Below are 85,965 nucleotides of genomic sequence, written 5' to 3' on the forward strand. Positions count from 1 at the left end.
GCGCATTCCTGCGATCAAACACCATTACCTCGAGGCAATCATTTGCGTCGAGGGAAACATCGTGTTTGGTGAGCCATTCTGCGGCTGCGTCAAGGAGCGTTCCGGTGGGACATGATCCGTAAATCGCGGCAGGGTTACAGGGCTCGGTGTCTTTCGCAGACGCCGAATGCGCGGCCTGGTAGACCGCTTTTGCAGTGGTATGTGACAATACGATACTCATGGTATATATCGTGTCAGCTAATGCCGTGTTGATGGCGCTGAGTGGGAAAGTCGTTTTAGGGGCCTAACCAAATGCTGTCCAAAAGCTTGACGCAATTATGGGTTGGCATGCCTAAAATCAATGTTATCGCAGCTTAGCTATAGCATATAAAAACTCAATTGCTGCACATTTGATATCGATGCATCACCATCCGACAACGAATTACGTGTCGGGAATTGGCCGAAATCGTTCAAAATGAGGGTTCAGAATTTGTGATGGCAGATCTATCTGTGGAACGTAGGGCGGCCCCGCTGCGGTGTTTCCCGCTGCGAGGCCGCTCGTGAGCAAGCAGTGTTTGTCGCAGGCGTTGCTATTTCGCGAATAGGTTCTTGAGGTTGAACTCGGCCTGTACCGTGCGGAGCATGAGGTCGGTGTCGTCCAGACCCAGATGCTGCTCGTTGGCGTCGGGCGCGAGGGTGCCGCGACGGCGTGCCCAGTTCTCGAGCGCGGCGGGGGCGGACTCGCGGGGGAGCGAGCGCACGTCGGCGTCCAGGCTGCGGCAGATCTGGCGCGAGTCGATGACGATGATCTTGCCGGCGCGGCGTGCCTCGGCGTAGCCGTCCAGGTGGATCTTGAACCAGCTGTCCTCAAAGGCGGCGTTGTGTGCCATGTACGGGTACTTCTTCATAAGCTTGAGCAGCTGCTTTTGCAGCTCTTTGTTCTCGCGGAACGGCTTTTTGCCGTCGATGTCGTCCCAGGTGATGTGGTGGATATTCGACAACGGCACATCCTCGCCGCGGTAGATGTCGGGCAGGCCGCAGTAGTGTGCCTCGGCGTCATGCGGGACGGCGTCGCTGGTGAGCTCCATGATCTCCCAGCCCACGTTGATGATATAGCCGCGCTCGGGTGCACGGCCGGTGGTCTCGATGTCGATACCGAGCACGGTGCCCTGGATGGGCTTGCGGGCGTAGGCCACGCCGAGCGCGTCGCGGTCGCCGCGGATTTCGCGCATAACGGACGCGGCGGTGCGCTTTTGCATCTTGCCGATGGCGGCGCAGGTGTCGGCATCGGACAGGCCGCGCGAGAGCGTCGCGGGCGTCACGTTGCGCAGACGCGCCTCGCCAATCTGGTCGCACAGGTCGCGGTTGCGGTCGGCCAGGTCGCGCACGGTGACAAAGTCGAAGCCGGGGTCGCCCTCGGCGGTAAAGTACTCGGTCTCGAGCACCTTGAGGGCCTCCTCGCCCTTCTGGCGCTCGGACTCCATGGCGCCGTGGTCGCCGTAGATAAACATGGGGATAAACGGCTGGCGCTCGTATTCGAGTGCTTGCGATACGTTCATATGCTACTCCTTGGACGGGCCGCGTTGTGCGGCTCGAGGTTACTGAGTTATGGCGAGATGATAGTTTACCATAGGCAACTATTGGCACCGCGCCCGGGACAACTACAATACCCTAGTTGACCGCTAGGACTTTTACAATGCTGCCGAAAGACACGAAAGGTTCCATCCGTCATGGATTTACTGATTGATATTCTGCTCGACGCCGGCAAGGACACGCTGTCACTGCTGCCGTTTTTGTTGGTGACGTATCTTGCTCTCGAGACACTTGAGCACGTTGCGGGCGACCGCGTCAACGGCGCTATCAAGCGCGCCGGCGCTGCGGGTCCCGTGGTTGGCTCGCTGCTGGGCATGGTGCCGCAGTGCGGATTTTCGGCCATGGCAGCAACGCTGTACGCCGGCCGTGTCGTGACCTTGGGCACGTTGGTGGCGGTGTTCCTTTCGACCTCCGATGAGATGCTGCCGCTGTTGCTTGCCGAGCAGGTTCCCGTGCAGACTATGGCGATGCTTTTGGCTTCGAAAGCGCTGATCGCACTGGTCACGGGTTTTATCGTGGACGCTGCCATTCGCGGCCTGCGCCGTAACGCCCGCGCGCACGCGGCGATTCGCCGTACCGTGCTGGGAACCGCGGCCAACCCGGCCCACGTGAACTGCGCGCACGACGACCACAGCGGCGGTGACATCATCGACGAGGTGGCCGAGGCAGGCGTGAGCGCCGACCACATCCACGAGCTGTGCGAGCGCGACCATTGCGGTTGTGATGAAGACGAGGACGAGCACGAACACGGACATGGCCACGATCACGGTCATGAGGGCGAACATGAACACCATGATGGTCACGGTCACTCTCACTCCCACGAAGGGACGCCTGTCCTGTCGATCATCCGCAGTGCGATCTCGCACACCGTGCAGGTCTCGGTATTCATTTTTCTGGTGACGCTGATTCTGGTCGCCGTGCTCGAGACGTTCGGCGAGTCCGCGATCGAGCAGTTCCTGCGCGGCAACGAGACACTCGCTGTCCTGGGTTCGGCGCTTGTCGGGCTGATTCCCAATTGCTCGGCGAGCGTGGTCATTACACAGCTGTATCTGGAAGGCGCGCTGCAACTGGCGCCGATGCTCGCCGGCACGCTCATTTCCGCCGGCGTGGGTTATCTGGTGCTGTTCCGCACCAACCGCAGCGCCCGCGAAAATGCCGTGTTCCTGATCATGATGTACGTCATCGGCGCTGGCTGGGGCCTCATCCTCTCCGCCGTTGGCCTCTAAGTAGGCCTAAAAAATGGGCTTCAAATAGCCATGCTCAGCGCCTGCGCAATGCGGCGACGCATGGCATTTTGAAGCCCGTTTTTTGTTGAGCCATGAATTCCGAGCGCTCACACCGCTCAAAACAAAAAGGTAGATTTTAGGCATGTCTCAAAAATCTACCTTGGTTAGTGCAGCAACTCGGTGAGGTTGCGTTTAAAGCGGGCGCGGTCTTCGCTGGTAAATGCTGCCGGACCGCGAGTGCGTCCGCCGGCGCGGCGTACCTTCTTTTCCTCGTGGCGAATAAACAGCTGCATATCGATAGTCGCCTTGTCGTACACGCGCCCGCGCACACCGATGGCGGCGGCATCGCGCCCGAGCACCATGCTCGCCAAGCCAATGTCCTGCGTCACGACCACGTCGCCCGCCTGCAGGCGTTCGACAATGGCAAAGTCGGCGCTGTCGGCGCCCACGCTCACGTCGAGCGTCGTGACCCAAAAGCCGCGACGCGCGTGCTCGGCATCGCGCGGGTCGTCGCGGCGAATGTGCCGTTCCAGGTTTTGCGTGCTGTTGCCGGCGATAACAACGGCGACGCCCGCCCGCCGCGCGCAGTCAATCGACTCGCGTGTGACCGGGCAGGCATCGGCATCAATAAAAAGCGTCTTTGGCATCTAGCGCACCAGTTTGCCAAATTGAATAGCGCGAACAATCAGCGTTACGCCAAACACCAGCAGCGCGGCGCCGCTAAAGATGACGAGCATCTTGGCCGACCACAGCGGATAGATAAACACGAACATGCCGGCGATGATGGAAAGTGCGCCGCTCAGGATAGCGAGGGCGCGGTTGGACGAAAGCTCGGACTCCAGAATGGACATGACACCTTCGACAATCCAGCCAAAGCCGGCCACGATAACCACCATCGTGGTGAGCGTCGCGGTCGAGAAGGCCTGGTTGCGCAGGATTATGACGCCGCCCAGGATAATGAGTAGGTTGGAGATGATGCTCGTGACGCGCCAGCCGGTGGGCAGCAGCGGCTCAAAAATGGCAGTGAACAGCCTGATGGCAGCGGTGATTACAAAGTAAAAACCCAGGACGGTCGTCAAAAAGACGAGGGACTTGGCGGGTGCAAAAAGCAGCGCGATGCCAGCAATGAGCGCCACGACGCCCGTGATGGCGTAGATCCAGCGCACGGCCTTGACGGCTTTGCCCGCCATACTTTTCTCGTCAAATCCAAACTGGCTCGATTTTTGGTCATCGTTCCTAAAGATACCCATAACGTCTCCTTTCCGTGCGGCGTAAGCCTTGATCGTTACAACCAGTATCGCTTAAAGGCGCTGGCGTATGGGTCGGGGAGGGCGAAACGTAACCCCAAGGTCCCGAATTGTTTCCGTTGTTCCCCACGTCGCGGTTTTCTATTCAACAGGTGTAGAACATTGCAGCCCTGTTCGTTATTGCCTACGTTTTAGGTTAGATTTTCCTAAGGACAATTGGCTTGTATTGGGGGTCCCTATGAACGAAGCAGTTCCCGAGGCACCGTCGAGTGTCGAATCGATGGCAAAGCAAGGTTGCGAAAAGCTCGGTCTGGAAGCGTTTGATGCGCTGGTCCGTCGTGCCCGTACGTGCCGTCGCTTTGACGAGTCTATGCGCGTGCCGCGCGAGTTTTTGCTCGAGCTGGCGGAACTGGCGCACCTGGCTCCCTGCGGCGCCAATGCTCAGCGTCTGCGCTTTCACGTGGTGAGCGGTGCAGAGGACTGCGCGCGTGTATTTGACGAGCTTGCATGGGCCGGTGCGCTCAAGGATTGGCCGGGTCCCGATGAGGGCGAGCGCCCGACCGGCTACATCGCGATTCTTGCTGAGCGCGCCGTTCCGGGCAAGCCCGCCGCTCCCATTACCGATGTCGACACGGGCATTACCGCGCAGACGATGATGCTCGCCGCCCGCAGCGCCACGCCCGAGGTGGCAGCCTGCATGTTCAAGGCCTTTACGCCCCACGCGATCGATGCCACGGGGCTCAATAACGACAAGTATGAGCTCAAGCTGATCATGGCGTTTGGCATTCCGGCCGAGACACAGGTGATCGATGCGATCGATTCCAACCCCGACGGCTCCATCAATTATTGGCGCGACGAAGCGCGGGTGCACCACGTACCCAAGCGTCCGCTTGCCGACGTGCTGCTGTAGTTGTGCGTCGTTGCGGTGCAATCCGGCGGCAAAATCACCACAAAGGCTCCTGTCCCCTTTGTGGTGGTACGAGGGGAGGGTGTGTGGCAGATCTGTATTTGGTGCGGCATGGGCAGACTGAGCTCAATGTGCAGAGCATTTTGCAGGGCTGGCACGATTCGCCGCTTACGGCGCGCGGGCGCGAGCAGGCGCTGACGGCGCGTACGGCGTTTGCGGCGCGTGGCGTGGCCTTTGATCGTGTGTATTCCTCGCCGTTGGGCCGGGCGCGGCATACGGCCGAGCTTATCGTTGGCGAGGGCCGTTCCATTGAGCTGGTCGATGACCTGCGTGAGTGGCATTTTGGCTCGCTGGAGGGCACATCAAATCGCGAGATGCCGCCGCAGCCCTGGGGCGATTATCCGGTGGCCTTTGGCGGCGAGTCGGAAGTGCAGCTTCAGTCGCGCATGGTCGCGGCGCTGTCCCGCATCATGGCCAGGCCGCAGCACGACTGCGTGCTGGCGGTTTCCCACGGCTCAGCCTGCCAGGAGTTTCTTGAGTATGTGACTGGCGGGGGAGAGCTGCCCGACAACGGTGCCGTGCTTCATTTTGGCTATTGCGATGGGGCGTTTTCGCTCTTGGGTTGGTAACGAACGAAAGGACCCCTATGAATAAAGATCTGTATATGGTCCGTCATGGACAGACGATATTCAACCTTAAGCGTATCATTCAGGGGTGGAGTGACTCGCCGCTCACACAGCTGGGCTGCGATCAGGCGGCGCGTGCCGGCATGTTCTTGCGTGCGCGCGGCATTGAGCCCGACCACGCCTACACCTCTACGCTGCACCGCACCGAACAGACCATCGCCAACCTGTGGTCGGGCATGACGTACGAGCGCCTGGACGGTCTGCGCGAGTGGTTCTTTGGCGACTTTGAGGCCGAGCGCGTGATGCTTATGCCCGAGCGCCCGTGGCGCGATTTCTATCGCCAGTTTGGCGGTGAGGGCCAGATGCAGGTGCGCGAGCGCATGGTGACGACGCTGACCGATCTTATGCGACGCCCGGACCATTCGTGCGTGCTCGCGGTGAGCCACGGGTCGGCCATCAAGGAGTTTTTGGATCACGTGAAGGGCACGGAGGCCGACGAGCGCGAGCGCGTGCCGGGCAACTGCTCGGTGCTGCATTTCGTGTTTGACGATACGACCGATACGTTTGAACTGGTTGAGATCTTTACGCAGGAAGACTACGCGCGCGAGCTGGGGCTTGAGCCGCTCGTGGCTGCCGCGGGTCCGCAGCGCGGGTAGTTTGGGCGTGGCGGTGCGGGTCGCCGACTTACTTCTCGACGCAAAAGGGGCGGAGATGCATGTACCTGCTGCATCTCCGCCCCCTGTTTGTTGAGCTGCCGATTTTTGTGCTGGGCGGTCTGGTCTTGCTAGAACCGCGCGACCTGGTGCGTGAGCAGACCTGTCGGAACTTGCGGCGCGGCGCCGCTGACCTGCGCGGCGGGGAAGAGCACGGCAACGGTAAAGTTGAACGGCTCCTTGCCGGTGTACGTTCCGGCGGCACGGGCCTCATCGGCCAGCAGCTGCGACGCCCCGGTCAGAGCGGCGGCGTAGGCGGGGTCGTCGGTCAGTGCCGGCTCCGGTGCTTGGTCGAGCATAGCGCGGATGGCCCCGACGGCGTCCTCGCGCTTGACCTCCCACGCGCGGTGCGTAATGCCCGCGGGGTCGGTGACGGCGTAGAGCGACGCGCCCTCTTTGGCGGCGCCCAGGATGATATCCATGACGGGCGAGGCCTCGTAGGCGAGCGACACGGGGCGCGGCTGCACCTTGAGCTCGGCGATCGCGCGCGCGGCGGCGGCCACGTCGGCGCTGGCATCGCCCTTGCCGTCCGCAAGTACACTCGTCGGGCAGATCGCCACGACACCCGTCACGCGTCCCGGCTCGCCCGAGCATTCGTACACGTAATACGCCGCACCCGGGTCCTTGAGCATCAGGCCATCGGCAAGGGCTCCGCGCAGAGCATCGTTGCCGCTCAGGATGCTGCCCATTGCAGGCAGCGCCTCGAGTACGCGGTCCTGAGCCGGGCGGATGCAGGGAAACGGAAGTGCTTTCATGGGCGGTCCTAACGCACGAGTCGGTTTGTTCGCGGCTTATTATGCCCCAACTTGGCTATCCGCGCCCCAGAGTGTATTGTCGGCGAGCGCGATCAGCACCTGTTGGCAGCGAACGATGTCGGCGTGGGGCACATATTCGTTGGGCTTGTGCGCGAGCGCGAGCGACCCGGGGCCATAGCTCATGCAGTTGCGGTTTCCCGTCTTGCCGGCAATGACGGCAGTGTCGGTGTAGCCGGTAAAGAAGCCGACGGTCGTGTCCGTGCCCGTCACATCGTCTGCTGTGCACTTGAGCGCAGCTAGAAGGGGAGAGGCCGGATCGCGCTCGATGGCGGGGCGGTCGCCTGTCACGGTATAGCTTCCATGGCAGCCTGGGACCGCGGCTTCGGCGGCGACAATGGCCTGCTCTACCATGCGCGTCGCGGCGGCCGTATCGGTCGGCGGGGTCAGGCGCATATCGACCCAGACCTTAGCGTGGTCGGGCACGACATAGGGACGGTAGCCACCCTCGATCTGTCCAAACGTGATGGTCGATGGCCCCAGCTCCTCATGTAAAGGCAGCGTCGCAAACGTGCGACGAAGCGAGCACACGACCTCGGCTATGGCGGCGACGGCGTCGGCGCCCTTCCAAGGCTGGCTTGCATGAGCCGTGACGCCGGCCATCTCGATCTCGAACCACGTGCGACCCTTGTGCGCCACCTGGATCTGCCCGTCGGTGGGCTCGGTGTCCAGCACCCATTCGCGCGAGCCGACCCAGCCAGCATCGATCGCGGCCTCTGAGCCTCGCATGAAGTCTTCCTCGTCGACCGAGCAGATGAGCGAAAAGCCGCGGCGTGGCAGCGCGCCATCCGCCGCCACGCGCTCGAGCGTATGGACCAGTGCGGCAATGGCGCAGGCCAGGCCACCCTTCATATCGCAGGCACCGCGGCCATAGAGCTTATCGTCCCGCACGATCGCTCCGAGCGGCGGAATGTCCGCGTCCCAGCCATCGCCCAGCGTAACGGTATCCATATGGCAGATATAGACCAGCCGCGGCTCGTCGCTCAAACCGGGTACGGTGAACATAAGGTTACGGCGTCCGGGCAGCACCTCGAGTTCCTCAACCTGCACGGCATGGAGCACCGGATGGCTCAGCTGCGCCAACCGTTCCTCAACCAACGCTTTGATATAGCGTTCAATCTCGCCCTCATACGCACCTGGGTCGGAACTGTCGATCCGCACGAGTCCTTGCGTAAGCCGCCAAGCAAAATCTGTATCAACCATAGGCACCTCACAGATAGTTAGGTCAACATACAGATTGTATGCCAAGAAGCGGCTCGGTGCATTTAATGGAGTGCTCACAAAAACGGGGGCGCCTCTCGTGCGAAAGGCGCCCCCGCGGGCATCCAATGTCAGTGACGGGCAGGCCACATGGGGAACTGCCCGTCAGATCAGCCGGTGCTATTTGATTACGCGCACGCGATACATCGACGGAATCTGCTTAAGCGCCTCAATCGTGCTGCTGTTCAGGTGCTCGTCGGTGTCGAACATGGTGTAGGCGTTCTCGCCGGCGGATTCGTTGGTCATACGCTGCACGTTGGCGTTGTCCTTAGCAAGGATTGCCGTGATCTGGCCAATCATGTTGGGCACGTTGGCGTGCAGGCAGGCGATGCGGCTTGCGGCGCGCGCCTTGCCCATGCTGCAGGCGGGGTAGTTGACGCTGTGCGCGATGTTGCCGTTCTCCAGGTAATCCTTGAGCTCGCTAATGGCCATATCGGCGCAGTTGGCCTCGGCCTCGCCAGTGCCGGCGCCCGAGTGCGTGGTGATAAACGTGTTGGGCATCTTGACGGTCTTGGGCGTGGCAAAGTCGCAGCTAAACCAGCTCAGCTTGCCCTCGCGCAGGGCGGCGTCGACGGCGTCCTCGTCAATGATGGTTTCGCGTGCGTAGTTGATGAGCACGGCGTCGGGTGCCAGCAGGTTGATCTGCTCGGTGCTGATCATGCCGATGGTGTCGGCCTTGCTGGGCACGTGCACGGTGAGGTAGTCGCAGCCGCGGCAGAGATCTTCGAGCGTGCCCACGCGCTGCACCTCGCGGCTCAGCACCCACGCATGCTCGACGGAAATGAACGGATCGTAGCCGTAGACGTCCATGCCCAGGTCGACGCAGGCGTTGGCGACCTTGGAGCCCACGTTGCCCAGGCCGATGACGCCGATGCGCTTGCCTTTGAGCTCGCGGCCCACAAAGGCCTTCTTGGCCTTCTCGGCATCGACCTGAATCTCGGGGTCGTCGGCGTTGTCGCGCACCCAGTTCATCGACTGCACCACGCCGCGGCTCGAAAGCACCAGCATACCCAGGACGAGCTCCTTGACGGCGTTGCTGTTGGCGCCGGGGGAGTTAAAGACGACGACGCCCTTCTTGGCGTACTCCTCGACGGGGATGTTGTTGACGCCGGCGCCGCAGCGGGCGATGGCGCGGATGCCCTCGGGCAGCTCGTAGCCGTGCAGGTCGGTCGAGCGCATCAGGATGGCGTCGGCCTCCTCGGCGGTGCTCACAAACTCGTAGCCCTCGCCAAACTCGACTTTGCCGTCCTTGGTGATGTCGTCGATGGTCTTAATCTTACGCATGTAAAAACTCCTTAGCAGGTTTGGTTTAAACAGGTGGTTTGAAGTGGCTGGTCGGCCCGCGCGTTGCGGGCTAGTTAGATCGCGGACTCAAACTATGCTGCGCTTCGAAGTCCTTCATGTACGTGGCCAGCGCCTGCACGTCCTCCATGGTGACGGCGTTGTACACGCTGGCACGCATTCCGCCCACCAGGCGATGGCCCTTGACGTTTTGAATCTGGTGCTCGGCCGCGCCTGCGACAAAGGCGGCGTCGAGGTCGGCGTCGCCGGTGCGGAAGGTGACGTTGGCGATGGAGCGGCTGTCGGCCTGCGCGGTGCCATGGAACAGCTCGCTGTGCTCGAGCAGGCCATAGAGCAGGTTGGCCTTGCCCCAGTTGCGCTCGGCCATGGCGGCAAGTCCGCCGGTTTGCTCCACCCAACGGAACACCTTGCCGCATACGTAGATGCCAAAGGTGTTGGGCGTGTTGAGCATGGAGCCCTTGGCGGCCTGGGTCTTAAGGTCCAGGTACTGCGGCGTCTGCGCAAAGGCGGGGCCTTCGGCGATGAGGTCGTCGCGCACGATGACCACGGTCACGCCTGCGGCACCGGCGTTTTTCTGCGCACCGGCGTAGATGAGCCCGTAGCGCTCGACGTCGAGCGGCTGCGACAGAAAGCAGCTCGAGACATCGGCGACCAGCGGCACATCGCCGCAATCGGGCAGCTCGTGGAACATGGTGCCAAAGATGGTGTTGTTCTGGCAGATGTAGACGTAGTCGAGCCCGTCGCCCGCGGCCTCGGCGGCAATGCGCGCGTTGATGTCGGCCATGTTGGGAATGCGGTCGAAGTTGGTGTCCTCGGAGCTCGCGAGCAGCACGGCCTCACCATACTTGGTGGCCTCTTGGTGCGCCTTGTTGGCAAAGTTGCCGGTCACGACGTAGCCGGCGCGGCCACGGCGCATGAGGTTCATCGGGATGCCTGCAAACTGCAGCGTGGCGCCGCCCTGCAAAAACAGGACACGGTAATTGTCGGGGATGCTCAGCAGGCGGCGCAGGGTTGCCTCGGCGTCGTCGATAATCTGCTGGTACATGCTGGATCGATGGCTCATCTCGAGCACGGACATGCCACAACCGCGGTAGTCCATCATCTCGTCGGCGATCTCGGCGAGCACGCTTGTAGGCAGCGCGGCCGGGCCAGCTGAGAAGTTGTGCACACGTGCCATCTTCTAGGTCCCCCTCATAGTCGTTTGAACGTTCGGGATACTTTAGCACAGTGGAGCGCCAGGCGCGACCGCATCTCGGTAAAACTCGACTGCGCCGCTATGATTTACAGGATGGTTACATGGGGGAGGGATTATCTCGAGGCTCGTATCCGATCCGCCTCGGCCTTTGCTTGTTTCCAGGGGCGTACGCGACCGTTGGTGAGGTCGTCGTAGCCACGAGCGATGGCACGTTGAATGTGATCTTCGCGTTCCTGAATGGTAGTTAGTGCGCGCGTCTGATCAGAAATAGACTTTACGACAGACATATGAAGCTCCTTACATAGAAGCATGTGTATAACTCTATGTTGAATATAGCGGAGGATGGCGTTGGGCGTGTGCGTGCCTGCATTCGTAAGCGCGGTTGTCTGGCAAGTGTGATTTGGGGCGACCTCGTCAAAGCTTCTGAGCTGCGAAAATGACCGTTAACCGGATTTAATTTTGTTGCTCAACATTTGACACTCTGGGCGTGGTAACTTTTTTACCAACAGGTATGATTATTGTCATGTGCGCCGCACCTGCCTGCCGGGTTGCGGCGCACTTGTGACAGCCTTTGACACCCTTGGAGCGTGTACTGTGGATATAACCACAAAAAGCGTTCGGGGGGGTGCTCACCCGCGAGCAATTCCTCCCGCATGAGATGCGCATCGTCGCTGCCCTTCGTATGCAGGGCGCAAGCGACGAGCAGGTCATTGTACGCGTAAAGAGCGAGAACCTCTTTCAATATCCCACGGAGCGCATGGTCGCCAACCGCGCAACCGTGTGCCTTCGACGCCTCGACGCCATGGTGCCCACGGACGCCGCATGCGCCGTGCGTGGCATCGACTCCAATATCGCCGTCGAGGCTGTGTCATCCCTAACCAGGCTCATGGCATCCGGCACTCCCACGCAGGCGGACCAGGCCATCTTCTACAGCATGATCTGCCGCTACGATATCGTGCGCGAGCTCGTGCTCGTCGAGGTAGGGGAGCGCCTACAAAACTTCGATTATGCCTTTACGGCGGTTGACCTCAATGCCTTTATGACACGCTTTACCACGGAGTATCCGGACGCGGCCCGCTGGACTGAGGCCACGGTCAAGCGCATTAAGGGCTCGCTCCGCCAGACGCTCCGCCATGCCGGCCTTATCGGCGAGGGCCAGGGCCCGGAGTCCGAGCGTCTGTCACCACTCTTCCTCGATTCCGATTTCGAGCGAGCCTTGGTTCTGCTGGGCGAGCAGTCGCTTATCGCGGCCCTTACCGGCAGGGTGGTGATGTAGCGTGGCTCCCGTCAACAGCGCCGCCGAACCTGCTATCACCCCGGCGACCGATTTCACCACCAATATCGGCATCCATTCCCGTAAGAGCGTCGTGGCGGCGCATGTCCGCTCTCAGCACGCCTGTCAGGAATTTGAGCGCCGCGCGCAGCTTCTGCGCGAATGCCTGTGCAGCGAGGACTTTTTGGCTAACAAGGGCATAGGCAATGAGATCGGCTTCCACACCTTTTGCTATGACCCCGCGCTGGAGTTTGAGGCGCGTGCATTATTTGACACCCTTTCACGCGATGCCGAGGCCGACAAGCTTCCGTGCACGCTCAAGGTCGTGAACCTCTACGACGCCGTGCTGGCAATTCTCGAAAAGCGCCGTGTCCTCAAGGCTATCCCGCACCAAGAGGAGCGCCGCGGTACCCAGCGCGTGCTCGAGGACGTGGCCAAGTTCGCCTCGCCCGAGAAAGTCGCCGCGTACATCCTTGAGCAGACCAAGCCGTACGCGCCTGGAGACGTCGTTCTCCTCACCGGCGCGGGCGAGGTCTTCCCATTCTTTCGCATGCACACGCTTCTCCATTGCATGCTTGCGGATTTTGATGAGGTGCCTGTGGTCGCCGCCTATCCGGGCAGTTTCAACGGCTCTTCTTTCCAGCTCTTTAACCGTCTGCCGGCCGACAACTACTACCGCGCCATCGATATCTCGTAAGCACGGCTCCCCGCAGGCAAGTCCCTGCCGCCGGTAACAACCCTTTGCCATAACGTTCCCAAACCCAAAGGAGCACCCATGGACAACACGATCATTCGCGACCTCTTTGCAAAAGACATCAACCGCTCCATCAACGGCGTGGTCAAGGTCCAGGATTCAAAAGATGGGTCCATCCGCCAGGAGCTTGACGAGTACGTGGTGACGCGCGAGTTGCAGAGGCACTTTGCCACGTTCTTCAAGGCCTACGGCGATGCCATCGATGCACGCACCGACAAGATCGGCGTGTGGATCAGTGGTTTCTTCGGTTCCGGTAAATCGCACTTCCTCAAGATGCTGAGCTACCTGCTCGAGAATCGCCAGATCGGCGGCAAGAGCGCCATCCGCTACTTTGACGGCAAAATCGTCGACCCCATGGTCGCGGCTGCCATGGAGCGCGCCTGCTCGGTGCCCACGCAGGCCATCCTCTTTAACATCGATAGCAAGGCGGGCCAGTGGAAGCAGGGCGATACGGCTCCCACGGCGCTGCTTCGCGGCTTTGAGCGCATGTTCTACGAGGCGCGCGGCTTCTACGGCGAGGACCTCAAGCTTGCAAAGCTCGAGGACTACATCGATTCCCTGGGCAAGACCCAGGAGTTCCGCGAGGCCTTTGAGCGCGTCAACGGCGAGTCCTGGCTCCAGGCCCGCGACACCTACAGCTACTTTGAGGACGACGTCGTCGAGGTGCTGCAGAGCGTGCTCGGCATGAGCGAAAAGGCCGCATGGAACTGGCTCGAGGGTTCTGAGGACGAGGTTTTGGCCCCCGATGTCTTTGCCAAAAAGGTCAAGGATTACGTGGACGCTCAGGCAGCGGCCCACGGTGGCAACTTCCGTTTGCTCTTTATGGTCGACGAGGTGGGTCAGTTTATTACAAACGACCAGGACCCAAGCCTTATGCTGAGCCTTCAGACCATCGTCGAGGAGCTGGGTGCCGCCTGCGGTGGCCGCGTGTGGGTGATGGTCACGAGCCAGGAGGCCATCGACAACCTGAGCCTGCCCGTGGGCAACGACTTTTCAAAGATCCAGGGCCGTTTCAATACCCGCCTTTCGCTCTCCAGCTCCAGCGTGGACGAGGTCATCCAACGCCGTGTGCTCGAGAAGACCGCGCCGGCGGCCGATACGCTTGCACAGGTCTACGAGCAAGACGCCGCCGTCCTCAAAAACAACTTTACCTTTGAGGGGGGCTCGCGCTCCGACCTTGCCGGCTTCGCCAACTCCAAGGATTTTGTGGCCAGCTACCCGTTTGTGGGCTACCAGTTTAAGCTTCTGCCCGACGTGATGACCGAGGTACGCAAGCATGGTGTTAAGGCCAAGCACATGTCCACGGGCGAGCGCTCCATGCTGAGCGCGTTTCAGGAGAGCGCTCAGGCCATCCAGCATGACCAGACTGGTGCACTCGTGCCGTTCTGGCGCTTCTTCGACACAATCTCCAAGGATTTGGAGCACGGCATCATTCAGGTCGTCGTCTGTGCGGAGCGCGCGGCTGAAAACGCAGAGGGTCTTGAGAGCTACGATGTCCGGGTGCTTAAGCTCCTGTACTTGATCCGCTACATCGGCTACGTCAAGGCCACGGTCGAGAACATCTCCATCCTTATGATCGATAGCCTGGACGTGGACAAGCGCGCCCTTAAGGACCGCGTCAAGGAGTCCCTCGCCCGCTTGGAGCGCGAGAACAAAGTGGCGCGACAGGGCGATACCTACAGCTTCCTCACCGACGAGGAGCAGGAAATTGCACAGGAGATTGCGCGGACCCCGATCGACAACGCGAAGGTGATCGAGTACATCAAAAAGCGCCTGTTCGACAGCATTTACAATGCGTACAAGTTCCATCGCGATCCTAATGACTTCCCCTTTGACCGCTACGTGGATGGCTCGATTCATGGATCCAGCAAGGGTGGTATGGAACTCTCCGTGGTGACCATGGCCGGCGACTTGGCACGTGCGGACGATGCCGAGCTAGCATTGAAATCCGTGGATAAGGCCATCGTGGCCTTGGGCGACGAGGTGGATTATTGGGCCCCACTCGTCAACGCCGCTAAGATTCGCATGTACGCCCAGACGCGCAATCTGCAGGAGCTACCGCCGAGTACCCGCCAGATTGTCGAGGCAAAAATGCGCGAGGCAGCCTATAACGAAAAAGAGGCCGATGCCCTTTTGAGCGAGGCCGTGCTCCATGCACGTTGCGCGGTCAACGGCCGTATGGTCGAAGTTCGCGCCACCAAACCCGCCCAGGTTTTTGAGCAGGTGCTCGCGCAACTGTGTGACGTTGTTTTTGAAAAGGCTGGCTACATCGGCGCGCCGGTTGAGGACGATTCCGATATTCGCTCCACGCTGGCGGGTAACGTCCAGGCGGGGCTCGATGGCATGGATGCGGGCAACACGCGTGCGCTCAGGGAGGTCGAGGACTACCTCAACGTGCAGCATCAGCGCCATCTGGATACCGCTATGGGCGATATCCAACGCCAGTACCAGCAAAGGCCCTTTGGCTGGCGTGAGGTCGACATCGCCAATGTGGTGGCGCAGCTCGTGGTGGAGCAGCGCGCGCAGGTGTTGTTTGGCGGCCAGACGGTCCAGGCCAACGACAACCGTATGGTGGCACTCCTGCGCAAGGATGCCGATAAGGCCCAGGTGCGCTTGCGCGTGCGTATGAGCGACCGGTTGCTGCGTGCCACGGGCGAGCTCATGCGCGACCTGTTTGATCTCAAGACCGTGCCCTCCAACGAGGATAAGCTCGTGGCCGAGCTCAAAGAGCGCCTTGAGGGCTTGCGCGAGGCGTGCCTCGCCATAGCACGCGACTACTACACGGGCATCAAGCCGGCCTACCCGTATCCCGGTGAGGACGAGTGCGAGAAGATGCGCTCGGAGGTGGCCGACGTCCTTAAGGACCAGAACGAGGCCGAGGCGTTCTTGACCACGTTCACCAAGCATGAGGAGCGCTTGCTCGATGCCAAGGAAGACTTTGACAAGGTGGTTGAGTTCTTCGAGTCCAATCAACGAACAGCGTTTGACCACGCCAGGGATTTCTTGAACCGCACCGAGGGTATCGAGTATGCCTCCGATGACATTCCCAGCGCGGTGGAGAACGTGGCAAAGGTGCGCGAGATCCTCAAAGATCCCAAGCCCTACGGCCGTATTAAAGACCTGCAGCCGCTTATGGATCCCGTCGAGGATGACATGAAAAAGCTGCTGGGCATCCGCCGCAATGAGTTTTTGTGTCGCATCGAGAGCGATCTGCAAGACCTGCGGGCGCAGGCCGAGAGTCAAAAGGGCTTTGTCAATCAGGCCAAGGATCCCATAGCAGACGCCGGCACCAAATACGAGTCGTTCAAAAACCGTGCCCACAGCGCTCAAAGTCTCAACGAACTGAGCGTTGTTGCAACTAACTGGGGCAACTGGATCAGCGCAGCAACCAACGAGATGTACGACGCCGTGGATGAGGCCCGCATGCGTATGGACAACGAGCGCCGCACCACCGAGGTCACGAGTACGGGTGAAGTGGTCAAGAAGGTCTCCAACAAGGGCGCCGCATCGTCTGCTCCCGTGCCCGCGCCCAAGCCCCAGCGCAAGATCAAGACCGTGCGCCGCGCCGATCTGGCCAAGCCGAGTCGTCTCTTGTCCGCAGAAGACGTGGAGCGCTACGTGGACGACCTGCGCTCCCGCCTTATGCAGGCGCTCGCTGCAAACGACGAGATCCGTATCAACTAACCCGCGGAGCCACCGGTGCCAAAGCGCGCACCGGTGGCTTATGGCGTTTAGAAAGGCTCATCAACCATGAACGATTCTGCTCTTAAGAGCTTCTGCACCTGGGCCCGTACGGAGCTCATCAAAGGCGTGGAGGCGCAGATGGTGCGCTACGGCATCACCGAACCTGCACCCGCGCCCGTTGGGTCCGAGACCGTCAACGGCCTGCCCCTAAGTCCGGCTGAGATTGAGCAACGCGACGAGCTGCTGCGCATGCAGGCAGAGGTGGGTCACGAGGCGCTGCGCGACCGTGCGGCCTACACCTGGTTCAACCGCCTCGTGGCCATTCGCTTTATGGATGCACGCGGATGGCTCCCCGGCCGTATGCGCATGCTAAGTCGTGCGGACGGCAGCCATGGCAGCGAGGCCGTGGAGAACGCACTGGATGTGGAGATAGCGACGGCCGATACCGATCGCATAGCCGAGCTCAAGATGGCGGGCTTGGATGAACCGCTGTGGCGTTACCTGTTTGTTGCTCAGTGCGAGGAGCTTGCCGATTGCCTGCCGGGCGTCTTTGAACGCGTGGGCGGAGCCATGGAGCTGCTGTTGCCCCAGGGCCTCATGATGGCCGACGGCGTGGTCGGCAAGCTCAACGCCGTCCTCGCTGACGAGGACTGGCGCGAGGGCGTGACCGTTCTGGGCTGGATGTATCAATACTACAACGCTGACGTTAAAGACGAGTTCTTCAAGTCCAAGCGCAAAGCAGCGGCGGAGGACATCGCGCCTGCCACGCAGCTTTTCACCCCCGAGTGGATCGTGCGCTACATGGTCGAGAACTCGCTCGGCCGTCTGTGGATGCTCAACAACCCAGGGAGTACGCTACGCGAGCACATGAAATACTACATCGAGCCCGATGCTGAGCACGAGGACTTTATCCGCATCTCGAGCCCCGAGGAGATTTCGCTCTGCGACCCAGCGTGCGGCTCGGGCCATATCCTGGTTTATGCGTTTGAGCTGCTCTTTGCCATGTACGAGGAGCGCGGCTATCGTGAGCGCGAGATTCCCGAGCTCATTCTTACTAAAAACCTCGCTGGCATGGAGATCGATCCCCGTGCAGCGCAGATCGCGGAGCTGGCGCTTGCCATGTGCGCCCGCGAGCACAACCGTCGCTTCTTTAGGCGCGGCGTCCGTGCCGACGTTACCGTGCTCACGAGCATCCCGCTGGGGGAGGACGAGCTCCCGGGCAACAAGAAGCTCGCCGAGGAACTGAGCCATTTGGGCGAGATCGGCTCGCTGTTCAATCCTTCAGAGGACGAGATTGACGAGCTTAAGGCCACCGCCGCGAGCTGTTCCGACGATCTTTTTGCCACTGCGACCAAAACTAAGCTCGAAAGCGCTGCCGCCATCTGCGAGAAGCTGTCCCGTCGTTTTACCTGCGTCGTGGCGAATCCTCCGTATATGGGCAGCAGCAGCTTTAACCCCTTCACGAGCAAGTGGATCAAGAAGAACTACCCCGACGTGAAGGGCGACCTCTTCTCCAGCTTTGTCGTTCGCATGTTCAGTCTCGCCAAGGACCACGGCGAGTGCGGAGTCATGTCGCCTTTCGTCTGGATGTTCATCGGAAGCTATGAGAAGCTCCGCAACGAGATTATCGACAACAGAACGCTAACCTCTCTCATCCAGCTTGAGTACTCGGGCTTCGCTGGCGCGACCGTGCCCATCTGTACCTACACGTTCCACAATTCGTTCGTCAAGGGCTACAAGGGCGGCTATGTGCGCCTTTCGGACTTCGTTGGTGCTGCTGTCCAGGCCCCGAAGGCCCTCGAGGCGATCCGAAACCCCGGCTGCGGCTGGTTCTACCGCCGCGACGCCGAGACCTTCAAGCAGATCCCCGGCACCCCCATAGCCTACTGGCTTGGAGAAGGGGCAAATAACTCCTTCGGGGCTGGGCAGCCTTTGGCAAAAATTGCGAAAACGCGCAAAGGAATGTTTACGGGTAATAACGACTTGTTTCTTCGGCAGTGGTACGAGGTTTCTTGTTCATTGATTGACATTGATTATAAGTTTTACTCCAAAGGCGGCCCCTATCGTCGTTGGTATGGTAATCGCGATTATGTTGTGCGTTGGAAGGACGATGGCAAGGAGATTAAAGCGTTTCCAGGCTCGGGTAATATCAACGAATCCGATTACTTCAAATCATGTCTGTGCTGGTCGCTAATTACCTCGGGTGACATTAGTTTTAGGGCTTTAAATACAGATGAGTTCGTCATGGGCGATGCCGGCCCAGCCTGTTATCCCAATCCGGAGATGTATTTCTACCTCCTCGGCCTTTTAAATTCATCTTCGATTCAGCTACTTTCCAAAGCGATAAATCCGACATTGAACTGGAGTGCTGGAGTCGTTGGCTCTTTTCCAGTTTTATTGCCGCGCGAATCGCTTGACGGCATCAAGTCTCTTGTTGCCGAGCAGGTCGTTGAATCTGAGGTGGATTGGGACTCGTTTGAAACCTCCTGGGATTTCAAGCGGAATCCTTTGGTGTAGGTGATTAGGATGGCAGGAAAAAAGAGCTACAACGAGAATTATCGTCATGAATGCCAGAATGAAGTCATTGGGCTTCCAGAAGCCGATATGAGCTGCCTATTTGACGGATTCTTTTCAGCGGAGGAGCTATCGGCTATTTTCGATTTTTACCTCGTGCATACGCCAGTCAAGAAAAGCAAAGAGGCGAAAAGTGACTCCGAGCGTTGGCTGGGCGAGTATGGATGGGCTGGTGCAAGCTCCTTGAGCAAACTCGAGGGAGAACTGCTCAAGTCCTCCGGTATTTCCTCCTTTTGCATTTTAAAAAGCGGTTCAATAAGTCAGACGGCAGAGGCAATGCGACTGAATGAGGAGATATGCCCATCCTGCCCGCGAGCCCTTTTCCGCATTAGTTGCAAACCAAAGCTTCGAGAGGACGGTTCTCTAGACGCCTCTCCTTCAGAAACGAGACTTGGATGCGTTTTTCGCCACATGCGAAATTGCATTGCGCACGGGCAAGTATATGGGCTGGATAACAGAATGCTGTACTTACGTGACAAAGACGAGGACGGTGCCATAAGCGCTGCCGTGGTTATCGGTCAGCAAACATTATTAGATTGGATAAAAGTGGTCGATAAAGATGGCGTTTTTTATCCAGCCGTTTGCAAGGGTTAGCGAACTAGCTTTCTATTTGGGAAGCGGTGGACAGCGAGTTCCAAATAGAAAGCGCGCTCAGTGAAGAGGGGTGTGCATAGCCCAATGTGGACCGACTTGCCATCTAAGTTAACTGATGAATTAATATAGATTGGAATTGTTTGCCATGGCAGTGTTTCTCGCCGATAAATACGAGACCCGCAAGGCCGAGGTCAATGCTCGCTTTGAGCAGCTTCGCGCTAACGAGGAAGAGCTCAACCGAATCTTTGCCAAGATCTACAACATGGAGGGGGAGGTGCCCATCGAGGTCGAGGATAAGTACGTCTCGGTGGCGCGCATCTTCGACACCGCCGACGAGATTCCCGAGAGCTATAAGGGCAACAAATACGTGCGCACTAAGCGCGACGAGATCACCTCGCTCATAAGCTATGCCGTGGGCTGCATGTTTGGCCGCTATTCGCTGGACGTGGACGGTCTGGTCTTGGCCGATCAGGGTGCCACGGTCAACGACTATCTGGCCAAGATGCCCGACCCGGCGCATGTGGCCTTTATGCCCGATAGCGACAACGTGCTGCCGATTACCGACGACGAGTACTTTGATGACGACATCGTGCGTTACTTTATCGACTTTGTGCGCACTGTGTATGGCGAGGAGACGCTCGAGCAGAACCTGGCCTTTAGTGCCGAGGCGCTCGGCGGCAAGGGCACCTCGCGCGAGGTAATCCGTTCCTACTTTTTGAAGGACTTCTTTAAGGACCACTGCCAGACCTATAAGAAGCGTCCCATCTACTGGCTGTTCGACAGCGGCAAGAAGAATGGCTTCAAGTGCCTTGTTTACATGCATCGCTACCAGCCCGACCTGTTGGCTCGCATCCGCACCGACTATGTGCATGAGCAGCAGGAGCGCTATCGCTCCCAGATCGGCTATGCCAACGACGCCCTTGCCAGTGCCGAGCGCGGCGAGCGCGTGTGTTTGGATAAGCGCGTCAAAAAGCTCAATGACCAGCTCAAAGAGACCATTGCCTACGAGGAGAAACTACACCACTTGGCAGACCAGATGATTAAGATCGACCTGGATGACGGCGTCAAGATCAATTACGCCAAGTTTCAGGATGTGCTGGCGAAGATTAAATAACTGCAGATACGGTAAGGATATTCATGCCCAAGATCGATGTAGAAGAACAGCTCAAGCTGCGATTTTTGCAGCCGTTGACCGCATGTATGCTGCGCCGTGTGGTGATTTGGCACGATGCGGACGGCGAGTTTGCTCCTGAGTTTGAGCGATTGGCTGCCGAGGGTTTCGACGGCGCGGGGGCCGATGACGGCGTTATGCCCGCTCACGGTGACTTTGAGCGCCCGGTGCGGTTTGTTGAGGCTTGCGAGGGCTGCATGTTTGCCGTAAAGAAGCTCATCAACCGCGATGACCTTGCGAACGATATCTTGCTGTATCGTCGTTGCCCGCGCGGCAGGCTTGAGGGCGATTGGCTTGCCGATGTTGAGCTGTATGCCGATCAGTTCCAGGCTGACTATCTTTCGCTTTTGGCCGATCAGCTGGGAATCGAGAATATCGACGCCGTGCGCGAGAGTCTGCGCGAGCACAAGACGTTCTTTGATGCCAAGACCCGCTGCGTTAAGTTTGCCGCGTGTGTTCCGCATGCTTCGGGCGCATCAGATATCGAACTCGGTATCCTTACGGTGATTTTTGGCGGTAAAGAGGTTGGCGACGCGCGCCCCGCGTTTGTGCTGCGCGGCTGTATGACCACGCTGCTGCACGAGGGCCCCGAAGCGCTGGCCGAGTTGGTGGACAAGTGCTGCGTGCGCGATGTCCTCGCTGCCTTCATTGTACGTTGCTATGGGTTTGAGGGACCGCTGTATGAGCGCGATTCGCTGCTTGCGCTGGCATCTCATGTGCTCATCACGGCGGCATCCACCGTGCTTCCCGAGGGGGCGCTCAAAGGACTCGAAAGCTATGTGGCTCCCGCCTACGGACCCTATTGCCTTGAGGCGGTGCGTACGTGGGACCAGACTTCCGATGCTCGGGCGTCGAGCGAGGATTTATTTGAGATCTGCCGTTTGGTGGAGGATGCCCGCGGGCTCTTTGCACGGTTTGAGGCCCTGTCGATCGATGTGCTGACCTCGCTTGATGTGTTCCCGTGCGTCAATGAGGCCGTACTCTCGCAGCTGTTCTGCTCGTTTGCTCAGGGCGCGGACCGTGTCGCGGATGCGCGCGCCTTTGCGGCGCGTCGCTGCGACCTAAGCTGGTACCGCCGTGTCGAGAGCTACTTTGACCTGCTTGTCGCTGTGGCCGATATGTGTGCGTTTAGGCAGGCGCACGCGGGCGGGTTCCATCTGGCGCAGCCCCAGCAGGTGTGGGATGCCTACACGTCCGATTGGTATGCCATGGACGCTGCCTATCGCCATATGTGCACCGCGTATCTGCGGGCGCGCTCCGTCGAGTGCGATGTGCTCGAGGAGCCTGCCCGAGCTGTGGTGGACTGGGCGGAGAATCTCTACAGTAACTGGTTCTTGGCCGATGCTAATGTATGCTGGGCGACCGCTGCGCAAGGGGAGTGGGCCGATTGCGGCTACATCGATGGCCCTGCACGGCAGGATGAATTCTACTGGCATGTGCTGCCCACCTTTGTGGGGTCTGCCAAAACGACGGTCGTTATCGTAAGCGACGCGCTGCGCTATGAGGTGGCCCGTGATGTCGCGGCGCTTCTCGAGCGCGAGCGCGGCGGCAACGTCAGGGTTTCTAGCATGCAGGCGGTCTTTCCCTCCATCACCGAGGTGGGCATGCCCGCGCTGCTGCCGCACCAAGCGCTTGAACTTGCAGCGGATGGCTCGTTTGTGTTGGCTGACGGCATGCCCACTGCGACGACTCCGCAGCGCGAGGCCGTACTAACCCACGTTGAGCCCACGGCCCGCGCTTTGCGCTCGAGCGCATACCTCAACATGGCGGGAGTCGAGCGCAAAGCGCTGCTCAAAGACTCCAGGCTCGTTTATCTCTACCACAACAAGATCGATGCCACGGGCGAGAAGGCCGCTACGCAGGATGATGTTTTCGATGCCTGCGCGGACACCGTGGAGGAACTTGCCACGTTGGCGCGTCGTGTGTGCACCGACGCCCCGGGCGCGCGTGTTGTTATAACGGCGGATCACGGCTTTATCTACACGCGTCGGGAACTCAACGAGTGCCAGATGCTCGGCAAGCCAGACCTTCCCTTCCTTGACGCTCCCGTCATGCACGGCAAGCGTCATCTGGTGGTGCCCAACGAGGCCGTGGCCAAGCTTTCGGACGAGGCACGCAGGGTGTTTGTTAATGTTGACATGGGGCGTTTGGGTGCCGGCTTTGAGGGATTTGCCCCGCGCGAGAACGTGCACTTTAAGCGTCCCGGCGGGACTAACAACTACGTCCACGGCGGCATGAGCCTGCAGGAGCTTTGCGTGCCCGTTATCGGATTTTGGTGTGCGCGCTCGGGTTCCAAGGACTTTGTCGATACGCGCGCGGCGACGCTGCGCGTACTAAGTGAGGGACGTCGAGTGACCAACTCGCTCTTCTCGGTCAACTTGATCCAGGAAGAACCCGCCCAAGGCAAGGTACTGCCGTGCGAATACGAGCTGGTGTTTACCGATGCAAGCGGCAACGAGGTGAGCGATACGGTTAAGGCGCATGCCAACAAGACTTCTGTTAACTCGCAGGAGCGCGTTGTGCATGCCAAGTTTGCGTTGCGTGCGGCGGATGGATTCTCGGCCAAGGGTCCGTACTATCTGGTCTGCCGTGAGCGCGAGACGGGCAAGATCGTTTGGCGCGAGACGTACACCATCGCTGTTTCGTTTGCTCCTGTTGCTGACTTTGGTTTTTAGGAGTGTGCCCTATGTTTGATAGCCATGACGACGATCTGTGGGAAGTTCCCTCGATTGATGTGAGTGCGCCGGCGGAGGCTGTGCCTGCGGTGGAGACTGTGCCTGCGGTGGAGACTGTGCCCGCGGTGGAGAATGTGCCTGCGGTGGAGCCGGCGGAGACCGCTGCGCCCGCCGATGCCGTGGCGCCCGCCGAGGACGAGCCCTCGACCGATGACTATGCCCAGGCCGTGGCCGAGGCTCCCGAGGACGACGGCTACGACATGGATGGACTGGACGGCAAGCTGCTCGAGCACTTTGGCGGCAAGATCGTGCGTAAGGACCTGACGGCCCTTATGAAGCGCGGCGCCAACGTGCCTACCTTTGTGCTGGAGTACTTGCTGGGCATGTACTGCTCAACAGACGACGAGGATGCCGTGGCGGAGGGCCTGGAGCGCATCCGCAAGATTCTCACCGATAACTATGTGCGCCCCGACGAGTCCGAGCGCATCAAGTCCAAGATTCGCGAGCTGGGGCGCTTTACCATCATCGATAAGGTGACGGCCAAGCTCGACGAGTACAAAGACATCTACGTGGCGTCGTTTGCCAATCTGACCATTGAGCCGTTTGTGATGCCGGCCGAGTACGTGCGCGACTACTCCAAGATTCTGCAGGGCGGCATTTGGTGCATCATGAGCATCGAGTATCGTCATCCCATGGAAGAGGAAGACGGGTTTGGCATGGAGGTCTTTGGCGATGATGCGCCGCGCCGCTCCAAGGCCAAGCGCAAAAAGCGCGGGCCCGAGGACTCTCCGTTTAGCGTGGCCTCGCTCACGCCCATCCAGATGCCCAACCTGGACCTGGACGCCATGATCGACGAGCGCCAGTATTTCTCGCGCGACGAGTGGCTCAACATGCTGCTGCGCTCTGCCGGCTATGAGCCCAGCGAGCTTTCGGAGAAGGAGCGCCTGCATTTTATCGAGCGCATGGTGCCGCTGATCGAGCGCAACTATAACCTGTGCGAGCTTGGTCCCCGCGGTACCGGCAAGAGCCATATCTACAAAGAGGTCTCGCCCTACGCCATCTTGCTTTCGGGCGGGCAGACCACCACGGCCAACCTGTTCGGCCGCATGAACTCCATGCGCGCCGATCGCGTGGGCTTGGTGGGTCACTGGGATTGCGTGACGTTCGACGAGGTCGCCGGCATGCGCTTTAAGGACACCAACGCCGTGCAGATCATGAAGGACTACATGGCCAGCGGCAGCTACGCGCGTGGCCGCGACCAGATTAACGCCGATGCCTCCATGGTCTTTGAGGGCAACATCAACGACACCGTGCAAAACGTTCTTAAGACCACGCACCTGTTTGATCCGTTCCCGCCGGAGTTTAACAACGATTCGGCCTTCTTCGACCGTATCCACTATTACCTGCCGGGCTGGGAGATTCCCAAGATGCGCTCGAGCCTGCTGACCGGGCATTACGGCTTAATCACCGACTGCCTGTCGGAGTTTTGCAAGGAGATGCGCCGCAAGGACTTTACGCATCATATCGACCGCTACTTCCGCTTTAACAGCGACTTTAACAAGCGTGACGAGATCGCCGTGCGCAAGTCCTTTAGCGGCCTGGCCAAGCTGCTGTTCCCCGACGAGGCTATGGACAAGGACGACGTTCGTTGGCTGCTGGACTACGCCATCGAGGGCCGTCGCCGCGTAAAGGAGCAGCTCAAGATTATGGCGGGCGTCGAGTTTATCGACGTCAACCTGGGCTATATGGATGCCGACAATCCGCAGGACGTGCACGTGGTGCGCGTGCCCGAGCAGTCCGAGGATACGCTGATTCCCGATGGCCCGCTGCTGTCCGGTCACGTGTTTGGCGTGGGTAGGTCGCAGGGCGGCGAGGTTGCCGTGTACAAGCTGGAGAACAAGGCTGTCGCCGGCGAGTGCAAGTTTAAGCACGAGGGCGTTGCCTTTAACAAGCCGGTGCGCGATACACTGGAGGCCGCGTTCGACAACTTTGTGAACCTGGCGAACCGTGTGGCGCCGGGCATGCACATTGGCTCAAAGGACTACCTGCTGTTCTATAACGACCTGCAGAGCAAGGGCCTGTCCGAAGAAGTTTCGCTCGCCGAGTTTGTGGGCCTGTGCTCTGCGGCGTGCAACCGTCCGGTGATGCCCGCGCTGGCGATTCCGGGAATCTTACGTATGTCGGGCTCCATGGACGAGATTCGTGGGCTCGAGGACATTATGCGCGTGGCCAAAAACGCCGGCGCCAAGCGTGTGATTTTGCCGCTGAGTGCCATCGCGGGTCTGCAGAGCGTTTCGTCCGAGATTATCTCGGGGCTGAGCCCGGTGTTCTACATGGATGGCGACCCGGTCGATGCCGCGAAAAAGGCGCTGGATCTGTAGGGGTGCGAGCGTGCGGGCTTGCGTGCGCGAGGCGTTTGTCTTGTGCGCGTGGGCCCGCGGGCATGTTGGCACGTCACGCGTGAGGAGGCCTTGCCATGGCGGAAGAGCGTTCTGTTGGCGAGTTGCTCGACGAGCTGTTTGGCTTTGAGTCGGTAGCCAAGCGTCAGGCGGCGCTTGAGCAGTACGACCGCGGGGAGTTGGTGCGCAAGGCGCGCTCCCGCGAGCTGCTGGCCGTGATCGAGGGCGTCGAGTCTGCCGAGCGTGCTGCGCGTGAGTCTGCCGTGCAGGCCGTTGACGGGTATGTGCGCCGCGTTGAAGCCGAGTCGCTTGCGCGGGCTCGCAAGCAGATGGGCGTTGTGGGCCCGTTGCAGATGGAGCGGCGCTACGCTGCCTTTTTGCGTATGGAGGACAAGGCCGAGCTGTTGGCCCGCTTGGAGCAGACGCTTGCGTTTATCGAGGTAAAGCTGCGTGCCAATACGGCGGACAGGGTTCGTGCGGCGTACGATGCTGCGGGGGCTTTGGTGCTGCAGGGCGCGGCGCGTCTGAGTGACGTGTGCGTTGTGGATGCGGTGCCCCTGGATGCCGATCTGCTGTGCACGCAGTTGGAGCAGCTGCGTTGTGCCGCCGACGCAACGGACCTTGCCGGCATGATCACGGCGACGTTTGAGTCCGAGCTGAGTGCGACCGGCCCGCAGGGTGCTGACAGGTTTGCGAACGATGTGGCTGGCGATGTCACTGGCGATGTGGCGCTGGAGCGCGAGCTTGCGAATGTGCGTGGCGCTGCGCAGCGATCGCGCTTGGCAGCTCAAGCGTATCGGGCCGAGCGCGCTGCCCGCGTTGCAGGGAGCACGGTGGAGCCGGTATCGTTGCCGAAGTCTGCTTGCGTCGCGTGCGAGACGTGGTGCGATGCCGGGGAGCTTGCCGAGTTGCTCGCTCAGGTTAAGAAGTCGTTTGAGGCCTATAGGCGCGTTGTTACCGACGGCGGGTTGTTCTGTGCCTTTGGTGCCGGTTCGCCGCATGGGATTTGCTGCGGCAGTAGCTTTTTCGACTACGATGATCGGTTTGACGAAGACGTGTTGGTGGGCGAGTATGACGGTGCTACCAGGCACAATGTTCGGCGCGAAGTTGCGATTCCCGAGCTTGTGGACGAGGCTTCGGCCGACGGCGGCGACTCGCTCGAGGTTGCCGTGGCGCGCATGCGTGAGTTTAACGGACGGCGCTACGATGGTGTGCTGGACGAGGATCCTGCGCGCCATGTGAATGCGTTTTGGTATGGACTCAAAAAGCTCGGCCAGTACTGCGAGGCCGCTGTGCGTGTGGATGAGCGTGCCTGGGATTGCTTTATCGATAAAGTACAGTTTGCCTACGATGAGCCCGTGGGCCGTTTGGCCATGCAGATGGACGACAAGCAGGTGGCGGCTTTTGTTGCTGCTGTGGAAGTGCTTGACGCTGGTGAGTAGGGGTCTGATCCGGTAGGGGGTTTCACCATGAAGATCGATGTTGATGTTGACCAGCTGCGCGAGGGTTTGCTCGACCGTGCGGGGAGTGCAGCCGGCGTGGGCTTTCCGGCCGCCATGCTCGACGTGGTAGATATCGAGGACGAGTCGCCCCAAGAGCTGCTAGCACGAGCCGAGCGCGAAGGCCTCGATCTCCGCGACTTTGCCGTCGACGATGACTAGGGTAGCTAATTTGAGACGGGGCGTCTGCACCCGCGGCTGCGCGAAGATGAACGATAAACCGTCGCAATGGAGTCTAATGATCTCGCGACCGTTCTATTTTGACTGCACGCTGGCTAAGTGAGTAGGCTTTATTGGAAATCCTGAGCACCCGACAAATTTGCTTCAACAAACCCGCAGGTCACAGACTTATGCTTTGGTGACGTGGTCGGCGATTCGGCAAAAGTCTACTCACTTAGTTTTGAGAGACGCTAATTGTCCGCAACGAGATCCTAGCCGGGGCGATTTATGCTCAAATATGGCCAATTCGGGACGGCTACCCCTAGCCACTACGATGCCAGCGTGGCGATGACGGCTTCGTCGCCGGCGTATATTAGGGTGTTGCCATCGGGAATGATCGTTTGGCCGTCGCGCTTGAGCATCACGACGATAAACGGGTGCTTGCCCTGCGGCACGTCGCGCAGACGCTGTCCAGCTAAGCGGCCGTGGGGAGTCACGGTGACCTCGCGCAGCGTAACCTCGGCACGCTCTTCGAACGTTGGGGCGGCCATCACCAGCAGATCGCCTTCCTGGATCACGGTGTCGCCATTGGGCAGTACCGGATGCGCCCCGTCGCGCAGCACCAGGACCACGAGCATGTCCGTCGCGCTGCCAATGTCCGCGAGCGAGCGTCCGGCAAACGGATGGCCAGCGCCCACCTTGAGCTTTACAAACGACATGCCGTCCTCGTCGCGGTAGTCGTTAAAGGTGCGGCGCACGTCGCCGGTCGCATCGATCATATCGAGCTTCTTCGCCACCGCCGGCAGCAGCGAGCCCTGCACCACGATGCTCGACGCGGCAATCACAAACACCAGGTCAAATAGGTCGTGTCCGCCGGGAACGCCGGCCACCACGGCAAAGAGACTAAAGACGACCGAAGCCGCGCCGCGCAGACCCGCCCAGCTTATGAGCGCTACCTGGCGAGGGTTCGTCTTAAAGGGCGCCAGCAGCACGCCGACGGCGATGGGGCGGCTCACGAAGAGCATGAACGCCATGAGCGCCAGGCCCGGCAGCAGCATCTGCGGCAGGCGTGCGGGCGTTACGAGCAGGCCGAGCAAGAAGAAGATGGTCATCTCTGCCATCTCGGTGAGGGTGTCGAAGAAGTGCGCCATCTCGACCTTACCGGTGATGTCGCTTGCGCCCAGCACAATGCCGGCCAGGTATACGGCCAAAAAGCCGTTGCCGCCCAGGTAGCTCGGCAGCGCGTAGGCGACGATGGCCACGGCGAACAAGAAGATGGTCTGCGCGCCTTCGGCCGTTGCGTGTGCGCGCTCAATCAGACGGCTGGATGTCCAGCCGATGGCAAGGCCCAACCCCACGCCCAGGATGATCTGCTTGGTCAGCAGCACGGGAATGTCGATATTGCCGCCCGCCGCGAGGGTCGCGAGCACGGCGGTGAGCATGTAGGCGACGGGGTCGTTGGAGCCCGATTCGACCTCGAGCAGCGAGTCGGTGCCGCCCCTCAGCGAAAGGCTGTGCTCGCGCAGAACGCTAAAGACGCTGGCCGCGTCGGTGGACGCCACGACCGATCCCAGCAGCAGGCCGCCGATCCAGTCGAAGCCCAGCACAAAGTGGGCGAACACGCCGGTGATGCCTGCGGTGATGACGACGCCGAGCGTGCTCAGCAGCACCGCCGGCGCGGCGACGGGCTTGGCGCGGTCTATGTTGGTGTTAAAGCCGCCGTAGAACATGATGAACAATAGCGCCGTGCTGCAGACGGTTTCGGTGAGTGCGTAGTCGCTAAAGTCGATATGCGCCGGGCCGTTGACGCCCAACAGCATGCCGAGCGCGATAAAGATAAGCAGGGTGGGGAAGGGGAGCTTTTTGCCGACGGGTTTGATGGTCAGGCACAAAATGATGACGAGGCCGATAAAAAGAAGGATCTGGTTCATGGATGGTGTCCGCTCCTGGGTGGTTGGCGTGGCGCGGTCAGTTGTCTGCGGTTATTTGTACCCAAAGATGGTGGGTTATGGGCTTGGATTGCGGGCGTGCGCATTTTCGACACGAGGCTGCGACGCGGGCGGCGCTGGTCGGGGCGCTGGGCCAGACGGCGTGGCGTGAGCGGTGCGGGTTGGCAGGCGTGCGCTGGCGACTGTTGACGGTATGCAACCCTTCCCAGCTTTATTGCTACGGAGTACAATGGGTAACGTTTAAGTTCAACTTGAAGTTTTAGTTGCGGCGCCGGGCTTTGGCCGCAATGCAGGAGAGGCGTACCATGGCGATCTATGTGACATCTGATGCTCACGGGCACGTGCGTGCGCTTGACGAGGCCCTGTCTAAGATCTCGTTGACGTCCGACGACACGCTGTACGTGCTGGGCGACATGATCGATCGCGGGCCCGATCCGGTCGGCGTTATTAAGCTCGTGCGCTCGCTGCCCAACGCCCGTGTGCTCAAGGGCAATCACGAGCAGATCATGCTCGATGCCATCATTGGCCAGGATCCGCTCGATGCCGAGACCTGGGATATCAACGGTGGCTGGACGACGCGCGAGCAGCTCAACGACATGGAATTTGACGCATACGAGGAGCTCGTGCGATGGATGGCCGCGCTGCCGCTCTACGCGGTGGCCGAGACCGAGGAGCGCCCGTATCTGCTGGTACATGCTGGAATTGAGATGAAGGCGGCGCGCGCGTTTTTGCTTGAGCATGGCGTCGATTGTGCCGATGGCGTTGGAGCGGTGGGTGCCGATCGCGAGCTGCTGCAGCAGATGCTCGCGGTGCAGTCGGCCGATGACCTGCTGTGGATTCGTCACGGCTATTGGGATGCGCCGACCGGGCTGCTTTCTGCCGAGGGCAAGGGTCCGGTCGTGGTGAGCGGTCACACGCCAACGGTGTCGCTCGGGCGTTATTGCGAGGTCGGTGGTCTTGCGGGGCTCGATGAGGAGTCGGGCCGCGGGCAGATCGTGCGCCTGGGTGGCGAGGATACCGCCGGCGTGCCCGATCGCATCGATATCGACTGCGCCGCCGCCACCGGCTCCGAGTTCGGCCGCGTCGGGATCCTGCGGCTCGATGATGGGGCGGAGTTCTACGCGAACATCAACCCGGGCGAATAATCGGTGCAAGTGGTAGCTAATTTGGGACGGAGCTTTTTTGACTACTTTCGGAGAATAGCGCTTTCTTGCTCGGTAAGCGCGAGAAATGAGGAGCGTCTGCGTCCTCGGCAGTGCGAAAATGCTCGAAAAACCGTCGCAACGGAGTCAAACGACGTTGCGACGGTTCTTTTTTGGCTGTCCGCTGGCTAAGTGAGTAGACTTTTTTGGAAATGCCGAGCAGCCGGCAAATTTGCCTCAACAAAACCGCAGGTCACTGACTTGTGTTTTGCCGGTGTGGTCAGGGATTCGGCAAAAGTCTACTCACTTAGTTTTGCGTGTCGCAAATCGTCCGCAACGAGACCCCCCATTGCGCCAATTAGGCGCCGTATGGGTTACGGTCGCGTTCGATGCGCTGGCGTATGTGGGTGTACTCGATAATCAGCAGCACCAGGAGTAGGGCCATGATGGCTAGGTAGCTCACCACGGCGCCCATCAGACCCAGCAGGTTGATCAGGATCACCGGCAGCACCACGCTTACGGCGAAGCAGATCAGGTAGATTTTGGTGACGTCGCCGGCATGGCGCAGCACCGTGATGATGGCGTAGATAAAGTCGATGGCCGCGGTGACGCCGCCGGCGACAACCATCAGCAGTGCCAGCGTGCGGTAGCGCTCAAAATTGAGGCCGTACATGAAGCTCATGAGGGGAATACCGGGACCTGCCATAAATGCGGCGCACGCTCCGGTAATGACCACGATCAGTGCCATAACGGCAACAATAATCAGGTCAAAGCGGCGACGCTTGCGCGGATTCGTCCAAATGCTCGACAGACGCAGAAGCTGCGGTTTATAGACAAATCCGATGCTCAACAAAATGGCCTGCGCTGGAAAGAACAGGGCATTAAAGTACAGCTGATATTTGTATGCCAGCGTGCCTTCCATCACAAACTTGGGCATGCTTTCAATAAGGTTGAACAGGAACAGTGCACCAAAGAGCGGGGCGCACTGGACAAACAGGTGGCCGACCTCGCGCAGGCTCACGTGGCGCGATTTTTCGGTCTCGAGCAGGGCAAGCGGCGCGGTGACCAGCACGAGCGAGGCGATGGCGGTGACACCCATGGCCATGGCCGCGATGGGCATACTGCGCGTGAGGAACAGCGCCACGCTAAAGACCGCGATGACGCCGACGGATCGTGGCGTTTGGCTCATGCCGGCCAGGTAGAGTTTGTCGGCCTGCTGCAGGCGGCCCTCGTACACGTCGGCAATGCCGTCGATCACCTTATACAGGTAGACGCCCAGGCCGATTGTGGCCATCTGCGCATCGTAGCCGCGGGCGCTGCTGTATACCAGGCCGCATGCCAGCGCGAGCGCTCCGCAGATCAAGCGGTTGAGCTGGTAAGAGACAAAGGACGTCTTTTCGTCGATATCCGAGACCTGGAAATTGCGCACGCCGTAGTTGCACGCGATCATGATGAGCGTGCCGGTGACAAAGGCGATGGAGAATTTGCCAGCCTCCTCGGCGCCCACGAGCTGTGTGGACACGATGGTGAGCAACGGAAACGCCATGCCCCACACGGCGGTGCCCAGGGTATTCCAAAGGTAGTCGCGACGGGTGGCGTGATCTTCGTACTCGGCTTCTTGCGTGGAGAAGCCGCCGCCGTAGACGGCTCCGAGCAGGCGGTTCCACCAGGCATTGACCATGCGGTGGATGGGGCCGGGCTGGCGATCGCGCTCGCGGCGACGGCGTGTGGCCTGGCTGCTGTCGGGACCGCCGGCGTTACGCTGGCTTAGCTCTTGGATTCGTGCGAGCTCCTCGGCGGTGTGCGATGCGGGGAACAGGCCGTTCTCGATGCGTCCGCCCTGCCCGTGCGCCCCGTCCGATACGGTGGGGTCGGCGACGCCATTGCGGCGGGCGATGGCGCGGCGAATGCTATCGATGGGCGTGATGCTCAAAGCGGAGTCCTTTCTATTGCTGCGCTCTAGTATAGACGCGACGGTGTTCGTTCGTGTTTTTGAACAGGTTGTTCGATAATTTCGGCGGCGCCATTCAGTAGACGGCACTTAGGGACGCTCTTTTTGTGCCGGCACTTTGGGAACGTCCCTAAGTGCCGGCATCCGGGGACGCTCCTTGGTTGTTGCCTGTTCAAGAGTGTCCCCAACGATTAGTCGTTTAAAAACGTCCCCAATGACTAGGCCGCTTGCCTGCGATTTTTGACCGTTGGGCGGGCTTGCCGCCCTTGCCGCAAAAACGTTTTTGCATATCGGGTACAACGGGCTTTACGTGAGTAAAGTGCGCGTCGCGTCCACGTGTCGCGTTTTTAAAGGAGGCCCCATGCCTGGTGTTACCCCTGCAGATGTTTTGTCCAACTTTGGTATTACGCTGGTCGAAGATCCCGCCGAGAATCAGCCCCGTCTGCTGGTCGATCTACCCGCCGCGGAGCTCGTCGAGCACGCTATCCGCCGCGAAGAAGGCCGCATGGCATCCAACGGCGCGCTGGTGATCGAGACGGGGGAGCGCACCGGCCGTTCCCCCAATGACCGCTTTATCGTCGACACCCCCGATGTCCACGACAAAATTGCCTGGGGCGCCGTCAACCGCCCGCTGTCCGTCGAGAGCTATGAGGCCATCAAGGCCGGCATCGTCGACTATCTCAACGAGCGCGACGTGTTCGTCACCCGCGGCATGGCAGGCGCCGACCGCAACCACACGCGTCGACTGCTCGTTGCCTGCGAGCGTGCCAGCCAGGCACTCTTTATTAAGCAGATGCTCGCCCGCCCGCTCGCCCGCGAAATCGCGCGCACCGGCGAGCCCGACTTCTGCGTGCTCGCAGCGCCCGGTTACCAGTGCGACCCTGCCATCAAGGGCCTCAACTCCAGCGCTGCCGTGGTCATCAACTTCCAGGAACGCGTGATTCTGGTCGCCGGCACCGGCTACTCCGGCGAGATTAAAAAGTCGATCTTCAGCGTTATGAATTATTTGCTGCCCGTCGAGGACGACGTGCTGCCCATGCACTGCTCGGCTAGCATGGATCCCGTCACGCATGAGACCGCCGTGTTCTTTGGCCTGTCGGGCACCGGCAAGACCACGCTTTCGGCCAACCCCACGCGCCTGCTGATCGGCGACGACGAGCACGGTTGGTCCGATATGGGCATCTTTAACGTCGAGGGCGGCTGCTACGCCAAGTGCGAGGGCCTGGACGCGTTCCACGAGCCTGAGATCTTCAACGCTGTCCGTTTTGGCGCCATTTGCGAAAATGTGGTGCTCGACGAGAATCGTAAGCCCAACTACGATGACGTCTCGATCACGCATAATACGCGCGTGGCCTATCCCGTCGAGCATATCCCCAACGCGTGGACCAAGGGCATGGGCACCATCCCGAGCGTCGTGTTGTTTTTGACTTGCGACGCTTTTGGCGTGCTGCCGCCCATCTCGCGTCTGACGGCCGACGCCGCCATGTACCACTTTGTGACGGGCTTTACGGCCAAGATTCCCGGCACCGAGGTCGGCGTCACCGAGCCCACGCCCACGTTCTCTTCGCTGTTCGGCGAACCGTTTATGCCACTCGACCCCATGGTTTACGCCAAGATGCTCGGCGAGCGCATTGCCGACGGCCGCACGCGTGTGTACCTGGTCAACACCGGCTGGATCGGCGGCGGCTACGGCGTGGGCCATCGCATCGAGCTTGCCTACACGCGCGCCCTGGTGGCCCACGCCCTCGACGGTACCATCGAGGACAGCGAGTTCTTGCACGACGATATTTTTAACGTCGACATTCCCACCACGTGCCACGGTGTGCCCGACGGCATTCTGGTGCCGCGCCAGTACTGGCAGAGCACCGCTCGCTACGACGAGGCAGCGCACAACCTGGCGGTGATGTTCGAGGAGAACTTCGAGAAGAAGTACTCGCACCTGCCCGAGTCCGTCAAGGCCGCCGGTCCGCACGCTCAAGTACACGCCGACGCCCGTCATCGCGGCCGCGGGCTGCTGGGACTTCGCCACTAACGTTGCTTCAGACCCAAAACCACCATAAAGGGGACACCTTTGTGGTGGTTTTGCTCGCGCGGATGACTCGGGTTACAATACGCCTGACATATCGTCCCCTTCTCCGGATGGGGACAGCGTAAGCGCTCTTGTGGCGGCACCGTAGGACTTTGAAGGTGGCCGCTGTGAGAGCGCTTTTTGTTTAGACGCTCGCGTGGGGCGAATCGTGAAGGGAGCACGTATGAAGGGCTTTGTTGCCGAGAATTCGTTTTGGGAGCTGTTTCCGCAGGCGGCTATCGGCGTTGTGGTCGTAAAGGGCATGAAGCCCGCGGCCCAGATACCCCAGGAGGACGTGGATGCGATTGCCGCGCTGCTTGACCGCGCCAATATCGACGCGGAGCGCCATCTGACCAGCGATACTATCAGCGAGAACGCACCGGTCAAGGCATGGCGTGACGCGTACCGTCTGTTCAAGACCAAAAAGGGCGCGCGTTGCTCAATCGAGAACCTGCTCAAACGCGTGCTCAAAGGCAAGCCGGTGGGCCACATTACGTCCGCGGTGGACATCTACAACACGGTGTCGCTGACCTACGCGCTGCCCGTGGGAGGCGAGGATTTGCATGCGATCGAGGGTGACCTTCGCTTGAAGGTGACCGACGGTGGCGATGCGTTCCTGCCCCTTGGTGAGGAAGCGGACGACCCGACGCTGCCCGGCGAGCTCGCCTATATCGACGATGCAGGCGCCGTGTGCCGCTGCTGGAACTGGCGCGACGGCGTTCGAACGGCGCTGTCCGATGATTCGGCCGATGCGTTCCTGGCGATTGAGTGCGTGGAGCCCGAGCGGATGGGGGATTGCCAGGCCGCGATCGATCGCTTAGCCGAGCTGCTCGAGCGCTATCTGGGAGCGACGGTTGTCGTTAAGACGCTTGTGACTCGCGACAATCCCTGCGTGGAGCTGTAGCGGCGCCTGCGGATCATGTTCGCCGGTCAAAACCACCACAAAGGTGCCTGTCCCCTTTGTGGTGGTTTTTATGTTGATGGGTTAACAAATGGGGTATTTGGGTTCGGGTGTCGGCTTATGCGACTAAGATGTTTACCCGTAAGCATTATGCAAGCGAAAGGCGGTCGTCTCCCATGCAGCAGAACGACGAGACACGTTTCGAGGACTTTGTCGGACTGATCAGCGGGCTCTACAAGGAGATCCAGCGCATTAAGACATCCGAGGGCGCAAGGCTGGGCCTCAAGGGCTCCGACGTTATGTGCCTGTACTATCTTGAGCGCAGCAAGGACGGCCTGACTGGTGCTGACCTGGCTCGCATGGCAGGCGTGACCCGTGCCGCCGTCTCGCGCACGCTCGCGCATCTGGAGGAGGGCGGTTACGTTGAGGTCGATGATTCGGGCGATGCCGCCGTTAAGTATCGTGCTCCGGTGCGCCTGACCGCTCTAGGCGGCGAGAGCATGAGCGAGGCGGACCGCATCATTCGCGAGGTGCTCGATACCACCGGTAAGGCTATGGGTGTGGAGCAGCGCGAGCAGATGTATGCGTCGCTGCGCACGATTCTCAACACCCTGCGCGAGATCTAGAGCCGCGCTGGAGCTAGCTTTCAGCCAAGAACTGCATCGTCCCGTTTGAGCGCGTATGCCGTGCCGGGGCATTGCTGTCAAAATTCCCCGCGCGGGACCTGCGCAAGAAAGGATTCGTTATGTCCGTCCGCATTATTACCGATTCCGCAAGCGATATGTCGCCGGCTGAGCACCCCGCTCTGCATGTTCTGCCGCTGTCCGTCACCTTTGGCACCGATGTGTACATGGATGGCGTCGACATCGATCACCAGCGCTTTTACGAGATGCTTGTGGAGCGCGATGAGCTGCCCAAGACCGGCCAGGTCAACCCGTACGCGTTTTCGCAGGCGATTGCCGAGGCGCGTGAGGCCGGCGATGAGGCTGTGATTATTACCGTGGGTGCCAAGCTCTCGGGCACCAACCAGAGTGCTCGTACGGCACTTGCCGAGGCGCCGGGCGGCGACATGTTCGTCGTGGACAGCAATAACGTGACCTTGGGCGAGCGCGTGCTGGTCGAGTATGCGCTGCGCCTGGTGGACGAGGGCCAGGGCGCGGCTCAGGTTGCGGCGGCTGTCGAGGCCGTGCGCGACCGCGTGGTCGTCATCGGCCTGCTCGAGACGTTGGAGTACCTGGTGCGCGGCGGTCGCCTGTCTGCTGCGGCCGGTGCCGTGGGTACGCTGCTCAACGTAAAGCCCGTGGTGGCTGCCGAGGAGGGTCTGATCGTGCAGCTGGGCAAGGCGCGCGGTTCCAAGAACGGACGTAACCTGCTCAACCAGAAGGTCGAAAAGGCGGGCGGCATCGACTTTTCCATGCCGCTGGCGCTCGGCTATACGGGCCTTTCGGATGCGGTGCTCAAGAAGTATATCGAGGACAGCGCGGCACTGTGGGCTGGCCACACCGAGGGCGAACTGCCTGTCCACACCATTGGCGCCACCATCGGCACCCACGTAGGTCCCGGCGCCGTAGCCGTAGCCTTCTTCCAGCCCGTCAACTAACCGACTTGCTATAAACCACCACAAAGGGGACAGGCACCTTTGTGGTGGTTTAGGCTATTCCGGGTGGAAGGGAGCTAGCAATGGCGTCTGAGGGCTTTTTTGAGCGGGTGTACGAGGTGGTCGAGCAGATTCCCGAGGGGATGGTCGCCACCTACGGTCAGGTGGCGCTGCTCGCCGGTCGTCCGCGGAGTGCGCGGTACGTGGGGTATGCCCTGCATAGCAATCCGCGCCCTGGTCAGATTCCCTGCCATCGTGTGGTGTTTGCCGATGGCCGCATTTGCGAGGGCTTTGCGTTTGGCGGCCCCGATGCTCAACGTGAGCTTTTGCTAGGGGAGGGCGTGACGTTTGCCGATCCCAGGCACGTCGATCTGGGTGCCTGTCGTTGGCCTGCCGGGCTGTAGCGACTCGTTCGTGTCAAAACCACCACAAAGGCTCCTGTCCCCTTTGTGGTGGTTTTAGTTTACCTGAGCTAACTTATGGAGAAGGTGTGGCGGCGTTTATTGTCGCTACAAAGTAAACCACGGCGAACTATATTGGTTTCAGCAACGGAGCAGGCAATAGGCGATGAAAAAGCCTGCCCTGTTGAGTTTGATTCGCATTCCTCCCCTCTGTGCGATTCAACGGTGTACTTCGGGAAAGCGCCCGTCGGCTGCCATGGCCGGCGGGCGCTTTCCCGTAATCATGGGACAAAACATCAGGTCCGTTATCCCAAAATGAGGTGCCGACGTTTGGCCTTAGGGCGGCACAAACTTTGATTGTTAGTCCCGCTTGCAGCAACCGATCTTTGTAAGCCCCTGCGGCGTCTCTTCGCCCGCGGGGATTCTTGGGCTGTTGCTTCCCAGATACGCCTCTACATGCCGCGCGAACGCTTGCCACGACCACTCGTCTTTATCGGCCTCAAGCCGATCGGGGGAAATCGCGTTGAACAGGCACGTTGGAATCTCGTGCTCGTGCAGATTCTTGGCGATACAAGGCGTGCAGCCCTTGTCGTGGTTGACAGGGTTAAACGGGCATTTCCGGTCGTTGCATGTACAAAACGCAACTGAGCTCATGGGGCTCCTTCCAGTCGGTCGGCTCTGCTGTAAAACGCTGCCGCATGTTAAAACAATAGGGCGTCATTGCTTAACAGAATATAGTCTTAGGGTGCTTGCGACTTAGGGGTTCTGCCGAGCGGCTGAATACCTCGGCGACCGACCTCTGAAGAAAACAAAACCGCCGCAATGAGGATTGTACTCATCGCGGCGGTTTTGTTTGACTGCTGTTTATTGTTCTCGGCTAGTACACCATGCCCATGGCGTCCTGAACCTCGCCCAGGGTCTGCTCGGCGATCTCATTGGCGCGACGGTTGCCCTCGTGCAGGACGTCCTTTACGTAATCCAGGTCGTTTTCGTAGCGCTGACGACGCTCGCGGATCGGCGCGAAGTACTCGTTGACGGCCTCGGTCACGTACTTCTTGAGCTGGCCGGAGCCGCCCATGCCAATCTCTTCGGCAATCTCGACCTCGGAACGGCCAGTGCAGATGGCGGCCGTCGAAAGCAGACCGGACACGCCGGGGCGGTTCTCGGGATCGAATGTGATCATGCGCTCGGAGTCGGTCTGGCTCTTCTTGATGCGCTTGGCCGTCTCCTCGGCGGTCATCGAGATGTTGATGGCGTTGCCGTAGCTCTTGCTCATCTTGCGACCGTCCAGGCCCGGCAGTAGCGGGGTCTCGGACAGCAGCGCTTCGACCTCGGGGAACACTTTGCCGTAGCGGTTGTTAAAGCGGCGGGCGATGGTGCGGGTGAGCTCGATGTGCGGCAGCTGGTCGCGACCGACGGGCACCACATTGCCCTTGCAGAACAGGATGTCGCAGGCCTGGTGCACCGGGTAGGTGAGCAGAAGGCCGGTGAGCTCGTGGCCCGAGGCCTCCATCTCGGCCTTGACCGTGGGGTTGCGCGCCAGCTCGGCCTCGGAGACCAGCGACAGGAACGGCAGCATGAGCTGGTTGGCGGCGGGCACGGCGGAGTGCGCGTAGATCATGGTCTTGTCGGGGTCGATGCCGCAGGCAAGGTAGTCCATGACCATGTTGTACACGTTGTCCTGGATGTGCTCGGTCGTGTCGCGGTCGGTGATGACCTGGTAGTCGGCGATGAGTACGTTGGTCTTGGCACCCATGTTCTGCAGCTCCACACGGCCCTTGAGGGTGCCGAAGTAGTGACCCAGATGCAGACGGCCGGTGGGGCGGTCGCCGGTAAGCATGGTGAACTTCTCGGGCGTCTTGGCCAGGCCCTCGCGAATGGCGTTGCTCTTTTGCAGCGCGACTTCGTAGCTGTTCTCGTTTGGCATGATTGCTCCTAACGTATGTTCATGGGTCAAGATGATAACGCGTTTATTGGAGGGGCGGGGCGTAAGTAGGCGAGGGGCTGGCAAGGGGTGGCTTACGCGATTGATGCGATGTAGTTGCACTTGGTCAGCGATGCCTTGGCACATTCTCGGCAGCTTACCCTAGAGCTTGTGGTGGCGCTCTTCCTTACGTTCCTCGGCTGCCTGCTCCTCCTGCTTAAAGGCGGGGTCGTCGGGGGTGACGAGCTCATCCTCGTGCGTGCGCTTGTTGTAATGGTGGCGCAGCACGGGCTCAAACAGATGTAGATGCTTGGCAAAGGCCGCCGAGCCAATGGCGAGCACGGTAAAGATGAGCACGCGCATGGGCACCTCGACCTGGTTGATCGCGGCGGCGCCGGCCGAAAGCATAATGCACCAGGCGTAGATGAGGAGCACTGCCTGCTTTTGGTTGTAGCCCTCTTGGATCAGGCGGTGGTGGATGTGGCCCTTGTCGGCCTGCCCGATGCTAATGTGGGCGCGCTTGCGGCGCACGATGGCGCTAAACGTGTCGATGATGGGCACGCCGGCAACGATGAGCGGGATGATAAGCGAGGTGAGCGCGGCGGTGCGGCTCACGTTGAGTAGCGAGATGGAGCCCAGCGCAAAGCCCAGGAGCAGCGACCCCGAGTCGCCCAAGAAGATGCTTGCGGGGTTGAAGTTGTAGCGCAAAAAGGCCAGACAGGCGCCAAAGAGCGCAATGGAGAGCGCGGCGGCGTCGATGCGGCCCGAGAGAACGGCCATCGAAAACATGGTGAACGACGCGATGCCGCAGATGCCCGTGGCTAAGCCGTCGAGGCCGTCGATGAGGTTAATGATGTTGGTGAATGCCACCAGATAGATCACGGTGATGGGGTAGGCGAGCCATCCGAGCATGATTTCGCCGGGGGCAAACGGGTTGACGATGACGCCGATGCGCAGGCCACCCACGCAGGCGATGAGCGCAGCGAGGACCTGTCCGGCCAGCTTTTGCTTGGGCTTGAGCTGGAAGACGTCGTCGATAGCGCCGGTCGCAAAGATGACGGTAAAGGAGAGCGCCAGCATGGGATAGCTAATGTGAAGGCGCGGGTGCGGCACCAGGACGGGCGGCCAGCCTAGGTGCCAGGTGCCTAGGATTTGCACAATGCAGGCAACGACCAGGCCCAAAAACACCGCCGTTCCGCCCAAACGCGGGATGGGCTTGGTGTTGATGCGGCGCTTGGAAGGATAGTCGACGGCGTCGAGCTTAATTGCCAAGCGCTTGACCAGGGGCACCATGAGGAAGGTCGTGATAAAGGCCGCCGCTGCCACGCATAGGTACGGTATGTAGCTCGGGGATGAAGCCATGAATCTAAAAACCGCCAAGCGTCGAAGGAAAAGGTCAGAAGAACGCCATGCGCAAAGGGCATAGCCGAACCATGATACTCGACCACGGGGGGTGCATGGAATTGCATGCAGCGATAATCACGCGCTTACCAGATATTGGGATGTTGTCGATGGCTTGTCGGGATACCGGCGGGGATCCATATGGGCTGTAATGGTGGTTTTCGGCAAATGAAAACCACCCCCCACGTTACGAAAATGAACCCACCTAAAACAGGTGGGTGCCCTCATCGACTGTTCCAGCGTCCTTAACAACGAAGGATACCTGTACTAGGTACGACTGTGTGGGCTCCCTAAATAAACGCGACGGTTCACCCAGTTGCTCCGCGGGGGGCGGAATACCTACATCATAAAGCGGCACTTTGTCGATTCCAGTCTTGACATTATAAAAATCGTGTCGGACGATTACGGCGCCTTGGGCTCGAGCCGTCTGTGCGGTTGGTCCCTTTACGTTTGAGCTGCTGAATCATTGTTTTGGAGCATGTTTTTATGCCGACGTCGTTGACCGAACTTTTTTCGCCCGCCTGCCATTTGTGTCCGCGCCGTTGCGGTGCGGCGCGCGACGAGGGCGCGCGTGGCGTGTGCGGCGCCGACAACACGCTTAAGGTCGCCCGCGCGGCGCTCCATATGTGGGAGGAACCGCCCATTTCGGGCGAGGCCGGCTCGGGTACGATTTTCTTTAGCGGCTGTTCGCTCAAATGTATCTACTGCCAAAACCACGAGATCTCGACGGGCAATTTCGGTCTTGAGATTTCGCCCGAGCGTTTGGTCGAGATTATGCTGGAGCTGCAGGACCAGGGCGCCAATAACATCAACCTGGTGACGGCGACGCACTATGCGCACCTGTTGCCTGCCGCGATTGCCGCGGCACGGACGCGCGGGTTGGTCATCCCAATTGTCTACAACACGAGTGGTTACGAGCGCGCGAGTGCCGTGGCGGCGCTGGGCGACCTGGTCGACGTGTGGCTTACGGACTTTAAATATGCCGATGCCGGGCTTGCGCAGTCGCTTTCTCATATTAAGGACTACCCGCGCGTGGCCGTGTCGGGTCTGGCCCAGATGGCGCGCGAGATTGAGCGCCGCGGGGGAGAGCTGGTAGACGAGGACGGGCTCATGAGGCGCGGCATAATCGTGCGTCATCTGGTGCTGCCGGGGCATGCGGACGATTCGTGCCGCGTGTTGGACCTGGTGTGGCAGACGGTGGGCGACGTGCCGATCTCGGTCATGAACCAGTACACGCCCAATGCCCTCATGCGCGAACAAGGCGGCGACCTGGCGCGCGCCGTGACGCGCGAGGAGTACGAGCAGGTGCTCGACCATGCCGACGACCTGGGCTTTACGACGATGTTTTGGCAAGAAGGCGGCGCGGTAGACGAGAGCTTTACCCCGGCGTTCGACACCACCGGCGTCCTCACCAGCGCAAAGTAGCGCGTTCGCCGATGATTTTTCTGGGACGGGGATTAAAAAATCATTAGAAGTAGTCTTTTGGGACGGGGCTGTTTTAGCTACCCCGACAGGCAACGCGAACGGTTTGGCCGAACAGCGGCAGGGGTAGCTAAAACAGCCCCGTCCCAAAAAGACTACTCCCGGTGTGGGGCCGAACCGGCATCCGAAAGTAGTCAAAAAAGCCCCGTCCCAAAAAGACTGGGTATTGGGCGTTGACAGTTGGCGAGCCGTAGGTAAAATATCGACTTGTCCTGGGGACGTAGCTCAGTTGGGAGAGCGCTGCCGTCGCATGGCAGAGGCCGAGGGTTCGACTCCCTTCGTCTCCACCCTTGGATTTGATAAGCCGCTGACATTGTGTCGGCGGCTTTTTTTAAAAGAAAGGGCTGTACCATGGCCAAGCTTGAGTCCCAACCACTGTCTGCCGAGGAACGCGCCGAGTTGGAAGAGCTCCGCGCCGAGAAAGCTCGTCGCGAGGCCCAGGAAGAGGCACGCCGCGAGCGTGAGGAGCTGGCCGCCCTGCGTGCCGAGCGCGAGAAGGCCGAGGAGGCCGCCGCGAACGTCGCCCCCGCGCCCAAGCCCGCCGCCGCGAAGCCCGCGCCCACCGCACCTAAACCTCAGCCTAAAAAGGTCGCTCGTTCCAAGTCCGTCGAGCCCAAGCCGAGCCGTGACGAGATAACCTTTGCCCAGCGCATGGTTACCTCCAAGGAGCCTACGGGCGAGAACGAGATCCCTGGCATGGCGCCGGCTCAAAAAATCATCATTGTCCTTGCCCTCATCGCGTTTGTCATCTTTATGGGCTACACGATCCTGACCAGCATGGGCCTGCTCTAGCCCATTCGCGCTGGGTGCCATGCCCGAACACTCTGCCCTTTTCCAACCCTCAACCTCTGCACAACGCATCCGAAAGGTCGCCCCATGGCTTTGACCGACATCTCGCATCCCACCGACATTGCAATGCTCACCGATCTGTACGAGCTCACTATGGCCCAGGGCCTGTGGGAGAGCGGCAAGGCCAATGAGCAGGGTTGTTTTACCGCGTTTTACCGCGACCATCCCTTTGGCAGCGCCTATGCCGTCATGTGCGGCACCGCCGAGCTGCCCGAGCTGGTCGAGAACCTGCGCTTTACGCCCGAGGATATCGACTACCTCGCCTCACTCCAGGCCCCGGCCGGCGGTGCGATGTTCAAGCCTGCATTCCTCGACTACCTGCGCGATTTTCGTGCACATGTAAACATCGACGCCGTCCCCGAGGGCGAGCTCGTCTTTCCGCGCGAACCCATGGTTCGCGTCACCGGTCCCGCGCTGGAGTGCCAGCTGCTCGAAACGGCGCTGCTCAACATCGTCGGCTTCCAGACGCTTGTCGCCACCAAGACGGCGCGCGTGGTGCTGGCGGCGGACGGCCGTCCCGTTGCCGAGTTTGGCCTGCGCCGCGCCCAGGGTCCCGATGGCGGGCTGGCCGTCGCGCGCGCGAGCTACGTTGCCGGCTGCTCCTCTACGTCCAATGTGCTCGCCGGCCGCCGCTACGGTATTCCCGTCTTTGGCACGCATGCGCACAGCTGGGTCATGAGCTTCGACTCCGAGCTCGAGGCCTTCCGCGCCTTTGCCAAGTCGAGCCCCAAGAATTGCACGCTGCTCATCGACACCTACGACGTACGCGAGGGTTGCGAGCATGCCATTACGGTTGCCAAGGAGATGGAAGCGGTGGGCGAGCGCCTGTCGGCCATTCGCATCGACTCCGGCGACCTCGCCAAGCTCTCCAAGTATGTGCGCGGCCGTTTTGATGCCGAGGGCCTGCCCTATGTGGGGATCTCGGTTTCTAACGATTTGGATGAGTACACGATTCAGTCGCTGCTCGACCAGGGCGCGCCTATCGATAGCTTTGGCGTGGGCACCAAGCTCGCGACCTGCTACGACCAGCCGGCGCTGGGCGGCGTGTACAAGCTCGCCGCCCGCCGTGCGAGTGAGACGGACCCGTGGACGCCGGTGGTCAAGCTCTCCGAGCAGCCCTACAAGCGCACGATCCCGGGTGTGCAACGCGTGCGCCGTTATTACGACGGCTTTGGCGGCCCGGTCTGCGACATGATCTACGACGAGGACCATCTGGCGGGGGAGGGCGCCGCGCGCGGCAATACCCTCGTGGCCGTGAATGATGCCGCTCTGGTGACCGACGTGTCCGAACTTGAGTATCGCGAGCTGCTGGTGCCGATCGTGCGCGATGGCAGTGCGGTGGCTCCGCGTGAGAGCATCCAGGACGCGCGCGAGCGTTGCGCCTGGGCACTTGACCATCTGGACGCAGCTTTCAAGCGCTTCCTGTACCCGCAGACCTATGTGGTGGGCATGGAACAGGGCCTGGCTCAGGTGCGCGACGAGCTCGTGCGCAAGAACATGGCTGCGGCTTCGGCCTTCCCCTGGGCTCACTAATTCCTTGGGCGGTAGGGGCGAGTCACGCTTCCCTGGCCGCCGGCTCGGCCGTTCGCTGAACAGTTGATTGGTTTGACGTATGACGACTTCTTATAAAACGATGGTGGTAAAGATCGGTTCGTCCACGGTGGTGGGCGCCGACGGCAAGGTCAACCGCGCCTTTATCGGCGGGCTTGCCGACCAGGCCGCAGCGCTGCGCGAGCTTGGCTGGCGCCTGGTCGTGGTGAGCTCGGGTGCCATTGCCTGCGGCTATCCCGTGCTGGGCTTCGACCGTAAGCCGGTCGGCGACCTGCCGAGCCTGCAGGCCTGCGCCTCGGCCGGTCAGTGCATCATCTCGTCGGCCTACGACGAGGAGTTCCATGCGCGCGACCTGCTCACCTCGCTCGTGCTGCTCACGCGTCACGACACGGCGCGCCGCACGTCCTACCTGCACGCGCGCGACGCCCTGCTTCGCCTTGTGGAGCTTGGCGTGGTGCCGGTCGTCAACGAGAACGATACCGTCACCGTCGATGAGATCAAGTTTGGCGACAACGACACGCTGGCGGCGCTTGTGAGCTGCCTGGTTTCTGCCGATCTGTGCGTGACGCTCTCGGACATCGATGGCCTCTACACCGCCAATCCGCACGAGGATCCCACGGCCGAGTTCGTCCCGGTCGTGCATAAGATCGACGCCAAGATCATCGCCTCGGCGGGCGATTCTTCCACATCGGTGGGCACGGGCGGCATGATCACCAAGATCCGCGCGAGCCGCATTCTCATGACGGCGGGCATTCAGAGCGTGATTTGCTCGGGCGAGGAGCCCGATGCGCTCGTGCGTCTGGCCCGCGGCGAGAGCGTGGGTACGCTGTTCGATCCGCCGGCGGAGCGCCTGGACATTGCGCCGCGCAAGCTGTGGATTGCACTGGGCGACAAGGCGCACGGCTCGGTGACGGTCGATGACGGCGCCGCGAAGGCGCTGGTCAGCCGCGGTTCGTCGCTGCTCGCGGTGGGTATTCGCGAGGTCGATGGCCAGTTTGCCGAGGGCGATGTGCTCGACGTGTGCGACCCGAGCGGCATGGTTGTCGCCCGTGGTATCGCCGAGGCCGATTCGGACGTGCTGGAGCTTGCCGCCGGCCGCCGCCAGGACCAGATTGCCAGCAACCGCCTGCTCGCAGACCTGGCCGAGAAGCCCGCGATCCATAGGGACAACTTGATAGTGTTTGCATAAAGAGAGGCAGCGCTGCGGCTCGTTTTGCCAGCAGTGCTGCCTCTCCTTTTCCGGCACTTGGGGACGTTCCTTATGTGCCGGCACTTTGGGACACTCCTTTGCTAGAAGATCTGGCGCAGGTCTCCGCGGTTGAGGGCTTCGTCGAAGAGGTGCTTGAACACCACGCTGCCGTGCAAGCCGTCGTGCTCGAACTCGTTGGTCACCCAGGCATGCGAGTTGCCCACGCGGCTGAGCGTATCGAGCTGCATGCCCGAGTCCACGTACATGTCATCGAAGTACACCGCGGCCTGCAGGGGCACCTCGTTGCACGCCAGGCGCTGCGGGTCGTAGATCTTGTCCCAGCTGGTGTCTTCCATCAGCAGGTCCATGGCGGGCTTGAAGGGCTTGAGCTCGGGCATCTGCTCGAACATCCACGGGAACATGGCCTCGCCGGTAAACATGAGCGGTCGCGTGAGCGTGTCGAACTCGGCACGATGGGCCTTCTCTTCTGCCGCGGCCCAGCGAATGGGCATGGTGTCGCCGTCGGCGTAGATGAACTCCTGAAGCGTCCAGTACAGCGGATTCGTGCGCGTGTTGGTGCGCTCGAAGGCGCGCATCAAAAAGCTGTCGGATACCGAGGCGCCGCAGGCCAGCGTGCCGTCGCCGTCAACAAAAGCATGATCGATAATCCAATGCATGCGCTCAAAGCTCGGCTTCATGCCAAAGTCGCTGCCCATGAGCTGTAGGCGCTCGACCGTCATTGGCGAGCCGTCGGGCAGTACGGGCTTCTGAGCCTCGAGCGCATCGGCCAGGGCTGCCACGCGCTCGACATCGGCGGGGTAACGGTCGTAATACTGCTGCGTCTTGGCGGCCATGCGCGGGAAGGTGTGCGCGTAGACCTCGCTGGCGCTCGCCGGCACGTGCGGAATGCCGCCGCAGGTAAAGCTTGCCGCCACGCCCTCGGGGAAGAGCGACAGATAGCTCAACGTCAAAAAGCCGCCGTAGCTCTGCCCGAGTGTGACCCAGGGCTTGCCGCCAAAGCCCACCAGGCGCAGGTACTCAAAATCGCGCACGATGGAGCTGGCGAGGTGACGCTTGAGGAAGTCCGCCTGCGAGCGGGCCGCATCGGAGCCTGCCGCCTCGGCGCGCTCGCCCAGTGCGGCAATCGTGCGCCCGTCTACACAGCTGCTGCGCCCGGTACCGCGCTGGTCGGGCAGCACGACGCGGAAATGCTTGACGGCCTCTTCGATCCAGCCATCGCTTGTGGGCGACAGCGGACGCGGGCTCTCGCCACCGGGGCCACCCTGCAAAAAGAGAAGGAGCGGCAGGTCGTCGTTGATGCGGTCGGGTGCGCAAACCACACGGTAGAAGAGCTTGATGCTCTCGGGCGCGCCGGCGATGGGTGTCGGTATAGCGCCGCGGCGCATGGTGCTGCCGACGGCCAGGAGCATCGGCTCCAGGCCGCGCCAGTCGAGGGGGACGTCGATGCTGTGGTCCTCGACATACAGGCCGGGGACGTGGTACGAAGTGATGAGGGCCATGTGAGTCTTCCGTTCGTTGCGGTGTTTCGGGTTGACCAATTCTACCGCCGCGGGCGAGCCATGCGCAAATCGGCTACCATGGTTGCAAACTTCTAGGAGAAAGGGCCGCCCATGTCGGTCGATATAGCCACGTATGTCCACGATCTTGCCGTTGCCGCTAAGGCAGCGTCGGCCTCGCTTGCCACGGCGAGCGACGAGCAGCGCCAGGAGGCCGTGCGCGCCATGGCCGCAGCACTGCGCAACGGTGTCGACTCCATCGTCGCCGCCAACGAGCTCGATATGTCCGCCGCGCGCGATGCGGGGACCTCGGCGGGGCTCCTCGACCGTCTGCTGCTGACGCCCGAGCGCGTCGAGGGTATGGCCGCCGGCCTGGAGAAGCTCGCCGAGCTGCCCGATCCTGTCGGCCGCGTGCTCGACCACCGCGTGCTCGCAAGCGGCGTGGACCTCACCCGCGTGAGCGTGCCGTTGGGCCTGGTCGCCATGGTGTACGAGGCGCGCCCCAACGTGACGGCCGACGCCGCGGGCATCTGCATCCGCACCGGCAACGCCTGCATTCTGCGCGGCGGCTCGCTGGCCTATCACTCGTGTGCCATGATTTCTGAGCTGCTGGCCGATGCGCTCGAGACCAAGGGCTTCCCGCGCGAGGCTATCTCGATGATCGAGTCCACCGACCGCGAGGGCACTGGCGAGCTCATGAAGCTCCGCGGTATTGTCGACGTACTCATTCCGCGCGGCGGTGCAGGCCTGATCCAGCGCTGCGTGCGCGAGTCGCTTGTGCCGGTGATCGAGACGGGCACGGGCAACTGTCATATCTACGTGCATGAGTCCGCCGACTTTGATAAGGCGCTCAACATTATCGTTAATGCCAAGACCCAGCGTGTAGGCGTGTGCAATGCCGCCGAGTCGCTGCTGGTCGACCATGCTGTGGCCAATGTGTTTTTGCCTGCGGTCGTTGCCGTGCTGCACGACCACGGCGTGCTCATTCACGGCGACGAGGCCACGTGCGCCGCATGCGCCGACGCCGGGCTTGCCGAGGGCGATGACTACGTTGCCGCGACTGAGGAGGACTGGGGTCGCGAGTATCTGGCGCTCGAGATGAGCGTGAAGGTCGTGGCGAACGAGGACGAGGCCATCGCGCACATCAACCGCTACGGCACGATGCACTCCGAGGCCATCGTTGCAGAGGACACGGATGCTTGCGAGCGCTTCCTGGACGAGGTCGATGCCTCGGCCGTGTATGCCAACGCCAGCACGCGCTTTACCGACGGCGGCGAGTTTGGCCTGGGCGCCGAGATTGGCATCTCGACCCAAAAGCTCCACGCCCGCGGCCCCTTTGCCGCCGAGGCCCTCACCACCTACAAATACAAGCTCCGAGGCACCGGCCAGGTCCGCCCCTAAACCCCTCGTAAACGAAAACCGCCACAAAGGTGCCTGTCCCCTTTGTGGCGGTTTTAGGTGGCGTGGGCGGTTAGGCCTGGAAGGTATCGCGGTCGGGGGCGAAGGACTGCATGGCCGCTATGGTGCGGTCAAAGAGCTCGGGGAGCTCCCAGCCCAACATCTCGGCGCCCTGCGAAATCACGTCGCGCGAGCAGCCGGCGGCAAAGCGCTTGTCCTTGAACTTCTTCTTGAGCGACTTGGTCGTAAAGTCCATAACGCTCTTGCTCGGGCGCATGATGACTGCAGCGCCGATCAGGCCGGTGAGCTCATCGCAGGCAAACAGGATCTTTTCCATCTGCAGCTCGGGTTTGGGCAGCGAGGTGTTGAAGTCCGACGTGTGCGTCTGGATGGCGCGAATGAGCTCGGGAGACGCACCTTCGCCCTCAAGAATCTCGGCAGCATAGATGGTGTGGTTCATGGGGTCGTCCTCATGCTCCTCCCAATCCAGGTCGTGCAGCAGACCGACGATGCCCCAAAACTCCTCGTTCTCGGGGTCGAACTCGCGCGCAAAGTAGCGCATAGTGCCCTCGACCGTCTCGCCATGGGTGATGTGGAACGGGTCCTTGTTGTGTTCGTTGAGCAGTTCGAACGCGCGGTCGCGGGTGATTCCGGCGGTAAGCGGCTCTGCCATAAGAGACTCCTTGTGCTCGTGGGTATCGATAAGAATGAATACTACTAGAACAAGAAAACCACCACAAAGGTGCCTGTTCCCTTTGTGGTGGTTTTTGGCGCGGATGGGTTAGTTGAGGGCGGCTCGGGCTAGGCGAGCTTCGGCGTCCTCCTCGGTGACGCCCAAGGCCACGGCGAACTCCTCGATGGAGCGGCGCTTGGCCTCCTTGAGTACGCGCATGTAGTAGGAGCTGGGCTTTTTATCGGCTTCCTCGGCCTGGCGAATGCGGTGCATCATGGTCTTTGCCACGCGGACCGTCTCGGGCGCGCCCAGCTTGAGCTGCTGCTTAAAGTGTGTCTCTTCAAGCGAGCTGTTGCGCTCGGTAAAGGTGTCGCACTCCAGCTCGTCATAGTGGCTCAGCAGATGCTCGGCATCTTGCTGAGAGATGGCGGCATGCAGACGGTCGGCCTGCGCCACGGGGTACATAAGGATCGTCTGCGCATGCCCCTGCTTGGCCTCGAGCAACAACATGGGCTGCGGCGTGTCGTCCCTAAAACCGACGACGGTGCAGACTCCCTGACCCGGATGAATGACGTGTTGACCGATTGAGAACATGCTACCTCCAACTTATACGAATTTACGTATGTCTAGAATAACACGCTGACGTGCGCAAATCCTCGCTTTATGCAGGAAAAGCACACAACTCCGATAGGTAAGAGTATTCGATAAAAGACACAGCTCGTTCACACCTTTATGCATTTTCAACGCGTGCATAATCTGCAGGCAGACCGGCATCTTTGAGTGAGTCCATACAAGCTGTAGTCAATTTTGTGCATATGCAATTTCGATTGGCTTTACCCTGCGACAGTGCCCGTCGCTTGTGATAGAGTGCTACAAACTCTGGCTTTTGCCCTACGAGCGACCAAGAGCTCGGGGGCTTTAACACAAGGAGGATCTATGCCCGAGAAGATTGAAGAGCTGGTACGCGCTGCGCTTGCTGCGGCCCAGGAGGCCGGCGACCTTTCCGCATTTGAACTTGACGATTGCGCTATCGAGCGACCGGCTGACACTTCTCATGGCGAGTGGACCTCTACCATGGCCCTGAAGTCCGCCAAGCTGGCCCACTGCGCCCCGCGCAAGATCGCCGAGGCCATCGTTGCCCATATGCCCGAGGATCCCGCGATCGAGAAGGTTGAGATCGCAGGCCCCGGTTTCATCAACTTCTACCTCTCCGTTGCCGTCAAGAATGCCATCTTTGGCGAGGCTCGCGAGAAGGGCATGGACTTCGCTAAGTCCAACGTCGGTGGTGGTCTGAAGACCCAGGTCGAGTTCGTTTCCGCCAACCCCGTCGGCCCCATGCACATCGGCCACGGCCGCTGGGCCGCGCTGGGCGATTCGCTCTGCCGCGTTATGGACCACGCCGGTTACGACATCCAGCGTGAGTTCTACATCAATGACCACGGCTCTCAGATGAACACCTTCGGCAACTCCATCAGCACGCGCTATATGCAGCTTGCCGACATCATCGCCAAGCAGGGCGTTGATATCGAGGAGGCTCACAAGCTGCTGATCGCCGACCGTGACGCCTTTGTTGCCGACGAGAACGACGAGCACCCCGAGACCCATCCGTATCAGGACAACTTTGCCGAGACCTTGGGCAAGGACTCTTACGGCGGCGACTACATCATCGACGAGGCCGCCGAGTTCTGGCGCACCGACGGCGATAAGTGGGTCAACGCCGATCCTCAGGAGCGCATGGAGAGCTTCCGCGAGCGCGGCTATGTAAAGATGGTCGATAACATGCGCGACCTCTGCCACGCCGTCAACTGCGACTTCGATCGTTGGTACTCCGAGCGCTCGCTGTACGTGAAGGACACCGAGGGCGAGACCGCCGGCACCTCCGCCGTCGACCGCGCTTTTGAGAAGCTCGACAAGATGGGCTACCTCTACACCAAGGACGGCGCCCTGTGGTTCCGCTCCACCGACCTGGGCGATGACAAGGACCGCGTCCTGATCAAGTCCGACGGCGAGTACACCTACTTCGCCTCCGACGTTGCCTATCACTGGGATAAGTTCCAGCGCGTCGACCACGTCATCGACATCTGGGGCGCCGACCACCACGGCTACATCGAGCGCGTCCGCTGCGTCTGCGACGCTCTTGGCTATCCCGGAAAGTTTGAGGTTCTGCTGGGCCAGCTCGTCAACCTGCTGCGCAACGGCAAGCCCGTCCGTATGTCCAAGCGCAAGGGCACCATGGTGACCCTGCAGGAGCTCGTCGACGAGGTCGGTTCCGATGCCGCTCGCTACACGCTCATCTCCAAGAGCTCCAACCAGATGGTCGACTTCGACATCGAGGCCGTTAAGAAGCGCGACAACTCCAACCCGGTGTACTACGTGCAGTACGCTCACGCTCGCGTCTGCTCCATCCTGCGCCGTGCCGCTGACGTAACGCCTGAGCAGGCCGACGAGATGGGCATGAAGGCCGTTGCCGCCAAGGCCATCGGTGAGAACGTCGATTACTCGCTGTTGACCGACCCGACCGAGCTCGCCCTTTCGCGTAAGCTCAACGAGCTCACCGACCTGATCGCCAGCTGCGCTCGCGACCGCGCCCCGTTCCGTCTGACGCACTTTGCCGAGGAACTCGCTGGTGACTTCCACAGCTTCTATGCTGCCTGCCAGGTGCTGCCGAGCGAGGGCCGTCCCGTCGACCCCGAGCTTTCGCGTGCCCGTCTGGCCGCTTGCGACGCCGTCCGCGTGACGCTCGCCCTGGTGCTCACCCTCGTTGGTGTCTCCGCTCCCGAGCAGATGTAAGCTACGGGTCATTTGACCGCGCAGGTTTGGTTTAACTGAGCCTTGAAAGTCCGATCTCCCATATGGAGGTCGGGCTTTTTGCGTTTGGTGAGACTATTTGGTTTGCTGGGAAATGCTACCAAATCGCAACTATACCGGTTTACGGGGCTGAATCGCCAACTGGCGACCATGGTGCCAATGGCAAAATTAAACCCGCAGGTAGATGGCTTATTGTTTCTAGAAAATGCAGGGCATGGTTGGCTTGCAGCATTCTGGCCCCGTAATCCGGCGTAGTTTTGAAAATTGTCCCTTGGGGACGGAGGAAAATGGATCATTTTTGTCTCGCGGAGGGGTGGCGGGATACCGTCCGCCACGAATTGGGCTCATCTCCTACGTTTGGACGCATATCCCGAACCATGCCGAAAAGTACGATATTAAAACCGCAGGTAGCAGACTCGTTGTTTTTGAAAAAACAAGGGTATGGTCAGGGGCTCGGGTGCAAACGTAGTAGATGGGCGCGATTTGTGGCGCGGCTATTCCGGGTGCCACGGCTTCACTCCTCTGGCGCGACATTTCAAGGCGCTTTTGAGGAGGAGTGTCCCTGATGACTGGGCGTTTAAGAACGTCCAATGACTAAGTTGCAGGTGGTTGCGGTTGTGTTACACTAACGCTGCGTATATGACGCAATCATCTCGATACAGATCAATGATGTCCGTCGTTTTGAACGGAACTAGACTGTTTAGCCGCCCTGAAGGTTTATGCAGGGAGCATGTGATCACAGGGCTTGAAAAGAAAGTTGAGCAAACACTGTGTCTGATCAACAGCAAGAAAACGAAATAACGACGACGCAGGCCGCTCCCGCTGCACCGGTTGCGTCGGACCAGGTCGCGGCGCCCGCGCAAGCCTCGGCTCCTGAGACGCCTAAGGCTGCTTCGACGCCTACGCCTGCAGCGGCTGAGAAGGCCGTGCCTGCAACTGGTGAGGAGGCTGCTCCGGCAAAGCCCAAGCGTACGCGCCGCACGACCAGGCCTGCCGCTGACGGCGAGGAGGTCACCAAGCCCAAGCGCCGTACCACGCGCACGACGCGCGCCAAGCGCACCGTTGCAGCTGACTCCTCGGCGCCGATTTCCGATGAGGTCGCACAGGCACGTGCGTTGGCGCAGATTAGCGAGGCTCAGGTGGTGCGCGCCCGCCGTCGTGCTGCCGAGCGCGAGGCCGCGGCTCTGACCGAGCTCGCAGCTCCGTCTGTGCCCGAGACGCCTGCCGCCGACCAGCCGACCGAGAAGCCGGCACCGCGCACACGCCGTCGCACGGCTGCTAAGGCCGAGCAGGTTGCTGAACAGGTAACCCCCGAGCTCACCGAGGCTTCGGTTCGTTCCGCGGCAGGGGAGGGCGCATCGCCTGCTGAGCCCGCTGCGCCTGTCGAGGCCAGCGAAGTTCCCGTTGTTGATCCGGCTTTGCGCCCGCACCGTCGCGGTCGCAAGCCCAAGGCCTTCGTCGAGGCAGAGAAGGCCGCAGCCGCAGCCGCAGCCGCTCGGGATGCTGCGGCGACCGCCGAGTCTGCAACCGCTGCCGACGCACTCGTCCAGGATGCTACGACTTCCGAGGCCGCTCCCGCCGATGTCGAGCCCGCCGACGTCCGTCCTGGTCGCAGCCATCGTACTGCTGCTAAGCGCACGTCCAAGGCCAAGGCTGCCAAGAAGGGTTCGTCCGAGGATTCCGCCGAGACGACCGCCGATGCATCGACTGATGCCGCCGAGCCCCAGGACGTCGAACAGCCTGCGTCCGAGAAGCCCAAGCGCGGTCGTAAGAAGTCCGCTAAGGCCAAGGCGTCCGAGCAGCAGGCTGATGTCGAAGCGCAGGTCGATTCCGGCGCCGAGGCCAATGACGCCGCTGCGGCCAATGCCGACGCCGCCGCAACCGATGGCGCCGCGCCCGCTGAGGCCGATGACAACGCTCGCCCCAACCGTCGCCAGCACAAGCGCAACGAGGAGCGCAACGAGCGCAAGGACGAGCGCAACAACGACCGTCGCAACCGCCAGCGCGATCGCAAACAGCGCAACAAGGAGCGTAACGCCGCCCCCACCGAGCCCACGCTTTCGCGTGAGGAGCTCGCTGCCATGAAGGTCGCCGAACTTCGCGAGAAGGCCAAGGAGTTCGAGATCGAGACCACCGGCAAGAAGAAAGCCGAGCTCGTCGAGGAGATCTACGTCACCGCCGCGAAGGCCGAGGGCTTCCGCGACATCAAGGGCATCCTGCAGATTCGCCCGGACAGCTCCGGCATCATCCATGCCCATGGCTACATGAAGTCCAACGACGACGCCTTCGTGCCCGCCTACCTCATCCGCTCCGCGCGCCTGCGCACGGGCGACGTCATCGAGGGCTCGCTGCGCCCCTCGCGTGGCGGCGACAAGCGCGCCGGCCTCGCCAAAATCACGACCGTCAACGGTCTGGACCCCGAGCAGATTCGCAACCGCCCCAAGTTTGGTGACCTCACCCCGGTCTATCCCAACGAGCCGCTGCGCATGGAGCACGGCAAGGACTCCATTACCGGTCGCGCCATCGACATCGTGTCGCCGATCGGCAAGGGTCAGCGTGGCTTGATCGTGTCCCCGCCCAAGGCCGGCAAGACCACGATCCTCAAGAAGATTTGCCAGTCTATCTCGATTAACAACCCCGAGGTGCACCTCATCTGCCTGCTCGTCGACGAGCGCCCCGAAGAGGTCACCGATATGCAGCGTTCCATCAAGGGCGAGGTTGTGGCGTCGACCTTCGATATGCCCGCCGACAACCACACTCGCGTGGCAGAGCTCGTCATCGAGCGCGCCAAGCGCATCGTGGAGCTGGGTGGCGACGTCGTGGTGGTGCTCGACTCCATCACGCGTCTTGCCCGCGCCTACAACTTGGCGGCGCCCGCCTCAGGCCGCATCCTTTCGGGTGGCGTCGATTCGGCGGCACTGTATCCTCCCAAGCGCTTCCTGGGCGCAGCCCGTAATATCGAGAACGGTGGCTCGCTCACCATCCTGGCCTCTGCCCTCATCGACACCGGTTCCAAGATGGACGAGGTCATCTTTGAGGAGTTCAAGGGCACCGGCAACATGGAGCTTAAGCTCGACCGCGACCTGGCCGACCGCCGCATCTTCCCGGCTATCGACCCCGTTGCCTCCGGTACGCGTAACGAGGACCTGTTGGTCGACGAGCAGATGCGTCCGTTTGTCTTTGGTCTGCGTCGCATTCTTGCCGGCATGAACAACACCGAGCGCGCAGCCGCATCGTTTATCAAGGGTCTTAAGGGCACCAACACCAACCAGGAATTCTTGGTGCGTTCGGCCAAAAAACACAGCGACTACGAGCAGACGTTCTAGGTTGTCATCCACACGCAGCGATAGTCATCAATGCGATAAAGGGTCGGGGCTTTGAGCCTCGGCCCTTTTCCATATCGCCGCTCCGCGCTTATTTTAACCACAAGACCGACGAGCAGCAGGTTTCCCGTTTCAATCCGACATCGTCGCTTGCAATCGACGGGGCGGTTTCGCATAATAGCTTTTAAGCTTCGCGACGGAAAACGCAGATGAAACGAACCATATACCGTTGCTTTGGGGCATAGCCCCGCTTCATCTTCTCTCGCGCAGCCAACTGAATGATGCGATTTGGGTGCTGGAAGATGGGGAGAGCTCATGGCTTCTTCTGATGCAACACAACGAGCAGTCCTTGCCGGACTTTCGTGCGGGATCGGCCTTGCCGCTCCCGTGGTTATGTATGCCGCGACGCTGCCGTTTTCATCGGTGAACGAGACGGTCGTGGCGGGTGCGGTTCCCTTCGCCGTGGGCGCGGTGGCGGGCGTGGGTATCTATGCCGCCTCGCTGGGTATCTCCGAGTATCGTGCGCAGCGTGAAGAGCGTCTGTTCCAGCCCGATGCCATGGGCGGTGCCGCCAATCTCAATCAGCATCAAAGCGAGTTCAAGACCGCCTCGATTCCAGCTCAGCAGCAGGATGCTACTCCTTACGCTGCGGCTTCTGCTTCTCAGGCTCAGTCGGAGCAGTCTACCTCGGCATTCCTTTCCGGCCTGACTGGTGCGTTCCAGCGCCGTCATGCCGATGATGGTGTCCCTACCATCGCTCGAGCCGCAGATGCTATGGACGAGGACGAGGCTTGGTCCATGATCGACAGTATGCTCGACGACGATTCGCCGGTGAGCTGCGACCCTGCACACTCGCGCGACGTCTATCAAGTCGCCATCGACGAGCTCACCAATGGCGGGCAGACCGGCTCCTTCAATCGCGACGACATCGCCGCCGCGGCACGCGCCGTGTCTGGCTCCCAGGCCGCCCCTGCGGGCAGCACGGCGGCTTTCGTGGCACTCGTTGCCAACGCGGCAGCCAATAACGCCTACAACGCTACCTCGGCGGACGCGAACGCTTCTGCCGACAATTCGTACGTTGATGAAGCCATGGCTGCGGACGAGGAGGCCGTTGCCGCCCGACGTGCCGCCGAAAGCTCGCTGTGGGGCGCTCCTGCCCAGCAGCAGGCGGCCGAGGCTGCGCCGTACAATGCAAACCTCGCCAGCATGCCTATCATCTCCGGTGCCGCGGACATCGATCTCGATGACCTCGATGAGCCTGCAGCCATCACCGCATCGATTGATGCCCAAGATCGCATCGACACCGGCGACCTTCCGGACGCCTCGCTCGAGGTTGATGTCCCCATGGCCGATTACTCGGGCCACGAGGACATGTGGGCCGCCGCCACCGCGATTCTGGATGAGATTGACGAGCCTGCTCCTGTTGTAGCGCCCGCTCCCGTCGCTGCCCCTCAGCCTGCTGCCCCCGCCTATGTCGGCCGTCACAGCGCTGTGTTCCCCGAGGATACTGCCCGTATCTCGCGCGAGAGCATCGAGCGAGCCGAGGCTATTGCCGCCGGCATTATGGAAAATCGTCGTCACGAGCGCGTCAATCAGATCCTCGAGGAAGAGATCGAGCGCCTGCAGTCCTCTACCGCCAAGCGTACGGGCCGTGCCTATCTGAGCGTTATCGAGGGCGGTACCGCCAGCTTTGCGCCGCTCCGCGCGGAGGCATAACTTCTGCATGGTTAAGATCAATCGAAAATGGGCGGTCGTGACCTGCCTGATGGCGCTCTTGATCTGGGGCAATTCGCTGGTTCCTGGCTCGGGGTCGGGCTCGCTGAGCCTAACGGTCATGGAAGCTATCCGCGGTTTCCTGCACGGCGTGGGACTTTCATATGAATGGGTGACCAACTTTGTTGTTCGCAAGTGCGCGCATTTTTCCGAGTATATGGTGCTCGGCATCCTGGCTACGCACGCCTTTGATTTTGAGGGCCGGCGCACCTTTAACGTGTTGCTGCCCACGGCGGTGTTCCTGCTGCTGATTCCCTCGATCGACGAGACGATTCAGCTCTTTGTGCCGGGACGCGCCGGTATGATCACCGATGTGATGATCGACTGCTGTGGAGCGGCAACGGGCGTTGTGCTCCGATATCTCTTACGGTCGCTGATATGTGCCAAAAAAGCCGCCTAGGACGTATTGTTTGGTCCTAGGCGGCCTTTTTTATTTGAGGGCTTATATGAGGCGTGGTGGCGTTGTTCCGTAGGTCGGATTTGCCGGGCGCGCCACGCCCTGTGGGTGCGTCTGCTACTGAAGCGCCTGTGCGCCCAGGGCCAGGCAGCCCATAATGCCCTGCTTGCCCTCGAGGCTGTTGTTGACGATGTAGGTATTGATGTCGTTGACCTCGGGCGTGACGATATAGCCGTTGAGCATCTCGGCACACTTTTTGCGTGCAAGCGGCACGATGGGAGTGTGGTCGGCCACGCCGCCGCCGATGATGATCTTTTGCGGCGCGTAGCACAGCGTGTAGGTCATGAGTGCCTGTGCCAGATAGCCGGCGAGCAGGTCCATGGCCTCCGGGTCATCGGCCATCTCTCCGGCGCTCTTGCCACCCCAGCGCTTTTTGACGCCGGGACCGGCGATGAGGCCCTCGAGGCAGTTGTCGTGGAAGGGGCAGCCGCTGTGCTCGCCGATGGTGTCGCGCGGGTCGCGCGTGACCAGGATGTGGCCGGCCTCGGGATGCATCATGCCGTGCACGAGCTTACCGCCCGAGAGCACGCCGGCGCCCACGCCGGTACCGATGGTCAGATACACCACGTCAGTGAGGCCCTGGGCGCAACCAAAGGTGACCTCGCCCAGGCAGGCGACGTTGACGTCGGTGTCGTAGCCGCAGGGAATATTGAGCTCGTTTTGGATGGTGCCCAGCAGGTCAAAGTAGCGCCATGCCGTTTTGGGCGTCTCCAGGATCTTGCCGTATTGGGACGAGGCAGGGTTGACTGCGGTGGGGCCAAAGGCGCCGATGCCCAGCGCGGCGATGTCCTTGTCGGCAAACCATGCGTTGACGGCCTCAACGGTCTCCTGCGGGGTCGTGGTCGCAATCTGCTCGCGTTCCAGGACCGTGCCGTCTGCATAGCCCGTGGCGCAGACCATCTTGGTGCCGCCGGCCTCGAGCGCTCCGATAAGCTGCTGCTCTGCCATAGTATTCCTCTCTGGACGAGTTGCTCCGTGACTAAAGTATAGCGCTCTAAAAAATAAATGAGGTCGCTATAAAAAGAAACCTCATGGCCCAACGGGTTCACGAGGTTTCTTTAGTGCCTTTAGTTACTGACCGTCCTTACCCGCGCGGGTTGATTTTATCACGTAGCGACTTGAGGTTCTCAAGCGCAGCGTTGAGCGTCTCGTCTCGCTTGGCAAAGTGGAAACGAATCAGATGGTTGACGGGCTCGCGGAAGAAGCTCGATCCGGGAACAGCGCCCACGCCCACCTTGGAGGCCAGGTCCTCGCAGAAGTCGAGGTCGCTGTCATAGCCAAACTCCGAGATATCCATCATCACGTAGTAGGCGCCCTGCGGCACGTTGTGCTCAAGACCGATGCTATCGAGCCCCTGACAGAATAGGTCGCGCTTGGCGGTGTAGAGGTCGAGGACCTCCTGGTAATAGCTGTCGTCGAATTTGAGGGCGGTGACGACAGCTTCCTGCAGGGGAGCGGCAGCACCCACGGTGAGGAAGTCGTGGACCTTTTTAATGCGCTCGGTGATCTGGGCCGGGGCGATGGTGTAGCCCAGACGCCAGCCGGTGATGGAGTACGTCTTAGACAGCGAACTGCAGCTGATGGTTCGATCGAACATGCCGGGCAGCGTGGCCATATAGACGTGCTCGTGGGGCGCGTAGACGATGTGCTCGTATACCTCGTCGGTAATGCAGTAGGCGTCGTACTTTTTGCAGAGGTCGGCGATTAAGGTGAGCTCCTCGCGCGTAAAGACCTTGCCGCAGGGGTTGGAAGGGTTGCACAGGACGATGGCCTTGGGATCGTTGTCGCGGAAGGCCGCCTCGAGTGTCTCGCGGTCAAAGTCGAACGCAGGTGGGTTAAGCGGCACGTAGATGGGCTCGGCACCCGAGAGGATCGTGTCGGCGCCGTAGTTCTCGTAGAATGGCGAGAAGATGACGACCTTGTCGCCGGGGTTTGTGACCGTCATCATGGCGGCCATCATGGCCTCGGTGGAGCCGCAGGTGACCACGATGTTCTCGTTGGGGTTGATCGGCATGCCCATAAAGTGCTCCTGCTTGGCGGCAAGCGCCTCGCGCATGGCCTGGGAGCCCCAGGTGATGGAGTACTGGTGGTAAAGCGGCTTGGGGTCGGTGGCAATGGTGCTGAGGCTATCGAGCAGCTGCGCCGGGGGATCGAAATCGGGGAAGCCCTGCGACAGGTTGACGGCACCATACTTGTTGGAGATGCGCGTCATGCGGCGGATGACCGAATCGGTAAACGCCGCCGTGCGGTTGGAGAGTTCTTTCATGCCTATCCTTTCGAGCATTGGGTGGAGCAAGTTTACTCCTATGGAACCGGTGGGATTTGCTCGAAACGGGCTCGAAAAACTCTTTTCAAAATTCTTGAAAATTGGGGCTTGCATCGCGTGGCGTTCCTTGCAATAATAGTCGAGCGCGAAGCGCACAGGACACGGTGGGTGTAGCTCAGTTGGCTAGAGCGACGGGTTGTGGTCCCGTAGGTCGAGGGTTCGAGTCCCTTTACCCACCCCAGTTCTTGCTTCGTGTTGATATCGGGTCGTTAGCTCAGTTGGTAGAGCAGGGGACTCTTAATCCCAAGGTCCAGGGTTCGACCCCCTGACGGCCCACCACACGATATCTCCTCTAAAGTCCGCCACCACGGACTTTAGCTTTGGGTCGTTAGCTCAGTTGGTAGAGCAGGGGACTCTTAATCCCAAGGTCCAGGGTTCGACCCCCTGACGGCCCACCAAAGATTGTTAAGACGGTCAACTTCGGTTGGCCGTTTTTTGTTAACAGTACATGGGGTCGAACCCGAAAGGGCACGGCCGCTTTCACAGATCGAGTCTACCCTGGGGATCAGTAAAACCGGCGCGTCTGCACGGCAAAGTATGCCTGGGCGAGCGCGATCTCTGGCTTGTTTGAATCTCCGTTTTGGGCGATTAAATAGCATGCATAGCGCGTAAGCTTGTAGTCTTTAAACGCGCGAGCGGCGACACCGGCAGTTATCATTTTCGTGGTGTCACGAAAATGGGAATCAACTGGAGTTTTATTTGTTTCGCACGAGACTTTTGCCCTCTTAACAACTTCGGCGAAGTTCTCCCATCGAGTGTATCCCATGGGTTCCATTAAATCGCGTGCGAGCCAATACTCAACGCCCTCTTCCACATTGGCGCAGCTATCAAGTTCGACACGCCACTTCTCGATATCTCTACTGTCCATATCTCCTCCTCGCTGATCTATTGTCTATGCGCGCTTTGCCCGCTCTGTACTCAGAATAAGGATACGCTGCCGTGCGGACACGAATGGGCCCCGTGCCACTTCGAGGTCACGGGGCCCATAGATATCGATTAGTTGTGCTCTGCTCTAGATAGGTGTCCAGTTTAATTCGATCGATAGTGCGAACCCAGGCTTTCGGTCCGCTTGCGCATGGCTTTGACCATCTCCGTTGCCAGCTGATTCTGCGATTGCAGGCGGGCGAGGGCTGCGATCTCGCTGTCATTGGCATGCGGCTTGCTCAGCGCCGTTGCCTCGTCTTTCAGGCTTTCAAGCTGTTGCAGGGCCTTGGATAGACCTGCTTCGGTCCTGTTGATCATGCAATAGGTGCTCATCGTGTGCTTAAGGCTGTGTGTCAGGCGTTCGGCATCTGTTGTGGCAATGCCATACTGAGGGAGGGCGATATCCATCGGAGCGGCCGCCTCGGGAGCGTCCAGCGCTGCTCGAGCTGCCGATGCGCCCGCGATGCGCCCGAATACGATGCCATTGGCACTCGACAAGCCGCCGATGCGGTCGGCGCCGTGCATGCCGCCTGTTGCCTCACCGCAGGCGTAGAGGCCCTCAACGCCCGTGTACGCGGTCTTGTCGATTTTGATACCGCCGTTGGCGGCGTGGGCATACATCGCCACGCGCATCTCGTCGGCCGGCGCGATGCCGTGCTCGTCTTGTAGCCAGGTGGCAAAGGTCTGCACAAACTCGGGGACGTCCTCGCGGGGGAAGTCGTAGTGGAGTGCCAGGCCTTCGGCTCCCGCTTGGTCGATGGCTAGGTCGATAGCGCGAGAATCCAGACGCGAAGTGAAGGGACCATATCCGGAGCGTTGCTCGAGCAGATTGTCGAGCTTATCGTCGGCGATATCGACCGGCTGGTCGAACTTGACGTAGCGCCAGGTCTTCTCGTTAAAAACAAGGTTTCGCTTGGGCTCTATAAAGCCGGGCATCATCTGCATGAACTCTATATTAGTAAGGGACGCACCGTGCGCCAGCGCGATAGCCTGTGATGAGCTGAGCACGTCGGCGGAAGTGAGGCTGCGCTCGAACAGGCCGCCTGTGCCACCGGTTGCGATGATCGTGGCCTTGGCAGCAAAGGGCACGATTCGATTTTCGGTGAGGTCGTAGAGCACGGTTCCGGTTATTCTACCGTTCGTGTCCTCAACAAGGTCGATAAGCTCATAGCGGGGGAGCAGGCGAATGCCGAGTGACTCGATTCGGGTCGTCAGAGCGTCCTCAAGGGGTTTGCGGGTGAGGCCGCGCCACATGCGCGTCTTGTGGTCAAAGCAGGGGATAAACTGCTTTTGCTGGGCGCTCTCGGCATTTTGTGGGCGTTGAAGTTCAACACCCAGATCCCGTTCGAGCCATGTAATTGCCTGGGGAATGCCGCGGACAAACGTCTGGACAAGCTCGGGGTCGGCGACGCCGCCACCAACGGTCTGGATGGTGTCGATGAGGTCTTGTTCGTCGTCTTCGTTAACGGGTCCGATAAGCCCCAGGCCCCAGGTTCCGGGGAAGAAGCTCGATCCACTCATAGTCTTGCCGGCGCTTGCCACAGTGACGGTTGCACCCGTGCGTGCCGCTTCGATGGCGGCGCAAAGTCCCGCAATGCCAGATCCAATTACCAGTACATCAGTCGATTCCATCGGATTCCTTTCTCGTCCGGCGCATTGTCGCACGGGTGATCGGCAATGGGGCCGCAAAGACTCGGCAAATCGGTAAAGGGCACATATGGCAGGTGGGCGTCATGGGCGTTCTGATGCTCCATTTCATCACATCTCGTATATCGCCCCAACTGATATATTGGCGTTAGCCACCCTGCAGCAGCGCAAACAAAAAGAGCCGCTACCTCGAAAGGTAGCGGCTCCAAAGCTCAACTATATGAGCATCGCGCGGGCGCGATTAGGCCTTGAGGGCCTCCTCGACGGCGACAGCGCAGGCGACGGTGGCACCGACCATGGGGTTGTTGCCCATGCCGATGAGACCCATCATGTCGACGTGCGCAGGCACGGAGGAAGAACCGGCGAACTGGGCGTCGGAGTGCATGCGACCCATGGTGTCGGTCATGCCGTAAGAGGCAGGGCCGGCGCCCATGTTGTCCGGGTGCAGGGTACGGCCAGTGCCGCCACCAGAAGCGACGGAGAAGTACTTCTTGCCAGCCTCGAGGCGCTCCTTCTTGTAGGTGCCAGCGACGGGGTGCTGGAAGCGCGTGGGGTTGGTGGAGTTACCGGTGATCGAGATGTCGACGTTCTCGTGCCACATGATGGCAACGCCCTCGCGGACGTCGTCGGAGCCGTAGCAGTTAACGGCAGCGCGGGGACCATCGGAGTAGGGGATGGTCTCGACGACCTTGAGCTCGCCCGTGTAGTAGTCGAACTGGGTCTTCACGTAGGTGAAGCCGTTGATGCGGGCGATGATCTGAGCAGCGTCCTTGCCCAGACCGTTGAGGATTACGCGCAGCGGCTTCTTGCGAGCCTTGTTGGCGTTCAGAGCCAGGCCGATAGCACCCTCAGCGGCAGCGAAGGACTCGTGGCCAGCCAGGAAGGCGAAGCACTCGGTGTCGTCGGAGAGCAGCATAGCGCCCAGGTTGCCGTGGCCCAGACCGACCTTGCGGTCCTCGGCGACGGAGCCGGGAACGGTGAAGGCCTGGATGCCCTCGCCGATGATGGCGGCAGCCTCAGAAGCGGTCTTGGCGCCACGCTTGACAGCGAGAGCGCAACCGAGGGTGTAGGCCCACTCGGCGTTCTGGAAGGCGATGGACTGGGTGTTGTTGACGATCTCACGCGGGTTGAAGCCCTTGTCGGTGCAGATCTGCAGAGCTTCCTCGAGGGAGGCGATGCCGTTGTCGGCGAGGCACTTGTTGATCTTGTCAGCGCGGCGCTCGTAACCTTCGAACGTAACAGTCATAGTTATTTCCCTCCCTTTCTACTCGTGAACCGGGAACACGCTGGCGACGGAGTGAGTCTCCTCGTCGGTGCGCGGGTCGATGTACTTGGCAGCGTTCTCCCACTGACCATAGTGGCCCATAGCGCCAGCGATGGCCTCCTCGGGGGTCTTGCCGGCCTTGACGGCGTCGGTGAACTTGCCGAGGTTCAGGAACTCGAATGCGATGATCTCGTTCTTGTCGTTGAGAGCCATGCGGGTGACGTAGCCCTGAGCGAGCTCGAGGTAACGAGCGCCCTTGGCCTTGGTGCCGAACATGGTGCCGACCTGAGAGCGAAGGCCCTTGCCGAGGTCGTCGAGGGAGGCGCCCACGGGCAGGCCGCCCTCGGAGAACGCGGTCTGGCTGCGGCCGTAAACGATCTGCAGGAAGATCTCGCGCATAGCAACGTTGATGGCGTCGCAGACGAGGTCGGTGTTGAGGGCCTCGAGGATGGTCTTACCGGGAAGGATCTCGGAAGCCATGGCGGCAGAGTGGGTCATGCCCGAGCAACCGATGGTCTCAACGAGGGCCTCCTCGATGATGCCGTCCTTGACGTTCAGCGTGAGCTTGCAGGCGCCCTGCTGAGGTGCGCACCAACCCACACCGTGCGTAAGACCGGAGATGTCGGAAATCTCCTTAGCCTGGACCCACTTGCCCTCCTCGGGGATGGGTGCGGGGCCGTGGTATGCACCCTTGGCAACGGGGCACATGTTCTCCACTTCCTGTGAGTACTGCATGCCTCTCCTCTCTATCGTGTTGGCGTCCCGTCTGGGGGTCGTGGCTGGCGATTGCCGGGCGACCCTTCGAAAGGGACATGACATGCAGCCCCTATAATACCGCGAAATGCACGGAATATTCGGCGAACGGCTCAGTTTTCGTAGCGAGAAGTCCGGAAGTTTTAATTGAAACGGTTTAACTATATGTTCTGTGGTCGCGAATTTCCGTAGAGGGGGTTCGTCTTGGGCAAGCTTTTGGTCAGCTCTTGTATGCGTTGCGGGGTCTGACCTGTTGCAACGGTGCCGTTCGCCGCCCGTTTACTGCCTTTGGCCGCGCGAGTGTATTGTTTTGCGTGAATGTTTTGATGGCACGCTTCAATCGTGCTGTATTGGATGGCAATCAGATCCCGGCGAAGGGAGCGCCATGCAGCGCGTTTGGAGAACGGTTACCGGCTTTTACCATGTCTGTGCCCGCGGTGTGGGCAAGCAGCTCATCTTTGAGGGCGATGAAGACCGGTGGGAGTTTTTGGAGCTGATGCGCGAGTGCTGCCGCGAGGCGGGCGTGACGGTTATCGCCTGGTGCCTTATGGGCAATCACGTGCATCTGGTGCTTGCAGATTACGAGGACGCGATGAGCGCGGCGATGCACCGGCTGCTTTTGACGTACGCGCGGCGGTTCAATAAGCGCACGGGGCGCACGGGTCATCTGTTCCAGAACCGTTTTGACCGGCGCTCGCTCGATACCGACCGTTATCTAATGGCTGCCATTCGCTATGTTCACGCTAATCCGCAGGAGGCGGGTATCGCCCTGATCGAGCGTTATCCCTGGAGCAGCTTTGCCGAGTATCTGAGAGCGTATGACAACGATACGACGAGGGGATTTTCGGACCCTTCTTGTGTGCTTGAGCTCTTTGAGTCTGCCAAGGGGTTTCTGGATTATTCTCTGTCGATGCCCGATGGTTCCGATCCGGTGATTCACGATATGGATGAGACAGAGTGGGAGCGGCGTGCGTTTGCCGACAAGATGGCGAAGCGCCTGGGCGTGCCGCTCAACGAACTCAAGACCGTAGCGCCCTCGCGGCGAGATGGAATCATTTTCGCCCTGCACGATGTCGGCTACACGGTGCGCGAGATCGAACGATATACGGGAATCAGCAAGAGTACCGTCTCTCGTATCGTGCGCGCTTATGTTCGGGTGAATGCTCAGGCTGAGGGCTCGGAATAGAAAATGGCCGAACCACTCTTGTCAAGCGATTCGGCCAACAAAATTCTTAAGATTTGGGACAAATACTACTGATTATTTTGTCCCGTGAGCATGCCGTCGAGGGTGCGCCAGGCGAGCTCGGCGCATTTGACGCGGGCGGGCATGTGCGAGATGTCCTGGAGCTGGGCGGCTTCGTCCAGGTCTTCCAGGTCCTCCTCGGAGAGCTTCTCGCCGCGGATCATGGCGAGGAAGAGCTCTGCCAGGTGGCGAGCTTCCTCGACGGTCTCGCCGGTGATGAGGTCGGCCATGATGTCGGCACTGGCCTGGCTGATGGCGCAGCCGTGACCGGTAAAGGAGGCCTCCTCGATCACGTTGTTCTCGACACGCAGCTGCAAGGTGAGCTCGTCTCCGCAGCTAGGGTTGATGCCGTCGTGCTCGTGCGTGGGAGCATCCATCTCGTACTTATAGTCGGGGTGCGAGTTGTGCTCCATAAATGTGGTGGAGGTGTACAGATTACCCATTGAACGTGCTCCAAACGTGATGCAGGCCGGCGATGAACTTGTCGATGTCGGCCTTGTCGTTGTAGAAGGCTACGCTGGCGCGGCAGCAGGCAAGGTTCTCGACGCCCAGCCAGGTGAGCAGCGGCTGCGCGCAGTGGTGACCGGCGCGGATGCAGACGCCGTCCATGTCCATGATGCTCGCGACATCGTGCGGGTGGATGCCCTTGACATTAAAGCTCACGACGCCGTGGTGGTTATCCCAATAGATTGAGCCGATGATCTGGACAAAGTCGAGCTGCATGAGCTCGCCCATCAGGTAGTGGACGAGTGCCTGCTCGCGTGCCTGGATGTTCTCGTAACCCACCGTGTTGACCAGGTAATCGAGTGCGGCGCCCGTGGCGAAGATGCCGGCGGCGTCCTGCGTGCCGGCCTCGAATTTCTCGGGGACGGGCGCCCAGACAGCGTCCTGCTCGGTGACCGAATCGATCATCTCGCCGCCGGTAAGCATGGGCGGCATGGCGTTGAGCAGGTCCATCTTGCCCCACAGCACGCCGATGCCCATGGGGCCCATGGCCTTGTGCGCGCTAAAGGCAAAGAAGTCGGCGCCCAGGTCGGCCACATCGACCGGCATGTGCGGCAGCGACTGCGCGCCGTCGACGACCAGATAGCCGCCGTACTTGTGCACGAGCTTGCCGAGATTCTTGACCGGGTTCTCGACGCCTAGCACGTTAGAGACCTGTCCCACGGCCAGGATCTTGGTCTTGGGACCCACCTTGGCAAGAACCTCCTCGGTGGTGAGCTGGCCGGTTTTGGTGGGGTAGAGGTAGACGAGCTTGGCGCCGGTCTCGCGGCAGACCTGCTGCCACGGAATCAGGTTGGAGTGGTGCTCCATGATAGTGATGACGACCTCGTCGCCCGGTTCGAGCACTGTGGGCGCAAAGCTCTTAGCGACCAGGTTGAGCGACTCGCTCGTGTTGCGGGTGAAGACGACCTCGTTGGCCTGTGAGGCGCCGATGAGGTCAGCGATCTGCTGGCGGACCTTCGCGATGGCGTCGGTGGCCTCGACGGACAGCGAGTACAGGCCGCGCAGGGGGTTGGCGTTCATGCGCTGGTAGAAGTCGCGTTCGGCGTCGAGCACACGGGCAGGGCGCTGCGCGGTGGCGGCGCTATCGAGGAAAGCGATCTCGGGGTGCTGCTGGAACAGCGGGAACTGGCCCTTGTAGGGGTTGGTCTCGATGTCCACGGTGGGCCAGCCGCGCGAAGCCTCGTCGCTGGCGTCGAGCATCATGGGCTCGGGGGCGGTGCAGGTATCGCATTTAACGTGCTCGGTGTCGATCATGCGAGCTCCTCCTCAAAGTTGTCGATCAGGTTGTTGCCCAGGCGGACGACGGCGGCGCGGGTGCGCTCATCGGTGGCGGAAAGCGCGGCGTCCTCCAGCTTGGCGCGGATGAACAGGTCCTCGGCGGCGTTTTGGTCAAGGCCGCGGCAGGCGAGGTAGAACAGCTGCTCGTCGCGGACGTGGCCGATGGTGGCGCCGTGGTTGCCGGCGACGTCGTCCTCGTCGCACAGGATGACGGGGACAGTCTTGTTGTCGACGCCCTTGTTGGCCAGCAACACGGTTTCGCGTTCGGTGCCGGTTGCGCCCTTGCAGCCGTGCACGAGGTCGATGGTGCCGCGGTAGACCTTCTTGGACGTGCCGGTCAGCACGCCGTTGGCGTCGATCTCGCACTCGGTCTTGCGGCCGCGATGGCGCAGCTCGTAGTTAAAGTCGCGCACCTGTTCGCGGGCACCCAGGTAATCGGTGTCGATCGTCACCTTGGCGGTGTCGCCCAGCAGGTCGCCGGCAAGGCCGGTGGCGCTGGCACCGGCACCCAGGACGGTGTGCTGCACGTTGACGCGTGCGCCCTCGTCCAGGAACAGGCCGGTGTCGTCGAGTGCGATCCAGCTGTCGTCGAGCGTCTGCGTGCAGGTCACGTTGACGGTGGCGTACTCGTGGGCGCACACGCGCAGCGCAGAACCCACGACGCCCTCGCCGGCAACGGGGGAGTCCAGGGCGATCTGCAGGTCGAGCGTCGACTGGGGACGGGCGACGACGTCGATGGCGGCGATGGCGGCCGCAGCGTCGACGCCACTCACGCGCACGGTAACCGTGGCGTGCTGGTATGCGGGCACATCGATGACGATGCGCTTGGTGGTGTGGTCGGCCAGGTAGGTGTAGGCGGCTTCGCCCATGCCGGTCTCGAAGGCCTCGGCAGGGGAGAGCTCTTCCTCGAGCTTGATGGCGCCGGCCTGGTAGACAGAGGTGGCGGGCACGTCGAGCTCGGTCTCGGGCGTGATGCGGGCGCGGTCGGCGGCGTCGCCGGGGGCAGCGGCACGGCGCTCGGGGAAGCGCTCGGCCATGGCTTCCATGGCGGCGTCGAAGGCGTCGGCCGAGCCGGCAAACTGCTCGTCCAGGCCTTCGACCTCAACGGCCTCGGCGGGAGCGGTGGCAAGCTCGTCGGAAAGCTCGAGCTTGGTCTGGTTCATCTTGAGCCAGCCCCAAGTGGCAGCAGGCATCGCATTAACTTGCTCGAGCGTGGTAGCAGCGGTGTTGGTTTCCTGTTTCATTATCCGATCGCTCCTTCCATCTCGAGCTTGATCAGGTTGTTCATCTCGACGGCGTACTCCAGCGGCAGCTCTTTGGAGACCGGGTTGGCAAAGCCGTTGACGATCATGGTGCGGGCCTCTTCCTCCGAGATACCGCGGCTCATCAGGTAGAACACCTTGTCGTCGCCGATGCGGCCGATGGTGGCCTCGTGGCCGATATCGACGTTCTTGGCGCGGATGTCCATGGCGGGGATGGTATCGGAGCGGCTCTGGTCGTCGAGCATCAGTGACTGGCAGCTCACGGTTGCCTTGGAACCCTCGGCCTTGGGCGTGGCCACGATAGAGCTGCGGAAGGTCTGGATGCCGCCGCTCTTGGAGATGCCCTTGGTTTCGACGGTCGCCGAGGTCTCGGGGGCGTTAAGCACGACCTTGCAGCCGGTGTCGAGGTTCTGCCCGGCGCCGGCAAAGGTGATGCCGGTAAAGCTCGAGCGGGCGCGGCGGCCGTTGAGCACGCTCATAGGGTAGAGGTAGCCCACGTGGCTGCCGAAGGAGCCGCTGATCCACTCGATGTCGCCGTCCTCGTCCACGCGCGCACGCTTGGTGTTGAGGTTGTACATGTTCTTGGACCAGTTCTCGATGGTCGAGTAGCGCAGGTGCGCACGCTTGCCCACAAAGAGCTCCACGGCGCCGGCGTGGAGGTTGGCCACGTTGTACTTGGGCGCGGAGCAGCCCTCGATAAAGTGCAGGTCGGCATCGTCCTCGACGATGATGAGCGTGTGCTCAAACTGGCCGGCGCCCTTGGCGTTGAGGCGGAAGTAGCTCTGCAGCGGAAAATCGAGCTTGGTGCCGCGGGGCACGTAGACAAACGAGCCGCCCGACCACACGGCACCGTGCAGGGCCGCAAACTTGTGGTCGGTGGGCGGGATGAGCGTCATGAACTTCTCGTGGATGAGCGGCTCCCACTGCGGATCGTGCAGGGCCTCCTCGATGCCGGAGTAGACGATGCCCATCTTGGACGCCGTGTCCTGCATGTTGTGGTAGACCAGCTCGGAGTCGTACTGCGCGCCGACGCCCGCCAGATAGCTGCGCTCGGCCTCGGGGATGCCCAAGCGCTCAAAGGTGTTCTTGATGTCGTCGGGCACCGACTCCCAGTCGTGCTTTTGGTCGGTGTTGGGCTTGACGTAGGTGACGATGTTGTCCATGTCCAGGCCCTCGATGGAGGGGCCCCACGTCGGGTCGGGAAAACGGTTGAAGATCTCGAGGGACTTGAGGCGCAGGTCGAGCATCCACTGCGGCTCGTCCTTCTTGGCGCTGATCTCGCGCACGATGTCGGGCGTAATGCCGGCGTCGAGGCGCTCGAATCCCTCCTCGCCATAGGTGAAGTCGTAGAGGCTGCGGTCGATGTCCGCGACCTCGGTGCGGTTCTTGGTCATTGCGTCGCCCCTTTACGCCTGCTGCCCGGTAGCGGCGGCCTCGGCCTGGGCGCGCTGCTCGGCGGCCTCGCGCTCGAAGGTCTCAAAACCGTTCTTGTCGATCCAGGGGATGAGCGAGGCGTCGTCCTCGCGCACGATATGACCCTTGACCATAACGTGGACGCGGTCGACATCCAAGTGCTCCAGGATGCGCGTGTTGTGCGTGATGATGAGCATGGAGCCGTCGCAGCTCTTGCGGTAGGCGTCCATGCCGTGGCTGACGGTGGAAAGCGCGTCGACGTCCAGGCCCGAGTCGGTCTCGTCGAGGATGGCGAGCTTGGGCTGCAGCAACAGGAGCTGGAGCATCTCGACCTTCTTCTTCTCGCCGCCCGAGAAGCCCACGCCCAGCTCGCGGTTGAGGTAGGCGGTATCCATGTTGAGCTCGGCCGCGAGCTCCTTGACGCGACGACGGAATTCCTTGCCCTTCATCTCCAGGCCGGGGCGGCCGGCGATACTGGCGCGCAAAAAGCTCGACAGTGGCACGCCGGGGATCTCGACCGGGGCCTGGAAGCTCAGGAACAGGCCGGCGCGCGAGCGCTTGTCGGTGGTGAGCCCGGTGATGTCCTGGCCGTCAAAGACGATGCGGCCGTCGTTGACCGTGTAAACGGGGTCGCCCATGACCAGGTGGCCGAGGGTGGACTTGCCGGCGCCGTTGGGGCCCATCAGCACGTGGGTCTCGCCGGCGGCGACGTTGAGGTTGACGTTGTGGAGGATGGTCTTCTCGTCCACGGAGGCGGTCAGACCTTCGATGGAAAGCAGCGGATTTGCGCTCATGCTGTCCCTCTCTGTATATGGTGTACTCATAGGTGTGCTAAACCCTAGGAATCTTCTCGGAATAAAGTTACTATGGGTTCGGCGTTAGTCAAGGGAAAACCCGACTAATCCACTCGACTTTTCAAATTCTGGGACAAAATAACCTGTTGTGTTTGTCCCACTTACTTAAGATTTGGGACAAACAAACTTGGTTATGTTGTCCCAGATGCAATGGGAGGGTAGGTATGCTCATTTCTTCCAAGGGCCGCTATGCCCTCCGGCTGATGATCTATATCGCGGCGCTGGGCGACGCCGAGGGCAAGATTGCCCTGCGCGAGGTCGCCGACCGCGAACATATCTCGCAAAAGTATTTGGAGCAGCTGGTTCGTCCGCTTATGAAGGCGGGCCTGCTTAAGAGCGTGCGCGGCAAGGGCGGCGGCTACATGATGGCCAAGGATCCCTCCGAGGTGCGTGCTGGCGACATCCTGCGCGCCGTCGAGGGCAGCACGGCTCCGGTGGCGTGCGATGGCATCGACAACAGCTGCGCCCGCAGCGATCTTTGCTCGACCGTCAAATTCTGGCGCGGTCTGGACGACGTGATCGAAAAGTACGTCGACGGCGTGACGTTGGCCGACCTTGCTGCCGTCCCCGAGATCAACTTCGACATTAAGCTGTAGGGCTGCAAATGACATCTCTCGACAAGGTGTATAAGCAAATTGAAGTTTTTGCTCGGGAATGTGACGCCGAGAAGGTTGTGCTGTTTGGTTCCCGCGCTCGAGGTGACAACTTGCCTAAGAGCGATATTGACATCGCCGTAGCAGGTTGCCGGGATTTCGGCCGGTTGTCATATTTGATCGAGGAGCGTCTTGATACTCTTTTAGATGTAGATGTCGTCAATCTCGACGAGTCCTTATCGCGTCAATTGCTCGATGAAATTGCCAGGGATGGTGTGATTCTGTATGAAAAAATATGAGAACTTTGTCAGCGCCTTGGCGAATCTTGAGGATGCGCCCAATCAGGATCTCAACAATGATTTTGTTCAGAGTGGTTTGATTAATAAGTTCAATCTTCAATTTGAACTGAGCTGGAAGCTCCTTAAGCGTCTGCTCGAGTATGAGGGCGCCACGCTTGCCGCGTCGGGGTCTCCTCGTGCCATCTTGAAGGAGTCCTACCGATTCTACGACTTTATTGATGAGGCGGCCTGGCTAGATATGCTCAAAGACCGCAATACGAACGTCCATATCTATGACAACAAGCTCGCTCAAGATTTGATTCAGCGCATCTTGAACGTATATATTCCCGCTTTTTGTCAGTTGAGGGACGGGCTGATGGAGCGATACGGCGAGCTTCTGATGGCGCCCGACGACCAGTTTGTTTAATTCCTTAAGATTTCGCGGAGGGTTGTTGCCGTTTACCGAGGGGTTGTTGTGCAACAACGGGCGAGCTGCAATACTTATTTTATCTTTGCAAACTGCACTTTAACTACACCAATGCAGGGAGGATCTTATGCAGCCCAAGCATTCTGCGATTGTCGCGGGCCTGACGCTGGCGCTTTCGTTTGGCGCCGTTTCCGCGCCGGCACCCGCCGCTGCCGAGGAGCCCACGCCGGGCGTTGCCTCGGATGCGACCGATATCGATAAGGGTCTCTATACCCAGCAGTCCTTTTCGGGCGTGCTGAGGTCGGTCCAGGGCGTTTCGTTTGTTAACGTGACTCCCGAGATGAAGTACTTCACCAAATATGAGAGTCACGGCAACTATAACCAGGGCTTTTCGTACGGTGACGGTTATAACGCGCTGGGTTATTACCAGTTCGACCGTCGTTGGTCGCTCATTCCGTTTATGAAGCAGGCCTACAACTACAACCCCGAAAAATACAGCATGCTCAAGGATGCGATTGATCGCGGCAGCGAGATTTCCAACATGAGCAATGCCATGTACGAGAACGGCCAGCTCACCGAGTTGGGCCGTATTGCGCAGGAGGCCTTCCAGGGCGCTTATAACATCGATTCTGTTGAGTTCTCAGCTCTTCAAGATGCCTATGCGTACAACTCGTACTATGCGGTGACCGAGGCGTGGCTCAAGAGTGGCCTGGGCATTGATATTTCGGGCCGTGCCGATTGCGTTAAGGGCATGGTGTGGAGCATCACCAACATGTGCGGCACCGGTGGCTGCAGGGACTTCTTCCGTTGGGCGAATCTCTCCAACGATATGTCCGACCGCGAGTTTGTGACGGCGCTTTCCAACAGTGTGGTCAATAACGTGGCGACCAAGTATTCGAGCCAGCCCCAGTATCATGAGGGCTGGAAGAACCGCTACCGCAATGAGCTGAAGGACTGCTTGGTTTATATCGCCGAGGACGAGGCCGCTGCGACGCCCGTGCAGCCCGAACCTACGCCGGCGCCCTCGCCGACGCCTGATTCGAATGACGACTCGAGCGACGATGCCAACGATGACAGGATGGATGCGCCCTCGACCGGTGCTGACGGTGATGGCTCTGCTGGTGGCACTACCAACAACGGCTCTACCTCGAACGGTTCCGATTCAAACGGCTCTGCTGCGGGCGATTCGTCTTCAAGCTCTTCCGGCAATACGGACAGCGACGCTTCTGGTTCGACCGGCGCTGGCACCTCTAACTCATCCACCGGCTCGAGCGATTCGTCCGTTGGCACCGGCTCTAACAACGGCTCCGGCTCTGACGCAACCCCTGGTTCCGATGCTTCCAAGGATGACTCGAATAAGGCGCCGGACGTTCCCGTTGCTTCGCCGGACAAGAAGCCTTCTTTCTCCGAGCAGCTTGGTTCTACGCTGGGCTCTTCGCTGATGGCTGGCGTCAATAACGGCTCGACCCAGAACAAGGGCAACTCTGATCAGGTTTCCACGGAAAAGATCGAAGCCGCAAAGGGCGACTCCAAGGACAAGGCTTCCGAGAAGACCGAATCCGATAAGGGTTCTAGCTCTGAGGAGAAGAGCGACAAGTCCGAACAGAAGAAGGACGAGGATAAGAAGTCTGAATCTGAGGAGAAGGACAAGAGCAAGGCCGAGGGCGAAAAGAAACAGTCCGAAGACGACGACAAGAGCGGTGCTGACAACCAGGTCCAAGAGCAAAATGACTCCAAAACGGTGACCACCACGACCACGACGACTACAACTACCAAGTCCTCGGGCGGCAACATGCCCAAGACGGGCGATCTGATTGTGATGGCGAGCCTTGCCAGTGTAAGCTTGGCCACACTGGGCGCTACGTCTATCGTAAGTGGTAAGCATAAGCTCGATCAGCAGAAGAAGGCTTCTGGGGAGGACGGCTTGGAGGAGTAATCTTCCAGATCGTTTTCTATAAGAGTTTGGGACGGGGTCCGGTGCGGCGGCATCGGCCCCCCCCCTTTTTTGTTGTGCAACGATTTGTTATGCCCCCTCGGGGGTCTGTTGCTACCGCTGCCCGAAACGTTTGCATGTCGATATTGTTGCGCTCTACCCGCTCGCTACAATGGGCATCGTGCTGCGTTAGAAGGAGAGTTTACGGTGTCTGAACAGGTGAATTGTGGTTTTACTCATGCGTTTGGTGCACGGTTGCTCAATCATGCGGATAGCGCAGCTCTACCGGTTGATGCACGCGACTTTTCCGATGCAATCAATCGGTGTTTACTCGTCGATAAGACTATGTTTATTGCCGATATATTGGACAGTGAAGCACCTGTTGCGCTTTGCTGTCGGCCCAAGGGTTTTGGCAAGAGCATGAATTTATCGATGCTCAAGTGCTATTTGGAACGACCTGATCGCCGGCTGCCGGATCGAAGCCTGTTCGCTGGTACCCAGATTTGGCAGGCGGGCGGCGGTCGCTATCGTGATGAGTACGCGAGTTATCCGGTCATCATGCTCGACTTTACAGCTGCCGCTTCGAGGCATGGCGCTGGTGCTGCGGCAGCAATTCGCGGGGCTGTCGTGCGCGAGTGCGCCCGATTACTGCCGCTGCTTGCCGCGCCTGATCTGTCAAGACGTGAGGTTCGTCTTATCGAGAGGGCGGCGCGTGGGGTGGCCAGCGATAAGGAGATCGATGCGGCGCTTGGCGTGCTTATTAAACTGCTCCAGGCAGCTTTCGATGAGCAGGTTGTTCTTCTGATAGACGACTACGACGCGGTATGTCCAAAGCGTTTGGACGCTAAGGACGACGGTAGCGTGGATTCCCTAGAGTCGCTCAGCCGAATGTTGTTCGACACCATTGCCGATGCCGGCGACTCGTTGCGATTGACGTGTCTGATGTGCGAACGCCCCGGTCATGCCGAGTTTGCGTTGTCCCAACGTGGGGTTTCCTATCGGTCGGCGACAGCGTTGTCGAGTTGGTGTGATCGATGGTTCGGTTTTTCGGACGACGAAGTCCAAGTGCTGTTGGATTGCATCGGTCGCAACGGCTGTCTGGATGACGCGTGTGAGTGGCTCGAGGGCTATCTGCTTGGTGGTTTTTATTGCTCGAGCCCGGAGCGCGTGGTGGACTACGCACATCGCGGTTGCGTCGCGCCCGTTCGGGCAGATCTGTATGGTTACGCCGACCGTCTGAGCGCATGCGTCGGCGACTGGAATCTCATGCGCCTGTCCGCATTGTTCGATTTACTTGAGGCGCATGGGTTTATTGAGGTGCCAGTGCATGTGCATGCCGAGGAGGCCGATGCCGCCAAGCCCGAAGATATCTGGACAGCGCTGTATCTGTCTGGATTTCTTACGACGGACATGACGGGGCATTCGGAAAACGGCGCGTGCCTTCGTTCCCTGCGTCTGCCTAACAACGAAGTGCGTCAGGCGCTCCGTCTTGTAATTCTGGAATGGTTTGAGTGCGCCGTTGAGGACGTTGGAGTTATCGACTCGTTCCATGACGGGCTGTGTCGAGGAGACGAGGACGCTGTAAAGCAAGCTTTGAGCTGTGCTATCGGCGATCTGGGCATCGATGTGGGCCAATCAGATATGCCGACAGCCTATCATCTGGTGCTTCAGGGGCTCTGCTTTGGACTGCCTGGCTATTGCAATCCCAGCTCCAAGCGAAGTGGCGTCTCGGATCGCTGGGATATCCAGGTGATTCCCACCGGTCGGGTGTTTGACGTGGCTGACACGTTCGGCATGCTCGATGAGCGACCGCTCATTACGATCAACATGATGTACGACCCTGGCGTCGATGCCCTGGGCCTGGAACTGTTGGCGGTTCAGGCGCTGCTCGAAATCGAGCGCGACGGCATCGATGATATCCGCGTGCCGCGCCCCGCCGTCGGGCGCATGCGTTGGGGCTTTGGTTTTGACGGTCAGCGTGTGTCCGTGGTGTGTCAACGACTGTAGCGGCGGGCGAAAGCCCTTTACTACTCGGCGTCCTTCAGGGGCGGCATGGGCTTCCAGTTGGGGTCCTTAACGATCTTGCGGGCGTCCTTCATGCCACGGCGCAGCGCCGGAATACCGGTCTTAAAGCATTTGTCGACTGCTGCCAGACGAATGAACTCCTTGCAGAAGGTCGCGGCATTGCCCAGACGGAACAGCACGGGGTGGTAGTCGCCGTAGATCTGCATGTAGCGTGCCAGATAACCGCGGTTGCGCATGATGTAGTAGCGGTTGGTGTCGCTCGTGGAGTTGAGCTGTCGTTTGCCGGCGATGTCCCAGTTGGAGACGGCGCGGGCGCGCTTGAGCACCACGTCGGCGACCACGGCGGCGGGGAAGTGCTGGCTGGCCACGTAGCCGTAGCAGGCATCGTCGCCGTAGATAAAGAAGCGTGCGTCGGGCAGGCCAATCTTGTCAACCACGCGGCGCGAGAACATGCCGCCCTCAAAGCACAGTTGGTTCATGGTGCGGTAGCCCTCGGGACCCAGATCCCACTTGGCGATGGGGTTAGGGATGCCGAGCGAAAGGATGAGCTGGTACTGCCAAAAGAAGGCGCCGCCGTCAAAGTCCAGGCGCGAACCCTGGATAACATCGTAGCGGTCGGTCCACTTGGCCAAGCGCTCGATGCCTTCGGGGATGACGAGCACGTCGTCGTCCATGACCCAGAACCACTGGGCCCCTAGATCGTAGGCGCATTTGGTTCCAGCGGAGAAGCCGCCCGCACCGCCGCCGTTTTCGAGCTGCGGGGCGTAGATGACACGGTCGGTGCCGCCCTGCGCGTCGGGCTGCTCGGTGTCGATGCCCCACAGGTTGGCCAGGCGCTCGTTGAATGCAGTGCACATGGCCTCGGTCTCGCGCGAATTCTCGTTATCGACAATCACGATGCGCCAGGGCGTTGCCGTGAGATCGGTCATGGAGTCGAACAAGTTGGCCAGGAGTTCCTGGCGCTTGTACGTAACGACGACGATGGCGAGCTTATCGATGGGGGCGAGGAGGGTTGAAGGCATGGGGCAATATATCCTTTCACGCGCGGCGCGCATGCGCTGCACGGAAGCTATCGAATACGTCCTTGGGACTGTCCTATTGTAAAGGCTCGGCGCACCTTGACGGCAAGCTTTGAATAAAACGCAGGAACCTGTCATGGGCCCGCCGCATGATTTGGGGCTACTTTGCCCGCGAGAGGCTCCATAGATTATATAAACGCCCGCTGGCGCGCTAACCCTTTGATACCATGAAACGACAGGTATTTCCTAAGGAGCACATTTGTCTACTAACGCCTCTGGCAGCCCTGTTCTGTCGCTGCTTATTCCCATTTACAATGTTCAGCGCTACCTGCGCGAGTGCCTCGATTCCGCCCTGGCGCAGACGCTCAAGGATATTGAGATCATCTGCATTAACGACGGGTCGACCGACAACTCGCCGGCGATTATCCGCGAGTATATGGAGCGCGATGAGCGCGTCAAGATGATCGACAAGGCCAACAGCGGCTACGGCGACTCGATGAACCACGGTCTGGAGATGGCGCGTGGCAAGTATGTTGGCATCTTGGAGTCCGATGACTTTATGGCGCCTGACGCACTCGAAAAGCTTGTCTCGGCCGCCGATAGCAATAATGCCGACTTTGCTAAGGCGAACTTTGATTTCTACTGGTCTAAGCCCGAGGAACGCCGTTCGCTGCACGAGATGTTTAAGGCCAAGGACTGCGGCAATCCGGTGCACCCGAGCGATACGACACAGTTCTTTAAGCAAAAGCCGTCGATTTGGTCGGCCGTGTACCGTCGCGATTTTCTTGAGCGCAACGGCATTACGTTCCTACCGACTCCGGGAGCATCCTTTCAGGACACGTCATTCGCCTTTAAGGTGATCGCGTGCGCCGATAAGGCTGTTTATCTGCACGATGCCGTGTTGTCGTATCGCCAGGACAACGAGAATTCCTCGGTCAATGCTTCGGCTAAGGTCTTTTGCGTCAATTCCGAGTATGCCGAGATTGAGCGTTGGATTCGAGAGGATTATGCCCGCGACCACGCAAGCGGCGATGTCGCGCGCATGCTCAAGTTCAATCAACTCATTAAGTACGATTCGTATATGTGGAACTACGTGCGCTTGGCGCCTAAGTTCTATAAGGAGTTCCTGGTTCAGATGGCCAAGGAGTTCCAAGCGGCCTTGGACGCGGGGGAGTTTTCGCTTGACGACCTCAAGCCGTGGAAGCGCGCAAATCTCGCTGCCATCCTCAAAGATCCTGAGGGCTGGGTTGACGAGCATCCGAGTTTTGCGACGGATGGTGCCTTGGGGCGTGCTAAGTATTACGCCTCGGTTGGAGGCCCAGGCGTGGTCGCCGCCTTCCTCATCGAATCGCTAAGGGGGTAGGTCGGCATGGGAGAGGCCTCGTGCCCTAAAGCAACCATTGTCGTCCCCGTTTACAACTCTGCGCGCTCCATTCAGCGATGCCTCGATTCGCTGCTGGCCCAGTCCGAGCGCTCGATTCAGGTTGTGTGTGTCAACGACGGTTCGACTGATGATTCGTTGAACGTGTTGCGTCAGATCGCGCAGGCCGACGATCGCGTACTGGTGATTGACCAGGAAAACGCTGGCGTCTCGTGTGCTCGAAATGCCGGTATCGATGCCGCCGAGGGCGAGACCGTCTTTTTTGTGGATGCCGACGATTACATCGATGCCCAGACGGTCGAGCGCGTGCTGCATGCCATGGAGTCTGCAGATGCCGAGGCCGCCGTTTTTGGCGGCGTCTGTGAACCTGCCGATGCTGCCCCCAAACGCGTCCAGCAACTCATGAGCCCCAAAGCCGGTACCTTCGGCGCCCGTGATCCCCAACTGCTGTTCCATTCGAATGCGCAGCCCTATGCCTGTCGTGCGGCTTTTTCGCGCGAGCTGCTCAATCGCGAAGGCATTCGCTTCGCCCCCGGTTTGGCTTTGGGCGAGGACGTCGTCTTCCAATTTGCGGCTTATGCGCTTGCCCGCAAGACCGTCGTCATGCCGGACAAGTTCTACCACTACGTGATGGAGAGCGAATCGGCGACGCACGAGTTCAACAGTGCCGAGGCTCGCGCCAAAAAGCTTGACACCCACATGAGGATGCTCGAGGAGGTCTTGGAGGACTGGGCGGCCTACGGTCTTTTGGACCTGTGTCCCGGCGAGCTGATAACTTGGTTTTTAGACCTCATTGTGTTCGACCTGGCGCGCTTGGATGCCGATGACTTCCATCGCGTGGCGGCTCGCGTCAACATGGACCTCACGACGTTTTTGGGAACGGAGTGGGCGGATATGCCTGCTAAGGGCGCCGTTTGCCGTGTTGCCCACAAGCTCGTTGCGGCGACCTCGGGCGTTTCGATGGCAGACGCCACGCTGTTCTATCTTTCGACTCGCGGTCTCAAAGCCTGCCTGGAGCGCTTTATCTAATTCCAAGCGCTGCCGCCCGCCGCAACTCGGCTGCTAAAATAACCCTGTTACACGCTATCCAACAGGAGGTTCTCTTGCAGAACTCTGATACCCCTAAAGTTTCTCTGCTTGTCCCCATTTGCAATGTCGAACGCTACCTGCGCGAGTGCCTCGATTCCGCCGTGGCGCAGACGCTCAAGGATATCGAGATCATCTGTATCAACGACGGCTCCACCGATAGCTCGCCAGACATCATCCGCGAGTACATGGAGCGAGACCCCCGTGTGAAGATGATCGATAAAGCCAACAGCGGCTACGGCGACTCGATGAACCGCGGCCTGGAGATGGCGCGCGGTGAGTACGTGGGCATCCTTGAGTCCGACGACTTTATGTTTGAGGATTCGCTCCAAAAGCTGGTCGCCAAGGCCGATGCTGAGCATGCCGATGTGGTAAAGGGCGACTTTTACCTGTATTGGTCCACGCCCAGCGAGCGCCGTGAGCTGTTTGGGATCATCGACGAGCATATGACGGGCGCCGCGTATCGCCCCGTCGATCGCCCGGGCATCTTCTACCGCAAACCTTCCATTTGGTCGGCTATCTATCGGTGCGAGTTTCTCAACGACAATCAGATTCGGTTCCTTCCCACGCCGGGCGCCTCATATCAGGACGCAGGCTTTAACTTTAAGGTTTGGGCTTGCGCCGAGCGTGCCGCGTTTATTACGGACCCCATTTTGTGCTATCGCCAGGATAACGAGAAGAGCTCCGTTAATTCGCCCAACAAGGTGTTTTGCGTGTGCGACGAATATGCCGAGATGCAACGTTTTTTGGACGAGCGTCCCGAGCTCAAGGCTCAACTCCAGGGCATTTTAATGCGCATGAAGGTCGATACGTACCGTTGGAATGATGAGCGTCTGGTCGATGAACTGCGTGATCAGTTTTGGAAAAAGGCCTCGCCCGAGCTCAAGGCCGATTGGGATGCCGGTCGCTTTGACCTGTCGCTGTTCGATCCACGTGGCGAGACCGACCTGCGCCTGATGGTCAAGTCGCCCCGTGCCTATATCGATTCGCGCTTTGGCTTTAAGAAGCCGGGCAAGCTCAATACGTTTAAGCATTACTTTAAGATTGGCGGCCTGCCGCTGGTGTGGCGCGTGCTGACGTATCAGCGCACCTACGGCGACAACCCGCACCCCGATGACGTTCCCGCCGCACAGTAGGAGCGAGTGATTATGGCTACCCCCAAGATTTCCGTTGTCGTTCCCATCTACAACGTGGAGGAGTGCCTGGCCTGGTGCCTGGACTCCCTGCTTGCGCAGGACATGCCCGATTGGGAGGGCGTGCTGGTCAACGATGGCTCGCCGGACGGTTCGCGCGATATTGCGGCTGCCTATTGCGAAAAGGACGCGCGCTTTACGCTGGTCGATAAGGAGAACGGCGGCCTGTCGAGTGCGCGTAATGCGGGTATCGCTGCGTCCGCGGCGCCTATCGTCGCGTTTTTGGATTCCGACGACCGCTTTACGCCCGATGCGTGCCGTGTGATCGTCGATGCCTTTGAGCGCGAGGGCTGCGACGTTTTGACCTTTGGTGCGAATCCGTATCCGCTGAAGGCGGGGTATCCGTGGCTTAACTATGTGCTGAGCCCGCGCGATGTGTCGTTTGAAGGCTATAGCTCCGACCTGCTGTTTAAGGAAGCGTCTCGCCCCTTTGCATGGCGCACTGCCTGCAAGCGCGATTTTTTGCTGGACAACGGGATTCTGTTCGACGAAACCGTTAAGTATGGCGAGGACCAGGTCTTCGATTTCGCCGTGTACGGTCGTTCGCGCAAGACCGCGCTTATCTCGAACAAGCTGTATGACTACCGTGTCGCGCGCAAAGGCTCACTTATGGACACCATGCGCTATGACGACGAGACGCGCCTGCTGGAGCACGTGAAGATTTACTCCGCGGTGCTGGCTGACTGGCAGCGCGACGATCTCGATGTACAGCACGCCGATGACCTGGCGTACTTCCTATGCGATCTGGTGCTGTACGACGCGCTCAGGCTGCTGGGTTCGGACTGCGGCAAGGTGTTTGCTGCCGTTGCCACGGCGCTTGCCGGTTCTGCCGTGGGCAGCGATGCTGCGCTCGCACAATGCGCTCCTTCTATTGCCGCTATGGTGCGCGCGGCGCTTGCCAGCAAGGCCCCCAATGCCCGTGTATGCAAAAAGCTCATGTTCGATTACGACGTCTTGAGGTTTGGGCGCCTGGGTGCCTGCAAACGCATGGCAGTGAACGCCCTTGGAAAGCGAGAAGTGTAGATGAGAGATCGGCGGGGAACGTCGATTGATTGCTGGCTCTAATGGTTTAGACGACGGGCGATGCCGCACCTGCCACAAGTTGCGGTAAGTCGCGATGGGCATCATGATATGGCGCAACACCCTTGCAGTCGGGCCCCACCTGTCGTGCGCCTGGTCGACCCTGAAGAGGCAAGCGTACCGGTCGAGATAAGCCTGCGGGTTCCGCGGCGACATCCCCGTGAAGCGCCATAGGTATCGTTTAAGCCAGGGGCACAGGTCGTTCACCATCTCCATCCGCTCTAGGTAGATCGGGTCGTTTACATTGGCCCTGTGCGCTCCGCTCTCGAGCCGGTCGTCCCTGACCAGCGCGCTGTGTGCCCGCTTGAGGTCGTGGATCAGCGGCGACCCGGGCGCCATCTTGCTGCCCATGTCCTTCCTCACGCGCGGCGAGCTGGGCTTCCTGTGACCGTATGCGACCGCGACCGGGTTCTTGTGCACGTCGATGGCGACGCCGATACAGAGCTTCTGGAGGGGTAGGCCGCGTCTGCGGGCCTGCCCGCTGCCCTTGGAGAGGTCGGTGTCGATGATGTGGGTCTCGTCCATCTAGACGGTGTCGCGCAGCACGATCCAGTCCGAGCGGCAGCGCCACCTCGGGACGCCGGCCGCGGTGGACCAGTCTCTCCAGGCGCCGCGCGCCGCACCCCCGGGCGCCTTGGGTCCGGCCGATAGGACGCCTTGGCCTCGGCGAGCGTGCCGACGACGACTTCATCGCGGCGGTGCCTCTCGTCAGCAGCTTCTATGAGCAGCAGGAATTCGTCGGCGGTCAAACCCGCCACGAGCTCCCTGAAGGGGTTCGCTCTTCCCATATAGATCTGTCCCATCCACCCGACCGCCCACCCGGTGGGATTGTCGCCAAATAAAGATCCGGGTGGGCGCGCGGGTAAATTCTCTGTTTGGCTGGGAAGAGCACGGCATTCGGGGATCGTACGGTCCCCGAATCATCACCTATTATCTAAACTGTTAGATTGAATTATTAAGGGCTTCATCCAAATAGATTTCTGCATAGATGTTGAAAATATTATGCTAAGCAAATGATTGGTTCTTAGAGAAGTCCGTTAATCTGTCTCTCGTTATAATTAATTAAGCTTGCGAGCGCATTGCTTGGAATGGTTGAACCAGCCTTATCAGTATTGGAGCTTCTACTTGAGCAGCCAACGAAGGGATGGATAATGACCATGATTTCCTATATCGCGGTGGGCGCAAGCGGGGATGACCGTTCCAAGTAATTGCTGCAAGGCTTGCCCTCTCGGGTGGTACCCGAGCATTCCCGCCACAATCCTAGGCACGTCTCCTGGATTGGTTTTGAGTGCCGATTCGTGCACTCTTTGTTTGCTTTGCATCGTTTTTTGCTGAAACTATGGATTTAGTCGGTTGATTTACGAATTCGCCCGAACGCTTTGAGCGAATAGATCGCTCCCACAGTTAGTCGACTCCCCGCAGCCTCTCCTGGGTCCCAGGGGCGGCGTTTTCCCAGTTGAAGGAGCGGCTGGTCCTTTTATTCCGTTTTGTCTATAACTATGATGGCGGAGCATGGCCCCTCTCGGCGCAATCTTTGGCTGGGAAGGGCATGGCGATTCGGGGCCTTTTGGTTCCCGAATCGCCATCTGTTATCTAAGCTGTAAAAAACTGTTTCCTTGGTCTGCTAGAGTGCTTCGCGAAAACGGGTCAAAAAGTGAACCGACTTTGAATACCGTTTATATCATTTGGCTTATGCCAGAAGGATTGTGTGGGCTAGTATGCATGAAAATCAATCGATCTTGTAGCACTCTATGTTTGCTTTGATTACCGCTTCAGCAAGTGCGAGGTGCTCTTCGTGCGAATTGTCGCTCGAACTTCGCCATTTGGCAATGTCTTTTTCATCTATGCGCCTTATGTCGAACGGCTCCTCAACAAACTCCGCCGCCACCTCCATGAATTCGTTGAAGCTTGTGGTTACCCCTCGGGCATCAATGTAAGCCTTTTTTCCATTTAGGTAAGCCTGGCAGAATGCATGGAAACGATGCCTCTTCCTTTCTTCGATTATGAATGCCTTGTATCCGAGAATCTCTTCGAGTTTTAACGCAAACGCTTGGCATGATCCCCTGAGAAGACACCCCGCTGATGTTAGATGCTCTTCGTCGTCGTCAATTTGAGTCAGGTGCCCGTCGTAGTCAATCTCTTCGAGATTCGTAAAATTATTGTTATCGCAATAGAATCCCTTGTGTAGTTCAGTTCCATGGACGGGACGGTATCTGCTTCGGTCGGTTTTTCCGGGCAGTGCTTTTGCAGTAGACTGGTTACTCATTGGTTCTCCGTTTGGCTGTCGTTATCTAATTATTTGTACCAACAAGTATCAAACTTAATTCCTCATTGGGACACGGGTTTAGCCTGAAAGGACTGTTTCAGTATTTGTTATCAGCTTAAGGGGAAATGGGGCAACCCAATGACTGGGGGAGGGGCAACGCGCGTGGAGCGAAAATTCGGCAATATCTTGGTTACGGGCGGTTGTGGTTTTTGCGGTTCGGCGTTCGTTCGCTTTGTCGCGAATAATGTACCGGATGTGCACATCACCGTCATAGATAAGCTGACGTATGCTGCCAATCCAGACAGTATCGCGGGGCTTCCAGAAGATAAGGTGAAACTTGTTGTTGGCGACATTTGCGATCCAGATTTGCTTGATCGAGTGGTTCCCGGGCACGATGCAATTGTTCACTATGCCGCGGAGTCTCATAATGACAATTCGATTGTCGATCCTGGCCCGTTTATAAAAACGAATGTCGAGGGCACATGCCAACTCTTGGAAGCTGCTCGTAGACACCATGTCAGGTTTCATCACATTTCGACTGATGAAGTGTTTGGAGACCTGGCGCTTGATGGCCCCGTCAAGTTTACTGAGGATTTTCCCTATCGGCCGAGCAGCCCTTATTCCAGCTCCAAGGCGGCATCTGACATGCTTGTGAGAGCTTGGATTCGCACCTATGGTCTGCAAGCGACCATTTCTAATTGTTGCAATAACTACGGTCCATATCAGCATCCCGAGAAGTTCATTCCGCATTCGATTGCATGCGTCCGGCGCGGGGAGCGTCCTAAACTGTACGGGGACGGTTTGAACGTACGCGATTGGATTCATGTCGATGACCACGCTCGTGCTGTTTGGCTCATTTTGGCCAAAGGGAAGATCGGGGAGACCTATCTTGTCGGAGCCAATTGCGAGCGCAGCAATCTCGAAGTTCTCAAGCTCATTCTTAAAGCAATGGGCAAAGACGAAGATTTTATTGACTGGGTTAAGGACCGTCCCGGCCATGATCGACGGTACGCCATAGACGCTAGCAAGCTCCGCCGCGAGCTTGGTTGGGTGCCGATCCATGGTGACTTTGCAGCAGAGATTTCGCAATTGTGCCATAGCAACATGCTTTTAACCTGATTAGCCTTTCGGGGTTAAGCTGCTGCTCGCGAACCTCTCGTCGATGAGGCGCGCTTCTTTGAGTAATCGCCCTCTTTGACACCGGCGATATTGAGCCC

General features: G+C 60.1%; 69 protein-coding genes and 4 tRNA genes (1 of these 73 running past the window's edge). 44 read left to right on the plus strand and 29 right to left on the minus strand.

Annotated elements, in window-relative coordinates; genetic code table 11:
• A protein-coding gene (locus DWZ52_RS00675) for a hypothetical protein (protein WP_147352129.1) crosses the window boundary here: on the minus strand, positions 1-220 show its start. The gene continues 971 nt to the left of window position 1, outside the view; only the first 220 of its 1,191 coding nucleotides appear in the window; it begins with the start codon at positions 218-220; its stop codon lies beyond the left edge, outside the window.
• Positions 221-569: 349 nt separating this feature from the next.
• Positions 570-1,538 (minus strand): 3'-5' exonuclease, encoded by a 969-nt coding sequence (locus tag DWZ52_RS00680; protein ID WP_118384646.1) that lies wholly within the window; start codon positions 1,536-1,538, stop codon positions 570-572.
• A gap of 171 nt (positions 1,539-1,709) precedes the next feature.
• On the opposite strand from DWZ52_RS00680, the gene DWZ52_RS00685 reads away from it, so the two are divergent.
• On the plus strand, positions 1,710-2,798 hold the full coding sequence (locus DWZ52_RS00685; RefSeq protein WP_118377125.1) for a putative manganese transporter: 1,089 nt from the start codon (positions 1,710-1,712) through the stop codon (positions 2,796-2,798).
• A 164-nt stretch (positions 2,799-2,962) separates the two neighbouring features.
• Here the strand turns inward: DWZ52_RS00685 and DWZ52_RS00690 are convergent, their stop codons facing one another.
• Positions 2,963-3,445 (minus strand): DUF188 domain-containing protein, encoded by a 483-nt coding sequence (locus tag DWZ52_RS00690; RefSeq protein WP_117563982.1) that lies wholly within the window; start codon positions 3,443-3,445, stop codon positions 2,963-2,965.
• Positions 3,446-4,048 carry an HdeD family acid-resistance protein gene (locus DWZ52_RS00695; RefSeq protein WP_118384647.1) on the minus strand — a complete coding sequence of 201 codons (603 nt, stop codon included), beginning with the start codon at positions 4,046-4,048 and terminating at the stop codon, positions 3,446-3,448. It lies immediately after the preceding gene.
• Between the two features lie 235 nt (positions 4,049-4,283).
• On the opposite strand from DWZ52_RS00695, the gene DWZ52_RS00700 reads away from it, so the two are divergent.
• From DWZ52_RS00700 to DWZ52_RS00710, 3 genes are all read left to right on the plus strand, one after another.
• Positions 4,284-4,955, plus strand: coding sequence for a nitroreductase family protein (locus DWZ52_RS00700; protein WP_158572383.1), 672 nt, complete (start codon positions 4,284-4,286; stop codon positions 4,953-4,955).
• An 83-nt stretch (positions 4,956-5,038) separates the two neighbouring features.
• On the plus strand, positions 5,039-5,581 hold the full coding sequence (locus DWZ52_RS00705) for a histidine phosphatase family protein (protein WP_118384649.1): 543 nt from the start codon (positions 5,039-5,041) through the stop codon (positions 5,579-5,581).
• A 17-nt stretch (positions 5,582-5,598) separates the two neighbouring features.
• On the plus strand, positions 5,599-6,234 hold the full coding sequence (locus tag DWZ52_RS00710; RefSeq protein WP_118384650.1) for a histidine phosphatase family protein: 636 nt from the start codon (positions 5,599-5,601) through the stop codon (positions 6,232-6,234).
• A 128-nt stretch (positions 6,235-6,362) separates the two neighbouring features.
• Here the strand turns inward: DWZ52_RS00710 and DWZ52_RS00715 are convergent, their stop codons facing one another.
• From DWZ52_RS00715 to serC, 4 genes are all read right to left on the minus strand, one after another.
• Positions 6,363-7,046, minus strand: coding sequence for a DUF1015 family protein (locus DWZ52_RS00715; protein WP_089572066.1), 684 nt, complete (start codon positions 7,044-7,046; stop codon positions 6,363-6,365).
• Positions 7,047-7,085: 39 nt separating this feature from the next.
• Positions 7,086-8,306 carry a M20 family metallopeptidase gene (locus DWZ52_RS00720; RefSeq protein WP_118384651.1) on the minus strand — a complete coding sequence of 407 codons (1,221 nt, stop codon included), beginning with the start codon at positions 8,304-8,306 and terminating at the stop codon, positions 7,086-7,088.
• 177 nt (positions 8,307-8,483) lie between these two features.
• Positions 8,484-9,647: a phosphoglycerate dehydrogenase gene (locus DWZ52_RS00725; protein ID WP_117639695.1), complete on the minus strand. Its 1,164-nt coding sequence runs from the start codon at positions 9,645-9,647 to the stop codon at positions 8,484-8,486.
• Between the two features lie 70 nt (positions 9,648-9,717).
• Positions 9,718-10,842 carry a 3-phosphoserine/phosphohydroxythreonine transaminase gene (serC, locus tag DWZ52_RS00730; RefSeq protein ID WP_117639693.1) on the minus strand — a complete coding sequence of 375 codons (1,125 nt, stop codon included), beginning with the start codon at positions 10,840-10,842 and terminating at the stop codon, positions 9,718-9,720.
• Between the two features lie 643 nt (positions 10,843-11,485).
• Here serC and DWZ52_RS00735 point away from each other — a divergent pair.
• The 10 genes from DWZ52_RS00735 to DWZ52_RS00780 all read left to right on the plus strand — a co-directional run bounded on the left by DWZ52_RS00735 (position 11,486) and on the right by DWZ52_RS00780 (position 27,645).
• Positions 11,486-12,136: a BrxA family protein gene (locus DWZ52_RS00735; RefSeq protein WP_117639691.1), complete on the plus strand. Its 651-nt coding sequence runs from the start codon at positions 11,486-11,488 to the stop codon at positions 12,134-12,136.
• A gap of 1 nt (position 12,137) precedes the next feature.
• Positions 12,138-12,830 (plus strand): DUF1788 domain-containing protein, encoded by a 693-nt coding sequence (locus DWZ52_RS00740; protein ID WP_117639689.1) that lies wholly within the window; start codon positions 12,138-12,140, stop codon positions 12,828-12,830.
• Between the two features lie 78 nt (positions 12,831-12,908).
• On the plus strand, positions 12,909-16,571 hold the full coding sequence (gene brxC, locus DWZ52_RS00745; protein ID WP_118384652.1) for a BREX system P-loop protein BrxC: 3,663 nt from the start codon (positions 12,909-12,911) through the stop codon (positions 16,569-16,571).
• Positions 16,572-16,637: 66 nt separating this feature from the next.
• Positions 16,638-19,088, plus strand: coding sequence for a BREX-1 system adenine-specific DNA-methyltransferase PglX (pglX, locus tag DWZ52_RS00750; RefSeq protein ID WP_118384653.1), 2,451 nt, complete (start codon positions 16,638-16,640; stop codon positions 19,086-19,088).
• A 9-nt stretch (positions 19,089-19,097) separates the two neighbouring features.
• Complete coding sequence (locus DWZ52_RS00755) at positions 19,098-19,739, plus strand: hypothetical protein (protein WP_117639683.1); 642 nt, start codon at positions 19,098-19,100, stop codon at positions 19,737-19,739.
• 145 nt (positions 19,740-19,884) lie between these two features.
• Positions 19,885-20,853: a hypothetical protein gene (locus tag DWZ52_RS00760; protein ID WP_118384684.1), complete on the plus strand. Its 969-nt coding sequence runs from the start codon at positions 19,885-19,887 to the stop codon at positions 20,851-20,853.
• Positions 20,854-20,876: 23 nt separating this feature from the next.
• On the plus strand, positions 20,877-23,585 hold the full coding sequence (gene pglZ / locus DWZ52_RS00765; protein ID WP_118384654.1) for a BREX-1 system phosphatase PglZ type A: 2,709 nt from the start codon (positions 20,877-20,879) through the stop codon (positions 23,583-23,585).
• A gap of 11 nt (positions 23,586-23,596) precedes the next feature.
• Positions 23,597-25,966 (plus strand): protease Lon-related BREX system protein BrxL, encoded by a 2,370-nt coding sequence (gene brxL / locus DWZ52_RS00770; RefSeq protein ID WP_199579043.1) that lies wholly within the window; start codon positions 23,597-23,599, stop codon positions 25,964-25,966.
• 95 nt (positions 25,967-26,061) lie between these two features.
• Positions 26,062-27,426 (plus strand): hypothetical protein, encoded by a 1,365-nt coding sequence (locus tag DWZ52_RS00775; RefSeq protein WP_118384655.1) that lies wholly within the window; start codon positions 26,062-26,064, stop codon positions 27,424-27,426.
• 27 nt (positions 27,427-27,453) lie between these two features.
• The gene (locus DWZ52_RS00780) at positions 27,454-27,645 is read left to right on the plus strand and encodes a hypothetical protein (protein WP_055252024.1); all 192 of its coding nucleotides are present in this window, start codon (positions 27,454-27,456) and stop codon (positions 27,643-27,645) included.
• A 326-nt stretch (positions 27,646-27,971) separates the two neighbouring features.
• On the opposite strand, the gene DWZ52_RS00785 is transcribed toward DWZ52_RS00780, so the two are convergent.
• The gene (locus DWZ52_RS00785; RefSeq protein ID WP_118384656.1) at positions 27,972-29,573 is read right to left on the minus strand and encodes a potassium/proton antiporter; all 1,602 of its coding nucleotides are present in this window, start codon (positions 29,571-29,573) and stop codon (positions 27,972-27,974) included.
• A gap of 323 nt (positions 29,574-29,896) precedes the next feature.
• Between DWZ52_RS00785 and DWZ52_RS00795 the strand changes: the two genes are divergently transcribed.
• Positions 29,897-30,736 (plus strand): metallophosphoesterase, encoded by an 840-nt coding sequence (locus DWZ52_RS00795; protein WP_118226707.1) that lies wholly within the window; start codon positions 29,897-29,899, stop codon positions 30,734-30,736.
• A 355-nt stretch (positions 30,737-31,091) separates the two neighbouring features.
• On the opposite strand, the gene DWZ52_RS00800 is transcribed toward DWZ52_RS00795, so the two are convergent.
• A complete protein-coding gene (locus DWZ52_RS00800) occupies positions 31,092-32,666 on the minus strand; it encodes a lipopolysaccharide biosynthesis protein (protein ID WP_233547225.1) in 1,575 nt (524 codons plus the stop codon).
• 379 nt (positions 32,667-33,045) lie between these two features.
• On the opposite strand from DWZ52_RS00800, the gene pckA reads away from it, so the two are divergent.
• The 5 genes from pckA to DWZ52_RS00825 all read left to right on the plus strand — a co-directional run bounded on the left by pckA (position 33,046) and on the right by DWZ52_RS00825 (position 37,654).
• The gene (gene pckA / locus DWZ52_RS00805) at positions 33,046-34,716 is read left to right on the plus strand and encodes a phosphoenolpyruvate carboxykinase (ATP) (protein WP_199579046.1); all 1,671 of its coding nucleotides are present in this window, start codon (positions 33,046-33,048) and stop codon (positions 34,714-34,716) included.
• Positions 34,717-34,936: 220 nt separating this feature from the next.
• Positions 34,937-35,656, plus strand: a complete 720-nt coding sequence (locus DWZ52_RS00810; RefSeq protein ID WP_118384657.1) for a B3/4 domain-containing protein — start codon at positions 34,937-34,939, stop codon at positions 35,654-35,656.
• Between the two features lie 173 nt (positions 35,657-35,829).
• Entirely contained in the window at positions 35,830-36,279 is a 450-nt protein-coding gene (locus tag DWZ52_RS00815) for a MarR family winged helix-turn-helix transcriptional regulator (RefSeq protein ID WP_022093866.1), read from the plus strand.
• 119 nt (positions 36,280-36,398) lie between these two features.
• The gene (locus DWZ52_RS00820; RefSeq protein ID WP_118384658.1) at positions 36,399-37,253 is read left to right on the plus strand and encodes a DegV family protein; all 855 of its coding nucleotides are present in this window, start codon (positions 36,399-36,401) and stop codon (positions 37,251-37,253) included.
• An 80-nt stretch (positions 37,254-37,333) separates the two neighbouring features.
• Positions 37,334-37,654, plus strand: coding sequence for an MGMT family protein (locus DWZ52_RS00825; protein ID WP_118384659.1), 321 nt, complete (start codon positions 37,334-37,336; stop codon positions 37,652-37,654).
• Positions 37,655-38,011: 357 nt separating this feature from the next.
• On the opposite strand, the gene DWZ52_RS00830 is transcribed toward DWZ52_RS00825, so the two are convergent.
• From DWZ52_RS00830 to DWZ52_RS00840, 3 genes are all read right to left on the minus strand, one after another.
• Positions 38,012-38,305, minus strand: a complete 294-nt coding sequence (locus DWZ52_RS00830) for a DUF6485 family protein (protein ID WP_195535894.1) — start codon at positions 38,303-38,305, stop codon at positions 38,012-38,014.
• Between the two features lie 223 nt (positions 38,306-38,528).
• Positions 38,529-39,578: a tryptophan--tRNA ligase gene (gene trpS / locus DWZ52_RS00835; RefSeq protein ID WP_118384660.1), complete on the minus strand. Its 1,050-nt coding sequence runs from the start codon at positions 39,576-39,578 to the stop codon at positions 38,529-38,531.
• Positions 39,579-39,737: 159 nt separating this feature from the next.
• On the minus strand, positions 39,738-40,937 hold the full coding sequence (locus DWZ52_RS00840) for an MraY family glycosyltransferase (RefSeq protein ID WP_118384661.1): 1,200 nt from the start codon (positions 40,935-40,937) through the stop codon (positions 39,738-39,740).
• A gap of 525 nt (positions 40,938-41,462) precedes the next feature.
• On the opposite strand from DWZ52_RS00840, the gene DWZ52_RS00845 reads away from it, so the two are divergent.
• From DWZ52_RS00845 to proB, 5 genes are all read left to right on the plus strand, one after another.
• On the plus strand, positions 41,463-42,401 hold the full coding sequence (locus DWZ52_RS00845) for a radical SAM protein (protein WP_118384662.1): 939 nt from the start codon (positions 41,463-41,465) through the stop codon (positions 42,399-42,401).
• A 271-nt stretch (positions 42,402-42,672) separates the two neighbouring features.
• A tRNA-Ala gene (locus tag DWZ52_RS00850) sits at positions 42,673-42,745 on the plus strand.
• 64 nt (positions 42,746-42,809) lie between these two features.
• Positions 42,810-43,250, plus strand: a complete 441-nt coding sequence (locus tag DWZ52_RS00855; RefSeq protein WP_118384663.1) for a hypothetical protein — start codon at positions 42,810-42,812, stop codon at positions 43,248-43,250.
• An 84-nt stretch (positions 43,251-43,334) separates the two neighbouring features.
• Positions 43,335-44,840 (plus strand): nicotinate phosphoribosyltransferase, encoded by a 1,506-nt coding sequence (locus DWZ52_RS00860; RefSeq protein WP_118384664.1) that lies wholly within the window; start codon positions 43,335-43,337, stop codon positions 44,838-44,840.
• A 79-nt stretch (positions 44,841-44,919) separates the two neighbouring features.
• A complete protein-coding gene (proB, locus tag DWZ52_RS00865) occupies positions 44,920-46,047 on the plus strand; it encodes a glutamate 5-kinase (RefSeq protein WP_118094627.1) in 1,128 nt (375 codons plus the stop codon).
• Between the two features lie 101 nt (positions 46,048-46,148).
• On the opposite strand, the gene DWZ52_RS00870 is transcribed toward proB, so the two are convergent.
• Complete coding sequence (locus tag DWZ52_RS00870) at positions 46,149-47,567, minus strand: alpha/beta fold hydrolase (protein WP_117637807.1); 1,419 nt, start codon at positions 47,565-47,567, stop codon at positions 46,149-46,151.
• Between the two features lie 111 nt (positions 47,568-47,678).
• Here DWZ52_RS00870 and DWZ52_RS00875 point away from each other — a divergent pair, with 111 nt between their 5' ends.
• Positions 47,679-48,965, plus strand: a complete 1,287-nt coding sequence (locus DWZ52_RS00875) for a glutamate-5-semialdehyde dehydrogenase (RefSeq protein WP_118384665.1) — start codon at positions 47,679-47,681, stop codon at positions 48,963-48,965.
• 70 nt (positions 48,966-49,035) lie between these two features.
• On the opposite strand, the gene DWZ52_RS00880 is transcribed toward DWZ52_RS00875, so the two are convergent.
• Positions 49,036-49,635 (minus strand): HD domain-containing protein, encoded by a 600-nt coding sequence (locus DWZ52_RS00880; protein WP_089572031.1) that lies wholly within the window; start codon positions 49,633-49,635, stop codon positions 49,036-49,038.
• Positions 49,636-49,743: 108 nt separating this feature from the next.
• Positions 49,744-50,229, minus strand: a complete 486-nt coding sequence (locus DWZ52_RS00885; RefSeq protein ID WP_118377348.1) for a CarD family transcriptional regulator — start codon at positions 50,227-50,229, stop codon at positions 49,744-49,746.
• Positions 50,230-50,571: 342 nt separating this feature from the next.
• Here DWZ52_RS00885 and argS point away from each other — a divergent pair, with 342 nt between their 5' ends.
• The 4 genes from argS (at position 50,572) to DWZ52_RS00905 (ending at position 57,939) form a co-directional block, all read left to right on the plus strand.
• Positions 50,572-52,425, plus strand: a complete 1,854-nt coding sequence (gene argS / locus DWZ52_RS00890; RefSeq protein ID WP_118289287.1) for an arginine--tRNA ligase — start codon at positions 50,572-50,574, stop codon at positions 52,423-52,425.
• A 788-nt stretch (positions 52,426-53,213) separates the two neighbouring features.
• Positions 53,214-55,769, plus strand: a complete 2,556-nt coding sequence (gene rho / locus DWZ52_RS00895; RefSeq protein ID WP_233546547.1) for a transcription termination factor Rho — start codon at positions 53,214-53,216, stop codon at positions 55,767-55,769.
• 312 nt (positions 55,770-56,081) lie between these two features.
• Positions 56,082-57,482, plus strand: coding sequence for a hypothetical protein (locus DWZ52_RS00900; protein WP_118384666.1), 1,401 nt, complete (start codon positions 56,082-56,084; stop codon positions 57,480-57,482).
• 7 nt (positions 57,483-57,489) lie between these two features.
• Positions 57,490-57,939: a VanZ family protein gene (locus tag DWZ52_RS00905; RefSeq protein ID WP_118384667.1), complete on the plus strand. Its 450-nt coding sequence runs from the start codon at positions 57,490-57,492 to the stop codon at positions 57,937-57,939.
• A gap of 114 nt (positions 57,940-58,053) precedes the next feature.
• Here DWZ52_RS00905 and DWZ52_RS00910 read toward each other — a convergent pair whose 3' ends face one another.
• Positions 58,054-58,944 (minus strand): ROK family protein, encoded by an 891-nt coding sequence (locus DWZ52_RS00910; protein WP_118384668.1) that lies wholly within the window; start codon positions 58,942-58,944, stop codon positions 58,054-58,056.
• A gap of 136 nt (positions 58,945-59,080) precedes the next feature.
• The gene (locus DWZ52_RS00915) at positions 59,081-60,262 is read right to left on the minus strand and encodes a pyridoxal phosphate-dependent aminotransferase (RefSeq protein ID WP_118384669.1); all 1,182 of its coding nucleotides are present in this window, start codon (positions 60,260-60,262) and stop codon (positions 59,081-59,083) included.
• Between the two features lie 164 nt (positions 60,263-60,426).
• On the opposite strand from DWZ52_RS00915, the gene DWZ52_RS00920 reads away from it, so the two are divergent.
• The 3 genes from DWZ52_RS00920 (at position 60,427) to DWZ52_RS00930 (ending at position 60,720) form a co-directional block, all read left to right on the plus strand.
• Positions 60,427-60,503: transfer RNA gene (locus DWZ52_RS00920), tRNA-His, on the plus strand.
• A gap of 22 nt (positions 60,504-60,525) precedes the next feature.
• Positions 60,526-60,601: transfer RNA gene (locus tag DWZ52_RS00925), tRNA-Lys, on the plus strand.
• A gap of 43 nt (positions 60,602-60,644) precedes the next feature.
• Positions 60,645-60,720: transfer RNA gene (locus DWZ52_RS00930), tRNA-Lys, on the plus strand.
• Positions 60,721-60,827: 107 nt separating this feature from the next.
• Here DWZ52_RS00930 and DWZ52_RS00935 read toward each other — a convergent pair.
• The 4 genes from DWZ52_RS00935 to DWZ52_RS00950 all read right to left on the minus strand — a co-directional run bounded on the left by DWZ52_RS00935 (position 60,828) and on the right by DWZ52_RS00950 (position 64,892).
• Positions 60,828-61,190: a BRO family protein gene (locus tag DWZ52_RS00935; RefSeq protein WP_118384670.1), complete on the minus strand. Its 363-nt coding sequence runs from the start codon at positions 61,188-61,190 to the stop codon at positions 60,828-60,830.
• Positions 61,191-61,351: 161 nt separating this feature from the next.
• Positions 61,352-62,878 (minus strand): FAD-dependent oxidoreductase, encoded by a 1,527-nt coding sequence (locus DWZ52_RS00940; RefSeq protein ID WP_118384671.1) that lies wholly within the window; start codon positions 62,876-62,878, stop codon positions 61,352-61,354.
• A 256-nt stretch (positions 62,879-63,134) separates the two neighbouring features.
• On the minus strand, positions 63,135-64,139 hold the full coding sequence (locus DWZ52_RS00945; protein WP_055252290.1) for a GGGtGRT protein: 1,005 nt from the start codon (positions 64,137-64,139) through the stop codon (positions 63,135-63,137).
• 18 nt (positions 64,140-64,157) lie between these two features.
• Positions 64,158-64,892: an iron-sulfur cluster assembly scaffold protein gene (locus DWZ52_RS00950; protein ID WP_006235554.1), complete on the minus strand. Its 735-nt coding sequence runs from the start codon at positions 64,890-64,892 to the stop codon at positions 64,158-64,160.
• Between the two features lie 403 nt (positions 64,893-65,295).
• Between DWZ52_RS00950 and DWZ52_RS00955 the strand changes: the two genes are divergently transcribed.
• Complete coding sequence (locus DWZ52_RS00955) at positions 65,296-66,096, plus strand: transposase (RefSeq protein ID WP_117583739.1); 801 nt, start codon at positions 65,296-65,298, stop codon at positions 66,094-66,096.
• 65 nt (positions 66,097-66,161) lie between these two features.
• Here DWZ52_RS00955 and sufU read toward each other — a convergent pair whose 3' ends face one another.
• Genes sufU through sufC form a run of 5 tightly spaced genes read right to left on the minus strand, consistent with a single transcriptional unit; the run spans position 66,162 to position 71,407 of the window.
• Complete coding sequence (gene sufU, locus DWZ52_RS00960; RefSeq protein ID WP_117563904.1) at positions 66,162-66,596, minus strand: Fe-S cluster assembly sulfur transfer protein SufU; 435 nt, start codon at positions 66,594-66,596, stop codon at positions 66,162-66,164.
• Complete coding sequence (locus DWZ52_RS00965; RefSeq protein ID WP_199579049.1) at positions 66,589-67,914, minus strand: aminotransferase class V-fold PLP-dependent enzyme; 1,326 nt, start codon at positions 67,912-67,914, stop codon at positions 66,589-66,591. Before DWZ52_RS00965 ends, sufU begins: the two co-directional genes overlap by 8 nt.
• Positions 67,911-69,182 (minus strand): SufD family Fe-S cluster assembly protein, encoded by a 1,272-nt coding sequence (locus DWZ52_RS00970; RefSeq protein WP_118384672.1) that lies wholly within the window; start codon positions 69,180-69,182, stop codon positions 67,911-67,913. Before DWZ52_RS00970 ends, DWZ52_RS00965 begins: the two co-directional genes overlap by 4 nt.
• Positions 69,182-70,594: a Fe-S cluster assembly protein SufB gene (gene sufB, locus DWZ52_RS00975; RefSeq protein ID WP_118384673.1), complete on the minus strand. Its 1,413-nt coding sequence runs from the start codon at positions 70,592-70,594 to the stop codon at positions 69,182-69,184. The genes DWZ52_RS00970 and sufB overlap by 1 nt, the downstream gene beginning before the upstream one ends.
• Positions 70,595-70,606: 12 nt before the next feature.
• Positions 70,607-71,407, minus strand: a complete 801-nt coding sequence (gene sufC, locus DWZ52_RS00980; protein ID WP_118384674.1) for a Fe-S cluster assembly ATPase SufC — start codon at positions 71,405-71,407, stop codon at positions 70,607-70,609.
• Between the two features lie 224 nt (positions 71,408-71,631).
• On the opposite strand from sufC, the gene DWZ52_RS00985 reads away from it, so the two are divergent.
• The 5 genes from DWZ52_RS00985 to DWZ52_RS01005 all read left to right on the plus strand — a co-directional run bounded on the left by DWZ52_RS00985 (position 71,632) and on the right by DWZ52_RS01005 (position 76,705).
• Positions 71,632-72,063 (plus strand): Rrf2 family transcriptional regulator, encoded by a 432-nt coding sequence (locus DWZ52_RS00985; RefSeq protein WP_089572008.1) that lies wholly within the window; start codon positions 71,632-71,634, stop codon positions 72,061-72,063.
• Between the two features lie 8 nt (positions 72,064-72,071).
• Positions 72,072-72,359 (plus strand): nucleotidyltransferase family protein, encoded by a 288-nt coding sequence (locus DWZ52_RS00990; RefSeq protein WP_089572006.1) that lies wholly within the window; start codon positions 72,072-72,074, stop codon positions 72,357-72,359.
• Positions 72,346-72,765, plus strand: coding sequence for an HI0074 family nucleotidyltransferase substrate-binding subunit (locus DWZ52_RS00995; RefSeq protein ID WP_089572004.1), 420 nt, complete (start codon positions 72,346-72,348; stop codon positions 72,763-72,765). Before DWZ52_RS00990 ends, DWZ52_RS00995 begins: the two co-directional genes overlap by 14 nt.
• A gap of 127 nt (positions 72,766-72,892) precedes the next feature.
• Entirely contained in the window at positions 72,893-74,701 is a 1,809-nt protein-coding gene (locus DWZ52_RS09910; RefSeq protein WP_158572384.1) for a hypothetical protein, read from the plus strand.
• 216 nt (positions 74,702-74,917) lie between these two features.
• Positions 74,918-76,705 carry an AAA family ATPase gene (locus DWZ52_RS01005; protein WP_255413708.1) on the plus strand — a complete coding sequence of 596 codons (1,788 nt, stop codon included), beginning with the start codon at positions 74,918-74,920 and terminating at the stop codon, positions 76,703-76,705.
• A 20-nt stretch (positions 76,706-76,725) separates the two neighbouring features.
• Here the strand turns inward: DWZ52_RS01005 and DWZ52_RS01010 are convergent, their stop codons facing one another.
• Positions 76,726-77,745: a glycosyltransferase gene (locus DWZ52_RS01010; RefSeq protein ID WP_118384676.1), complete on the minus strand. Its 1,020-nt coding sequence runs from the start codon at positions 77,743-77,745 to the stop codon at positions 76,726-76,728.
• A 256-nt stretch (positions 77,746-78,001) separates the two neighbouring features.
• On the opposite strand from DWZ52_RS01010, the gene DWZ52_RS01015 reads away from it, so the two are divergent.
• The 4 genes from DWZ52_RS01015 to DWZ52_RS01030 all read left to right on the plus strand — a co-directional run bounded on the left by DWZ52_RS01015 (position 78,002) and on the right by DWZ52_RS01030 (position 82,425).
• Entirely contained in the window at positions 78,002-79,105 is a 1,104-nt protein-coding gene (locus DWZ52_RS01015; protein ID WP_118384677.1) for a glycosyltransferase, read from the plus strand.
• 6 nt (positions 79,106-79,111) lie between these two features.
• Complete coding sequence (locus DWZ52_RS01020; RefSeq protein ID WP_118384678.1) at positions 79,112-80,152, plus strand: glycosyltransferase family 2 protein; 1,041 nt, start codon at positions 79,112-79,114, stop codon at positions 80,150-80,152.
• 74 nt (positions 80,153-80,226) lie between these two features.
• Positions 80,227-81,345: a glycosyltransferase family 2 protein gene (locus DWZ52_RS01025; protein ID WP_158572385.1), complete on the plus strand. Its 1,119-nt coding sequence runs from the start codon at positions 80,227-80,229 to the stop codon at positions 81,343-81,345.
• A 12-nt stretch (positions 81,346-81,357) separates the two neighbouring features.
• Positions 81,358-82,425, plus strand: a complete 1,068-nt coding sequence (locus DWZ52_RS01030) for a glycosyltransferase (protein ID WP_118384680.1) — start codon at positions 81,358-81,360, stop codon at positions 82,423-82,425.
• Positions 82,426-84,211: 1,786 nt separating this feature from the next.
• Here the strand turns inward: DWZ52_RS01030 and DWZ52_RS01035 are convergent.
• On the minus strand, positions 84,212-84,748 hold the full coding sequence (locus tag DWZ52_RS01035; protein WP_118384681.1) for a hypothetical protein: 537 nt from the start codon (positions 84,746-84,748) through the stop codon (positions 84,212-84,214).
• A gap of 162 nt (positions 84,749-84,910) precedes the next feature.
• Between DWZ52_RS01035 and rfbB the strand changes: the two genes are divergently transcribed.
• Positions 84,911-85,867 (plus strand): dTDP-glucose 4,6-dehydratase, encoded by a 957-nt coding sequence (rfbB, locus tag DWZ52_RS01040; protein ID WP_233524914.1) that lies wholly within the window; start codon positions 84,911-84,913, stop codon positions 85,865-85,867.
• The last annotated feature ends 98 nt before the right edge of the window (positions 85,868-85,965 follow it).

It is taken from the genome of Collinsella sp. AF33-16 (assembly GCF_003475325.1).
GTDB lineage: Bacteria > Actinomycetota > Coriobacteriia > Coriobacteriales > Coriobacteriaceae > Collinsella.

Coding starts and splice junctions, on each gene's coding strand:
- DWZ52_RS00680 (WP_118384646.1), bottom strand. CDS start 1,538: ATGAACGTATCGCAAGCACTCGAATACGAGCGCCAGCCGTTTATCCCC.
- DWZ52_RS00685 (WP_118377125.1), top strand. CDS start 1,710: ATGGATTTACTGATTGATATTCTGCTCGACGCCGGCAAGGACACGCTG.
- DWZ52_RS00690 (WP_117563982.1), bottom strand. CDS start 3,445: ATGCCAAAGACGCTTTTTATTGATGCCGATGCCTGCCCGGTCACACGC.
- DWZ52_RS00695 (WP_118384647.1), bottom strand. CDS start 4,048: ATGGGTATCTTTAGGAACGATGACCAAAAATCGAGCCAGTTTGGATTT.
- DWZ52_RS00700 (WP_158572383.1), top strand. CDS start 4,284: ATGAACGAAGCAGTTCCCGAGGCACCGTCGAGTGTCGAATCGATGGCA.
- DWZ52_RS00710 (WP_118384650.1), top strand. CDS start 5,599: ATGAATAAAGATCTGTATATGGTCCGTCATGGACAGACGATATTCAAC.
- DWZ52_RS00715 (WP_089572066.1), bottom strand. CDS start 7,046: ATGAAAGCACTTCCGTTTCCCTGCATCCGCCCGGCTCAGGACCGCGTA.
- DWZ52_RS00720 (WP_118384651.1), bottom strand. CDS start 8,306: ATGGTTGATACAGATTTTGCTTGGCGGCTTACGCAAGGACTCGTGCGG.
- DWZ52_RS00725 (WP_117639695.1), bottom strand. CDS start 9,647: ATGCGTAAGATTAAGACCATCGACGACATCACCAAGGACGGCAAAGTC.
- serC (WP_117639693.1), bottom strand. CDS start 10,842: ATGGCACGTGTGCACAACTTCTCAGCTGGCCCGGCCGCGCTGCCTACA.
- brxC (WP_118384652.1), top strand. CDS start 12,909: ATGGACAACACGATCATTCGCGACCTCTTTGCAAAAGACATCAACCGC.
- pglX (WP_118384653.1), top strand. CDS start 16,638: ATGAACGATTCTGCTCTTAAGAGCTTCTGCACCTGGGCCCGTACGGAG.
- DWZ52_RS00755 (WP_117639683.1), top strand. CDS start 19,098: ATGGCAGGAAAAAAGAGCTACAACGAGAATTATCGTCATGAATGCCAG.
- DWZ52_RS00760 (WP_118384684.1), top strand. CDS start 19,885: ATGGCAGTGTTTCTCGCCGATAAATACGAGACCCGCAAGGCCGAGGTC.
- pglZ (WP_118384654.1), top strand. CDS start 20,877: ATGCCCAAGATCGATGTAGAAGAACAGCTCAAGCTGCGATTTTTGCAG.
- brxL (WP_199579043.1), top strand. CDS start 23,597: ATGTTTGATAGCCATGACGACGATCTGTGGGAAGTTCCCTCGATTGAT.
- DWZ52_RS00775 (WP_118384655.1), top strand. CDS start 26,062: ATGGCGGAAGAGCGTTCTGTTGGCGAGTTGCTCGACGAGCTGTTTGGC.
- DWZ52_RS00780 (WP_055252024.1), top strand. CDS start 27,454: ATGAAGATCGATGTTGATGTTGACCAGCTGCGCGAGGGTTTGCTCGAC.
- DWZ52_RS00785 (WP_118384656.1), bottom strand. CDS start 29,573: ATGAACCAGATCCTTCTTTTTATCGGCCTCGTCATCATTTTGTGCCTG.
- DWZ52_RS00795 (WP_118226707.1), top strand. CDS start 29,897: ATGGCGATCTATGTGACATCTGATGCTCACGGGCACGTGCGTGCGCTT.
- pckA (WP_199579046.1), top strand. CDS start 33,046: ATGCCTGGTGTTACCCCTGCAGATGTTTTGTCCAACTTTGGTATTACG.
- DWZ52_RS00810 (WP_118384657.1), top strand. CDS start 34,937: ATGAAGGGCTTTGTTGCCGAGAATTCGTTTTGGGAGCTGTTTCCGCAG.
- DWZ52_RS00815 (WP_022093866.1), top strand. CDS start 35,830: ATGCAGCAGAACGACGAGACACGTTTCGAGGACTTTGTCGGACTGATC.
- DWZ52_RS00820 (WP_118384658.1), top strand. CDS start 36,399: ATGTCCGTCCGCATTATTACCGATTCCGCAAGCGATATGTCGCCGGCT.
- DWZ52_RS00825 (WP_118384659.1), top strand. CDS start 37,334: ATGGCGTCTGAGGGCTTTTTTGAGCGGGTGTACGAGGTGGTCGAGCAG.
- DWZ52_RS00830 (WP_195535894.1), bottom strand. CDS start 38,305: ATGAGCTCAGTTGCGTTTTGTACATGCAACGACCGGAAATGCCCGTTT.
- trpS (WP_118384660.1), bottom strand. CDS start 39,578: ATGCCAAACGAGAACAGCTACGAAGTCGCGCTGCAAAAGAGCAACGCC.
- DWZ52_RS00840 (WP_118384661.1), bottom strand. CDS start 40,937: ATGGCTTCATCCCCGAGCTACATACCGTACCTATGCGTGGCAGCGGCG.
- DWZ52_RS00845 (WP_118384662.1), top strand. CDS start 41,463: ATGCCGACGTCGTTGACCGAACTTTTTTCGCCCGCCTGCCATTTGTGT.
- DWZ52_RS00855 (WP_118384663.1), top strand. CDS start 42,810: ATGGCCAAGCTTGAGTCCCAACCACTGTCTGCCGAGGAACGCGCCGAG.
- DWZ52_RS00860 (WP_118384664.1), top strand. CDS start 43,335: ATGGCTTTGACCGACATCTCGCATCCCACCGACATTGCAATGCTCACC.
- proB (WP_118094627.1), top strand. CDS start 44,920: ATGACGACTTCTTATAAAACGATGGTGGTAAAGATCGGTTCGTCCACG.
- DWZ52_RS00870 (WP_117637807.1), bottom strand. CDS start 47,567: ATGGCCCTCATCACTTCGTACCACGTCCCCGGCCTGTATGTCGAGGAC.
- DWZ52_RS00875 (WP_118384665.1), top strand. CDS start 47,679: ATGTCGGTCGATATAGCCACGTATGTCCACGATCTTGCCGTTGCCGCT.
- DWZ52_RS00880 (WP_089572031.1), bottom strand. CDS start 49,635: ATGGCAGAGCCGCTTACCGCCGGAATCACCCGCGACCGCGCGTTCGAA.
- DWZ52_RS00885 (WP_118377348.1), bottom strand. CDS start 50,229: ATGTTCTCAATCGGTCAACACGTCATTCATCCGGGTCAGGGAGTCTGC.
- argS (WP_118289287.1), top strand. CDS start 50,572: ATGCCCGAGAAGATTGAAGAGCTGGTACGCGCTGCGCTTGCTGCGGCC.
- DWZ52_RS00900 (WP_118384666.1), top strand. CDS start 56,082: ATGGCTTCTTCTGATGCAACACAACGAGCAGTCCTTGCCGGACTTTCG.
- DWZ52_RS00905 (WP_118384667.1), top strand. CDS start 57,490: ATGGTTAAGATCAATCGAAAATGGGCGGTCGTGACCTGCCTGATGGCG.
- DWZ52_RS00910 (WP_118384668.1), bottom strand. CDS start 58,944: ATGGCAGAGCAGCAGCTTATCGGAGCGCTCGAGGCCGGCGGCACCAAG.
- DWZ52_RS00915 (WP_118384669.1), bottom strand. CDS start 60,262: ATGAAAGAACTCTCCAACCGCACGGCGGCGTTTACCGATTCGGTCATC.
- DWZ52_RS00935 (WP_118384670.1), bottom strand. CDS start 61,190: ATGGACAGTAGAGATATCGAGAAGTGGCGTGTCGAACTTGATAGCTGC.
- DWZ52_RS00940 (WP_118384671.1), bottom strand. CDS start 62,878: ATGGAATCGACTGATGTACTGGTAATTGGATCTGGCATTGCGGGACTT.
- DWZ52_RS00945 (WP_055252290.1), bottom strand. CDS start 64,139: ATGACTGTTACGTTCGAAGGTTACGAGCGCCGCGCTGACAAGATCAAC.
- DWZ52_RS00950 (WP_006235554.1), bottom strand. CDS start 64,892: ATGCAGTACTCACAGGAAGTGGAGAACATGTGCCCCGTTGCCAAGGGT.
- DWZ52_RS00955 (WP_117583739.1), top strand. CDS start 65,296: ATGCAGCGCGTTTGGAGAACGGTTACCGGCTTTTACCATGTCTGTGCC.
- sufU (WP_117563904.1), bottom strand. CDS start 66,596: ATGGGTAATCTGTACACCTCCACCACATTTATGGAGCACAACTCGCAC.
- DWZ52_RS00965 (WP_199579049.1), bottom strand. CDS start 67,914: ATGATCGACACCGAGCACGTTAAATGCGATACCTGCACCGCCCCCGAG.
- DWZ52_RS00970 (WP_118384672.1), bottom strand. CDS start 69,182: ATGAAACAGGAAACCAACACCGCTGCTACCACGCTCGAGCAAGTTAAT.
- sufB (WP_118384673.1), bottom strand. CDS start 70,594: ATGACCAAGAACCGCACCGAGGTCGCGGACATCGACCGCAGCCTCTAC.
- sufC (WP_118384674.1), bottom strand. CDS start 71,407: ATGAGCGCAAATCCGCTGCTTTCCATCGAAGGTCTGACCGCCTCCGTG.
- DWZ52_RS00985 (WP_089572008.1), top strand. CDS start 71,632: ATGCTCATTTCTTCCAAGGGCCGCTATGCCCTCCGGCTGATGATCTAT.
- DWZ52_RS00990 (WP_089572006.1), top strand. CDS start 72,072: ATGACATCTCTCGACAAGGTGTATAAGCAAATTGAAGTTTTTGCTCGG.
- DWZ52_RS00995 (WP_089572004.1), top strand. CDS start 72,346: ATGAAAAAATATGAGAACTTTGTCAGCGCCTTGGCGAATCTTGAGGAT.
- DWZ52_RS09910 (WP_158572384.1), top strand. CDS start 72,893: ATGCAGCCCAAGCATTCTGCGATTGTCGCGGGCCTGACGCTGGCGCTT.
- DWZ52_RS01010 (WP_118384676.1), bottom strand. CDS start 77,745: ATGCCTTCAACCCTCCTCGCCCCCATCGATAAGCTCGCCATCGTCGTC.
- DWZ52_RS01020 (WP_118384678.1), top strand. CDS start 79,112: ATGGGAGAGGCCTCGTGCCCTAAAGCAACCATTGTCGTCCCCGTTTAC.
- DWZ52_RS01030 (WP_118384680.1), top strand. CDS start 81,358: ATGGCTACCCCCAAGATTTCCGTTGTCGTTCCCATCTACAACGTGGAG.
- DWZ52_RS01035 (WP_118384681.1), bottom strand. CDS start 84,748: ATGAGTAACCAGTCTACTGCAAAAGCACTGCCCGGAAAAACCGACCGA.